The 113,820-nt window shown below is 71.0% G+C and carries 104 protein-coding genes and 1 pseudogene (1 of these 105 only partly in view); 42 read left to right on the top strand and 63 right to left on the bottom strand.

All coding sequences use genetic code 11. The features are described 5' to 3' along the window. On the bottom strand, positions 1 to 543 hold the 5' end (the start) of the coding sequence (locus AB0O15_RS15570) for a lysyl oxidase family protein (RefSeq protein ID WP_364318723.1). It extends 957 nt beyond the left edge of the window; the window shows 543 of its 1,500 coding nt (coding positions 1-543); it begins with the start codon at positions 541 to 543; its stop codon lies off the left edge, out of view. A 100-nt stretch (positions 544 to 643) separates the two neighbouring features. Next, entirely contained in the window at positions 644 to 2,272 is a 1,629-nt protein-coding gene (locus AB0O15_RS15565) for a lysyl oxidase family protein (RefSeq protein WP_364318721.1), read from the bottom strand. Positions 2,273 to 2,457: 185 nt separating this feature from the next. Between AB0O15_RS15565 and ppc the strand changes: the two genes are divergently transcribed. Further along, positions 2,458 to 5,253, top strand: a complete 2,796-nt coding sequence (ppc, locus tag AB0O15_RS15560; protein ID WP_364318719.1) for a phosphoenolpyruvate carboxylase — start codon at positions 2,458 to 2,460, stop codon at positions 5,251 to 5,253. Positions 5,254 to 5,277: 24 nt separating this feature from the next. On the opposite strand, the gene AB0O15_RS15555 is transcribed toward ppc, so the two are convergent. From AB0O15_RS15555 to AB0O15_RS15545, 3 genes are all read right to left on the bottom strand, one after another. Continuing rightward, positions 5,278 to 5,604, bottom strand: coding sequence for a PspC domain-containing protein (locus AB0O15_RS15555; protein WP_364318717.1), 327 nt, complete (start codon positions 5,602 to 5,604; stop codon positions 5,278 to 5,280). Positions 5,605 to 5,669: 65 nt separating this feature from the next. Further along, positions 5,670 to 8,294 carry an EAL domain-containing protein gene (locus AB0O15_RS15550; protein ID WP_364318715.1) on the bottom strand — a complete coding sequence of 875 codons (2,625 nt, stop codon included), beginning with the start codon at positions 8,292 to 8,294 and terminating at the stop codon, positions 5,670 to 5,672. Positions 8,295 to 8,343: 49 nt separating this feature from the next. Next, positions 8,344 to 9,699, bottom strand: coding sequence for an APC family permease (locus AB0O15_RS15545; protein WP_364318713.1), 1,356 nt, complete (start codon positions 9,697 to 9,699; stop codon positions 8,344 to 8,346). An 81-nt stretch (positions 9,700 to 9,780) separates the two neighbouring features. On the opposite strand from AB0O15_RS15545, the gene AB0O15_RS15540 reads away from it, so the two are divergent. Further along, the gene (locus tag AB0O15_RS15540; RefSeq protein WP_364318711.1) at positions 9,781 to 10,191 is read left to right on the top strand and encodes a universal stress protein; all 411 of its coding nucleotides are present in this window, start codon (positions 9,781 to 9,783) and stop codon (positions 10,189 to 10,191) included. Positions 10,192 to 10,350: 159 nt separating this feature from the next. Here the strand turns inward: AB0O15_RS15540 and AB0O15_RS15535 are convergent, their stop codons facing one another. Genes AB0O15_RS15535 through AB0O15_RS15520 form a run of 4 tightly spaced genes read right to left on the bottom strand, consistent with a single transcriptional unit; the run spans position 10,351 to position 13,739 of the window. Further along, positions 10,351 to 11,061, bottom strand: a complete 711-nt coding sequence (locus AB0O15_RS15535) for an ABC transporter permease subunit (RefSeq protein WP_364318709.1) — start codon at positions 11,059 to 11,061, stop codon at positions 10,351 to 10,353. Beyond that, a complete protein-coding gene (locus AB0O15_RS15530) occupies positions 11,061 to 11,972 on the bottom strand; it encodes an ABC transporter ATP-binding protein (protein ID WP_364318707.1) in 912 nt (303 codons plus the stop codon). Before AB0O15_RS15530 ends, AB0O15_RS15535 begins: the two co-directional genes overlap by 1 nt. Next, complete coding sequence (locus AB0O15_RS15525; RefSeq protein WP_364318705.1) at positions 11,969 to 12,832, bottom strand: ABC transporter permease; 864 nt, start codon at positions 12,830 to 12,832, stop codon at positions 11,969 to 11,971. The genes AB0O15_RS15530 and AB0O15_RS15525 overlap by 4 nt, the downstream gene beginning before the upstream one ends. Continuing rightward, on the bottom strand, positions 12,825 to 13,739 hold the full coding sequence (locus tag AB0O15_RS15520; RefSeq protein ID WP_364318703.1) for an ABC transporter ATP-binding protein: 915 nt from the start codon (positions 13,737 to 13,739) through the stop codon (positions 12,825 to 12,827). The genes AB0O15_RS15525 and AB0O15_RS15520 overlap by 8 nt, the downstream gene beginning before the upstream one ends. A 168-nt stretch (positions 13,740 to 13,907) precedes the next feature. Between AB0O15_RS15520 and AB0O15_RS15515 the strand changes: the two genes are divergently transcribed. After that, positions 13,908 to 15,383 carry an AAA family ATPase gene (locus AB0O15_RS15515; RefSeq protein ID WP_364318701.1) on the top strand — a complete coding sequence of 492 codons (1,476 nt, stop codon included), beginning with the start codon at positions 13,908 to 13,910 and terminating at the stop codon, positions 15,381 to 15,383. An 11-nt stretch (positions 15,384 to 15,394) separates the two neighbouring features. On the opposite strand, the gene AB0O15_RS15510 is transcribed toward AB0O15_RS15515, so the two are convergent. After that, positions 15,395 to 16,672, bottom strand: a complete 1,278-nt coding sequence (locus AB0O15_RS15510) for a glycosyl hydrolase (protein WP_364318699.1) — start codon at positions 16,670 to 16,672, stop codon at positions 15,395 to 15,397. A gap of 144 nt (positions 16,673 to 16,816) precedes the next feature. Between AB0O15_RS15510 and cysC the strand changes: the two genes are divergently transcribed. The 8 genes from cysC to AB0O15_RS15470 all read left to right on the top strand — a co-directional run bounded on the left by cysC (position 16,817) and on the right by AB0O15_RS15470 (position 27,054). After that, a complete protein-coding gene (cysC, locus tag AB0O15_RS15505; protein ID WP_364319046.1) occupies positions 16,817 to 18,325 on the top strand; it encodes an adenylyl-sulfate kinase in 1,509 nt (502 codons plus the stop codon). Between the two features lie 282 nt (positions 18,326 to 18,607). After that, complete coding sequence (locus tag AB0O15_RS15500) at positions 18,608 to 20,326, top strand: Wzz/FepE/Etk N-terminal domain-containing protein (protein ID WP_364318697.1); 1,719 nt, start codon at positions 18,608 to 18,610, stop codon at positions 20,324 to 20,326. Next, the gene (locus tag AB0O15_RS15495) at positions 20,323 to 21,672 is read left to right on the top strand and encodes a hypothetical protein (RefSeq protein WP_364318695.1); all 1,350 of its coding nucleotides are present in this window, start codon (positions 20,323 to 20,325) and stop codon (positions 21,670 to 21,672) included. The genes AB0O15_RS15500 and AB0O15_RS15495 overlap by 4 nt, the downstream gene beginning before the upstream one ends. Beyond that, a complete protein-coding gene (locus AB0O15_RS15490; RefSeq protein WP_364318693.1) occupies positions 21,669 to 22,877 on the top strand; it encodes a hypothetical protein in 1,209 nt (402 codons plus the stop codon). Before AB0O15_RS15495 ends, AB0O15_RS15490 begins: the two co-directional genes overlap by 4 nt. Positions 22,878 to 22,880: 3 nt before the next feature. Continuing rightward, positions 22,881 to 23,759, top strand: coding sequence for a sulfotransferase domain-containing protein (locus AB0O15_RS15485; protein WP_364319044.1), 879 nt, complete (start codon positions 22,881 to 22,883; stop codon positions 23,757 to 23,759). After that, entirely contained in the window at positions 23,723 to 25,288 is a 1,566-nt protein-coding gene (locus tag AB0O15_RS15480; RefSeq protein ID WP_364318691.1) for a polysaccharide biosynthesis C-terminal domain-containing protein, read from the top strand. Before AB0O15_RS15485 ends, AB0O15_RS15480 begins: the two co-directional genes overlap by 37 nt. A 9-nt stretch (positions 25,289 to 25,297) precedes the next feature. Beyond that, positions 25,298 to 26,026, top strand: coding sequence for a methyltransferase domain-containing protein (locus AB0O15_RS15475; RefSeq protein WP_364318689.1), 729 nt, complete (start codon positions 25,298 to 25,300; stop codon positions 26,024 to 26,026). After that, positions 26,023 to 27,054, top strand: coding sequence for a glycosyl hydrolase (locus tag AB0O15_RS15470; RefSeq protein ID WP_364318687.1), 1,032 nt, complete (start codon positions 26,023 to 26,025; stop codon positions 27,052 to 27,054). The genes AB0O15_RS15475 and AB0O15_RS15470 overlap by 4 nt, the downstream gene beginning before the upstream one ends. Here AB0O15_RS15470 and AB0O15_RS15465 read toward each other — a convergent pair. Then, on the bottom strand, positions 27,025 to 27,807 hold the full coding sequence (locus AB0O15_RS15465; RefSeq protein WP_364318685.1) for a WecB/TagA/CpsF family glycosyltransferase: 783 nt from the start codon (positions 27,805 to 27,807) through the stop codon (positions 27,025 to 27,027). The two genes, AB0O15_RS15470 and AB0O15_RS15465, sit on opposite strands and share 30 nt — an antisense overlap. Positions 27,808 to 27,869: 62 nt before the next feature. Here AB0O15_RS15465 and AB0O15_RS15460 point away from each other — a divergent pair, with 62 nt between their 5' ends. From AB0O15_RS15460 to galT, 4 genes are all read left to right on the top strand, one after another. Further along, complete coding sequence (locus tag AB0O15_RS15460) at positions 27,870 to 28,799, top strand: sulfotransferase (protein WP_364318683.1); 930 nt, start codon at positions 27,870 to 27,872, stop codon at positions 28,797 to 28,799. Beyond that, positions 28,799 to 29,713, top strand: a complete 915-nt coding sequence (locus AB0O15_RS15455) for a glycosyltransferase family A protein (RefSeq protein WP_364318681.1) — start codon at positions 28,799 to 28,801, stop codon at positions 29,711 to 29,713. Before AB0O15_RS15460 ends, AB0O15_RS15455 begins: the two co-directional genes overlap by 1 nt. 91 nt (positions 29,714 to 29,804) lie before the next feature. Further along, entirely contained in the window at positions 29,805 to 30,581 is a 777-nt protein-coding gene (locus tag AB0O15_RS15450) for a DeoR/GlpR family DNA-binding transcription regulator (RefSeq protein ID WP_364319042.1), read from the top strand. After that, complete coding sequence (gene galT / locus AB0O15_RS15445) at positions 30,578 to 31,666, top strand: galactose-1-phosphate uridylyltransferase (protein ID WP_364318679.1); 1,089 nt, start codon at positions 30,578 to 30,580, stop codon at positions 31,664 to 31,666. The genes AB0O15_RS15450 and galT overlap by 4 nt, the downstream gene beginning before the upstream one ends. 85 nt (positions 31,667 to 31,751) lie before the next feature. Here the strand turns inward: galT and AB0O15_RS15440 are convergent, their stop codons facing one another. Beyond that, positions 31,752 to 32,126, bottom strand: a complete 375-nt coding sequence (locus tag AB0O15_RS15440) for a VOC family protein (protein WP_364318677.1) — start codon at positions 32,124 to 32,126, stop codon at positions 31,752 to 31,754. Between the two features lie 670 nt (positions 32,127 to 32,796). Further along, a complete protein-coding gene (locus AB0O15_RS15435; RefSeq protein WP_364318675.1) occupies positions 32,797 to 33,540 on the bottom strand; it encodes an SDR family oxidoreductase in 744 nt (247 codons plus the stop codon). Between the two features lie 81 nt (positions 33,541 to 33,621). Here AB0O15_RS15435 and AB0O15_RS15430 point away from each other — a divergent pair, with 81 nt between their 5' ends. The 4 genes and pseudogenes from AB0O15_RS15430 to AB0O15_RS15415 all read left to right on the top strand — a co-directional run bounded on the left by AB0O15_RS15430 (position 33,622) and on the right by AB0O15_RS15415 (position 36,051). Further along, positions 33,622 to 34,221 (top strand): TetR/AcrR family transcriptional regulator, encoded by a 600-nt coding sequence (locus AB0O15_RS15430; protein WP_364318673.1) that lies wholly within the window; start codon positions 33,622 to 33,624, stop codon positions 34,219 to 34,221. Between the two features lie 8 nt (positions 34,222 to 34,229). Beyond that, complete coding sequence (locus tag AB0O15_RS15425) at positions 34,230 to 34,943, top strand: carbon-nitrogen hydrolase family protein (RefSeq protein ID WP_364318671.1); 714 nt, start codon at positions 34,230 to 34,232, stop codon at positions 34,941 to 34,943. A 165-nt stretch (positions 34,944 to 35,108) separates the two neighbouring features. After that, positions 35,109 to 35,429 (top strand): annotated as a pseudogene (locus AB0O15_RS15420) (PhoD-like phosphatase N-terminal domain-containing protein); the annotation flags it as partial. Positions 35,430 to 35,448: 19 nt separating this feature from the next. After that, the gene (locus AB0O15_RS15415; protein ID WP_364318669.1) at positions 35,449 to 36,051 is read left to right on the top strand and encodes an alkaline phosphatase D family protein; all 603 of its coding nucleotides are present in this window, start codon (positions 35,449 to 35,451) and stop codon (positions 36,049 to 36,051) included. 138 nt (positions 36,052 to 36,189) lie between these two features. Here AB0O15_RS15415 and AB0O15_RS15410 read toward each other — a convergent pair whose 3' ends face one another. Continuing rightward, positions 36,190 to 37,155: a hypothetical protein gene (locus AB0O15_RS15410; protein ID WP_364318667.1), complete on the bottom strand. Its 966-nt coding sequence runs from the start codon at positions 37,153 to 37,155 to the stop codon at positions 36,190 to 36,192. Positions 37,156 to 37,984: 829 nt separating this feature from the next. Here AB0O15_RS15410 and AB0O15_RS15405 point away from each other — a divergent pair. The 3 genes from AB0O15_RS15405 to AB0O15_RS15395 are packed head-to-tail and all read left to right on the top strand — an operon-like array spanning position 37,985 to position 43,589. Beyond that, positions 37,985 to 38,371 carry a toll/interleukin-1 receptor domain-containing protein gene (locus AB0O15_RS15405; RefSeq protein WP_364318665.1) on the top strand — a complete coding sequence of 129 codons (387 nt, stop codon included), beginning with the start codon at positions 37,985 to 37,987 and terminating at the stop codon, positions 38,369 to 38,371. Beyond that, positions 38,368 to 41,376 (top strand): HEAT repeat domain-containing protein, encoded by a 3,009-nt coding sequence (locus AB0O15_RS15400; RefSeq protein ID WP_364318663.1) that lies wholly within the window; start codon positions 38,368 to 38,370, stop codon positions 41,374 to 41,376. The genes AB0O15_RS15405 and AB0O15_RS15400 overlap by 4 nt, the downstream gene beginning before the upstream one ends. Further along, positions 41,361 to 43,589 (top strand): HEAT repeat domain-containing protein, encoded by a 2,229-nt coding sequence (locus AB0O15_RS15395; protein WP_364318661.1) that lies wholly within the window; start codon positions 41,361 to 41,363, stop codon positions 43,587 to 43,589. The genes AB0O15_RS15400 and AB0O15_RS15395 overlap by 16 nt, the downstream gene beginning before the upstream one ends. Positions 43,590 to 43,650: 61 nt before the next feature. Here AB0O15_RS15395 and AB0O15_RS15390 read toward each other — a convergent pair whose 3' ends face one another. The 5 genes from AB0O15_RS15390 to purN all read right to left on the bottom strand — a co-directional run bounded on the left by AB0O15_RS15390 (position 43,651) and on the right by purN (position 48,729). Then, positions 43,651 to 44,865: an NADP-dependent isocitrate dehydrogenase gene (locus AB0O15_RS15390; protein ID WP_364318659.1), complete on the bottom strand. Its 1,215-nt coding sequence runs from the start codon at positions 44,863 to 44,865 to the stop codon at positions 43,651 to 43,653. Between the two features lie 96 nt (positions 44,866 to 44,961). Next, a complete protein-coding gene (gene mdh, locus AB0O15_RS15385) occupies positions 44,962 to 45,912 on the bottom strand; it encodes a malate dehydrogenase (protein ID WP_364318657.1) in 951 nt (316 codons plus the stop codon). Positions 45,913 to 45,959: 47 nt separating this feature from the next. Beyond that, on the bottom strand, positions 45,960 to 46,562 hold the full coding sequence (locus AB0O15_RS15380; RefSeq protein ID WP_364318655.1) for a pentapeptide repeat-containing protein: 603 nt from the start codon (positions 46,560 to 46,562) through the stop codon (positions 45,960 to 45,962). Next, the gene (gene purH / locus AB0O15_RS15375) at positions 46,559 to 48,115 is read right to left on the bottom strand and encodes a bifunctional phosphoribosylaminoimidazolecarboxamide formyltransferase/IMP cyclohydrolase (RefSeq protein WP_364318653.1); all 1,557 of its coding nucleotides are present in this window, start codon (positions 48,113 to 48,115) and stop codon (positions 46,559 to 46,561) included. Before purH ends, AB0O15_RS15380 begins: the two co-directional genes overlap by 4 nt. Further along, the gene (gene purN, locus AB0O15_RS15370; RefSeq protein WP_364318652.1) at positions 48,112 to 48,729 is read right to left on the bottom strand and encodes a phosphoribosylglycinamide formyltransferase; all 618 of its coding nucleotides are present in this window, start codon (positions 48,727 to 48,729) and stop codon (positions 48,112 to 48,114) included. The genes purH and purN overlap by 4 nt, the downstream gene beginning before the upstream one ends. A 164-nt stretch (positions 48,730 to 48,893) precedes the next feature. Here purN and AB0O15_RS15365 point away from each other — a divergent pair, with 164 nt between their 5' ends. Continuing rightward, positions 48,894 to 49,169, top strand: a complete 276-nt coding sequence (locus tag AB0O15_RS15365; protein ID WP_364318650.1) for a DUF4190 domain-containing protein — start codon at positions 48,894 to 48,896, stop codon at positions 49,167 to 49,169. A 46-nt stretch (positions 49,170 to 49,215) separates the two neighbouring features. On the opposite strand, the gene AB0O15_RS15360 is transcribed toward AB0O15_RS15365, so the two are convergent. From AB0O15_RS15360 to AB0O15_RS15345, 4 genes are all read right to left on the bottom strand, one after another. Beyond that, positions 49,216 to 50,571, bottom strand: a complete 1,356-nt coding sequence (locus tag AB0O15_RS15360; protein ID WP_364318648.1) for a DUF6350 family protein — start codon at positions 50,569 to 50,571, stop codon at positions 49,216 to 49,218. Positions 50,572 to 50,648: 77 nt separating this feature from the next. Next, positions 50,649 to 51,530 (bottom strand): succinate--CoA ligase subunit alpha, encoded by an 882-nt coding sequence (gene sucD / locus AB0O15_RS15355; RefSeq protein ID WP_364318646.1) that lies wholly within the window; start codon positions 51,528 to 51,530, stop codon positions 50,649 to 50,651. Between the two features lie 4 nt (positions 51,531 to 51,534). Next, entirely contained in the window at positions 51,535 to 52,713 is a 1,179-nt protein-coding gene (gene sucC / locus AB0O15_RS15350) for an ADP-forming succinate--CoA ligase subunit beta (protein ID WP_364318644.1), read from the bottom strand. Between the two features lie 351 nt (positions 52,714 to 53,064). Next, complete coding sequence (locus tag AB0O15_RS15345) at positions 53,065 to 53,469, bottom strand: cobalamin B12-binding domain-containing protein (RefSeq protein ID WP_364318642.1); 405 nt, start codon at positions 53,467 to 53,469, stop codon at positions 53,065 to 53,067. A gap of 411 nt (positions 53,470 to 53,880) precedes the next feature. Here AB0O15_RS15345 and AB0O15_RS15340 point away from each other — a divergent pair, with 411 nt between their 5' ends. Both AB0O15_RS15340 and AB0O15_RS15335 read left to right on the top strand, forming a co-directional pair. Further along, positions 53,881 to 54,582, top strand: coding sequence for a M23 family metallopeptidase (locus AB0O15_RS15340; RefSeq protein WP_364318640.1), 702 nt, complete (start codon positions 53,881 to 53,883; stop codon positions 54,580 to 54,582). 241 nt (positions 54,583 to 54,823) lie between these two features. Beyond that, positions 54,824 to 55,867 (top strand): M23 family metallopeptidase, encoded by a 1,044-nt coding sequence (locus AB0O15_RS15335; protein ID WP_364318638.1) that lies wholly within the window; start codon positions 54,824 to 54,826, stop codon positions 55,865 to 55,867. Here the strand turns inward: AB0O15_RS15335 and pcrA are convergent. Beyond that, positions 55,864 to 58,266, bottom strand: a complete 2,403-nt coding sequence (pcrA, locus tag AB0O15_RS15330) for a DNA helicase PcrA (RefSeq protein WP_364318637.1) — start codon at positions 58,264 to 58,266, stop codon at positions 55,864 to 55,866. The two genes, AB0O15_RS15335 and pcrA, sit on opposite strands and share 4 nt — an antisense overlap. A 144-nt stretch (positions 58,267 to 58,410) precedes the next feature. Between pcrA and AB0O15_RS15325 the strand changes: the two genes are divergently transcribed. The 3 genes from AB0O15_RS15325 (at position 58,411) to AB0O15_RS15315 (ending at position 61,963) form a co-directional block, all read left to right on the top strand. After that, positions 58,411 to 60,213 carry a bifunctional metallophosphatase/5'-nucleotidase gene (locus tag AB0O15_RS15325; RefSeq protein WP_364318635.1) on the top strand — a complete coding sequence of 601 codons (1,803 nt, stop codon included), beginning with the start codon at positions 58,411 to 58,413 and terminating at the stop codon, positions 60,211 to 60,213. A gap of 213 nt (positions 60,214 to 60,426) precedes the next feature. Further along, positions 60,427 to 60,717 carry a chorismate mutase gene (locus AB0O15_RS15320; RefSeq protein ID WP_364318633.1) on the top strand — a complete coding sequence of 97 codons (291 nt, stop codon included), beginning with the start codon at positions 60,427 to 60,429 and terminating at the stop codon, positions 60,715 to 60,717. 868 nt (positions 60,718 to 61,585) lie between these two features. Beyond that, positions 61,586 to 61,963, top strand: a complete 378-nt coding sequence (locus AB0O15_RS15315) for a hypothetical protein (RefSeq protein ID WP_364318631.1) — start codon at positions 61,586 to 61,588, stop codon at positions 61,961 to 61,963. A 139-nt stretch (positions 61,964 to 62,102) separates the two neighbouring features. On the opposite strand, the gene AB0O15_RS15310 is transcribed toward AB0O15_RS15315, so the two are convergent. Then, positions 62,103 to 62,852, bottom strand: a complete 750-nt coding sequence (locus tag AB0O15_RS15310) for a hypothetical protein (protein ID WP_364318629.1) — start codon at positions 62,850 to 62,852, stop codon at positions 62,103 to 62,105. Between the two features lie 121 nt (positions 62,853 to 62,973). Here AB0O15_RS15310 and AB0O15_RS15305 point away from each other — a divergent pair, with 121 nt between their 5' ends. Beyond that, positions 62,974 to 63,420 carry an Hsp20/alpha crystallin family protein gene (locus AB0O15_RS15305; RefSeq protein WP_364318627.1) on the top strand — a complete coding sequence of 149 codons (447 nt, stop codon included), beginning with the start codon at positions 62,974 to 62,976 and terminating at the stop codon, positions 63,418 to 63,420. Positions 63,421 to 63,465: 45 nt separating this feature from the next. On the opposite strand, the gene AB0O15_RS15300 is transcribed toward AB0O15_RS15305, so the two are convergent. The 8 genes from AB0O15_RS15300 to AB0O15_RS15265 all read right to left on the bottom strand — a co-directional run bounded on the left by AB0O15_RS15300 (position 63,466) and on the right by AB0O15_RS15265 (position 71,666). Further along, positions 63,466 to 63,879: a hypothetical protein gene (locus AB0O15_RS15300; protein ID WP_364318625.1), complete on the bottom strand. Its 414-nt coding sequence runs from the start codon at positions 63,877 to 63,879 to the stop codon at positions 63,466 to 63,468. A 164-nt stretch (positions 63,880 to 64,043) separates the two neighbouring features. After that, complete coding sequence (locus AB0O15_RS15295) at positions 64,044 to 65,051, bottom strand: dipeptide ABC transporter ATP-binding protein (RefSeq protein WP_364318623.1); 1,008 nt, start codon at positions 65,049 to 65,051, stop codon at positions 64,044 to 64,046. Beyond that, positions 65,044 to 66,078 (bottom strand): ABC transporter ATP-binding protein, encoded by a 1,035-nt coding sequence (locus tag AB0O15_RS15290; protein ID WP_364318621.1) that lies wholly within the window; start codon positions 66,076 to 66,078, stop codon positions 65,044 to 65,046. Before AB0O15_RS15290 ends, AB0O15_RS15295 begins: the two co-directional genes overlap by 8 nt. A 5-nt stretch (positions 66,079 to 66,083) precedes the next feature. After that, positions 66,084 to 66,992, bottom strand: coding sequence for an ABC transporter permease (locus AB0O15_RS15285; protein WP_364318620.1), 909 nt, complete (start codon positions 66,990 to 66,992; stop codon positions 66,084 to 66,086). After that, positions 66,985 to 67,911, bottom strand: coding sequence for an ABC transporter permease (locus AB0O15_RS15280; RefSeq protein ID WP_364318619.1), 927 nt, complete (start codon positions 67,909 to 67,911; stop codon positions 66,985 to 66,987). The genes AB0O15_RS15285 and AB0O15_RS15280 overlap by 8 nt, the downstream gene beginning before the upstream one ends. 72 nt (positions 67,912 to 67,983) lie before the next feature. Beyond that, on the bottom strand, positions 67,984 to 69,567 hold the full coding sequence (locus AB0O15_RS15275; protein WP_364319040.1) for an ABC transporter substrate-binding protein: 1,584 nt from the start codon (positions 69,565 to 69,567) through the stop codon (positions 67,984 to 67,986). Between the two features lie 183 nt (positions 69,568 to 69,750). Further along, a complete protein-coding gene (locus AB0O15_RS15270) occupies positions 69,751 to 70,401 on the bottom strand; it encodes a response regulator transcription factor (RefSeq protein WP_364318618.1) in 651 nt (216 codons plus the stop codon). Beyond that, complete coding sequence (locus tag AB0O15_RS15265) at positions 70,398 to 71,666, bottom strand: PspC domain-containing protein (protein WP_364319039.1); 1,269 nt, start codon at positions 71,664 to 71,666, stop codon at positions 70,398 to 70,400. The genes AB0O15_RS15270 and AB0O15_RS15265 overlap by 4 nt, the downstream gene beginning before the upstream one ends. A gap of 151 nt (positions 71,667 to 71,817) precedes the next feature. Between AB0O15_RS15265 and AB0O15_RS15260 the strand changes: the two genes are divergently transcribed. The 3 genes from AB0O15_RS15260 to AB0O15_RS15250 all read left to right on the top strand — a co-directional run bounded on the left by AB0O15_RS15260 (position 71,818) and on the right by AB0O15_RS15250 (position 74,962). Then, complete coding sequence (locus AB0O15_RS15260; RefSeq protein ID WP_364318616.1) at positions 71,818 to 73,290, top strand: PspC domain-containing protein; 1,473 nt, start codon at positions 71,818 to 71,820, stop codon at positions 73,288 to 73,290. Further along, positions 73,287 to 73,646 carry a hypothetical protein gene (locus AB0O15_RS15255; protein WP_364318614.1) on the top strand — a complete coding sequence of 120 codons (360 nt, stop codon included), beginning with the start codon at positions 73,287 to 73,289 and terminating at the stop codon, positions 73,644 to 73,646. Before AB0O15_RS15260 ends, AB0O15_RS15255 begins: the two co-directional genes overlap by 4 nt. A gap of 80 nt (positions 73,647 to 73,726) precedes the next feature. Then, positions 73,727 to 74,962 carry a phosphatidylserine decarboxylase gene (locus AB0O15_RS15250; protein WP_364318612.1) on the top strand — a complete coding sequence of 412 codons (1,236 nt, stop codon included), beginning with the start codon at positions 73,727 to 73,729 and terminating at the stop codon, positions 74,960 to 74,962. A gap of 57 nt (positions 74,963 to 75,019) precedes the next feature. On the opposite strand, the gene AB0O15_RS15245 is transcribed toward AB0O15_RS15250, so the two are convergent. The 3 genes from AB0O15_RS15245 to AB0O15_RS15235 form a co-directional block, all read right to left on the bottom strand. Beyond that, positions 75,020 to 75,907 (bottom strand): CDP-alcohol phosphatidyltransferase family protein, encoded by an 888-nt coding sequence (locus tag AB0O15_RS15245; protein ID WP_364319037.1) that lies wholly within the window; start codon positions 75,905 to 75,907, stop codon positions 75,020 to 75,022. A gap of 223 nt (positions 75,908 to 76,130) precedes the next feature. After that, on the bottom strand, positions 76,131 to 76,898 hold the full coding sequence (locus AB0O15_RS15240; protein WP_364318610.1) for an NUDIX domain-containing protein: 768 nt from the start codon (positions 76,896 to 76,898) through the stop codon (positions 76,131 to 76,133). Positions 76,899 to 76,903: 5 nt separating this feature from the next. Beyond that, the gene (locus tag AB0O15_RS15235) at positions 76,904 to 77,851 is read right to left on the bottom strand and encodes an NUDIX domain-containing protein (RefSeq protein WP_364318608.1); all 948 of its coding nucleotides are present in this window, start codon (positions 77,849 to 77,851) and stop codon (positions 76,904 to 76,906) included. 207 nt (positions 77,852 to 78,058) lie between these two features. Here AB0O15_RS15235 and AB0O15_RS15230 point away from each other — a divergent pair, with 207 nt between their 5' ends. After that, positions 78,059 to 78,322: a PspC domain-containing protein gene (locus AB0O15_RS15230; RefSeq protein ID WP_364318607.1), complete on the top strand. Its 264-nt coding sequence runs from the start codon at positions 78,059 to 78,061 to the stop codon at positions 78,320 to 78,322. A 4-nt stretch (positions 78,323 to 78,326) separates the two neighbouring features. On the opposite strand, the gene guaA is transcribed toward AB0O15_RS15230, so the two are convergent. Both guaA and AB0O15_RS15220 read right to left on the bottom strand, forming a co-directional pair. Next, a complete protein-coding gene (guaA, locus tag AB0O15_RS15225; RefSeq protein ID WP_364318605.1) occupies positions 78,327 to 79,874 on the bottom strand; it encodes a glutamine-hydrolyzing GMP synthase in 1,548 nt (515 codons plus the stop codon). 20 nt (positions 79,875 to 79,894) lie between these two features. Beyond that, positions 79,895 to 81,301: a S8 family serine peptidase gene (locus AB0O15_RS15220; RefSeq protein WP_364318603.1), complete on the bottom strand. Its 1,407-nt coding sequence runs from the start codon at positions 81,299 to 81,301 to the stop codon at positions 79,895 to 79,897. A gap of 86 nt (positions 81,302 to 81,387) precedes the next feature. Here AB0O15_RS15220 and AB0O15_RS15215 point away from each other — a divergent pair, with 86 nt between their 5' ends. Continuing rightward, the gene (locus AB0O15_RS15215) at positions 81,388 to 82,479 is read left to right on the top strand and encodes an LCP family protein (RefSeq protein ID WP_364318602.1); all 1,092 of its coding nucleotides are present in this window, start codon (positions 81,388 to 81,390) and stop codon (positions 82,477 to 82,479) included. Here AB0O15_RS15215 and AB0O15_RS15210 read toward each other — a convergent pair. The 3 genes from AB0O15_RS15210 to guaB all read right to left on the bottom strand — a co-directional run bounded on the left by AB0O15_RS15210 (position 82,465) and on the right by guaB (position 86,592). Next, complete coding sequence (locus AB0O15_RS15210; RefSeq protein ID WP_364318600.1) at positions 82,465 to 83,880, bottom strand: M1 family metallopeptidase; 1,416 nt, start codon at positions 83,878 to 83,880, stop codon at positions 82,465 to 82,467. The two genes, AB0O15_RS15215 and AB0O15_RS15210, sit on opposite strands and share 15 nt — an antisense overlap. Positions 83,881 to 83,967: 87 nt before the next feature. Further along, a complete protein-coding gene (locus AB0O15_RS15205) occupies positions 83,968 to 85,089 on the bottom strand; it encodes a GuaB3 family IMP dehydrogenase-related protein (RefSeq protein WP_364318598.1) in 1,122 nt (373 codons plus the stop codon). A 15-nt stretch (positions 85,090 to 85,104) separates the two neighbouring features. Next, positions 85,105 to 86,592, bottom strand: a complete 1,488-nt coding sequence (gene guaB / locus AB0O15_RS15200) for an IMP dehydrogenase (RefSeq protein ID WP_364318596.1) — start codon at positions 86,590 to 86,592, stop codon at positions 85,105 to 85,107. A gap of 125 nt (positions 86,593 to 86,717) precedes the next feature. Here guaB and AB0O15_RS15195 point away from each other — a divergent pair, with 125 nt between their 5' ends. Further along, positions 86,718 to 87,116, top strand: a complete 399-nt coding sequence (locus tag AB0O15_RS15195; protein ID WP_364318595.1) for a DUF5319 domain-containing protein — start codon at positions 86,718 to 86,720, stop codon at positions 87,114 to 87,116. Between the two features lie 24 nt (positions 87,117 to 87,140). On the opposite strand, the gene AB0O15_RS15190 is transcribed toward AB0O15_RS15195, so the two are convergent. Then, positions 87,141 to 87,995 (bottom strand): response regulator transcription factor, encoded by an 855-nt coding sequence (locus AB0O15_RS15190; protein WP_364318593.1) that lies wholly within the window; start codon positions 87,993 to 87,995, stop codon positions 87,141 to 87,143. A 229-nt stretch (positions 87,996 to 88,224) separates the two neighbouring features. Here AB0O15_RS15190 and AB0O15_RS15185 point away from each other — a divergent pair, with 229 nt between their 5' ends. Then, positions 88,225 to 88,611 (top strand): WhiB family transcriptional regulator, encoded by a 387-nt coding sequence (locus AB0O15_RS15185; RefSeq protein ID WP_364318592.1) that lies wholly within the window; start codon positions 88,225 to 88,227, stop codon positions 88,609 to 88,611. 177 nt (positions 88,612 to 88,788) lie between these two features. On the opposite strand, the gene AB0O15_RS15180 is transcribed toward AB0O15_RS15185, so the two are convergent. Further along, the gene (locus tag AB0O15_RS15180; RefSeq protein WP_364318590.1) at positions 88,789 to 90,438 is read right to left on the bottom strand and encodes a molybdopterin-dependent oxidoreductase; all 1,650 of its coding nucleotides are present in this window, start codon (positions 90,436 to 90,438) and stop codon (positions 88,789 to 88,791) included. Positions 90,439 to 91,140: 702 nt separating this feature from the next. Then, positions 91,141 to 91,563 (bottom strand): hypothetical protein, encoded by a 423-nt coding sequence (locus AB0O15_RS15175; RefSeq protein WP_364318588.1) that lies wholly within the window; start codon positions 91,561 to 91,563, stop codon positions 91,141 to 91,143. A gap of 162 nt (positions 91,564 to 91,725) precedes the next feature. On the opposite strand from AB0O15_RS15175, the gene AB0O15_RS15170 reads away from it, so the two are divergent. Continuing rightward, complete coding sequence (locus tag AB0O15_RS15170; protein WP_364318586.1) at positions 91,726 to 92,331, top strand: hypothetical protein; 606 nt, start codon at positions 91,726 to 91,728, stop codon at positions 92,329 to 92,331. Here the strand turns inward: AB0O15_RS15170 and AB0O15_RS15165 are convergent. The 6 genes from AB0O15_RS15165 to AB0O15_RS15140 all read right to left on the bottom strand — a co-directional run bounded on the left by AB0O15_RS15165 (position 92,323) and on the right by AB0O15_RS15140 (position 98,984). Further along, positions 92,323 to 93,501 carry an ROK family protein gene (locus tag AB0O15_RS15165; RefSeq protein WP_364318584.1) on the bottom strand — a complete coding sequence of 393 codons (1,179 nt, stop codon included), beginning with the start codon at positions 93,499 to 93,501 and terminating at the stop codon, positions 92,323 to 92,325. The genes AB0O15_RS15170 and AB0O15_RS15165 overlap by 9 nt on opposite strands. 31 nt (positions 93,502 to 93,532) lie before the next feature. Further along, positions 93,533 to 94,798 carry an ABC transporter permease gene (locus AB0O15_RS15160; RefSeq protein ID WP_364318582.1) on the bottom strand — a complete coding sequence of 422 codons (1,266 nt, stop codon included), beginning with the start codon at positions 94,796 to 94,798 and terminating at the stop codon, positions 93,533 to 93,535. After that, the gene (locus tag AB0O15_RS15155) at positions 94,795 to 95,598 is read right to left on the bottom strand and encodes an ATP-binding cassette domain-containing protein (RefSeq protein WP_364318580.1); all 804 of its coding nucleotides are present in this window, start codon (positions 95,596 to 95,598) and stop codon (positions 94,795 to 94,797) included. The genes AB0O15_RS15160 and AB0O15_RS15155 overlap by 4 nt, the downstream gene beginning before the upstream one ends. Positions 95,599 to 95,719: 121 nt before the next feature. Then, entirely contained in the window at positions 95,720 to 96,826 is a 1,107-nt protein-coding gene (locus AB0O15_RS15150; RefSeq protein WP_364318578.1) for a substrate-binding domain-containing protein, read from the bottom strand. A gap of 365 nt (positions 96,827 to 97,191) precedes the next feature. Beyond that, the gene (ybaK, locus tag AB0O15_RS15145; protein ID WP_364318576.1) at positions 97,192 to 97,674 is read right to left on the bottom strand and encodes a Cys-tRNA(Pro) deacylase; all 483 of its coding nucleotides are present in this window, start codon (positions 97,672 to 97,674) and stop codon (positions 97,192 to 97,194) included. 143 nt (positions 97,675 to 97,817) lie between these two features. Continuing rightward, positions 97,818 to 98,984 (bottom strand): methyltransferase domain-containing protein, encoded by a 1,167-nt coding sequence (locus AB0O15_RS15140; RefSeq protein ID WP_364318574.1) that lies wholly within the window; start codon positions 98,982 to 98,984, stop codon positions 97,818 to 97,820. Positions 98,985 to 99,214: 230 nt separating this feature from the next. Between AB0O15_RS15140 and groES the strand changes: the two genes are divergently transcribed. Beyond that, a complete protein-coding gene (groES, locus tag AB0O15_RS15135) occupies positions 99,215 to 99,529 on the top strand; it encodes a co-chaperone GroES (RefSeq protein WP_084558066.1) in 315 nt (104 codons plus the stop codon). 72 nt (positions 99,530 to 99,601) lie between these two features. Then, positions 99,602 to 101,251: a chaperonin GroEL gene (gene groL, locus AB0O15_RS15130; protein WP_364318572.1), complete on the top strand. Its 1,650-nt coding sequence runs from the start codon at positions 99,602 to 99,604 to the stop codon at positions 101,249 to 101,251. Positions 101,252 to 101,308: 57 nt separating this feature from the next. Here groL and AB0O15_RS15125 read toward each other — a convergent pair whose 3' ends face one another. Next, entirely contained in the window at positions 101,309 to 101,530 is a 222-nt protein-coding gene (locus AB0O15_RS15125) for a hypothetical protein (protein ID WP_364318570.1), read from the bottom strand. 24 nt (positions 101,531 to 101,554) lie between these two features. Further along, positions 101,555 to 102,106 (bottom strand): DinB family protein, encoded by a 552-nt coding sequence (locus AB0O15_RS15120; RefSeq protein WP_364318568.1) that lies wholly within the window; start codon positions 102,104 to 102,106, stop codon positions 101,555 to 101,557. Between the two features lie 63 nt (positions 102,107 to 102,169). Between AB0O15_RS15120 and AB0O15_RS15115 the strand changes: the two genes are divergently transcribed. Beyond that, complete coding sequence (locus AB0O15_RS15115; protein WP_364318566.1) at positions 102,170 to 102,436, top strand: DUF1707 domain-containing protein; 267 nt, start codon at positions 102,170 to 102,172, stop codon at positions 102,434 to 102,436. A gap of 4 nt (positions 102,437 to 102,440) precedes the next feature. On the opposite strand, the gene AB0O15_RS15110 is transcribed toward AB0O15_RS15115, so the two are convergent. Genes AB0O15_RS15110 through AB0O15_RS15065 form a run of 10 tightly spaced genes read right to left on the bottom strand, consistent with a single transcriptional unit; the run spans position 102,441 to position 110,003 of the window. Beyond that, positions 102,441 to 102,695, bottom strand: a complete 255-nt coding sequence (locus AB0O15_RS15110; protein WP_364318564.1) for a hypothetical protein — start codon at positions 102,693 to 102,695, stop codon at positions 102,441 to 102,443. Positions 102,696 to 102,711: 16 nt separating this feature from the next. Next, a complete protein-coding gene (gene tsaD / locus AB0O15_RS15105) occupies positions 102,712 to 103,758 on the bottom strand; it encodes a tRNA (adenosine(37)-N6)-threonylcarbamoyltransferase complex transferase subunit TsaD (RefSeq protein ID WP_364318562.1) in 1,047 nt (348 codons plus the stop codon). Further along, positions 103,751 to 104,188: a ribosomal protein S18-alanine N-acetyltransferase gene (gene rimI, locus AB0O15_RS15100; protein ID WP_364318560.1), complete on the bottom strand. Its 438-nt coding sequence runs from the start codon at positions 104,186 to 104,188 to the stop codon at positions 103,751 to 103,753. The genes tsaD and rimI overlap by 8 nt, the downstream gene beginning before the upstream one ends. Continuing rightward, a complete protein-coding gene (gene tsaB / locus AB0O15_RS15095) occupies positions 104,185 to 104,841 on the bottom strand; it encodes a tRNA (adenosine(37)-N6)-threonylcarbamoyltransferase complex dimerization subunit type 1 TsaB (protein WP_364318558.1) in 657 nt (218 codons plus the stop codon). Before tsaB ends, rimI begins: the two co-directional genes overlap by 4 nt. Before the next feature lie 2 nt (positions 104,842 to 104,843). Continuing rightward, the gene (gene ung, locus AB0O15_RS15090) at positions 104,844 to 105,512 is read right to left on the bottom strand and encodes a uracil-DNA glycosylase (RefSeq protein ID WP_364318557.1); all 669 of its coding nucleotides are present in this window, start codon (positions 105,510 to 105,512) and stop codon (positions 104,844 to 104,846) included. After that, positions 105,509 to 105,964 carry a tRNA (adenosine(37)-N6)-threonylcarbamoyltransferase complex ATPase subunit type 1 TsaE gene (tsaE, locus tag AB0O15_RS15085; protein ID WP_364319035.1) on the bottom strand — a complete coding sequence of 152 codons (456 nt, stop codon included), beginning with the start codon at positions 105,962 to 105,964 and terminating at the stop codon, positions 105,509 to 105,511. The genes ung and tsaE overlap by 4 nt, the downstream gene beginning before the upstream one ends. Beyond that, entirely contained in the window at positions 105,964 to 107,037 is a 1,074-nt protein-coding gene (locus tag AB0O15_RS15080) for an alpha/beta hydrolase (protein ID WP_364318555.1), read from the bottom strand. The genes tsaE and AB0O15_RS15080 overlap by 1 nt, the downstream gene beginning before the upstream one ends. Next, positions 107,034 to 108,143: an alanine racemase gene (gene alr, locus AB0O15_RS15075; RefSeq protein WP_364318553.1), complete on the bottom strand. Its 1,110-nt coding sequence runs from the start codon at positions 108,141 to 108,143 to the stop codon at positions 107,034 to 107,036. Before alr ends, AB0O15_RS15080 begins: the two co-directional genes overlap by 4 nt. Before the next feature lie 10 nt (positions 108,144 to 108,153). Then, positions 108,154 to 109,620 (bottom strand): NAD(P)H-hydrate dehydratase, encoded by a 1,467-nt coding sequence (locus AB0O15_RS15070; RefSeq protein ID WP_364318551.1) that lies wholly within the window; start codon positions 109,618 to 109,620, stop codon positions 108,154 to 108,156. Between the two features lie 14 nt (positions 109,621 to 109,634). After that, positions 109,635 to 110,003: a holo-ACP synthase gene (locus AB0O15_RS15065; protein ID WP_364318549.1), complete on the bottom strand. Its 369-nt coding sequence runs from the start codon at positions 110,001 to 110,003 to the stop codon at positions 109,635 to 109,637. A gap of 98 nt (positions 110,004 to 110,101) precedes the next feature. On the opposite strand from AB0O15_RS15065, the gene AB0O15_RS15060 reads away from it, so the two are divergent. Both AB0O15_RS15060 and AB0O15_RS15055 read left to right on the top strand, forming a co-directional pair. Then, a complete protein-coding gene (locus AB0O15_RS15060; RefSeq protein WP_364318547.1) occupies positions 110,102 to 110,383 on the top strand; it encodes a hypothetical protein in 282 nt (93 codons plus the stop codon). Further along, on the top strand, positions 110,380 to 111,816 hold the full coding sequence (locus AB0O15_RS15055; protein ID WP_364318545.1) for an alpha/beta hydrolase: 1,437 nt from the start codon (positions 110,380 to 110,382) through the stop codon (positions 111,814 to 111,816). The genes AB0O15_RS15060 and AB0O15_RS15055 overlap by 4 nt, the downstream gene beginning before the upstream one ends. Before the next feature lie 9 nt (positions 111,817 to 111,825). Here AB0O15_RS15055 and glmS read toward each other — a convergent pair whose 3' ends face one another. Next, the gene (gene glmS, locus AB0O15_RS15050; protein ID WP_364318543.1) at positions 111,826 to 113,709 is read right to left on the bottom strand and encodes a glutamine--fructose-6-phosphate transaminase (isomerizing); all 1,884 of its coding nucleotides are present in this window, start codon (positions 113,707 to 113,709) and stop codon (positions 111,826 to 111,828) included. Between the last annotated feature and the right edge of the window lie 111 nt (positions 113,710 to 113,820).

The following is a 113,820-nucleotide window of genomic DNA, read 5'->3' as shown; positions in this document are numbered from 1 at the left end:
CTCGTAATACGGGAAGCTCTCGACCGGCGAGTTGTACCCGGCCTGGATGCCCCAGATCGAGCCGAGCACGAACGGGTTCTCGAGCCAGGCGCAGGCGAACGGGTAGGGCGTGGTCGCCGGCGCGTCCGGCCGGGTCCGCACCGACGTGTACGAGTTCGGGCACCAGGTCGACGTGTACTGCTTGACCACCGCGCCGGCCGGGTCGGCGATCGTGATGTCGAGGAAGTCCTTGAAGCCGGTCCATGAGGTGAACAACCCGTCCGGCAGCGGCGTGCGGACCCCGCCGACCACCTGCTCCACCTCGATCGGTTCGGCGTAGGTGTCGCGGTGGGCCTGGATCTCGAAGGCCTGTCGTCCGGCGATCAGGTTGATGCCGAAGTCCATCTGCAGGTCGACCTGACCCGGAGCCCATTCGTAGCGCTGGGCGATGACGTCGTGCCCGGAGACGGTGAAGGAGATCGCGGGTGGCTCGGCGGCCGGCGCCTGAGCGGCGCCGGTGACGGCCAAAAGCCCGACGGCCAGGAGTTTCGGAATGGAAGACATGGACACCCCCCGATGAATTCGGAGGGTGACCATATCAATCCAGATCGTTGATCACTGCCCAGTGACAACTACCTGCCACTCAGGCAACAGATCGGGCGTCTCAGCCCTCGATGCCGTGGACCGCGGGCACCTTCAGGGTGCGCTCGCCGCCGACCGTACCCCCGAGAACGATCTTGCGAAGCGACGAGTTGTTGGTCGTCTTCGTCTCGGCCAGCTTGTTCTCCGGGTTGGCCAGCGTCTGGATGTAGTAGGTGCCGTTCGGCAGATCGGTGATCTCGAAGGACTGACCCGGCCGGGACTGCGAGTAGGTGTCGCCGTTGCCGATGTCGAGCACCTCACGCACCGCCACCGCAGTGTTCGCACCACAGGAGGTGGACAGGTCGGTGTTCTCCGGGCGCCACTTGGCGTTCGGGATGGTGTAGTCGACCGCGTCGGTGTTGGCCAGGCAGAACGCCTCCTTGCCGGACCGCACGGCCAGGCTCTGGTCGGAGTTCAGCAGGTTGTACTGCGCGAAGTCGGTGAAGTGCCAGTGGAAGTGGCCCTCCCGCGGGTCCCACTCCATCGTCCCGGCCCCGACCGAGCCGACCTCTTTGCCGTTCTTGTCGAAGAAATACTGGTACGCGTCCATCAGATCGGTTCCGGTACGCCGGAAACCATCCACGACCAGCGGCGACGATCCGGCGTTCCAGACGGTGGCGCCGAAGTTGACGTACGTCTTGCCGTCCTCGTTCGACAGGTCGATGCCCCAGGCCGGCAGCGACCGCAGGTCCGGCTTCGGGCCGGCCTTCGGGGTGGCGGCCAGCGTCTTCGGCGCCTTGGCCGGCGGGCGGAAGTTCGGGTCGAACGCCGACACCTGCACCGACGCGTCGCCCTGACCGTCGTGCTCGCTGTGCTCGCCGCGCAGCGCCGCCTTGCCCGGGGGCAGCTCGTCACCGACGGCCGCGGCCTTGACCGCCGCCTTGGCCCGGATCGCGCCCTCCGGCTCGCCGCCCCGGTCGACCACGGAGTCCACGACGGTCACGTTCAGGTCGACCGTGGCGCTCTCGGCCGGCACGGCCAGCCACGAACGGAACTTCTCGTTCAGCTTGATCGTGATCTGGTACTTGCCCGCGGGCAGGTCGAACTGCTCGGCGTCCGGGTCCTGCCAGTCGAAGCGGGGCGTGGCCTCGATCGCGGCGTTGTAGCCGGCCTGCACACCCCAGACCGACCCGAGGATGAAGGGGTTCCCGCCGGCGCAGGACTGCGGGTACGGCGTCGACGACGGCGCGTCGGGCCGGGTCCGCAGCGAGTTCCAGGTGTTCGGGCACCAGTCGGTGCTGTACTCCCGGACCGTGGCGCCCGCGGTGTCCTTGATCGTGACCGCGGTGAAGTCCTGGAAGCCGTCGAACGTGGTGAACAGCCCGTCCGGCAGCGCCACCGACGCCTTCTTGCCGTCGGCGCCGGTCACCTCCTGGGTGGCCACGATGGGCTGCGAGTAGGAGTTCCGCTTGGCCCGGATCTCGAACGGCTGCTTGCCGGCGATCAGGTTGACGCCGAGGTCGAAGTCCATCCAGGGGGTGCCGTCCTCGACGTACCGCGTGACGGTCACGTCGTGCGTGGCGGCGCGGAACGCCAGGGCGGGCAGGTCCTCCGCCGCGCTCGCGATGCCGTACCCGGCTCCGGCGAGAGCCAACGCGGCGGTCACCGCGCCGGCGGTCAGCACCCGGGTGCGGTTCTTTCGAGTGGACATGGGTCCCCTTCGATTCGTTGGTGGAGCGCACAGGTAATCGGATGGGATGTGAGGTGGCGGTGAGGTCGTATGAGACTTGCCTCAAAGCACCCAGCCCGGGACCCGTGCCGATACCATCGCGGGAGTCGGGACAGCGCTGTCCGCCGTACGCCGTCTTTCGTACGCCGTCTTTAAGGAGCGCTGAGGTGACCGACCAGCAGGGGCACATCGATCCAGAGGGCCCCGACGCGGCTCTCCGCGCCGACATCCGCCGCATCGGCAAACTGCTCGGCCAGACCCTGGCCCGGCAGGAGGGCCCGCCGCTCCTCGACCTCGTCGAAGAGGTCCGCGCGCTGGTCCGGCAGGACCCGCTCGCGGCCGCCGAGCGACTGACCGCGATGGACGTGACCACCGGGACCAAGCTGGCCCGGGCCTTCTCCACCTACTTCCACCTGGCCAACATCACCGAGCAGGTGCACCGCGCCCGCGACCTGCGCCGGCGCCGGGCCCGCGACGGTGGCTGGCTCGACCAGGCGGCCAAGCGGATCGCCGAGCAGGGCGTCCCGGCCGACGAGATCGCCGCCGCCGCCCGCCGGCTCGCCGTCCGCCCGGTCTTCACCGCGCACCCGACCGAGGCGGCCCGCCGCTCGATCCTGTCCAAGCTGCGCGGCCTGGCCGACACGCTGGACGAGGAGGCGGCGGCCGCGGTGCTCTACGGCGCCACCGACACCACCGCCTCGACCAAGCGCTTCGCCGAGCTGATCGACCTGCTCTGGCAGACCGACGAGCTGCGGCTCGACCGGCCCGACCCGACCGACGAGGCGCGCAACGCGGTCTACTACCTCAAGGACCTCTACGCCGACGCGGCGCCGCGGGTCCTCGACGACCTGGCCGAGACCCTGCGCCAGCTGGGCGTGGAGACCGCGCCGTCGGCCCGGCCGCTGACCTTCGGCTCATGGATCGGCGGCGACCGGGACGGCAACCCGTTCGTCACCCCGGCCGTCACCCGCGACGTGCTGATGATCCAGCACGAACACGGCATCCAGGCCACCGAACGGGCCATGGACGCGCTGATCGACGAGCTCTCGGTGTCCCGCCGGCTGCGCGGCGTCTCCCTCGACCTGTCCGCCAGCCTGGCCAAAGACCTCGACAACCTGCCCGAGGTGGCGCCCCGCTTCCGGCGGACCAACGCCGAGGAGCCCTACCGGCTCAAGGTGCGGGCGATCAAGGCGAAGCTGGCCAACACCCGCACCCGGCTGCGCAACGGCACCCAGCACGTGCCCGGCCGCGACTACCTGGGCGCCGACGAGCTGATCGGCGACCTCGAGCTGATGCGCGCCTCCCTGGCCCGCAACTCCGGCCAGCTCACCGCGGTCGGGGTGGTCGCCTCGGCGATCCGCACGGTGTCCGCGTTCGGGCTACAGCTCGCCACGCTCGACGTGCGCGAACACGCCGAGAAGCACCACGAGGTGCTGGCCCAGATGTACGAGCAGGTCGGCGAGGTGGACGACTACCTCACGCTTGACCGCGCCGAGCGGACCAAGCTCCTCGCCTCCGAGCTGACCGGGCGGCGGCCGCTGTCGTCGGCCGACACCCCGCTCACCGAGTCGGCGCGCAAGACGTTCGACGTGTTCTTCACCATCCGCGACGCGCAGGACCGGTTCGGCTCCGAGGTCGTCGAGTCGTACATCATCTCGATGACCCTCGGCGTCGACGACGTGCTGGCCGCCGCGGTCCTGGCCCGCGAGGCCGGCCTGGTCGACATCCACTCCGGGCGGGCCCGGGTCGGCATCGTGCCGCTGCTGGAGACGCCGGCCGAGCTCGACGCGGGCGGCGACCTGCTCGACGAGATGCTCTCCGTGCCGGCCTACCGGGAGATCGTGCGGGGCCGCGGCGACCTGCAGGAGGTGATGCTCGGCTACTCCGACTCGAACAAGGAGGGCGGCATCACCACCAGCCAGTGGTCGATCCACAAGGCGCAGCGGGCGCTGCGTGACGTGGCCGCCCGGCACGGCGTACGGCTGCGGCTCTTCCACGGCCGGGGCGGCACCGTCGGGCGCGGCGGCGGGCCCACCCACGAGGCGATCCTGGCCCAGCCGTACGGCACCCTGGACGGCGCGATCAAGGTGACCGAGCAGGGGGAGGTCATCTCCGACAAGTACACGCTGCCGGCCCTGGCCCGCGAGAACCTCGAGCTCACGGTGGCCGCGGTGCTCCAGGCGACGCTGCTGCACAACACGCCCGCGGTCGACCTGGAACGGCTCGCGCACTGGGACGCGGCCATGGACACCGCCTCGGCGGCGGCGTTCGCGGCGTACCGGAAACTGGTTGAAGACCCCGACCTGCCGGCCTACTTCTGGGCGGCGACCCCGACCGAGCTGCTCGGCGCGCTGAACATCGGCTCCCGGCCCGCGAAGCGGCCGAACACCGACGCCGGCCTGGGCGGCCTGCGCGCCATCCCGTGGGTCTTCGGCTGGACCCAGACCCGGCAGATCGTGCCTGGCTGGTACGGCGTCGGCACCGGGCTCAAGGCGGTACGCGAGGCCGGGCTGACCGACACCGTCACCGAGATGAAGGAGAACTGGCAGTTCTTCCAGACCTTCATCAGCAACGTCGGAATGATGCTGGCCAAGACCGACCTGACCATCGCCCGGCGGTACGTCGAGACGCTGGTCCCCGAGGGCCTGCACCCGATCTTCGAGCGGATCCAGGCGGAGTACGACCTGACCGTCCGCGAGGTGCTGGCCATCACCGGTGGCGACCACCCGCTGGCCAGCCAGCCCGAACTGCACCGCACGCTGAGCGTCCGCGACACCTACCTGGAGCCGCTGCACCACCTTCAGGTGGCGCTGCTGCGGCAGTACCGCGAACTCGGCGAGAACCAGCGCCAGCTCGCCACCGCCCCCGGCGGCCGCCGGGCCGCGTCCGAGTCGACCGCCCTCGAACGGGCCCTGCTGACCACGGTCAACGGCATCGCCGCGGGCATGCGCAACACGGGCTGACCAGCTTCGGTCCCGCTCCCGCCGTTAGGCGGCGGGGGCGGGAACCGGGTCGGGAGCCGGCTCGGTGGCCTTCTCCTCGGTCGGCATCATGGCCCAGAGCAGCGGATACGCGGCGAGGACCTGGGTGCCGGGGATCACCAGCAGGGCCGCGCCGATCGCGACCCGGGAGGTCCAGGGGTCGAGGCCGAAGCGGCGGCCGATGCCGGAGAACACCCCGCCGACGAGCCGACCGTCGTTCGGCCGGGTCAGCCCGTTCCGGGCCATCGTGCCGTGCACGGCGTCGACGCCGCGGGCCACGGTCTCACGGACGGCGTTCATGTCGATCGGGCGCTTGCTCTCGTTCTCGGTCATGACTCCATGGTGGGGCCGCACCCACCCGACCGGCATCAGGGATCGACCCTGGCTCGTCCCGGAGCTCAGCCGCGGTGTGAGCGGTCGCGGTGCTGTTCCAGCAGGGCCTCGAAATGCTCGGCCGGGAGCGGGCGGCCGAGCAGGTCGCCCTGGCCGAGGCGGCACCCGGCGGCCTGGACGGTGTCGAGGTCGTCGGCGGTCTGCAGGCCCTGGGCGACGATCTCCATGCCGAGCCGGCGGCCCAGCGTCACCGTGACGTCCATGATCGCGCCGAGCCGGCGGGACGCGTCGGCCGGCTGGCCGAACACCTCGCGGTCGACGCGCAGCAGGTCGACCGGGAGGATCCGCAGCCGGCTCAGCGACGTCGGGCCGGTGCCGAAGTTGCCGACCGCGGTCCGCATGCCCTGCGCGCGCAGCTTGCCGAGCAGGCCGGCCAGGTCGTGGCCGTTGTCGTCCTGCAGGTCGTGCTCGGCGATCTCGATCACCATGGCCGACTCGGGCACCAGGTGGGTGGCCATCGCCGTCTCCAGCGCGGCCTGGAACACCGGGTCGGCAAGCTCACGCGGACGCACGTTCACCGAGAGCCACAGGTCTTCGTGGTGGTGGCGCCAGCCCGCGAGCTGCCGGGCCGCCCGGTGCAGCATCCAGTGCCGGACGTCGCCGAGATAACCCAGCTCCTCGGCCAGCGGCAGCAACTCGGCGGCGGGCACCCGGCCCAGCGTCGGGTGGCGCCAGCCCAGCACCGCCTCCACGCCGACCGGTCGGCGGCCGGACAGCTCGACGATCGGCTGGTAGCGCACCTCGAGCTCGCTGCGGGCGAGCGCGCCGGGCAGATCTTGCTCCAACGTGGACCGGCGGACCAGCCGCTGCTCCATCTCCTCGTCGTACCACTCGACGGCGCCCGGCGGGGCGGTGCGGACCGCGCGCAGGGCCAGGGCGGCCCGCCGGATCACCTCGTCCATGCCGGCCTCGGGGGCCAGGTCGGTCATGCCGCCCCAGACCGACAGGTGCGCGTCGGTGCCGGCCGCGGAATAGGGCGTGGTCAGCACGGTCACCAGTTGGCTGGCGAGCACGTGGGCGCGTACCGCGCCGCCGTGGGTGAGCACCGCGAACCGGGCCTCGCCGATCCGGGCCGGCACGTCCGCGCCCTCGACCCGGGTCCGCAACCGCTTCGCCACCTCGGCCAGCACCAGCTCGACCACCTCGGTGCCGTGCACGTCGGCGATCGCGGTCAGCCCGCCCAGCTCCAGCACGATCAGCGCGCCCGCCTCGGGCATCGGCTCGCCGGCCTGCACCAGGCCCTGCCGGTTGGCCAGGCCGGTGTGCGGGTCGACGTGGGCCGACTGCCGCAACGCCTGCTCCAGCTCGAGCTGCTCGCTGATGTCCCGGACGTGCACGACCAGCGTGCGGCCGGGCTCGGCCGGGTCGGCGCCACCGGCCGTCCACTCGGTCTCGCGCCAGCGGCCGAAGCCGTCCCGCAGCCGCACCGCGAGCGGCGACCCGGCGGTGTGCTCCGTCGGGTCGCTGATCCGGTCGGACAGATAGTCGTGTACCGCCTCGGCCTGATCCGGGTCGACCAGGGCGGTCACCGGGCGGCCCAGCACGTCCTGATCGGACAGCCCGAAATGCCGGGCGGCGGCCGGCGACTGCCAGCGGACCGCGTGTGCCGTGTCGATCACCATGGCCACGTCGGACGACCCGAACATCAGGCTGCGCAACCGGTTGCCCTGGTCGGCGAGGTGGTCGGCCTGGCGGCGCAGCACGATCGCCGAGACGAACTCGCGGGCGGCCACGGCCAGCAGCGCGACGGTGGCCAGGATGATCGACGTCGGGTCGAGCCGGCCGCCGTTGACCAGGTGGTAGGCGACCAGCACGCCGGAGCCGAGCACGGGCAGCGCGAAGAGCGGGAAGCCGGCGGCGGGCTCGCTGCCCACCGGCGGGAGCGGGCCGGCGTCCGGGCGGACCCGGGTCGCGCCCCACCATTGCATCGCGGCGGCCGCGTCGAGGGCGGCGGCGGCCGCGACCGTGGCGATGGCGGCGTTCGAGTTGTCCGGGTGGTCCATGCCGACGGTGAGGGCGGTCAGCCCGAGCAGCGACAGCGCCACGCCGGGGCCGCACCACTGGAGCGCCGCGCGGTGCCGGATCGCGTGCACACCGGTGACCGCGGCCACGGCGGTCGCGGTGGTGCCGAACAGGATCGCGGTGACCGTGGCGCCGCGCCGTTCCGGGCCGCTCATCAGCATCAGCCAGGTCGGGAACAGCAGGCACGCGGCCACCCCGACGGTGTCCAGGCCGACCCGCAGCCGGGCCAGCGGCTCGCGGCCCTGCGGCGGCCTCAGCAGGGCCGGCAGGGCGAGCGCGGCCGCCAGGAACAGGCAGACCAGCGGGATCTCAGCCGGCAACGGCACACCGTCGACCTCGACGCCCGGCGCGATCACCACCGAGACGCCGCTCGCCACCCCGGCCAGGCCGGCGAGCAGCGCGCCGCCGCCCAGGCCGATCGCGCGGAGGCGGGTGCCGGCCGTGCGGTCGCGGGCGGCCGAGCGCAGCAACGCCACGCCGAAGCCGGCCGACCCGGCGGTCAGCAGGCCGGCCGCGGCGGGCAGCGGAAGCAGGACGAACGCGGTCACCGCGATCGCGGAGCCGATCACGGCGGGAAGGACGAGCCGCATCGGCCGGGCCGCTTTCACGTCTGGCACCGTACTCGTCCACAATCGATCACCGGATGGAACCCCCGGGTCACTGTGCGCGACGTTCGAGGGATTTGTTCGACAACCAGGTGATCAGCCACAGCACCAGGCCGATCACCAGCAGGATGCCGGCCACCCGGTAGTCGGCGGCGTCCCGGCCGGACAGCGGGCTGGCCAGGTACGCGCAGACGACGGCGCCGATCACCGGGATCGCCGTCGGGGCCTTGAAGTGCTTGTGCTCCACCGGGTCGCGGCGCAGCACCAGCACCGCCACGTTCACCACGGTGAAGACGCAGAGCAGCAGCAGCGAGGTGGTGCCGCCCAGCGCGGTCAGGTCGGCGAACCAGATCAGCCCGAAGGCGATCACCGTCGTGAAGACGATCCCGACCCAGGGCGTACGCCGGCCCGGGTGCACCTTGCCGAGGACCCTGGGCAGCACGCGCTCGTTGGCCATGCCGTAGAGCAGCCTGGACGCCATCAGCATGTTGATCAGGGCGGAGTTGGCCACCGCGAACATGGTGATGAACGCGAAGATCCACAGCGGGAAGCCCGGCGCGCCCGCCTCGACCACCTTGAGCAGCGGCGCGTCACCCTCGCCGAGGTCGGCCGGCGAGACCAGGGCCACCGACGAGATGGAGACCAGCACGTAGATCACGCCGGTGATGATCAGGCCGGTCAGCATCACCTTGGGGAAGATGCGGACCGGATCCTTGGTCTCCTCGGCCATGTTGACCGAGTCCTCGAAGCCGACCATCGCGAAGAACGCCAGCGCGGTCGCCGCGGTCACCGAGAAGAAGGCGCTCTCCCCCTCGGCGGCCTGGAAGTCGGTGAGCCGGGACAGGTCGCCGTCGCCGCCGCCCAGCGCCCACGCGCCGATGCAGATGATGATCAGCAGACCGGTCAGCTCGACGCAGGTCAGCAGGACGTTGAGCTTGACGCTCTCGCCGACGCCCCGGAAGTTGACCAGCGCGATCAGCGTCATGAAGCCCAGCGCGACCGCGATCAGTCCCGCGCCCTCGCCCAGCGACAGGTCGAACGCGTCGGCGAAGTTCGCCGCGAACGCCTTGGACGCGGAGGACGCCGAGGTCAGGCCCGAGCACATCACCGCGAAGGTGACCAGGAAGGTGAGGAAGTGGATCCCGAACGCCTTGTGCGTGTAGAGCGCGGCGCCGGCCGCCCGCGGGTACTTCGTCACCAGTTCGAGATAGCTGAACGCGGTGAGCAGCGCGACCACGAACGCGCACAGGAACGGCAGCCACACCGCCCCGCCGACCTCCTTGGCGACCCGGCCGGTGAGCGCGTACACGCCGGTGCCGAGGATGTCACCGACCACGAACAACAGGAGCAGGCCCGGCCCCATGACCCGCTTGAGGGTGGGCTCCTCGGTTGTGACAGCGTCCGCCATATACGGAGGGTGGTACAAACCTCCGGATATGTCGAGCCCAACTATCGACGGATCGCAGTCGAGCCGGTAGAAATCTGTGACATGCGCATCGTGGTGGCCGCGAAACCTGACGCCGATCAACCGTGGGTCGCCGACGCCGCGATCGGCCTGGCCAAACAGACCGGGGCCGAGGTCATGGTCGTCGCGGTCGACGCGGTCGAGCTGGAACGGCTGGCCGCCGTCCCCCGCAACGTCTTCACCCAGGCGGCCGAGCTGGCCGCCGCCACGATGTCCCGGCGCCTCGCCGAGGCCGGCGTCCCGGTGACCCACGCGGTGCTGTCCGGCCGCCCGGTCGACGGCATCCTCGACGCCGCCGACCGCCACAACGCCGACCTGATCGTTGTCGGCGCGACAACCCGGCCGGCGGTGGCCGAGCGCCTCCTCGGCAGCGTCCCCCTCGACCTGGTCAAGCGTTCCTCCCGCCCGGTCGTGGTGGTCACCCACCCGAGCTGACGGGCCGCCTCCCCTTACGCGTGCGGGGTGGTGCGCTCTTTTTGAGCGCACCACGCACGCAGGTGGAGCGGAGCGACCCTCGGCGGGAGCGACGGTCTGGGCCACCCACCCGGCTACGACATCGATCTTCTTCTTTGTCGCCCGGTCGGAAGTAATATCTCAGCTCGTCTCGCCGGCGACCGAGAAGCTGCGCAGGCGGTCGATGGCGAAGATGGTGCAGCCCAGGGTCACGATCACGGTCATGATGATCGCCAGGGGGGCGCCGACCTGGCCGGTCAGCAGGTTGGTCGGGGCGATCCGGTCGGCGATGGCGATGACGTACTGCTCGATCGACAGGACCCGGGTGCCGCTGACGAAGCGGGCCAGCAGGCCCTCCCAGACCAGGATGTAGACCAGGCCGAGGAGCACCGGGCGGCGGGTCAGCAGGCTCAGAAGCAGGAAGAACGCCGAGTACGCGACGGCGCCGACGGCCGCGCCGACGGCCAGGGCCAGGCCCAGCTTCGGTGAGTCGGCCAGCCAGCCGGCGATGAACAGCGGGACGGCCGAGGTGACCGCCGAGACCAGGATGGCCACGCCCAGCTTGGCCAGGATGATGTCGCGGCGCGGCATGGGCTTGGTGAGGATGTGCACGATCGTGCCGTCGTCCACCTCGGAGCCGAGGACGCCGGTGCCGACGATCAGCGTCACCACGGGCAGGACCACGGCCAGGCCCAGTCCGACCAGGACCGTCGGGCCCCAGTTCTGCGGGTTCACGTCGTACGCGACACAGAGAGCGGCCAGACCGACCAGCAGAAGTGGCAACGGCAGCAGGAGCAGGGCCCGGCGCCGGCCGAACAGGCCGCGCGCGGTGATGTAGGCGACCGTGGACATCATGCCTCCAGCAGGTAGGAGAAGACGCTCTCCAGGGACTCGTCGGAGGGCAACAGCTTGCGCAGCCGGATCCCCTCACCCAGGGCGATCCGGGGCAACGCCCGGGTGAAGCTGCCGTAGTCCGACGCGCGGACGGTCAGGCCGCTGTGATCGATCTCGACGCCGCTGACCGACTTCTCGCCGATCAGGGCGACGGCCAGCTTGCGGTCGTCGGACGACTGCAGGGCGAACACGTGCGGGCGGGTGGTCATCAGCCGGCGGATCTCGCGGTAGTCGCCGGACGCGGCCAGGCGGCCGGCCACGATCACCTGCACGGTGCCGGAGACCTGCTCGACCTCCTCCAGGATGTGCGAGCTGAACAGGATGGTGTGGCCGCGTTCGCCCAGCTTGTGCAGCAGGTCCATCATGTGCATCCGCTGCCGCGGGTCCATGCCGTTGAACGGCTCGTCCAGCAGCAGCACCTGCGGGTCGTGGACCAGCGCGGCGGCGACCCGGGTGCGCTGCCGCATGCCCTTGGAGTAGGTGCCGATCCGCCGGTCCTGCGCGTCGGTCATCTCGACCAGGTCGAGGGCGCGGCGGGCGGCGGCGTCCGGGTCGGGCAGCTTGTGCATCTTGGCGCTGGCCCGGACGAACTCGTACGCGGTGAGGAACGTGTGCACCGCTTCGCGCTCGCTGACCAGGCCGAGCTTCTTGTACGCGGCCGGGTGCCGCCAGGTCGGCTCGCCGTCCAGGGTCACCCGGCCCTTCGACGCCGACAGGAAGCCGGCCATCATGTGCAGCACGGTCGTCTTGCCGGCGCCGTTCGGGCCGAGCAGGCCGGTGACACCGGAACCGAGGGTCATGCTGATGTCGTTGACCGCGACCACGTTGCCGTACCAGCGGGAGACGTTCTGCAGCTCGAGGACGCTCACAGCGAGGCCACCTTCCGGTATCGAGCCAGGAGCAGGAGGAGGCAGGCGGCGACCAGGGTGACCACCTCGATGGCGTAGACCGGCCCGAACCGGCCGACCGGCAGCCCGGTGTTACCCGCCTTGAACAGCCAGGTGCCGACGCCGCTGATCAGCATCATCGGGCTGGCCAGGCCGGACAGTTCCTGGGCGGTGCGCGACGGCAGGCTCATCAGCACGCCGAAGATCGGGGTGGTGACCAGGAAGACCGCCACGATGCCGCCGGCCGCGAACGCCCGCTTGCCGGTCATCGACGCCACCAGCAGGCTGATCGAGGCGAAGACAACGGCCCAGATCAGGGTGTACGCCCAGGCCGGCGCGAGATCACCCAACTCGTTCCACACCCCGGACATGCCGGTCTTGGTGGTGAACGCGGCGCCCAGGAACATGATGAACTGCGGCACCCCGAGCAGCAGCCACACCGCCGTGACCAGCGCGACCCACTTGGCGCCGAGGTAGTCGGCGGCCCGCAGCGGCCGGCTGAAGTAGAGCGGCAGCACCCCGGAGCGCATGTCCCGGGACACCAGCTCGGGCGCGACCACGGCCACGAACAGGATGACCAGCCAGCTCATCGCGTCCGCGTACTGGACGTAGTTGAGCGGGACGACCCCGGCGTACGCGCGGACCGCGGCCAGGATGACCCCGACCAGGATCGTGATGCCGAAGACGAGCCAGGGGAAGATCTTCGACTTGGCGCTGCGGCCGAGCCCGAAGGCGGCGCGCAGCCCGTGCCCGTAGATCGCCCGGAGCACCGCGCCACGGCCCAGGCGCGGGCCGTCGTACCGCTGGTACCCGATGTCATGGATGACGCTGGCCTCAGACATCGGCCATCTCCCTCGGGGTGAAGAGCTCGGCGACGCGATGCCGTCGCAGGTCCAGGCGGTGCAGCGGCAGGTCCAGGTCGGCCACGGCGCGGAGGATCCGGTCGTACGCGTCGTCCGCGGTCAGCTCGACCAGCAGGAGCCGCCCGTCCCGGGTGACCTTCATGTCCAGCCTCCCGAGCGCGCCGGCCAGCTCGTCGACGCCCTCGGCGACCTCGACGGCCAGCACGTCGGACACCTCGGTCATCGCCGAGATCCGGTCGGCCCGCAACAGCCGGCCGCCCTCGATCGCGATGAGCGAGTCGCAGATCCGCTCGACCTCGCCGAGCAGGTGCGAGCAGACCACCACGGAGATGCCGAACTCGGTGCCGATCCGGTGGATCAGCGCGAGCATGGCGTCCCGCCCGGCCGGGTCGAGGCCGTTGGTGGGCTCGTCGAGCAGCAGCAGGTCGGGGTCGTGCACGAGCGCCTGGGCCAGCTTGACCCGCTGCTTCATGCCGGTCGAGTAGCCGCCGATCTGCCGGTACCGCTCCTCGTAGAGGCCGACGTGCCGGAGCGCCTCGGAGGCACGCTCCCGCGCGGCGGAGCGGGGCAGCCCGCTGATCCGGCCGAGGTGCGTGACGAACTCGGCGGCGGACACGTCCGGTGGCAGGCAGTCGTGCTCGGGCATGTACCCGACCCGGTTGCGCACCTTGTCCGGCTCGTTCGCCGGGTCGATGTCGAAGACCCGCGCGGTGCCACTGGTCGGCGCCAGCAGCCCGAGCAGAATCTTGATGAAGGTGGACTTGCCGGCGCCGTTCGCCCCGACCAGGCCGATGACGCCGGGCTCGACGTCGACGGTGAGGTCGGAGAGCGCGGTCACCCGCCCCCCATATGTCTTGGTCAACGCTTCCGTTGCGATGAGGCTCACGGCGACAGCCTAGAAACCCTCGTCACACCAGGGGATCAGGTGGAACCCCGAGAACCCTCTCAGGTTTCTCAGGACGCTCTCAGGTTACGTTTCATAGTCACACGACAACCGGGGGGTTTTGGTAATACTAGAACCTCAGGACCCGGAGGGTTTTGGTAAGTTCTTCTTATGAGGGACGATGAGATCCGGGGCCGCCTGGGTGAGGTGAATCCCTGGTGGCGCGCCGCCGTGACCCAAGGCGAACCGTGCGCATGGGCTGCGGATGATCGCGTCCTCCACAACCGCGCCCAGTACGACCTCGGCTACCGCGCTGACGTTCTGGCCGATCTGGCCGAAGATCCGCTCGACGACCGCTTGGTCCTGCTCCGGGGGCCACGCCGGGTCGGCAAGTCGGTCGCGCTCAAGGACACCGCTCTGGCGCTGTGCCGGCGGCCGGATGTCGACCCTCGTCAGGTCATCTATCTGCCGGCCGACGCGATGACGGCGCGAGACCTCACCCGCGCCCTGGTGCTCGGGCGCGAGCTGACCAGATCGGTCGACACCGGAGGGTCCGCGGCTCGCCGGATCTGGCTGCTGGACGAGGTGACCGGAATCGACGACTGGACCAGCACCCTCAAGTACCAGCGGGACAACACGGCCTTCGGGGACGACGCGGTGGTGTGCACCGGCTCCTCCTGGAGCGACACCGGCGAGGTCGAGCGCGACCTGCTGGCCGGCCGGTCCGGGTCGGGCGCGTCCCGGCGGCTGCGACTGCTGCACCCGATGCGTTTCCGCGACGTGCTGAGGGCGACCCGGCCCGACGTCCCCCTGCCCGGAACCATCGACGTGTGGCGGCTGCAGAGTGACGAGGCACGCGACGTGGTGACCCAGCTCGAACTCTTCGCCGACGAACTCGACCTGGCCTGGCAGTCCTATCTCACCAGCGGCGGTTTCCCGCGCGCCGTCGCCGAACACACCCGCACCGGCCTGGTCGGGCCGGCGTTCCTGGCCGACCTGGAGGCCTGGCTGCATCGCGACGTCGACCGCGACGGGCCACTCGACTCGATCCCCCGGCTGCTCGCCGAGCTGCAGGCGCGCTGCGCCTCCCCGCTGAACCGCTCCGCCACGGCGGCGGCGCTGAGCTACGCGAGCCGGCAGAACTTCGACCTCCGGCTGAACAAGCTGGTCCGCAACTTCGCCGGGATCTGGTGCCACCAGGTCGACGAGACCGGCGTGCGGGTGAGCGGATCCCAGTCGAAGCTCTACCTGGCCGACCCGCTGCTCTCCTGGCTCGGCCACCACCTGCGGTCGGGCACCCCATCACCCGACATGACGGCGCTGAGCGAGGCCGCCCTGGCCGTTCATCTGGCCATCGCCGTGGACGCGCGCCAGGCCGGCCGATGGGTCAACGGCGACACCATCGGCTACCTGCGCACCGGCAAGGGCGGCGAGATCGACTTCGCGCCGGTGCCGGTGCCCACCCCCGCGGGAGCCGCGCACACCACCCCCATCGAGGGCAAGTGGGTGACGCGGAAGTGGCGGCCGGAAGCCCTCGCGACCGAGCACAAGTTCGGCGGCGGCGTCCTGGCCACCAAGAACATCACCGACCTCAGCCACCGGGCGTGGGCGGTTCCGGCGCCGGTGGTGGCCTTGATGCTCGCCTGATTCGGCCTCTCTCAGGAAAGGCCGTTGGTGACCTCGACCTGGAAGACCGGGAGGCGGCCCAGGCGGCGGTAGGCGGCGAGGGACTCCCGGGTGGCGTCGACGCGGGAGTCCTGGCCCTTCTGGTTGTGCGGGGTGTCGAAGTGCACCATGGCGCGGATGTTGGTGAAGTGGGGGATCTGGCGGGCCATCTCGCGGTAGAAGTCGGCCTTGTGGCCGGGGTTCTTCGTCGAGCTCCACACCCCCCACTCGGCCACCATCAGCGGCTTGGAGCGGTGCCGGGTGACCGCCCAGTCGTAGAAGCCGGGCCAGGACGGCTTGCTGGTCATTTTGCGGTTCAGCAGCTCGGTCAGGTCGCCGTGGCCGTAGCCGGGGTCGCTGTAGGCGTAGGTGTCGAAGCCGATCCAGTCGACCACGTCGTCGCCGGGGTACATGCGCTCGAACCAGCTCTGCGTGGTGTGCGGGACGTAGGCCATGTGCACCAGCACGGTGACCAGGTTGTCGACGCCGTGCGCGCGCAACCTTTTCACCACGTGGCGGTACATCTTCGAGTAGTCCTCGGCGGTGTAGCCGGAACCGGCCTTCTCGCGGACGTTGTCCTCGGCCTCGTGGTGCACGGTGAAGAAGAACTGCTCGGGGAAGTTCTTCCTGATGTGTACGGCGAGCCGGTCGAGGAACGCGTCGGTCGCCTTGTCTCCCTCGGCGATCTCGGCCCAGGACGCGCCGGCCGGCTTCCAGTTCAGGAACAGCAGGCGCTGCCGGCCCCGCTCGCGGGCGATCCCGATCTCCTCCTTGGTCGGGAAGAGCTGCCGCTCGCCGCGGTGGTAGGCGTGGTAGATGTCCTGGTGGCGCTCGGTCTTGCGCTCGAACGCGGCGAGCGCCACCGCGCCGGGCTGATCGGTGAAGGCGCCGGGCGCCACGCCCCAGAGGATGCCGCAGGTGGGCACCAGTTTCTCGCCGGTGCGGCAGCGGGCCGGCTGGGGGCGGTGCTTCGGCAGCGAACCGGGCCCGGCGGGGGGTGCGGCCGTGACCGGCGGCGACGCCGTCGGCGGGCCCGGAAGACCCTGATCGGGTACGACGGGCACACCGGGCTCGGGCACAGCGGGATCGACCCAGCCGTTGCTCGGGGCCACGTGCACGGTCGGGTTGCCGGCCTGGGAGGAGTTGTCGGCGGGGAACGGCAGGCCGAGCTGATCGACGCCGCCGGTCCACGCCCAGGAGAGGGTGGCGACCACGGAAAGCGTGAACGCGGTGGTCACCGCAGCCAGATGCACAAGCCTGAGACGTCGCACGATCGCCCAGTATTCGACCTATTGTCTGCTTTGTCTAATATGTGACCCGGTAAGGTGACGATCGAGCCCGGCTCGACCCGTTGCGCAGGTGCTGCGAAACTGTCCTCCAGTCGGCTGCAGGGGGATGTCACGGTGAACGGTTCGATGCTGCCCGAGGATGTCGTGCGCGACGCTCCGGCGTACACGCCACGGCCTCACGAGCTGGCGGATCTCGAGCTGTTGCTCTCCGGCGCGTATGCGCCGCTCACCGGCTTTCTGGGCCGGTCCGATCTGACCGCGCTGCGCCGCACCGGCCGGCTCGCCGACGGTACGAAGTGGCCGGTCGCGGTCACCTGCGAGATCCCGGCCGAGATGGCCGCCGGGCTCGACCTGGCCGACCCGCAACGCCGCACGGTGGTGCTCACCGACCCCGAGGGCGCGCCGGTGGCCGCGGTCGAGGTGACCGACGCGTGGCCCACCACCGACGGCCTCTCCGCGATCGGCGGTTCGGTCCGCCGGATGGGTGACGGCGGGCACGGCCCGTTCCAGCGGCTCCGGCGCACCCCCGAGGAGGTCAAGGCGCTGCTGCCACCGGGGCGGGTGCTCGGGGTGATCGCCGACCGGCCGCTGCACCGGCCGCAGCTGGCCCAGATCGCGCACGCCGCGCGTACCCTGGCGGCCCATCTCCTGATCTTCATCCCGGTCACCGGCCCGGGCCCGGACGGGTTGCCGCCCGAGTCACTGGTCCGGGCGATCTTCGCGGCCCGCGACCGGATGCCCCCGGCGACGATCGTCGCGGTGCCGCTGATGCCGCGCGGCGACGAGATGCGCGACGCCCTGCTACGGGCCCGGGTGGCCCAGTCGTACGGCGTGACCCACGTGCTCTCCACCGGCGAGATGCTGTCCGGCGGCGGGCTGCGGGTGCTGGTGCCACGGGAACTGGCCTACGACAACCGCGACGGCCAGTGGCGCTGGCGCGACGACATCCCGCCGCGCAACCGCCGGCTGGCCATGACCATCGCCGAGATCAACGACACCCTCGACCGCGGCTTCCCGCTGCCCGAGTGGCACACCCCGCCCGCGGTGGCCAAGGAGCTGGCCCGGGTCCGCCCGGCCCGGCGCTTCCGCGGCCTGGTGGTGTTCTTCACCGGTTTCTCCGGATCGGGCAAGTCGACGATCGCCCGGGGTCTGGCCGACCGGCTGCGCGAGGACGGTGAGCGGACCATCACGCTGCTTGACGGCGACGTGGTGCGCCGCGAGCTCTCGGCCGGCCTGGGCTTCAGCAAGGCCGACCGAGACCGCAACGTACGCCGGATCGGCTGGGTGGCGGCCGAGGTGGGCCGCCATCACGGGATGGCCATCGCCTGCCCGATCGCGCCGTACGAGTCGGCCCGGGCCGAGTCGCGCCGGCTGGCCCTGGACGCCGGCGCCGGCTTCGTCCTGGTGCACGTCAACACCCCGCTCGAGGTGTGCGAACAACGCGACCGCAAGGGCCTGTACGCCCGCGCCCGGGCCGGCCAGCTCCGCGGCCTGACCGGCGTCGACGACCCGTACGAGGACCCGGCCGACGCCGAGCTGACGATCGACACCACCACGATCACCGTCCCCGAGGCCATCGACACCGTCCTGGCCTACCTCGTCGAGAACGGCTGGGTCGAGCCAAAACTGCCGTAGGCAAAGTGTTGGTTCGTGGCGGCATCCGCAGCGCGGATGCCGCCACGGGCGTTTTGGGCGCGCAGCGCCGAGGGTGACCACTTACGCACGTGGAGCGGAGCGACCCTCGGCGGGAGCGACGGTCGGCACCACCCACCCGGCTACGACATCGATCTGCTTTCGATCTGCTCTTCAAAGACGAGTTCGGCTCAGTGAGTTACGTGAACGCAGGACGGCCGTTTACCCCTCGTGGGCGAAACGCCCGAATGCTCACCCTCACCCCTTGAAAGGGTCGCCGAACAGATGGAAGCTCGCCCGGGATCCGCCGACCTCTCGCACTACGTCGGCATGTTCCGCCGCCACTGGTGGGTCGTGCTCGCCGCGACCGGAGCGGGCCTGGGCCTGGGCGCCGCGCTCACCAGCACGCTCCCCCGGGTGTACGAGTCGAGCACGTCGGTGCTGGTCAGCGCCGTCGAGCAGGACACCAACCAGTCCGGCGGCCGCACCAAGGGCTCGATCAACCTGGACACCGAGGCGCAGCTGGTCGGCTCCGGCGCGGTGGCGGTCAAGGCGGCGGCGCTGCTGCGGAGCACCGGCAACCCGCTCGAGCTGGCCCACGCCGTCTCGGTCGAGGTGCCCGCCAACACCACGGTGCTGGTGATCACCTTCGAGGCGGACACACCACAGAAGGCCCAGGCCGGATCGCACGCGTTCGCCGAGGCGTACCTGCGGAACCGGGAGCAGACCGCCCGCAGCGGCCTGGACTCGCAGATCAAGTCGCTGTCGCTGAAGATCCGGCAGCTCACCACCAACCTGACCTCGATCAACGCGCGGCTGGCCAAGGCCAAGGCGGGCAGTTCCGAGCGCAGCAACCTGGAGAGCCTGCGCAGCAACTCGCAGAACCAGCTCAACTCGATGACCGGGCGGCTGAACGAGCTGACCACCACGACCGTGGCGGCCGGCAGCATCATCAGCGACGCCCGGGTGCCGACCGAGCCGACCAGCCCGAACACGATGCTGAACATCGCCGCCGGCGCGATGCTGGGCCTGCTCGCCGGGCTGATGCTGGCCTTCGCCCGGGAGCGGCTGGACCGTCGCCTGCGGACCGCGGCCGACGTGCGCGACCGGGCCCGGATGCCGGTGCTGGCGGCGCTGGACGAGCGCACCACGCCGCACTTCGACGACGTGCTCCAGCCGTACGGGCCGGGCGGGCGGGTGTTCAACCGGCTGCGCAACGAGGTGCTGGCCAGCCTGGACCCGGACGACAAGATCATCGTGGTCACCGGGGCCAGCCGCGGGTCGGCGAGCACGCTGGTCGCGGCGAACCTGGCCGCGGCCCTGGCCCGGACCGGCAGCGACGTCGTGCTGATCGGCGCGCACCTGCCGGACAGTGTGGTGGACGCGGCTCCGCTGGCCCGGATGCTCGGCGTCAACGCGGTGCCCGGCCTGTCCGACCTGCTGGCCGGCCGGGTGACGTTGAGCCGGGCGATGCAGCGGATGCCGCGCATCCCCTCGCTGCGGGTGATCACCACCGGCGGCGCGGCGACCGCGGCCGGCCTGATGCAGTCGCAGCGGCTACGGGACACCCTGGAGGCGCTGCGCCGGCAGACCGGGTACGTGGTCATCGAGGCGCCGTCCACCAGCAGCAGCGCCGACGCGCAGAGCCTGGCCAGCCTGGCCGACGCGGCGATCCTGGCGGTCGAGCTGCGCAAGTCGCGCCGGCCGATGCTCACCGACGCGGCCGAGCAGCTGCGCCGGGTCGGCACCCCGCTGCTGGGCGCGGTGGTTCTGCCGCGGCTGGTGGGCCTGCGGGCCGATGAGATCCAGCCGCCGGCCGTCGCCCTGACACCGCTGGAGAAGGCCATGGAACGGCAGTCGCCCGAGGTGACCGCGGTCCTCGACGCCGAGCGGACCATGCGCTTCCCGACCACCACGGTGCCCCGGCAGGGCAAGGACGCCCACGAGGACCCGCCGACCGCGGTCATCGAGCTGACGCCGCCGGCCAAGAAAGACGACGAGTGACGGCCCTCGCCGCACCCCCCGCCCATACCGCGCAGAAGAACCTGACCCTCCCGGCCTGGCCGATCACCGCCCTGCTGGCCCTGTATCCACTGTGGTGGGCGCTCGGGCTGGGCGTGCTGATCTTCCCGATCATGGCCGCGCCGATGCTGGTGCTGATGCTCCGGCGGCGCGCGGCCGGGCGACCGCTGGTGCTGCCGCCCGGGTTCGCCTGGTGGGGGCTGTTCCTGGCGGCGGTCGTGGTGAGCTCGGCGGCGCTGGGGGCCGACCCGGCCGGCACGGTCGCCGAGCACGCCTCGGACCGGCTGATCTCGTACGGCTACCGGCTCGGCCTCTACCTGACGATGACCGTGCTGCTGCTCTACGCCGGCAACCTGACCGAGCTGGAACTGCCCCGGCGCCGGCTGGTGAAGCTGCTCGGCTGGCTGTTCGTGGTGACCGTGGCCGGCGGGCTGCTCGGCATGGTGGCGGGGACGTTCGAGTTCACCTCGCCGGTGGAGATGCTGCTGCCGCCCGGCGTACGCGACAAGGGTTTTGTGCAGTCGATGGTCCACCCGTACGCGGCGCAGATCATGGACCTCGTCGGCGGCGAGAAACCCCGCCCGGCCGCGCCGTGGGGCTACACCAACACCTGGGGCAACAACTTCTGCCTGCTGGCCGGCTGGCTGGTGGTGGCCGCATGGGCTTCTCGCCGCCCGCTCAGAAAGACGATCGCCGTCGTTGTGCTCGGCATCTCGATCGCGCCGGCGGTCGTCTCACTGAACCGCGGCCTGTGGATCGGGATCGGCGTGCTCATCCTCTACGTCGCGTTCCGCTATGTGCTGCTGGGCAAGCTGTGGATCATCGGCGCGGTCGTGGTGGCCGGCACCGCGCTGGTGGTGGCCCTGATGGCCAGCCCGCTGGGCGACACCGTGAACGCGCGGATGGACAACGGCAAGTCCAACGGCGTGCGGTCGTTCCTGATGGAACGGGCGATCGACGGCTTCCTCGAGTCGCCGGTGATCGGCTACGGCTCGACCCGCACCACGATCGGCGGCCGCAACTCGATCGCCGTCGGGGAGAGCGCCGGCTGCGAGCGGTGCGGCAACTTCACCGTCGGCGGCACCGGGCAGCTGTGGCAGCTGATGTTCGCGCACGGCGCCGCCGGGACGCTCGGCTACCTGGGTTTCTTCGCGTACGGCCTGTGGCGGTTCCGCCGCGACCGCAGCCCGATCGGCATCGCCGCGAGCGCCGCGATCGTCACCTCGTTCTCCGCCATGCTCTGGTACAACTCGCTGGCCACCCCCCTGGCCTTCATGGTTCTGGCCTTCGCGCTGCTCTGGCGCAACGATCTCGAGGGGGATGCATGAGTCCAGTCAAGACCGCACCGGCCGCGCTGACCGCCGGCGACGCCGCGCTCCGCGCGCAGTACCTGGCCGAGGTCATCGGCCTCCTCTACCCGACCGACGGCCAGGGTGATCAGGTCGCGGAGTACTACGTCGTGCCGGACGCCCGCCGCCCGCGGCTGCTCGTGCCGTCCGGCTCCCGCAAGGTGGCCGCGGCGGCCGTCCGCCGGTACGCCGAACCGCAGTCCCGCGCGGCCAAGCTCAAGCGGGACGCCGTGGTGGCCGCGCTGCGCACCGGCGCCTCCGGGGTGCTGCTCCGCGACCGCATCAAGGTGACCGGCCCGGAGAGCATCGACCGGCACCTGAGTGAGGCGCTCGGCCGCGAGCTGGCGGTGAGCATCCACATCGGACCGGCCCGGGCCAACCGCAAGCCGGTGCTCCAGCTGATCAGCCCGGAGGGCGAGACGTTCGGCTTCGGCAAGCTGGGCACCGGGCCGCTCACCCAGCGCCTGGTCCGGGCCGAGACCAACGCGCTGATCGCGTTGCAGCGCTCCGGCCTGACCAAGCTGACCGTGCCGACCGTGCTGCACGCCGGGCAGTGGCGCGGCCTGCAGGTGCTGGTGCAGTCGGCGCTGCCGGTGTGGCTGCCGCGCAGCCCGCTGACCCCGCGCCGGCTGGCCGCGGCCATGGTCGACATCGCCGGCTGCTGCGGCTACACGGCCGGGCAGCTGGTCGGCAGCCCGTACTGGACCGAACTGCGGGCCCGGCTGGGCTCGGTGCAGGACCGGCCCGAGGGGGTCGCGCTGAGCGCGGCGGCCGAGCTGCTGGTGCGGCAAGCCGGGGCGACGACCTTCCGGTACGGGGCGTGGCACGGCGACTGGGCCCCGTGGAACATGGCCAACCTGACCGACGCGCTGCTGGTCTGGGACTGGGAACGGTTCGCCCAGGGCGTGCCGGTCGGCTTCGACGCGGTGCACCACGAGCTGCAGCGGCGCATCCAGTCCACCGGCGACGCCAAGGGCGCGGTGGAGGCGACCGTACGCCAGGCCGCCGAGCTGCTCGCCCCGTTCAACGTGGCGCCGGAGGCCCGCGAGCTGACCGCGCTGCTCTACCTCGTCGACCTGGCCGCCCGTTATCTGACCGATCGCCAGGCCGAGGCGGGCGCCCGCCTGGGCGTGCTCGGCACCTGGCTGCTTCCGGTGCTGATCCGCCGGGTGGAGGAACTGTAGATGATCGACGTCCGCAAGATGCCCATGCCGGTCAAGCGCGTGGTCCACCTGGGTTCCCGGTCGTACGGCCGGCTCACCTCGCCGAGCCGGATGACCCCGGCCTTCCTGATCTGCGGCGGCCAGCGCTGCGGCACCACGTCGTTGTACCGGGCCCTCGCCGCGCACCCCGCGATCCTCAAAGCGGTGCTGCACAAGGGCGTGCACTACTTCGACACCTCGTACCACCGGGGCATGGCCTGGTACCGCGGGCACTTCCCGATGCAGCGCAGCGCCGAGAAGATCCTTCAGCGGTACGGGGTGCCGGCGCAGACCTTCGAGTCCAGCCCGTACTACATGTACCACCCGCAGGCGGCCGCCCGGATCGCCCACGACCTGCCCGGGACCAAGCTGGTGGTGCTGGTCCGGGACCCGGTGGAGCGTGCGTACTCGCAGCACCATCACGAGGTGGCGCGCGGGTTCGAGCGGGAACGCGACTTCGGCAACGCGCTGGCCCTGGAACCGGCCCGGCTGCACCGCCAGGAGGAGCGGCTGGCCCAGGACCCGGGGTACTACAGCTTCGCCCACCAGCACCACGCCTACCGCGCCCGCGGCGAGTACGCGCGCTACCTCGGCGGGATGGCCCAGCACGTCGGCCGCGACCGCATCCACGTGGTCGAGAGCGAGCGGTTCTTCACCCACCCCGACGAGGTGTACGACGAGGTGCTGACCTTCCTCGGCCTGCCCACCCACCTCGACCGGCCGGAGTTCGAACGGCACAACGCCCGCCCGCGGCAGTCCGACATGGAGCCGGGCATCCGCGCCGAGCTGACCGCCCACTACGCGCCGCAGGACGAGGCCCTGTCGAGGTGGCTGGGCCGGATGCCGGTCTGGCGCGACTCGTGACCAGCCTGCTCGACGGGACCCGGGCCGCGGCCCGCGGCGGGCTGGCCAACATGGCCGGCATGGCGCTGGCCGGCGGCACCGGCGTGGTGGTCACCTGGATCGTCGCCCGGTCGCTCGGGGCCGAGCAGGCCGGCGCGTTCTTCGCCGCCACGGCCGCCTTCGCGCTGGTCGGCGGCCTGGCCAAGCTGGGTACGCAGACCGGCCTGGTGTTCTGGCTCAGCCGGCTGCGGGCCACCGACCGGACGCATCTGCTCGGCTCCTGCCTGCGTACCGGCCTGACCCCGGTGATCCTGCTGGCCGGCCTGCTCGCCGCCGGGCTGTGGCTGGGCGCGCCGGCGGTGGCCCGGCTGACCGCGGACGAGTCGCCGCACGTCTTCGCCGAGCACGTCACCGGCCTGCGCGTGCTGGCCCTGCTGCTGCCGCTCGGGGCGCTGTCCGACGTCCTGCTCACCGCCACCCGCGGCTACCGGGCGATGAAGCCGACCGTGATGCTCGACCGGGTCCTCCGCAGCACGCTGCAGTTGCTGCTGGTGGGCGCGGCCGGGATCGCGAGCCTGCGGATGACGGTCGAGCTGCCGGTGTTCGCGTTCGCCTGGGCCGCGCCGTACCTGCCGGTGGTGATCCTGGCCGCGTACGCGCTCCGCAACACCTACCGGGCCGGCAAGCCGGCCGGGCCGTCCAGCCGCCGGGTCGAACGCCGGGCCCTGCGCCGGGACTTCTGGCGGTTCACCGCGCCGCGCGCGTTGGCCAGCGTCGCCCAGCTGGCCGTGCAGCGGGTGGACGTGCTGCTGGTGGCCGCGCTCGGCGGTCTCGCCCCGGCCGCCGTCTACGCGGTGGCCGGCCGCTTCGTGGTGCTGATCCAGTTCGCCAACCAGGGCATCTCCCAGTCGGTGCAGCCGCGGCTGGCCGAGGCGCTGGCCACCGGCGACACCGACACCGCCAACCACCTCTACCGCACCGCCACCGGCTGGCTGGTCCTGGTCACCTGGCCGATCAACCTGCTGGTCATCCTGTTCGCGCCGGTCTACCTGGGCCTGTTCGGCGAGCAGTACCGGGCCGGCGCGCCGGTGGTCGTGGTGCTGGCGTGCGCGATGCTGGTGGCGACCGGGTGCGGCATGGTCGACATGGTGCTCGCGATGGCCGGGCGTACCTCGTGGAACCTCGCCAACGTGCTGGTCGCCCTGGCCCTGACCATCGGGCTCGACCTGCTGCTGATCCCGCGCCTGGGCGCGATGGGCGCGGCGCTCGGCCTGGCCGGCGCGATGCTGGCCAACAACCTGCTGCCGCTGGCGCAGGTGGCCCGGCACGCCCACCTGCACCCGTTCGGCGTCGGCACGCTGGCCGCTGGCGGGCTCTCGGTCGTCTGCTTCGGCGTGCTGCCCCGGCTGGTCACCGCGGTGCTCGGCACCGGGCCGGCCGGCCTCTCCCTGGCGCTGGCGATCGCCGTGCCCACGTTCTGCTTCGGCGCCTGGCTGCTCCGCGAGCGGCTGGCGCTGGACGCCTTCCGATTCCGCCGGAGTAGTCCCTGAGGAGGAGCCGTGACCACCGACTACACCAAGGTGTTCCAGGACACTGAGGCCGTCGAGAAGTACGAGAGCGTGACCTACGCTCCGGACACGTACGCGTCCCGCATCAACGAGCGGCAGCGTGCGTACCTGCGAGGGCTGGTGTCCCGCGAGTTCGACCGCCCCCCGATCCAGCACGATTTCGCCTGCGGGACCGGGCGGGCCATCCGGACGCTGCACGGGCTGGTCCGCGCCGCGCACGGCTACGACACCTCGGCCGAGATGATGGCCAAGGCGGCCGAGGTCGGCTCCCAGGCCGAGTTCCACCGGATCGCCCCGGACGGGCCGGTGCCCGAGCCGGTGCCGGCCGGGCTGCCGTCGATCGTGACCATGTTCCGGCTGCTGCTCAATGTGGACGAGGCGGTCCGGGAGCGGGCGCTCGCCTTCGCGGCCAAGGCGCTGCCCACCCCGCGGGCCGGGATGCTGGTGGTGGAGAACCACGGCAACGCCCGGTCGCTGCGGCACCTGCGGGCGCGGCGGCACAGCGGGCAGCGCTGGTTCGCCGAGCTCTCCCACCAGCAGGTCGGCGAGTTGCTCGGCCGGCACGGCTTCGAGGTGGTCGAGCGGCGCGGCTTCTCGATGCTCACCCCGTCGCTGTACGAGCTCTCGCTGGCCCGGGCGGCGGACGCGGCGGCGCGGCGGTTCCCCGGCTCCGACCGGTACGCGGTGAACGTGCTCTACGTCGCCCGGCGGGTCGGATGAAAAAGCTCCTGCTGGCCGGGGTGCTGCTGCTCGCCGGGTGCACGGCCCCGGATCGCGAGGCGCCCGAACCGACACCCTCCCCCGACCTCACCCGCCCGCCGTCCGGCGTCGCCGTGAACCCCGGCCCGTTCCAGGCCGGGCCGTTCCGGGCGCCGGCCGACGGCGCGTACCTCGGGGCCTGGATCAAACCGGCCGAACTCACCCACTCGGGCCGGGTCGAGGCCGTGGACGGGCTCGAGGGCGACCTCGGCCGGCGGCTGGACATCCTGAACACCTACCGCCGGTTCGAGCAGATGGTCGGCACCGAGAGCGACCAGGATCTCCTGGCCGGCGGGGCCGACCTGATGATCAGCTGGGCCACCGGCGACAACCGGTCCATCGTGGCCGGTGAGCACGACCGGCTGATCCGGCAGCAGGCCCAGGCGATCCGCAAGGTGGACCGGCCGGTGCTGCTGCGGATGCGCTGGGAGATGGACCGCCCCAACCTGCGGGCCACCATGTGGTCCGGCGCCGACTACATCGCGGCCTGGCGGTACGTCCGGAAGATCTTCGCCGAGGAACGCGTGACCAACGTGTCCTGGGTGTGGTGCCCGACCGCCGAGGGGTTCATCCGGGGCAACGCGCCGGAGTACTACCCCGGCGACGACCAGGTGGACTGGACCTGCGTGGACGTCTACGCCGGTTCGGTGTTCCAGCCGATCGGCCGGCTGATGGGCCCGTTCCTCGAGTGGGCCGCGCAACGCCCCAAGCCGATCATCATCGGCGAGTTCGGGGTGGCCAAGGCGTGGGGCTCGTCGGCCCGGGCCGCGTGGCTGGCCGACGCCGCCCGGACGTTCAAGGCGAACCCGCAGATCAAGGGCGTCGCCTACTTCGAGTCCGACCCCGAGGGCAACGGGCCGAAGCAGCAGTTCCAGCTCACCGGCGACAAGGCCGCGTTCCGGGCCTTCAAGCGGATGACCAAGGACAGCTACTTCAACCCGAAGCCGCTGCGGAAGAGGTCAGCGGCGGGCGGCCGCCGCGGTGAGTAGCCGCAGCGCGTAGGGCGCGTCGCGCTTGAGGTAGCGACCGGCCAGGCGGCGGGGCTCGGTGGTGAGCCGATGCGCCCACTCCAGGCCGGTGCGCTGCATCCAGCGCGGCGCGCGGTCGACGTCGCCCGCGACGAAGTTGACCGCCGCGCCGCAGCCGATGAACCAGGCGTCCGGCAGGTCCTCGCGCAGCCGGGTGATCACCTTCTCCTGCTTGGGGAAGCCGAGACCGACGAAGACCAGGTCCGGCTTGGCCTCGGCGACCGCGTTGCGGAACTCGGCGTAGACCGCGCGGTCCCGTTCGAAGCCGAACTCCGGGCACAGCGTCCCGGCGATCTCCAGTCCCGGGCACCGCTCGGCGAGCCGCCGCGCGGCCCGGGTCGCGCCGTCCGCGGCGGCCGGCGTGGCCGGGTTGCCGCCGATCACGAAGACCGACCGGCCGTCCCGGCCCAGCCCTTCGGACAGCGACCAGATCAGGCTGCTGCCGGCCACCCGTTCGGGCAGCGGCATCCCGCTCAGCCGGCTGGCCCAGATCAGCGGCATGCCGTCGGCGACGATCAGGTCGGCGTCGTCCAGGAAGCCACGCACCCGCTTGTTCGCCTGCGCCTGCCGCAGGATGTCGATGTTCGGGGTGATGATTCGTCCACCTCGGCCGGACGCGATCGCCTCGCGCACCACGGCCACCACCTCGGCCTCGGTGATCCGGTCGAACCCGGTTCCGTCGAGGTGCACTCGATCAAAAGCCTCAACGCTCACGCAACGCCTCCTTCAGTGTCCTTCGCTCGTTATATGAGCGAAACGAGCGAAGGACGGACAAAGTGGCACGAGTGCTCTACCTCGGCGGGTTGGGTCGCAGTGGGACCACGCTCGTCGAACGGCTGCTCGGCGAACTTCCGTCGGTCTGCGCGCTCGGCGAGATCGTCCACCTGTGGCAGCGCGACATCCTCGACAACGAGCGCTGCGGATGCGGCGCCCGGTTCGCCGCCTGCACGTTCTGGAAGCGGGTCGGCGAGAAGGCCTTCAACGGCTGGGGCAATGTGGACGTGCCCCGCGTGCACGCCCTGCGCGACCTGGTCGAGCGCACCCGGCACATCCCGCGGCTGGCCGCCGGGCAGATGCCGAAGGCCGAGGTGCGCGAGTACGCCGGGTACTACGCCAAGGTGTACGCCGCCGCGGCCGAGGTGTCCGGCGCCGCCGTGGTGGTGGACTCGTCCAAGCACAGCGCCCTGGCCCACGTGCTGCGGCACGCCGAGGGGCTCGACCTGCGGGTCGTGCACGTGGTGCGGGACGCGCGCGGGGTGGCGTACTCGTGGACGAAGACCGTCGCCCGGCCCGAGACCGACGGCGAGGAGGAGATGACCCGCTACTCGCCCGGCCGCTCGGCGCTGCTCTGGAACGCCCACAACGCCGCGTTCGGCCTGCTGGCCAAGCGCGGGGTGGCCGTTCGCCGGGTCCGCTACGAGGAGTTCCTCACCGACCCGCGGGCGGCCCTGATCCGGCTGGCCGACTTCGCCGGGCTCACGCTCGTGCCCGATGACCTGGAATTTCTTCGTCCCGGCCACGCCGACCTGGGGGTCGGGCACAGCGCGGCCGGCAACCCGATGCGGTTCACCGTGGGCCGGCTGTCGCTGCGCCGGGACGACGCCTGGCAGTCCGCGCTGCCGCCCGCGCAACGCCGGATGGTCAGCGCGGTGTGCGGGCCGATGCTGCGGGCCTACGGCTACCCCGTTTTCGCTGAGGAGGCGTGATGAACTGGCCGTCCGTCGGGGTCGTGATCCCCACCCGGAACCGTCCCGAGCTGGTCCGCAAGGCCATCGCCGGGGTGTGCGAACAGCGCTACCCGGGCGAGATCAAGGTGGTCGTGGTGTACGACCAGACCGAACCCGACTACCTGCTCGCCCGCACCGAGGACACCCAGGTCCTGGTGCTGACCAACTGGCGCACACCCGGCCTGGCCGGCGCCCGCAACACCGGGCTGCTGTCTCTCGACACCGAGCTGGTGGCGTTCTGTGACGACGACGACCGGTGGGCCCCCGACAAGCTGCGCCGGCAGGTCGCCGCGCTGGTGGCCGAGCCGGAGGCCGAGTTCGCCACCTGCGCGATCGAGGTCGAGTACGAGGACCGGGTGACACCCCGCCTGGCCGGCCGCAGCCGGGTCACGGTCGACGAGCTGGCCCGCTCGCGGATGGCCATGCTGCACTCGTCGTCGTTCCTGATGCGCCGCGAGGCCCTGGCCGAGGACGCCATCGGCATGGTCGCCGAGGACGCGCCGGGCAGCCAGAACGAGGACTGGGACCTGCTGCTGCGGGCGGCCCGCCGGCGGCCGATCGTGCACCTGGACGAGCCGCTGGTCCGGGTGCTGTGGGGCCGGACCAGCCACTACGCCTACGAGTACGCCACCAAGATCTCCTCGCTGCGCTGGATGATGCGACGCCACCCGGAGATCAGCGGCTGCCGCCCCGGCGCCGCCCGCGTGTACGGCCAGCTGGCCTGCTGGTCGGCCGCCTCCGGCAACCGCAGCGCGGCCTGGCAGTTCAGCAAGGAGGCGGTCCGCGCCAACTGGAAGGAACCTCGCACCGCGATCGCGCTGGCCGCGATGACCGGCGCGGTCAAGGTGGAGAATGTGCTGTCGGCTCTGCACAAGCGCGGACGAGGTATCTGAGGTCACTCTTTTCCACACAGCCGACAGCCAGGTAGTGTTCAGGTGTGTGCGAAATAGTTCGGTTCCCGTATCGTAACGCGGTGTGTCGCTGATGCTGGCCCAGCAGCGACAGGCTGCCATCCTCGATCGGGTCCGCGCCGCCGGCGGTGTGCGGGTCAGTGAGCTCGCCTCCGAGTACGGCGTCTCCGACATGACCATCCGCCGCGACCTCGAAGCGCTCGCCGACCGCGGGCTGCTGGCGAAAGTGCACGGTGGAGCCACCACGGTCAGTCCCGGTTCGGCGCACGAGCCGGGCTTCGCCGCGAAATCGGTGCGGCAACAGGCCGAGAAGGCCGCGATGGCGCTACGCGCGGCCGCCCTGGTCTCCCCCGGCGACGCGATCGCGCTGTCGGCCGGCACCACCACCGCCGGCCTGGCCCAGCGCCTGGTGGACGTCCCGTCGCTGACCGTGGTGACCAACTCGATCCCGGTCGCCGACGTCTTCTACCGAGCCGGCCGCCCCGACCAGACGGTCGTGCTGACCGGCGGCACCCGCACCCCGTCCGACGCGCTGGTCGGCCCGGTGGCCGTCGCCGCGATCGGCACGCTCCACCTGGACATGCTCTTCCTCGGCGTGCACGGCATGAGCGAGCGCGCCGGCTACACCACTCCCAACCTGATGGAGGCCGACGTCAACAGGGCCCTGGTCGAGGCGGCCGAACGCCTGGTCGTCCTCGCCGATCACACCAAATGGGGCACGGTCGGCATCTCGTCGATCGTCTCCCTCGACCGCGCCGACATCGTCATCACCGACGAGGGCCTGGACGACCAGGCCCGCGCCATCCTGGTCGAGCAGGTCGGCGAACTCGTGGTGGTGGGCGCGCCGTGACCATCGCCCAGCGCACCGCGATCCGGTTGTCCGACGGCCGCGAACTGATCTACTTCGACGAGACCGACGGGCACGACCGCAACGCCTGGCCGGACAAGCGCGACCTGCCCACCCCGCCGGCCGCGTCCCAGCTGCGCCACGACCCGCTGGTCGACGAATGGGTGGCGGTGGCCGCCCACCGGCAGACCCGCACATTCCTGCCGCCCAGCGACAAGTGCCCGCTGTGCCCGTCGACGCCGGAGTTCTCCACCGAGATCCCCGCCCCCGACTACGACGTGGTGACCTTCGAGAACCAGTTCCCGTCGTTCAGCGCCCGGGTCCACCCCGACGAGATCGCGTCGGTGACCGACCTGGTGCCCGTGCGCCCCGGCACCGGCCGCTGCGAGGTGGTCTGCTTCACCAGCGACCACAACAGCAGCTTCGGCGCCCTCACGCCGGCCCGCGTCCGCACCGTGGTCGACGTCCTGGCCGACCGCACCGCATCGTTGTCCGAGCTGCCCGGCGTCGAGCAGGTCTTCCCGTTCGAGAACCGCGGCATCGAGATCGGCGTCACGCTCAGCCACCCGCACGGCCAGATCTACGCGTACCCCATGGTCACCCCCCGCACCCGCCTGATGCTGAACGCGGCGGCCAAGCACCACCGGGCGACCGGCAACTCCCTCTACGCCGACGTCCTGGCCGCGGAGCGCGCGTCCGGCGACCGGGTGATCGCCTCGAACGAGCACTGGACGGCCTACGTCCCCGCCGCGGCCCGCTGGCCCTTCGAGGTCCACGTGGCGCCCCACCGCCGCCGGCCCGACATCCCCGCGTTGTCCGGCCCCGAGCGCGACGCCTTCGCCCCGCTCTACCTCGACGTGCTGCGCCGCTTCGACGCGCTGTTCGACAAGCCCATGCCGTACATCAGCGCCTGGCACCAGGCCGTCACCGGCGAGGGCCGCGACCTCGGCTACCTGCACCTGCAGCTGTTCAGCATCCGCCGGGCCGCCGACAAGCTCAAATACCTGGCCGGCTCGGAGTCGGCGATGGGCGCCTTCATCAACGACATCGTCCCCGAGAAGGCCGCCCAACTGCTCAAAAACCTTTAGCGGTACGGGTTTCCGACAGCACCCACCCCCTCCGCGACCCGGTCACGCGAAAGGCCGTGAACGCGCCTTTCGCGTGACCGGCGCCTCACCCCACTTCCTGCACCGACCGCGACAGCACACAGAACTCGTTGCCTTCCGGGTCAGCGAGCACCACCCACGAGGCGTCCGCCGGCTGACCCACATCAGCCGGCGTCGCACCCAGCGCCACCAGCCGGTCGACCTCTTCCCGCTGCGTGCTGCCGTCCGCCCGAAGATCAAGATGCAGCCGGTTCTTCCCGGCCTTCCGCTCCGGCACCGGACACACATCAATGCTCGGCCCGCCACCCGTACCCGGCCCGATGCTGACCACGCCGTCGTCGTCCTCCTCGACCACCCGCCAGCCCAGCGCGGCCACCCAGAACTCCACCACCCGACCGACATCCACCGCATCAATCGCCACTACCGCGATCCGACTAGTCATGCGCCCCTGCCTACCCACAACCTCCGCCCAGGCAACTCGGTTTGCCGTCGCGGATTCTCACCTGCACGGCGTCGAGGACCGGGCCGGTGACCGTGGAGATGGTCCACCTCGACACAGTTGCGCCATCGGCCTCGGCCAGGCGCAACCCAGATCATGGCCGAGATGGGCGGTAACTTCGCCGTCCCGGTGGCCTCGACGACGCATGGTCTTCTGCCGCGGGATTACCGACCGACTTATCCACACTCCGGCGGCCCTGTGGACGGAACCCGAAAAACGTTGAGCCAACCGGCTACCTTGACGCCCACCCAGTGGCTGGGTGGGGGAGGTGGCGGCGCCCGCGTCGCCCGAAATTTTGCGACCTTTCGGGCGCACGGGTATTGGGTCGGGGTCAACCGCAGGAGCGGCCGGCCCAGGACGAGCCGGCGCAACGGCGGGACGCGACTTTCTGGTGATCGCTGGGTTCCGAGGAAGTCCACGGGGCCGTCGGGGTTGCGACGAAGAACGGAATCTGGGGCTCGACCTGGCCGGGGTAAGGGGCCCCGGAACCGTCCCACCACAGATTCGCGCTGGGCGGTCAGATCACGGGTCCTGCGGTTCGAGGTCGCGGCTCCGTCCGGAGGATGTGGACCCACGGCGGGTGCTGGGGCAGGCCGCCGTGTTCGTGGAGGTCTCAGCCGGGCAGGAGGCTGCGCTCTCCACCGTGGACGGCTACCACGGTGCCGTTGACGTAGCTGCTGCGGTCGCCGACCAGGAACAGGACGACGTCGGCGATCTCGTCGGGGTCGCCGATCCGGCCCCGGGCGGTCACCTGGTCCATGGCGTCGGGGAAGGCGGCCAGCATGGGTGCGGTCCCGGGGGTGCGCACGGGGCCGGAGGCGACGCCGTTGACGCGGACGCCGGCGCCGCCGAACTCGGTGGCCCAGTAGCGGGTCAGGATTTCCAGGGCCGCCTTTGACGCGCCGTAGGCCGCCCCGACCGGTGCGACCGAGGTGGCCGCGGTGGAGCTGACGTTGACGATGGCGCCGTGGCCGCGTTCGGCCATGCCGGGGGCCAGGGCCCCGACCAGCTGGAACGGCGCCCGGGTGTTGATGGCGAGGTGCCGGTCGAAGCTGTCGGCGCTGGTGCCGGGGGTCGCGGTGAACTCGTACACGCCGGCGTTGTTGACCAGGATGTCCACCTCGCCGGCGTCGGCGGCCAGCCGTTCGACGTCCGCGGCGTCGGTGAGGTCGGCGGCGACGAAGCGGGCCCGGCCGCCCCGCTCGGCGATCGCGGACACCAGCTCGGCGCCGCGGCGCTCGTCGCGGCCGTGCACCACAACATCCGCCCCGTTCTCCGCGAGCCGCATCGCCACAGCCCGGCCGATGCCTGCCGTGGCCCCGGTCACCAAGGCGGTCTTTCCTGCTAGATCAGTCACGTCGATCCCTTTCTGGGTTGGTGAACCCAATTTCTACCGGCAATTTTTGGATTGCGCAACCCAGTCCGTTAGGCTGAGGGCGTGACATTGACCCGCAAAGGTCAGGCGACCAGGGAACGCATCCTCGAGGCGGCGACCGACCTGATCGCCCAGCGCGGCGTGACCGGCACCAGCACCGAAGACGTACGCAAGGCGGCCGGCGTCAGCGGGTCGCAGCTCTACCACTACTTCGTCAGCAAGCAGGCCCTGATCAGGGCGGTCATCACCCGCCAGGCCGAGGCGCCGCTGATACCCGGCCGGCCGATCATGGGCGCCCTGGACAGCTTCGACGCGCTCCGCGCCTGGGCCGACGCCGCGGTCGAGAACCAGGAGCACAACAGCGGCCGCGGCGAATGCACGCTGACCTCGCTGGCCGGCGAGCTGAACCCCGCCGACGACCAGACCCGCGAAGACCTGTGCAACGCCTTCCAGCGCTGGCAGTCCCTGCTGCACGACGGCCTGCGGGCGATGCGCGACCGAGGCGAGCTACGACCCGAGGCCAACCTCGACGAACTGGCGATGGCCCTGCTCACGGCGCTTCAGGGCGGCAGCCTGCTGAGCCAGACCCTGCGAAGCGCCGAGCCGATGGGGGCGTCGATGAAGGCCGCTCTGGCCTACGTCCGCTCCTTCACCGCCGAATAGCCGGCTCGATGCGGATCGGTGCGTGTCAGACGCCGGAGATCCTGGGTGACGTGGACGCCGCGCTCCGGGTCGTCCGGGACTTCGCCGGACGGGCCGACGCCGAGGGCGTCGACCTGCTGCTGTTCCCCGAGTGTTTCCTGCCGGGATACCTCGTCACCGACGATCATGTCCGCGGCCACGCCGTGGAGCCGGCGTTCGTCGAGCGGCTGGGCGTGACCGGGCCGACGCTGGTGCTCGGGATGATCGAGCGCGACGGCGACCGCTTCCACAACACCGCGGTGGTCGTGGCCGGTGGGCGCGTGATCGGGCGGTACCGCAAGAACTTCCTGACCGCCGGCGAACAGGTGTTCACGGCCGGCCGCGAGTATCCGGTCTTCGACTGTGCGGGCACCCGCTTCGGGGTCAACATCTGTTACGACACCCAGTTCCCGGAAGCGGCGGCCGCGGTGGCCGGCCAGGGCGCCCAGGTGCTACTCGTGCCGGCGCAGAACATGATGCGCCGCGAGAACGCGTTCCGGTGGCAGCACCGGCACCACGAGATCCGCGCCGAACGGGCCCGCGAGACCGGCATGTGGTTGGTGTCGGCCGACGTCACCGGCGAACGTGGCGACAGCCACATCGGACTCGGCCCCACCTCCGTGATGACCCCCACCGGCAACGTGATCGCCCTGGTCCCCGCGGGAACGATCGGCATGGTGACCGCGGACATTCCCGCGGCGTGAGGTCGGGGCCGCGTCAGCGGCGGGCGGGACCACTCACGCACGTCGCCGGACCGGCCTCGGCGGGAGCAGCGGTCGGCGCCACCCACCCCGCTACGACCGCATGATTTTGACTCTGGTCCGGGCGCCCGTTGAAAGCGCGTAACGATCGGGGCGTCGCATCGAGGCATGTCTCTAGACGTTCCGATCAGCCGACGCACGTTCGTCTCCGGAGCCTCCGCGATCGCGGCCGGGCCGATCCTGATCCGCCAGGAAGGACCGCCGCTGCCGGACGGGCTGTTCCGCCTCGGCGTGGCGTCCGGCGACCCGCTGCCCGACGCGGTGGTCATCTGGACACGCCTCGCCCCGACGTCCGGCCTGCCGGCGAGCGCGGTGCCGGTGCGCTGGGAGGTGGCGACCGACGAACGGTTCCGCCGAGTGGTGGCGTCCGGCGTCAAGCAGGCCACCGCCGACCTCGCGCACTCGGTGCACGTGGACGTGCGCGGGCTACGCGCCATCCATCAACTTGATGTCGGTTCAGGGCGTCGAGATCTCGCCGGTCGGGCGCACCCGCACCGCCCCGGCCGACAACGCCCGCCCCCAGAACCTGCGCTTCGCGTTCGCCTCCTGCCAGGACTACCAGGCGGGCTTCTACACCGCCTACGCCCACCTGGCCGAGGAAGACCTGGGCTTCGTCGCGTTCCTCGGCGACTACATCTACGAGGGCGCGCCCAACCCGAACGCCCGCCGCGTCCACGAGGGCGCCGGCGAGCCGCTCGACCTGGCGCAGTACCGCAACCGCCACGCCCAGTACAAGACCGACCCCCACCTGCAGGCCGCGCATGCCGCGTTCCCGTGGATCGTGACGTTCGACGACCACGAGATCGACAACAACTGGGCCGACGAGATCCCGCAGGATCCTCAGCTCCAGACGCCTTCGCAGTTCCGCGCGCGGCGGATCGCGGCTTTCCAGGCCTACTACGAGCACATGCCGCTCCGGGCCGAGCAGGCACAGATCCGCACGGCCGCCGAGTTCGTCGTCGAGAACGGCCGCCCCGGCATCGCCTCGGTCACCGCGGAACCCGTGCCCCTCGCCCGCACCCGAACCGCAGGCCCGATTCGCGCTTCTTAAGATATTTGTCGCAGCGGGGTGGTGGGTACTGACCGCTGCTCCCGCCGAGGCCGGTCCGGGCGGCCGCACGCTCCGCTTCCGCGGCCGCCCTCCCTGCGACGTGCGTGAGTGGTCCCGCCCGCCGCTGACGCGGCCCGGTCAGATCGTGACGACGTGCCAGGAGGAGCCGACCGCCATCCACATGCGATCGTCACGGGCGGCCACCGCGCGGGGCGCCGATCCAGGCAGGTGGAGCGGCTCGCTGGTGGTGGCCTCGATCGGGCCGTCCGTGACCCGCCCGAAGCGCATCGTCACCTCCCCGTCGTCGTACGTGGCGAAGGCCAGCCGGTCGCCGGCCACCAGCACGGCGAACGCCCAGTGGATCGGATTCCGGCGAACGCATCGCACCCCCGCGCCGTCGATCTCCACCAGCGGGAAGCCGGTGTAGGGGCACGCCCAGGTCCGGGTCGCGCCGACGTTGAGCGAGTAGCAGTCCAGCCACCCGGACCGCGGGCCGTTGCCGTCGTAGGCGGCGAGCCAGGCCGCGGTGCCGTCCCCGGTCCAGCGGATCAGCCCGGGCCTGTCCAACATCGTCCGGAACGGCCGTGCCGGCTCGGCCCGGCCACGCGAACGCGGCGGGCGCTCCGGCAGCGGCACGCAGACCGAGGCCTCGTCGAAGTAGCCGATCCAGATGTCGCCGGCCGCGTCGGTCATCAGGTATTCGATGCCGTCGCCGGCGTGGAAGGTGCCTCGGGTCGAGCCGTCCGCGCCGATCACGCGGGCGTTGCGGGGAATCTGGGCCTCGAGCTCGGCGACCGACTCCGGCGCGGGCCCCTCGGGCATCCGGCAGCGGGCGTCGGCCAGCACGAAGCCGTCGCCCAGCACGTCGACCTTCGGGAAGTGCAGGTCGAGGTCGGGCACGGCGACCTCGGTGACGTCCTTGCCGTCGAGCACGACGATCGTCGCGGTGTAGGGGTCGGGCGCAGGGCCGCGCACCCAGCACCGCGCATCGGGGGCGACGAGGAAGGCGACGATGCGCCCGGCGGCGTCGACCGTGGACGTGGCGACGCGACGGTCCGCGTACCGGGAGGGCAGCGTGCCCCAGAGGCGGGCGTGCGCCGTCATCGGGTGAGGCAAGAAATCATGGCGCCGATGATGACAGACCCACCCGTCACGCGAAACTCGCTTTCACGGCCTGCCCCCTGATCAGGTCGCGGAGGTGGCGGTGCTGTGCTGTGCGCGTACCCCATCAAGGTCTTATCCCAGGTAGACGGCTTGTTCGCGGGTGTCGGCGGCGTCCTGCGAGGGCAGCGTGGCCGCATCGGCCAGGATCCGCTCCAGCAGCGCCACCGGCAGGTGCGGGCCGGCCGCCGCTCGGCGGGAGCGGAGAGGTAGGGCCGGATGTGTGCGCAGCGCCTCGAACTGCTCGTCCGTCCAGACCCGGCGGGCCGGCAGGTCGTACTTGACCTCGGTGAACTGCGCGTCGACGAGCCGGCGCAGCAGACCGGCCGGTATCGCCGGGTTGCGCGCGAGACCACGCAGACGGGCGCGGGCCGGACGGTTGCGGTGGGACCAGTAAGCGTCGTTGGCTCTCAGGAGGCCCTCCTCGATCGACGAGGATTATCCACCGGGAGATTAGGGGGCGGGGGGCCCGGGACAAGGCCCCCCGCAGGGAAGGGACGGCAGGCGCGCGAGGCGCCTACTGGTCGCGCGGGACAGCCAGGGGAACCGATCGGCGCCCGGGACAAGGCAGCCGGACCGGCGGGCGACCCCTCAGCGTCACGACCGTCATCCGTTTCGCAGTAAGAAACGAGAGCCGTACCCCGCGGTTACGACTTCAAACGTGCGTTCTTGACCGAACTCCTGGCTCCCCCCTCGGTGGACATCGCCTCGTATTTCACCAAGAGTGGCTGTACCTTTACGATCCGGCGTCATCGTTATCGAGGGAGCGCCCATGGCGGACGTCTTTGTCAGCTACCGGCAGCCCGACAGCTCCGAGGCGCGCCGATTGGCCGAGGCTCTCCGCGACGCCGGGCATGAGGTCTGGTTCGACAAGTGGCGGATCGACATCGGCGACTCCATCGTGGAGCGCATGTCGTCCGGGCTGGCCGGGACCACCTATCTGGTCCTGTGTTGTTCCAGCTCCGGCGTCGAGTCGCCGTGGATGAGCCGGGAGTGGATGTCCATGCTGGCACGCCAGCTCAACGGGCATCCGGTCAAGATCCTGCCGGTCCGGCTGACCGATGGGGCGGTCCCCGCCATCCTCGCCGATCTGAAGTATGCCGACCTGGGCCGGAACTGGGACGGCGGGGTGAGCCGCCTGCTGGCGGCCATCCGATGACCGTCCCGCCGCGCCGTCGCCCGATCCTGATCGCTCACGCGCAGGGCGACGAGGAGCAGGCCGAACGGCTGGCCGCGCCGCTGGTGGCGGCCGGATACGAGGTGGTGCACTCCGGCACGGTGCTGGTCGGCGAGAGCCTGGTCGCCGAGGCCGGCCGGGTGCTCACCTCGGGCGGCCCGGTCGTGCTGTGTGGCACGGCCCGAGCGGCCGGCAGTCGATGGGCACACCGGCTGGTCCACGCCACCCGCCGCTATTCCGGCGTACGGGTCTTCGGACTGGAGATGGACGAGGAGGCCTACCTCGAGCCGCTGACGCTGGATGCCGCGATCGCCGCCTACTGGCTCGATCCCGGCCGGGCCGTTCAGCAACTGCTGGCCGCGCTGGCCCGGCACTACCCGGTCGACCCCTCGGCCGAGCCGGCCGACGAGGCGGAGGCCCGGGCCGAGGCGGCCTATCGCAACCTGCTCCTGGACGCCTGCGATCTGATCCACCTGACCAACCTGCCGAGCGACCGGCGGACGGCGACCCGGCAACTGATGCTGCGAACCCTGTTCGTGCCGCTCAAGGTCCGGGTCGAACGGGAGGCGGGCGACCCACCGGACGCCGGCGGGCTGACCGCGATCGAACGTCGACGGGCCACTTCCGGTGGCGGGTCGCCGGACAGCGGAAGTCCTGGCTCCGATCGGTCCAGGCCGACCGGCGCCCAATCGGCGTCCCGGGACGTCCCGGTCGGCCCGGGCGCCCGCCTGCGGGTGTCGCGCCGCCTTGTCGTCCTCGGTGATCCCGGCGCCGGCAAGTCCACGATGCTGCGCTGGTTCGCCACGGCCTTCCTGCTCAAGCTGCGCGGCGACCCGGACTGGTCCGACCTGCCGGCCGTGGAGACGCTGCCCGACGAAGACTGGCTACCGGTCCTCGTACGCTGCCGGGATCTCAGCGCGGACCAGCTCAACGGTCCGCTCGCCGACATGCTCACCCATGTGCTGCGGCGGGCCGAACTCCCCGACCACCACGTCGACGTCCTGCGGTCCAGCCTGCTCCGGCGGCTGGCCGACGGCTCGGCGTTGCTTCTGGTCGACGGCCTCGACGAGATCGCCGACGCCACCGCCCGGGCCCGTTTCTGCGAACAGCTCGAACGGATCCACCTCGCCTACCCGGCCGCGCCGGTCATCGTGACCAGCCGGATCGTCGGCTACCGCGAGATGGGCTACCGCATCGGGCGCGGCTTCGAACACGTCACGCTGGCCGAACTCGGCCGCCGCGACAAGGACGACTTCATCCGCCGCTGGTGCGCGCTCAACGAGCCACCGGACCGGCACAAGGCGATCGCCGCCGAGATCAGCAAGGACATCCACGGAACCGACCGCATCGAACGCCTCACCGGGAGCCCGATGCTGCTGACGACGATGGTCCTGGTCAAACGTACGGTCGGGAAGCTGCCGGAGCACCGGGCCGACCTGTACCGGGAAGCGATCAAGGTGCTGCTGAACTGGCGGCCGGAGGTCGACCGGCCGGTTGACGCCCGCGAGGCGGTGCCACAACTCGGCTACATGGCGTACGACATGTCGGTGCGGGGCGCCCAGCAGATCACCGACGACGACCTGATCACTCTGCTGGCTCGGATACGCGACGAATATCCGACGCAGTACTCCGTCGCCCAACGCACTCCGGCCCAGTTCATCCAGCTGATGGAGAACCGCACCGGCCTGTTGACCGAGGCCGGTCGGGTGCACGACGTGCCGGTCTTCGAGTTCCGCCACCTGACGTTCCAGGAGTACCTGGCCGCGCGCGCCTTGGTGAAACGGTGCTTCCCCGGGAAGGACCCGGACCGCGGGCTGGCCGACGACATCGCCGTCCTCGCGACCCGCCTCGACGACCCGGTCCCTTCCGACTCGTCGGCCGACCGCTCCTGGCAGGAGGCCGTGCGACTCGCCGTGACCCTCTGCCCGGACGACGACGTCGACCCGGTGCTGCGGGCTATCCTCGGCCCGGACGACGGCGACCCCGCATCGTCGACACCCCGGACCGTCTTCGCCGCCCGCTGCCTCCAGGACGAGCCGAACGCGGGACCGGACGCGGCCCGGACGGTGCTGCGGCGCCTGGTCCGGACGTTGCCGTTCGACGGTCCGGAACGCGAGATCCATGACGCCGTGCGTTCGCTCGCCAGTTCCCGCTGGTCCGGCGAGCTGGTCAGCCACCTGCTCACCGAGTTCCGCACCCAGAGCGGCAACGCTTCGACCGACCTGGTCGCCCTGATCGGCGAGGTGATCGGCCGTTCCGCACCCAACGCTCCCGACGAGTTGGCGAGCTGGCAGGAAGCACGCATCCAGGACCTGGCGGCCGACGACCGGGAGACGGTGCTCCGGGCGGCGCTGATCATCGGACACCTGACGTTCGGCGACGACCGGGCCGCCGCGCGGCTGCTCGACCTGCTCCACGGCGTCGACGAACTGGCCGTGACGGCCGCGTGGGCGCTCGGCCGGCTCGCGGACAACGCGGAAACGTGTGCCTGGCGGCTGACCGACAACCAGGCCAGGAGCATCCAGCGGACGATCGACCCGGCCGCGATGCCTGCGTCGCGGCTAGTCCTGCTGACCAGGGTGCTCGGTGCACGGCGATGGACCGAGGCGGTCGATCCCCTCGTGAACGCCGCCCGCGACGCCGATCCGCTCGTGCGGGCGGCCGCCGTGCGCCGGCTGGGCACATCCGGGCTGACCTCGGTGATCCCCCATGTCATCGCGCGGCTCGAGGACGAGGTCGCGTCGGTTCGGGCGGCGGCCGCGAGGGCGCTCGCGAGCGTGCCGGCCGACAGCGCGGTCCCACCGCTGATGCGATGTCTGAGCGATGATGATCCGAAGGTACGGTCGGCCGCAGCGGAGATCGCCGAGCGGTTCCCGCGCTCGTCTCCGCCCTCCGCACGAGCGTCGGCGACGCGGCCGGACACATCGCTGAAGCCATCGGTGACCTGGGGAGCAGCGAAGCGGGCACCGCCGTGCTCGACGCGATGAAAACGGCGGACGAGAAGCAGACGTGGCGGTTCATCTCCGCACTGGGCAGTCTCGGCCACACCGACGCCGCGCCGCACCTTCTCGGCCGGCTGTCCGACGATCCCCATGATCACGAATTCTGGCTGAGCTGGACGCTGGGCGAACTCCTCGGAAACCGTGCTTGCGATCAGATCGCGGCGCTGTCCTCGGCCGCGGTGTTGCCCGTACTCGCCCGCTTCGAGGTGGCACTTCCGGCCGAACGATTCCGGAAAGCGCTCGACGACGATGACGCCGACGAGCGGCTGTATGCGCTGAACGCGCTCTCGCTCCTCCACGACGATCAGGCCGTCCAGACCATCGCGGAAGCGGCGGCGGACGACACACCGGCCAATCGCCGCCGAGTGGCCGAGATTCTCGGCAAGTCGATCGACTCCCGGGTCCGGGACCGCCTGCTGTCGTTGGCCGATGATACTGACATGCCGACACGGCTCGCGGCTGTTGAGGGCCTGGGTCGGTATCCCGATCACACCCTGTTCAGCACCCTGCGCCCGATGCTCAAGGAACCGGATCCACGTCTGCGTGTCGGCGTGGCCAGTGCCTTCTACCACCACTTCGACCCACGCCCGGTGGACCCTCTGCTCGACGCGCTGTCCGATCCGGTCGCCGAGGTGCGCGAGGAAGCCGCTCAGTCGCTCGGCAGCCAGCGCGTGAGTAAACCGATCCGGCGGCTCATGCGGCTGCTCGACGATCCCGCCCCGGGTGTCCGATCACGGGCCGCGGGATCGCTCGGCCGGCTGGGCGCCCGATCCTCGCGGAAGCGTCTCATCGAGATGCTGACGGCGGACGACTCAGAGGAACGGCTGTGGGCGACCTACGGCCTCGGTGAGCTGGGCGCCGAGGACACAGCACCCGATCTCATCGATGCCCTCGCTGATCCGGACCCGAACGTCCGCAGATGGGTGGTCTCCGCCTTGAGCAAACTGGGCGCTCAGTCGGCGTTCGAGCCGTTGGTCGCCCGGCTGAACGACCCCAACATCGAGGTCTGTTCGGCGGCGCTGTCCGCTCTGGCCCAAACGCGCGATCAGCGTGCCGGCAACGCGATCGTCGGCCGCCTGACGGATCCCCACAAGGAAATACGCGAAGCCGCTGCCGTGGCGGTCGGGAATCTAGGCGTGGCGACGATAGGGGCCGACCTCGTCCCCCTGCTTCAGGACCCATACTGGCGAATTCGGAGCGCGGCCTGCTGGTCACTGGGCTACTTGGACACCTTCGGAGCCCTTTCGACCCTGCGATCGACCCTGGACGACTCACATCCTCAGGTTCGACGTGCCGCGGCATGGGCTCTGGGCCTTCTCGGCGACACCGAGTCACTCGAGCCACTCCAGCACTTGGCGACCAGTCCGCACGGCGGGGTCAGAGCCAAGGCCGTCGAGGCTCTGGCCCGCATCGCACCCGACGCGACCCGACCACTGCTGATCAGCGCGCTGCGCAACGATCCTCATCCCACCGTGCGCGAGACCGCCGCGTGGGAACTTCGGCTCCGCCCCGGCTCCGATGCTGTCCCCGCCCTGCTCGAACGGCTCAACGACCACTACCTCGACGTGCGAACCTCGGTGGCCATAGCCCTCGGGGGCTCGGGTGACGCCGAGGTGGCCATTCATCTTCGCGAGGGCCTGAACGATCCTTCCCTCCGGATGCGGGGCTCCGTCGCCAACGCCCTCGGACTGCTTGCCGACGGCCGGGCCGCCTTCCGGCTCCGGCAGCTCGCGGATCATGTTGATCCCTGGCTGGCCTCCCGGGTCGCCTGGGCGCTCGGCCGCATGGGTGACCCTCGGCCCTTGCCGCCGCTACGCGCACGCATTGCGAATACCGCAGGCGACGACCGTAGGTCGATAGTTGCCGCGCTGGCGTATTTCGGGGATGACTACGCCCGACGGCTGACCCGCCGTGGCCTACGGCATGCCGCTGTCAGCACACGGCGCGACTGGCTCAGAGCCGCTGCCTGGGCCACACCCGATCTTGTGGATCGAGCCCTGCTCACCAGGGAGGGCGACGGCGACACCCCATATTTCGATCCGGCCGAACTGATCGAAGGGCGCCGGGTGGCGCTGATGGCTCGACGGCTGCATCGTCCGGTCGAGGAGATCCGGGCTCGCTATGCAGCGCTTTCGCGCAAACTGCCGCTGCGGATGCGAGACGACCCACTCACGCGAAAGGCGCGTTCACGGCCTTGAGCGTGAGTGGGTCGCGGTGTGCCACGCGTCGGTCGGCGTTGTGCGTACCCGACAAGGGGTTTCAGGCCAGCGTGCGGGCCAGGTTCTCGTCGAGGGCGTTCATGAACTCGTCGGTGGTGAGCCACGGCGCGGCGCGCGAGATGAGCAGGGCCAGGTCCTTCGTCATCTGACCGCCCTCGACGGTCTCGACGCAGACCCGCTCGAGGGTCTCGGCGAACTCGGTCACCGCGGGGGTCTCGTCGAGGACGCCGCGGTGCTTGAGGCCGCCGGTCCACGCGAAGATCGAGGCGATCGGGTTGGTGCTGGTCTTCTCGCCCTTCTGCCACTGCCGGTAGTGCCGGGTGACCGTGCCGTGCGCCGCCTCGGCCTCGACCGTACGGCCGTCGGGGGTCATCAGGACCGACGTCATCAGGCCGAGCGAGCCGAAGCCCTGGGCGACCGTGTCGGACTGCACGTCGCCGTCGTAGTTCTTGCACGCCCAGACGTAGCCGCCCTCCCACTTCATCGCGGCGGCCACCATGTCGTCGATCAGGCGGTGCTCGTAGGTCAGGCCGGCCTCGCGGAACTGGTCGGCGAACTCGGTCTCGAAGATCTCCGCGAACAGGTCCTTGAAGCGCCCGTCGTACGCCTTCAGGATCGTGTTCTTGGTCGACAGGTAGACCGGGTAGTTGCGGGCCAGGCCGTAGCGGAACGAGGCGCGCGCGAAGTCGCGGATCGACTCGTCGAAGTTGTACATGCCCATGCCGATGCCGCCGGCCGGGAAGTCGGCGACGAGGAACTCCATCGGCTCGGAGCCGTCCTCGGGCGTGAACGTCATGGTGAACTTGCCGGCCTTGGGCGCCACGAAGTCGGTCGCCTTGTACTGGTCGCCGTGGGCGTGGCGGCCGATGATGATCGGCTTGGTCCAGCCCGGCACCAGCCGCGGCACGTTCGACATGATGATCGGCTCGCGGAACACGACGCCGCCGAGGATGTTGCGGATCGTGCCGTTGGGCGACCGCCACATCTTCTTGAGGCCGAACTCGGCGACCCGCGCCTCGTCGGGCGTGATGGTCGCGCACTTGACGCCGACGCCGTGCTGCTTGATGGCGTTGGCGGCGTCGATGGTGACCTGGTCGTCGGTCTCGTCCCGGTGCTGGATCGACAGGTCGTAGTACTCGAGCGGGACGTCGAGGTAGGGCAGGATCAGCTGCTCCCGGATCTGCTTCCAGATGATCCGGGTCATCTCGTCGCCGTCGAGCTCCACCACCGGGTTGTTGACCTTGATCTTCGCCATCGGCCGGCGCTCCCTTCCCGCGATTCACGTCTAAGCAGTACGAGCGTACTGGATGAGGGGCCGCCGCGCCGACGGCCCCGGTCACACCAGGCGGAATCAGAGGTTGGCGACGTCCGCCTGCTTGGCCCGGACCGCCTCGGCGGCCTCCTTCAAGCCGGCCACCTCGGAGTCGGTGAGGTCGGTCTCGACGACCTTCCTCAGACCGGTCGCGCCGATCTCGGCCAGCACGCCCAGGTAGACGCCGTTGATGCCGTACTCGCCGTCGACCCAGGCGCAGACCGGCATGACCGCGCCGCTGTCCTCGGCCACGGCCTTGGCCATGCGGGCCGCCGCGGCGGACGGCGCGTAGTAGGCCGAACCGGTCTTGAGCAGGGCGACCACCTCGGCGCCGCCGTTGCGGGTCTTGGTGACCAGCTCCTCGATCTTCTCGGCCGGCAGCAGCTCGGACAGCGGCTTGCCGTTGACCGTGCACTTGGACGGCACCGGCACCATCGTGTCGCCGTGCGAGCCCAGGGTGAGCGCCTCGACGCTCCTCACCGGCACCGCGAGGGTCTCGGCGATGAAGTTGGTGAACCGGGCGGTGTCGAGCACGCCGGCCTGGCCGAAGACGCGGTTGCGCGGGAACTGGGTGGCGATCTGGGCCAGCGCGGTCATCTCGTCGACCGGGTTGGAGACGATGATCACGACGGCGTTCGGGGCGTACTTGGCGATGTTCTCCGCGACCTGGCGGACGATCTTGGCGTTGACCTCGAGCAGGTCCATGCGGCTCATGCCCGGCTTGCGGGGCAGGCCGGCGGTCACCACGACCACGTCGGAGCCCTCGATGGCCTCGTAGCCCTCGCCGTTGGGGCCGGTGGTGGCGCCGATCACCTTGGTCTCGAAGCCCTCGACCGCGCGGGACTGGTTGAGGTCGAGCGCGATGCCGGCCGGCTTGCCGTCGATGATGTCGGTGAGCACCACGGTGTCGAAGATGTCGTACTCGGCCAGTCGCTGTGCGGTCGTGGACCCGTAGAAGCCGGCGCCTACGACAGTGACCTTCTTGCCCATGCTTTCACTCCCAGTCATCTTTTTCGCCGAACGTATCAGCCGTGAAATCAGCCTGAGACCACGGCTCCGTAGGCCGAGGCGAACAACACCGCCTGAGCCAGGTCGATCTTCGCGCCGGTGAGGTCGACGCCCTTGAGCGCGACCCCGTCGAGGTTCGCGCCCCGCAGGTCGGCGCCTTTCAGCACAACATCCTTGAGTTGCACGCTGCTCAGATCGGCGCCGCTGAGGTCGGCCCGGGTCAGGTCGGCGCCGGTCAGGTCGGCCTCGCGCAGCCGCAGGCCGGCCAGTTTGACCGCGGTCAGGTTCTGGCCGCGGAGCCCGGTGAACCCCCAGTCGCCGCCGTCGACGGTGAGCGGGCGCAGCGAGCAGTCCAGGAACTGGGTGCCGGTCAGCTTGCAGTCGGTGAACGTGGCGTCGAAGAACGAGCACCGGGTGATCGTCGAGCGCAGGATCGCGGTCCGCACGAAGGTGGCCGCGTTGAACCGGACGTTCCCGAACTGGCAGTGGGTAAACGTGCAGGCGGTCAGCGTCGACTCGGACCAGTCGATGTCGTGGAACGCGCAGTCCTCATAGTGCACCCGGCTCTCGTCGGCGAGAGCCCAGTCCTTCCCGCGGAAGGTCTCGTTGTGCACTACCTGGTCGGAGCTCATCCGTGGAAGAAGTGCCGCGTTCCGGTGAAGTAGACGGTGACGCCGGCCTTCTCGGCCGCCTCGATGACCAGGTTGTCGCGAATGGACCCGCCCGGCTGGACGACCGCCTTCACGCGCGCGGCCAGCAGCACCTCGAGCCCGTCCGGGAACGGGAAGAACGCGTCCGACGCGGCCACCGAATTCGCGGCCCGCTCGGCGCCCGCCCGGGAGACCGCGAGGTGGGCCGCGTCGACCCGGTTGACCTGACCCATCCCGACACCGACGGTGGCGCCGTCGTGCGCGAGCAGGATCGCGTTGCTCTTCACGCTGCGGATCGCCCGCCAGGCGAAGGCCAGGTCGGCGAGCACGTCGGCGGAAGCCGCGGCCCCGGTGGCCAGCGTCCAGTTCGCCGGATCGTCGCCGGTGGCGTCGATCCGGTCGGCCATCTGCACCAGCACGCCGCCGCCGATCTGCTTCATCTCGGCCGGCGCGGGCGCCCACGGCGGCGCGACCAGCACCCGCAGGTTCTTCTTCTCACGCAGCAGTTCCAGCGCGGCCGGCGCGAACGACGGCGCCACGATCACCTCGGTGAAGATGTCGGCGATCTGCTCGGCCAGCGCGACGGTCACCTCACGGTTGACCGCGATCACGCCGCCGAACGCCGACACCGGGTCACAGGCGTGCGCCTTGCGGTGCGCCTCGGCCACGTCCGACCCGATCGCGATGCCGCACGGGTTGGCGTGCTTGATGATCGCCACGCAGGGGTCGGTGAAGTCGTTGGCGCTGCGCCAGGCCGCGTCGGCGTCGACGTAGTTGTTGTAGGACATCTCCTTGCCGTGCAGCTGCTCGGCCTGCGCCAGCCCGAGCGGCGCGGCCGGGTCGACGTAGAGCGCGGCCTGCTGGTGCGGGTTCTCGCCGTAGCGCAGCGCGGTCTCCCGCTTCAGCGCGAGGCCGGCGAACTCCGGCCACTCGTCCGGCGCGAGCACGGTGGCGCACCAGTTGGCCACCGCCACGTCGTACTCGGCGATCTCGGCGAAGGCGCGGGCCGCGAGGTGCTTGCGCTGCGTCAGCGTGAATCCGCCCTCGTCGAGGGCCTGACCGATCAGCGGGTACGCCGAGGGCGAGGTCACCACGGCCACACTCGGGTGGTTCTTGGCCGCCGCGCGCACCATGGCCGGGCCGCCGATGTCGATCTGCTCGACGCACTCGTCCTCGCTCGCGCCGGAGGCGACCGTCCGCGTGAACGGGTACAGGTTGCTGACCAGCAGGTCGAACGGCTCGATGTCGAGCTCGGCCAGCTGCCGCTCGTGGTCGGGCCGCCGCAGGTCGGCGAGCAGGCCGGCGTGCACCCGCGGGTGCAGCGTCTTGACCCGGCCGTCCAGGCACTCGGGGAACCCGGTCAGCTCCTCGACCCGGGTGACCGGCACGCCGGCCGCCTCGATCTTCCCGGCCGTGGAGCCGGTCGAGACGATCTGCACGCCGGCGCCGTGCAGCGACTGCGCGAGCTCGACGAGACCCGTCTTGTCGTAGACGCTCAGCAGTGCCCGCTTGATCGGACGACGGCCGTCAATCATGGAATCCGTACCTTTCGGTCCAAGATGGTCCACCCTTCACGCGTCAGCCGGCCGACCTGCTCGACCAGCTGGGCGCGTTCGGCGACCTTGATGCGTTCGCTCAGCGTCTCTTCCGTGTCGTCGTCGAGCACGGGGACGCTGACCTGGGCGATGATCGGCCCGGTGTCGACGCCGGCGTCGACGAAGAACAGGGTGGCGCCGGTGACCTTCACGCCGTAGGCGAGCGCGTCACGCGGGCCGTGGATGCCCGGGAAGGACGGCAGCAACGCGTTGTGCGTGTTGACGTACCGGTCGCCGAACGCGGCCAGGAACTCCGGCCCGACCAGCTTGAGGAAGCCGGCCGAGATGACCAGGTCGGGCTTGTGCTCGGCGACCAGCACGGTCAGCGCGGCGTCCCAGTCGGCCCGGGTGGCGAACTCCTTGAGCTTCGCCACGAAGGTGGGCACACCGGCCGCGGCGGCGCGGTCGAGCCCGGCGATGCCGTCACGATCGGCGCCGACGGCGACCACCCTCGCTCCGTACGCCGGATCGGCGGAAGCGTCGAGCAGGGCCTGGAGGTTGCTGCCGGAGCCGGAGACGAGGACGACCAGGCGGGCGGGCGCGGGGTCAGTCACCTGAGCACCCTATCTCCCGGCCGGTCGGCCTCCCTTCGGGGCACCCTTCGCGACACTTCCGAACCGGGTCCACCAGCGGACACCACAAACCGCTGATCATCGGTTACGCTGCCCGTCTCTTTCATCATGTTCACAGCGAACAGCAAGCACGGAGGATAAGAAACGTGACGCCACCCCCTTACTACGGACAGCAGCCGCCGGCCGCGAGCGGTAACGACAAGGTGACGCTGTGGGGCGTCCTCGGCATCGTCTTCGCGTTCCTGTGCACGCCGCTGGGCATTGTCTTCGCCATCCTGTGCCTGGTCGAGGCGCGGAAGGTCGGCAAGCCGCCGACACTGGCCTACGTGACCTTCGGCATCGTCGCCCTCGGCATCATCCTGAACATCATCCTGTTCGCGACCGGTGCTCTTTCCGGCATGTTCGGCGGCACCACCACCTGACGACACGCGTCAAGCGAAACGCCTCGGCCGCCGGCCGGGGCGTTTCCTATTTCTTGAGCAGCGTACGAGTGGCCGCAGCGCCGATTCCGGCGGATACCGCGATCACCGCGGCCGCCAGGGCGCCGACCAGCCACGGGTTGGGGCCGATCTGAGCCAGCCGGCCACCGCCCAGCGACCCGTTGGAGAACCAGGCCAGCAGGCCCATCAGCAGGCCACCGGCCGGACCGGCGAGGACCGCCGAACCCAGCACCAGCCCCAGGCCCGGCTCGTCCGGCTCGTCGCGGCGCAGCCGGGTGGTCAGCATCACGCCGGCGCAGGCCCCGGCCAGCACCGGGACGGCGAGCAGCAGCACACCGACGCCGCCCATCGGCCCGGCGGGCAGCCCGGCCAGCAGCGGCAGCGTGGGCAACGGGCCGACGGTGACCTCGGTCAGGCTCACCCCGGCGCCGGCGCCCAGCGAGAAGCCCGGGCCCAGCAGGTAGGCGGTCGCCCAGATCACGGCGTTGGCGCCGTAGGCCAGGCTGACCAGGGTGATGCCGGCCTGCCCGGCCACCCCGGTGCGGTAGGCGGCGATCATGTCGGCCGCCTCGCCGCCGCCGACCGCCACCGACAGCCCGGTGAACGCGGCGCCGGCGGCCAGCAGGAACAGCGTCGCCACCACGCCGGTACGCAACCCGTGCCGCACCGGTCTGGGCAGCGAGCCGGCCAGCACCACCACGGCGTCGGTGCCGCGCAGCGAGCCGATCAGGGCCGCCGCCGTGCCGATCAGGAACAGCTGCCCGGCCGCGCGTACCGGGCTGACCTCGAGGCCCGGCCCGCTGAGCAGCATCGCGGCGAGCGCGCCGAAGACCGCGTACCAGAGGCCGACCGTGCCGGCGACCAGGAACGCCGCCCGGGGCGAGCCGCTGCGGCGGGCGCCGATGGCCCGGGTCACGTGCAGCCCGGCCCGGTTCAGCCGCCAGGCGGCGAGCAGGGTGATCAGCAGCGGCGCCAGCGACACCGGGCCGATCGCGGTGCCCAGCGGCACGCCGTGCCCGAGCAGCCACGCCGCCAGCCCGCCGGCCGCCGCGCCGCCCAGCCCGCCCGCGCCCTCGAAGGTGCGGGACAGGCCGACGATCGCGGCCACCGGCAGGTAGCAGAGCAGGGCCGCCCAGAGCGTGGCGAAGCCGGCCGCGACCGGAAGCGGCGCGCCCCGGCGGCCCCGGGGGCGGCGCTGGGCGGGAACCTTGACGGTCGGGTGGTTGGCGCGGTCGAGCGGCACGGTCGGCCGCGCCCCGGTGTCGACCACCCGGGTCTTGTGGTCGGCCAGATCGACCCGGACGGTCTCGCGGGCGGCGTCGTGCGCCGCCCCGGTGGCCGTGGAAGCCATCGAGTCGTCGGTCTGATCGGGCGTGTCTGGCATTGCCGCCTACTTTAGGCAGAAACGTCGACGCGCCGCCCCTTCTATCGGGACGGCGCGTCGTCGTGCGTACGCGAAAGTCAGCTCATGATCTCGCGCATCAGCCGCGCGGTCTCGCTCGGCGTCTTGCCGACCTTGACCCCCGCGGCCTCCAGCGCGACCTTCTTGGCGTCCGCGGTGCCGGCCGAGCCGGAGATGATCGCGCCGGCGTGGCCCATGGTCTTGCCGGGCGGCGCGGTGAAGCCGGCGATGTAGCCGACCACCGGCTTGGTGACGTTGGCCTTGATGAAGTCGGCCGCCCGCTCCTCGGCGTCGCCGCCGATCTCACCGATCATCACGATCGCGTCGGTCTCCGGGTCGTCCTGGAAGGCCTTGAGCGCGTCGATGTGGGTGGTGCCGATGACCGGGTCGCCGCCGATGCCGACGCAGGTGGAGAAGCCGATGTCCCGCAGCTCGTACATGAGCTGGTAGGTCAGCGTTCCGGACTTGGAGACCAGCCCGATCCGGCCGGCCGGGGTGATGTCGGCCGGGATGATGCCGGCGTTGGAGGAGCCCGGCGACGCGATGCCGGGGCAGTTCGGCCCGATGATCCGGGTCCGCTCGCCCTTGGCGATGTTGTACGCCCAGGCGGCCGCCGAATCCTGCACCGGCACACCCTCGGTGATCACCACGGCCAGCGGGATCTCGGCGTCGATCGCCTCGACGATGGCGGCCTTGGTGAACGCCGGCGGCACGAAGATGACCGACACGTCGGCGCCGGTCTCCTTGATCGCCTCGGAGACGGACGCGAACACCGGCAGCGACGTGCCGTCGAAGTCAACGCTGGTGCCCGCCTTGCGCGGGTTGACGCCGCCCACGACGTTGGTGCCGGCGGCGAGCATCCGGCGGGTGTGCTTGGAACCCTCGGAGCCGGTCATGCCCTGGACGATGACCTTGGAGTCCTTGGTGAGCCAGATAGCCATTACGTCACTTCCCCGCAGCCGCGAGCTCGGCGGCGCGTTCGGCCGCTCCGTCCATCGTGTCCACCCGCTCGACCAGCGGGTTGTTGGCGCCGTCCAGGATCGCGCGCCCGGCCTCGGCGTTGTTGCCGTCGAGCCGGACCACCAGCGGCTTGGTGACCTGCTCGCCGCGCTCGCCGAGCAGGGCCAGGGCCTGGATGATGCCGTTGGCCACCTCGTCGCAGGCGGTGATGCCGCCGAAGACGTTGACGAACACCGACTTCACCGACGGGTCGGAGAGCACCACCTCGAGGCCGTTGGCCATCACCTGGGCGCTGGCCCCGCCGCCGATGTCGAGGAAGTTGGCCGGCTTCACGCCGCCGTGCGCCTCGCCCGCGTACGCCACCACGTCGAGCGTGGACATGACCAGGCCGGCGCCGTTGCCGATGATGCCGACCTCGCCGTCCAGCTTCACGTAGTTCAGGTTCTTGGCCTTGGCCGCCTGCTCCAGCGGGTCGACCGCGGACTGGTCGACCAGCGCCTCGTGGTCGGGGTGCCGGAACCCGGCGTTCTCGTCCAGCGTGACCTTGGCGTCCAGGCACAGCACCCGGCCGTCGCCCACCTTGGCCAGCGGGTTGACCTCGACCAGCAGCGCGTCCTCGGCCACGAAGGCGGCCCACAGCTTCACCGCGATGTCGACGACGTGCTCGGCCACCTCGGCCGGGAACTTGGCCTGGGCCACGATCTCGCGCGCCTTGGCCTCGTCCACACCGAGATTCGCGTCGATCGCGACCTTGGCCACCCGGTCCGGCTGCTCCTCGGCGACCTGCTCGATCTCCATGCCGCCGGCCACGCTGGCGATGCACAGGAAGGTGCGGTTGGCCCGGTCGAGCAGGTAGGAGAAGTAGTACTCCTCCTTGATGTCCGCGGTCTCGGCCAGCATCACCTTGTTGACGGTGTGGCCCTTGATGTCCATCCCGAGGATGTCGGTGGCGCGGGCCTCCGCCTCGTCCGCCCCGTCGGCCAGCTTCACGCCGCCGGCCTTGCCGCGGCCACCGACCTTCACCTGGGCCTTCACGACCACCTTGCCGCCGAGACGCTCGGCGATGGCGCGCGCCTCCTGCGGGGTCTCTGCGACGCCGCCGCCCAGCACGGGCAGGCCGTGCCGTTCGAACAGGTCACGCCCCTGATACTCGAACAGGTCCACGTGTCTCCTTCCGTCCCGGTTCCGGGCCGCCTCACGTGGAGATTAGCCACCCGGCCGAGGGCCGCACCCGCGCGGGTGCGAGCTGTGCGAGATGGCACACCGATGACCCGTACGGGAACTTCGCCGGACTCGCGTAACCCCCGGTCAAGGGCGTCGTTGAGAGTGATGTCGGAGCGCTGAGCGAACCGGCGAGAACGGCCGATGCCCTGTCGGTCGAGGGGTGGCGGCGGGGCATCGTGCATAGAGAGGCCGGACGTGTGAGGGGTGCGTCCGGCCTCTCACCTTTTAGGCTCTGCCTTTAGTCAGGCATGGGTGGTGGTGGGGGCTGAGGACGGCTATTTACGCTGGTCATCACGCCACCGGCGTCGCCACATTGGCGCGAACCCATTCGATGATGGATGCGGTGGTCGCGCCCGGTGTGAATATCTGAGCGACGCCGAGTTTCCGCAATTCCGCGATGTCGTCCTCGGGAATGATGCCGCCGCCGAACACGACAATGTCGGCTGCGTCACGTTCCGCCAATAGCTCCATCACTCTGCGGAACAGCGTCATGTGCGCCCCGGAGAGCACGGAAAGGCCGATGCAGTCGGCGTCCTCCTGGATCGCGGTCTCCACAATCTGCTCCGGGGTCTGATGGAGCCCGGTGTAGACGACTTCCATGCCGGCGTCACGCAGAGCACGCGCCACCACCTTGGCCCCGCGGTCGTGGCCATCCAGCCCCGGTTTGGCCACCACGACCCTGATCCGTGCCTGCATCCTCGACCCCTCCTCGACGAACGGCCCCGGTCGGACTCACCTTAACGAACGGTAACCCCCCAAGGGGGTACGGAGTAAGCATGTCGGCCGAGCACCGACGGTGTCCGTACGTGTTTGATACATCACTCCGCGCACGTGCCAATGTATTTATGGAATTCGTGGGCGGAACGTGACGACACGCTGGCAGCGTGTCGCTAGGAAGGCTACGAATCCGGACATTCACTGCGCAAGGCCGTTCCGGAACTGTCAGGGAATTGGCGGTGCGACTTGTGACACGGACGCTGCTTCGTTACCGTGGCCCACGGCTGTCAACCGGATAACCCCCGGAAGACGCCCGGCCAACCCGGATTCCCGCCCCTAGGGGTAGAACCGAGAGCCGGTCCTTATATGGGTGTCGACGGAGGATCGTACGTGCGTCAGCGCTTGTCATCCGAGCCCGATCGCTATCGCGGTCGCCGACGCGTACCCACACCTCCGCGCAGCCGTTACGCGGTTGTCGGAACGGCCGCTTTCGTCGGCGCCAGCGTCGTCGCCCTGGGCGCCTCGAACCTGCCCGACACCAAGGACGTCAGCCCCGCCGTTCTGCACAACCTCGACTCGGCGAAGATCTCCCAGGACATCGAGGCCCGCAACAACGACAAGGCCGACCGCTCCGACCGCGACGACGAGGTCACGACGCTCGCCGACGCCGAGGCCAACGCCTGGGTCCTGCCGCTCGAAGACTTCCAGTTCACCGCGCCGTTCGGCATGCGGCTGGGCAAGCTTCACTCCGGCATCGACCTGGCCGCCGGCGAGGGCATCCCCTACAAGGCAGTGCACGGCGGCACCATCACCAAGGCGGGCTGGGACGGCGGGTACGGCTTCGCCGTCACGGTGAAGCACGACGACGGCACCGAGGCGGTCTACGCCCACTCCCGTCGCCTGCTGGTCAAGACCGGCGACAAGGTGAAGGCCGGGCAGGTGCTCGGCCAGGTCGGCAACACCGGTTACTCGTACGGCACCCACCTGCACCTCGAGATCCACGAGGGCGGCCAGCCCGTCGACCCGATCCCGTTCCTCCGCGAGCGGGGCGTCGACGTGAAGCTCGAGATCCAGTCGATCTACTCCTCCTGATCGCACCGCTCCACCCCCTTCCGCCACACCCTGACTGACGCCGCGTACTGACGTACGTTCACGGTCTTGCCCGTTCAGACCCACCCAAACGTCCCTCCCGCCACATTGACCCCTTCGGGGGTCAGGTCGGTTGCAGCTGAGTTGGATGTCGGGCGTCACCCTCGATTCGGCTTCATGGTCCCGCGGCCCTGCCGACTGCTCAGGTGTCGGACTGTCGTGGATCTCTGGAGGGTCGCCCGTCGTGCAGCTTCATGCCGTTACCGCCACCGCCGTGGACAACCACTCCGATGACGCCGGCATGCGGGCCTACCTGGACCTGCTGGCCTCGGCCGCGCCCCTGACCCCGGCTTCCCCCGCGTCGGCCTCCAACGCCGAGCTGGCCTACCTCGACCTGCTCGCCTCGGCCGCGCCCCTGACCCCGGCCGACCTGCTTCCCCGGGTCGCGACCACCGTGCGCCCGGCGCGCTCCTTCTCCCTCACCGCCCCGGCCCTGCTCGGCGAACGCGGCCGGCACGCGATCGTGGCCGCCGCCCTGGCTATCGGTGTGGGCGTGGCCGGCCTGGGCGTCGGTGTCGCCGCCGTAGCCTCACCCAGCCGCGCCGACGGCACCGTGATGGCCGAGCCGGTGCGGCGCAAGGCCGCCACCGAGCAACCCGCCGCCGACCCGGCCACCGACCTGCCCGGCACCGCCGCGCACAACGCGATCGAGGAGGACCTCGCCGTCCGCGACGCGGTCACCCCCACCGAGGACCTGCTCTCCGACGCCCCGCAGCGGTCGTCCGCCCCCGCCCTGCGCAAGCCGAAGCCGCTGCCCAAGCCGAAGCCGGTCGTGGTCACCGTCACCGCCGCCGCGTGGGTGAACCCGCTGCCCGAGGCCTCCGTGACCTCCTGCTTCGGCCAGCGCTGGGGCCGCCTGCACGCGGGCGTGGACCTGGCCGCCCCGCACGGCACCCGCATCCGCGCGGCCGGCGCCGGCGTCGTCGTCGCCGCCGGCGAGGAGGGCGGCTACGGCAACGCGGTGCTGATCGACCACGGCAACGGGTTCCTCACCCACTACGGGCACATGTCCGCGATCACGGTCACGGTCGGCCAGCAGGTGAAGGCCGCCGAGGAGATCGGCCTCGAGGGCTCCACCGGCCACTCGACCGGACCGCACCTGCACTTCGAGGTGCACCAGGGCCACTACAAGAACCCGATCGAGCCCACCGCCTGGATGCGCGCCCACGGCGTGGACATCCCCGGGTGCAGCGAGACCACCGCCTCCGCCGACACCCACGACCACTAGAGCTTTTCGATGGGGGCGTGGCGCAGGATCAGCCACATCACCTGGTCGCCGAAGTCGACCTGCGCCCGCGCCCCCGGCCCGTGCCCCTCGACGACGAGCACCCGGCCCAGCCCGTACCGCTGATGGTTGACCCGGTCGCCGGCCTCGACCTTGGGCGCCTGCGGCAGATCGCTCGCCGTGGCCAGCTTGCTGCCGTCGATGCCGAGCCGTTCGGCGAGGCGCTGCGCTTTCGGCGTACCCCCGGAGAAGCCCCCGCCGCGCGACCGGTCTCCCCCACCGCGGCCACCCACCCCGCCGCCCGTGCCCGACCAGGACGTATACGACGACCCGGTGCGTTCCCACCGGACCAGCTCGGTCGGCAGCTCGTCGGTGAACCGGGACGGCGGGTTGTACTGCGGCTGCCCCCACGCCGACCGGGTGACCGCCCGGGACAGGTAGAGCCGCTGCCGCGCGCGGGTGATCCCCACGTACGCCAGCCGGCGCTCTTCCTCGAGCTCGGTGTTGTCGCTCATCGCCCGCATGTGCGGGAAGACGCCGTCTTCCAGCCCGGTCAGGAACACCACCGGGAACTCCAGCCCCTTGGCCGTGTGCAGCGTCATCAGCGTGACCACGCCCTGGTGGTCGGGGTCGTCGTCGGGCAGCTGGTCGGCGTCGGCGACCAGCGCCACCTGCTCGAGGAAGCCCTCCAGCGTCGCCCGCTGCGGCTCGTCCTCGTCGGCCTGCGCCTCGACGCGTTCGGTGTATTCCCGCGCCACGCTGACCAGTTCCTGCAGGTTCTCCACCCGGCCCTGGTCCTGCGGGTCGATGCTCTCCTCGAGCTCGGCGAGCATCCCGGAGCGCTGGAGCACCGCCTCGAGCACCTCTTCGGGCGGCGCGGTGCGGGCCATCTCGCGCAGGTCGGCGAGCACCTGCACGAAGTCGAGGATGCTGTTCACCGAGCGGTTGGCGATGCCCGGCGCCTCGCGGGCCCGGCGCAGCGCCTGCCCGAACGAGATGCGTTCCCGTGACGACAGCGCCTCGACGCACGCCTCGGCCCGCTCACCGATGCCGCGCTTGGGCGTGTTGAGCACCCGGCGGATGCTGACCGTGTCGTCGTCGTTGGCGATCGCCCGCAGGTAGCCCAGCGCGTCGCGGACCTCTTTGCGCTCGTAGAAGCGCACGCCACCGACCACTTTGTACGGCAGGCCGACCCGGATGAACACCTCTTCGAAGACCCGGGACTGATTGTTGGTGCGGTAGAAGACGGCCACGTCGCCGGGGCGCACGTCGTCCTTGTCGTGCAGCCGGTCGATCTCGCGGGCCACCCAGTCGGCCTCGGCGTGTTCGGTGTCGGCGACGTACCCGACGATCTGCTCGCCCGCCCCCTGGTCGCTCCACAGCCGCTTGGGTTTGCGGGAGGTGTTGCGGTCGATCACCGCGTTGGCCGCCGACAGGATGGTCTGCGTCGAGCGGTAGTTCTGTTCCAGCAGGATGGTGCGCGCGTCGGGGTAGTCGCGCTCGAACTCGAGGATGTTGCGGATGGTGGCGCCGCGGAAGGCGTAGATCGACTGGTCCGCGTCGCCGACCACGCACAGCTCGCCCGGCGGCAGCTCCGGCGTGCCCGGGCCGACCAGCTCCTTGACCAGCGTGTATTGCGCGTGGTTGGTGTCCTGGTATTCGTCCACCAGCACGTGCCGGAAGCGGCGGCGGTAGGCCTCGGCCACATGCGGGTGGGACTGGAGCAGGTGGACCGTGGTCATGATGATGTCGTCGAAGTCGAGCGCGTGCGCCTCTTTGAGGCGGCGCTGATAGAGCACATACGCCTCGGCGACCGCCCGCTCGTTCGGCCCCTTGGCCCGGTCGGCGAACTCCTCGGGCTCGACCAGCTCGTTCTTCAGGTTCGACACCTGCGCGGCCAGGCCACGGGCCGGGTATTTCTTCGGGTCGAGGTCGAGCTCGCGGGCGACCAGCGTCATCAGCCGGCGCGAGTCGTCGGCGTCGTAGATGGAGAAGGTGCTCTTCAACCCGGCGTGATCGTGTTCGGCCCGCAGGATGCGCACGCAGGCCGAGTGGAACGTGGACACCCACATCAGCCGGGCCCGCGGCCCGACCAGCGCGGCCACCCGCTCCTTCATCTCACCGGCGGCCTTGTTGGTGAACGTGATCGCGATGATCTCGCCGGGATGGGCGTCGCGCTCGCCCAGCAGATAGGCGATGCGGTGGGTGAGCACCCGCGTCTTGCCCGACCCGGCGCCGGCCACGATGAGCAGCGGCGACCCGGCATGGGTGACCGCGTCGCGTTGGGGGCCGTTGAGGCCGTCGAGCAGCGCGGCGGAGTCGAATCGGCGGGCGGGCTTCCGCTCCTGCTTCACGGGCGGGGCACCGAAGGGCAGCTGGGGGTTTTCCGGGATCGTTCGCATGACGGCGTGAAGTCTATGCCCGGCCTACGACAACTTCCCGGGCCTGTGGACAACCGTTTTGTCATCCACAAGAGGTAGCGGTGACCTGCGTCGATCAACCAGAGTGAGTGGCGTTCCCAAACGATGATTCGGGGAGAACCACATATGAGACACCGCGTTCTGAGCCGGCTGGTGGTGCCGGCCCTGGCACTGGCCGTCATCGCCGTCATCCCGCAAACGAGCAGCCCGGCCGCCGCGACCGGCCTCACGCCGGTGAGTGTGAACTACGGGCTGCCGCACGGCAGCACGGTCAAGGGGCAGTTCCTCAGCTACAACGACTTCCACGGCGCCATCGACCCGCCCGCGGGCAGCGGCGCCGCGGTCAACGGCACCCCCGCGGGCGGCGTCGAATACCTCGCCACCTGGCTCAAGAAGCTGCGCGCCGAGGGCCGCGCCGACGGCCGGTCCACGCTGACCGTCGGCGCCGGCGACCTGATCGGCGCCACCCCGCTGGTCAGCGCCGCCTTCCACGACGAGCCGACGATCGAGCTGATGAACGAGGTCGGCCTCCAGGTCAGCTCGGTGGGCAACCACGAGTTCGACGAGGGCGTCGACGAGCTCCTCCGCATGCAGCGCGGCGGCTGCCACCCGGTCGACGGGTGCCAGGACGGCGACGGGTTCCGCGGGGCCAAGTTCACCTACCTGGCCGCGAACACCATCAGCAAGCGCACCAAGCTGCCGATCCTGCCGCCGATCGACATCAAGTTCGTGAACGGCGTACCCGTCGGATTTGTCGGGATGACCCTCGAGGGCACCCCCGGCATCGTGAACCCGGCCGGAATCCAGAGCGTCACCTTCGCCGACGAGGTCGAGACGGCCAACAAGTGGGGCAACGTGCTCAAGCTGCTCGGCGTGAAGGCGCAGGTGCTGCTGGTGCACGAGGGCGGCGGCCAGGGCAACACCGCCGACCCGAGCGGCTGCGCCAATTTCAGCGGCCCGATCGTGCCGATCGTGGCCGGCCTCAACCCCGAGTTCGGCCTGGTCGTGTCCGGTCACACCCACCGGTTCTACAGCTGCTCGCTGCCCACCCGGGGCGGGACCGCGGTGGTCACCAGCGCAGGCTCCAACGGCCAGCTGATCACCGACATCGACTACACGCTGGACAAGCGCACGCGTAAGTTCGCCGCGATCGCGGCCCGCAACGTGATCGTCGAGAACGGCGTGCGCAACCCCGACGGCACCTGGCAGACCGACGCCGCGGGCGCGTTCGTGAAGAACCCGGCCACGGTCGACGCGAACGCCAAGCGGGTGGCCGACAAGTACCGGGTCGCGGTCGCCCCGATCGCCAACCGGGTCGTCGGCCAGATCACCGGCGACATCGTCCGCGACGCGCGGCCCAGCGGCGAGAGCCCGCTCGGCGACGTCATCGCGGACGCCCAGCTGGCGTACACGAGGACCAGCGCGAGCGCCCAGATCGCCCTGATGAACCCCGGCGGCGTCCGCGCCTCCCTGGCCTACGCGCCGAGCGGCGCCGAGGCCCGCGGCGCGGTCACCTACGGCGAGGCGTTCACCGTCCAGCCGTTCAACAACCTGGTGGTCACCCAGACATTCACCGGGGCGCAGCTCAAGAACGTGCTGGAGCAGCAGTTCGTCGGCTTCGGCGGCCAGACCACCCAGCGCATCCTGCAGCCGTCGGCCGGTCTCACGTACACCTACAGCACCAGCGCGGCGCCCGGCAGCAAGGTCAGCAACCTGGCCCTGAACGGCGCCCCGATCGACCCGGCCGCCACCTACCGCGTCACCACCAACGACTTCCTGGCCAACGGTGGCGACGGCTTCACCAACCTCAGCCAGGGCACGAACCGGGTCACCGCGCCCGGCTTCGACGTCGACGCCCTGACCGCCTACCTCGGCGCCGGAGCCCCCGTGGCCCCCGGCCCCGCCAACCGGATCACCCTGATCAGCTGAGTTCCCACGGTTCGGGCGATTTCCTTGCGAGACCGCCCGGGCCAGGGGCATACTCGGCGTCGTGATTCAGCGGGCGCGATTTACCTACGGCACCGGAGCTCCGGCCGCCGTGGAATGCGCCTGAACGACAGACTTCCACCAAGCCCCGGGCTCGACGGCCCGGGGCTTGAGTCTGTCCCGGCGCCCACAGCCTCCGCACCCGAGGAGCCCCAGTTGAACGCCGAACTGATCGCCCAGCCGACCGGCACCGACGAGCCCATGGCCGCCGACGAGATCCGCGCCGCCCGCGAGCGCATCGACGAGATCGACCAGGCCATCATCGACCTGTGGCTGGAACGCGCCCGCCTCTCCCAGCAGGTCGGCAAGACCCGCATGGCCAGCGGCGGCACCCGCCTGGTCCTGAGCCGCGAGCGCGAAATCGTCGAACGCTTCCGCAACGCCCTGGGCGCCGACGGCACCCAGGTGGCCCTCATGATCCTCCGCGCCGGCCGCGGCCCCCTCTAGGCGCCCTCCCCACCCGGCTCAATGCCTGCACATCGCGGCCGGGCGGGTGGCACACCGCGGCCCCCGTCTTCCTCCCCACCCAGAACAAGATCAAGAGCTTGAGGTCGTAGCTGGGTGGGTGTTTCAGACCGCAGCTCCCGCCGAGGCCGGTCGCCCGGCTCCTGGCCGCTGGCGCGTCCAAACCAGAGCCGCGCGACCTTCATTCTGCGTAAGTGGTCACCCTCCGGGCGCTCCGCGCCCAACCCCCACCGCTCGCTTGCCCTGAGCGCGTAGGGCCGACACGCATCTTCGCGCCCTTTGCTCTGAGCACATATGGGCATGACTCGGATACCGGCAAGATCGCAGTGATGCGTTTGTGTGCTCAGAGCACGGGGCTGTGGAGCAGTGGCCGGGCTCGTGACGGCTGAGGTTGGCTGCGGTCGGCCAGGGCCGCGGTCGGCCGAGCGGGCCCACCTGCGAGGCCGTCGATCGCCTCGGCCAGGGCGGTGAGGCGTCGGGCCTCGTCCCGGTCGGCGCTCCGGCGCTCGGCCGGTATGGCTGCGGCTGCGGCTGCGGCTGCGAGTGAGGTTGGCCGGCGGATGCGGCTGGCCGGACGGATGCTGTCGGCCGGGCGGGAACAGCCGGCCGACGGCGGTCAGCCAGGGCGGGTGCGGTCGGCCGGACAGCAGCGGCGGGCCGAGGCGGGTGTGGTTGGCCGGAACGGGTGCGGCCGACGGACGGCGCGGTCACCCGGGGCGGATGCGGTCGACCGGGACAGCAGCGGCGGGCCGGCGCGGTGGGCCGAGGCGGGTGCGGTTGACCGGGGCGGCGGTAGGGCGAGTCGGGTGTGGTTGGTGAGGGGCGGGTGGTTCTGGCGTAGGTTTTCGGCGTGGAGAAGCTGTCGGAGGGGACGCTTGCGGCTATCGGGCGGATGACGGTGGCCGCGGTTGAGTTGGAGCATGTGCTCGCCTGGATCGGGGCTGACCAGGCCGGGGGCGATGTGGAGGCGGTGTTCGGCCGGGCCGGGGAGCCGTTGCGGGCGGCTCGGGGGTCGGTGCTGTTCGCTGCGGCGGATCGGCGCGAGGAGTATGCGCGGCTGGTTGAGGCGGCCGCCGCTCAGCTTGCGATCAGTCAGGGTGCGCTGCGAGCCATGTGGCGGGGTGGGCGTGCCGACGCTGAGCAGTTCGACGAGATCGCGGCCATGCTGTTGCGCTGCGGGAACGAACTCGAATCGATGGTGACCGCAGACCTCGGCGCCCGCCGCTGAGGTCCGGCCACCCGGCTTCGGCGACCCGGCTTCGGCGGCCGACGTCGGCGACGCGGCGTCAGCGGCTGAGGACGGCGACGCGGCGTCAGCGGCCGAGGTCCGCGAGGCGGATTCAGCAGCTGAGGTCGGCCAGGCGGATTCAGCGGCTGTCACGGTGGCGTTGGGTTTCCTCGCGAACTCGGTCGGTGTCGGCGGACATTTCGTCGATTCGGGTGGCCAGGTCGGGGTGGGCGTCGAGGTGGCGCACGGCCTCTGTGAGCAGGTGCGGCAGGTCGGTGGCATCGGTGGCGCCGAGAGCTTCATGCAGGCGGTCCACATGGGGGGCGGCCGCGGCGCCCAGGTCGGTCAGGGCGGTGACCTGCGCGGCCAGGCGGCGTAGGTCGACCGTGTGCTCGTTGGCCCAGCGGTCGACTGCGCGCTGGCCGGCGCGGCGGTCGCGTTCGGCGCGCACCCGATCGTCCTGCCGGGTCTCCGATGCGGCCGGCAGTGAACGCAGGAAGCGCCGCTCCGCCGCCTGCCGGCTGCCCACCCCGAGAGCCGGGGCCAGCTCCTGCCAGGACACCCCGGCGGCGCGCGCGGCCGCGACCAACTCCGGCTCCAGCGCGGCCAGCTCATTCTGCGCCCGCCGCAGCACCACCAGCGCGTCCAACACCTCGGCCGGCCCAACCCCAGCCACCTCACCTGAGCTCATCCCCGCCGGCCCGATGTCGGCCAGAACGACCTGGCTTGGGCTTACCCCGGTCGGACCCGACTCGGCCGGGCCTAAGTTGGCCTGGCGCACGTCGGCTGGGCTTGAGTTGGCCGGGTCAGGTGAGGCGGCGCGGGCTGTGGCGGCTCGGGTTGCGACCTCCTCGATCAGGGCTACTGCTGCCACCAGCTTGGTCACCATCACGGCCTCCAGGAACTTGTCATCGTTTTGATGACTACTTGCTTGTCATCGTTGCGACGACGAGGTACAAAGAATCTATCGCGCATTAACTGTTCAAGTCGAGACCCGGGAGGTGGCAACCATGTTGATGCGCAGCGAGCCCTTTACCGAGATCCACCGGATCGCCCAGCAGATGTTCGGGTCGCCTGAGGCCGGCACGTGGTCGCGGCCGTCGGCCGTGCCGATCGACGCCTATCGGCACGGGGATGAGCTGGTGATCGCGTTCGATCTGCCTGGCGTTGACCGCGACGCGATCGACATCGACGTGGAGCGTGAGGTGCTGACCGTTCGCGCCGAGCGGCGGCCCGTTGATCTCGGCGGTGACGCCGTGGCCCAACTGTCCGAGCGGCCGCTCGGGGTGTTCGCCCGCCGACTCTTCCTCGGCGAGGCGCTGGACACCGAGCACATCAGCGCGACCTACGACAACGGCGTGCTGGTGCTGCGGGTCCCGATCGCGGAGAAGGCCAAGCCCCGCAAGATCACGGTGGCTGCTCGCGAGCACGACGACGCGAAGGTGTTGACCACATAGAACAGACCGACCGAAGGCCCGCATCCCGGTGATGCGGGCCTTCGGCTAGCGGATGCGGCGCATGATCGCCTCGTAGGCGGCGTGCGCCATGTCGGGGCGATCGGGGTCGGCGTTCCAGCGGCCGATGATGGTGTTGCCGTCGGCGCTTACCGTGCCTCGGTAGGTCATGCCCAGGCCGGCGTGGGTGAGTTGGTTGCCGTCGATGGTCCAGGTGTAGTCGAGCGGCGGGTTGTGGCCGTCGTAGACGTGGGACCGGAAGCCGTCACGGACGCCCCAGATCAGCTCGATGCTGTCGATCAGGTGTTCGCCCACCTGGAGGCCGCCGGCGAGTTGCAGCATGCGACCGCTCAGCAGCGTGGTGATCGTGTGTTCGCCCACGATGTCGTCGAACTCGGACCCGTCGGTCCGGCCGGTCAACCTCCACCGTCCGATCAGGACGTCCAACGCATCGATGCGCATGTTGCCCATCTTCCGAGGCTAACCGCCCGGTGGAAAAAGAGCGCAACCACTTACGCAGGTCGCCCGGAGGGCGGCCGCGGAAGCGAAGCGTGCGGCCGCCCGGACGGGCCCTCGGCGGGAGCAGCGGTCTGCACCACCCACCCCGCCACGACATCGGTCTTCTCCTACGAAGCGTGGATCACGTCGCGCGGGCGGGCGAAGTGGCAGGCGCTCGGATGCGACGACGACTCGCGCACCTCGAGGAGCGGCTCCTGCTCGGCGCAGATGTCCTCGGCCTTCCAGCAACGGGTGCGGAAGCGGCAGCCGGACGGCGGGTTGGCCGGCGACGGGACGTCACCCTCGAGCACGATCTGGTCGCGACGGCCGCGCAGGCGTGGGTCGGGCACCGGCACGGCGGAGAGCAGGGCCTGGGTGTACGGGTGCGTCGGCTCCTCGTAGATCTGCTGGTCGTTGCCGATCTCGACCACCTTGCCGAGATACATCACCGCGACGCGGTCGGCGATGTGGCGCACCACCGACAGGTCGTGCGCGATGAAGATGTACGACAGCCCGAACTCGTCCTGCAGCGCCTCCAGCAGGTTGATCACCTGCGCCTGGATGGACACGTCGAGCGCGCTGACCGGCTCGTCGCAGACGATGATCTCGGGCTTGAGCGCCATCGCGCGGGCGATGCCGATGCGCTGCCGCTGGCCGCCGGAGAACTGGTGCGGGTAGCGGTTGATGTGTTCGGGGTTCAGTCCGACCGTGTCCAGCAGGTCGCGGACCGCCTTCTCGCGGCCCTTGCGCGGCGTCACCTCGGGGTGGATCTCGAACGGCTCGCCGATGATGTCGCCGACCGTCATCCGCGGGTTGAGGCTGGTGTACGGGTCCTGCATCACCATCTGGATGTGCCGCCGCGCCCGCCGCAGCGCCCCGCCGCGCATGCGCACCATGTCCTCGCCGCGCACGTTGACCGAGCCGGCGGTCGGCTTCTCCAGCCCGACCAGCAGCTTGGCCAGGGTGGACTTGCCGCAGCCGGACTCGCCGACCACGCCCAGCGTCTCGCCCTTGCGCAGTTGCAGGTTCACGCCGTCGACCGCGCGGACCGCGCCGACCTTGGTCTTGAGGACGATGCCCTGCGTGATCGGGAAGTGCTTGACCAGGCCCTGCGTCTCGAGAACGACCTCACTCACTGCCGATCACCTCCCTCCAGAAGTGGCACCGGGCGGTGCGGCCGAGCGCTACGTCGTAGGCCGGCGGCGGCGGGTCCTGCCGGCATTCGTCCCGCGCGTACGCGCACCGCGGGTTGAAGGCGCAGCCCGGCGGGATCTTGGTCAGCATCGGTGGCAGACCCCGGATCACGCTGAGCTGCTGACCCTTCATGTCGAGCCGCGGGATCGAGGCGAGCAGGGCCTTGGCGTACGGGTGGGCCGGGCGCTCGTAGATGTCGTAGACCGGCGCCTCTTCGACCACCTTGCCGGCGTACATCACCGAGATGCGGTCGGCCACGTCGGCCACCACGCCCATGTCGTGCGTGATCAGGATCAGGCCCATCTCACGCTCGCGCTGCAGGTCGGCGAGCAGCCCCATGATCTGGGCCTGCACGGTCACGTCGAGCGCCGTGGTCGGCTCGTCGGCGATCAGGATCTCGGGGTCGAGAGCGATCGCCATGGCGATCATGACGCGCTGCCGCATGCCGCCGGAGAACTGATGTGGATAATCGGCGATCCGGTCCTTGGCGGCCGGGATGCGGACCTGGTCGAGCAGCTCGATGGACCGCTTCCGGGCGTCGGCCCGGCTCATCCCGCGGTGCTTGCGGAACAGCTCGCCGAGCTGGAAGCCGACCGTGAACACCGGGTTCAGCGCGGACAACGCGTCCTGGAAGATCATCGCGATCCGGTTGGCGCGGACCTTGCGGCGCGCCTCCTCGTTGAGCTTGAGCAGGTCGACGCCGCGGTACTTCACCTCGCCCTTCGTGATGTAGCCGGGCGGGGTGTCCAGGATGCCCATGATCGCCTGGGCGGTCACCGACTTGCCGCAGCCGGACTCGCCCAGGATGGCCAGGGTCTCGCCGGGCTCGAGCCGGAAGTTGGCCCCGTTCACGGCGTGGGCGATGCCGTCCCGGGTGCGGAACTCCACGTGCAGGTCGTTGACCTCGAGCAGTTGCGCCCGCGGGTCCACCTCGGGCAGCACATCCAGGTCGGCTCTGATATCGGTCATGTCGCTCACCGCAGCTTCGGGTCGAAGGCGTCGCGCACGGCATCGCCCAGCATGATGAAGGCCAGCACCGTCATGGCCAGGAACACCGACGGCCAGATCAGCGGCTCGGCGGCCGAACGTACGTTGGGACCGGCCTCGTTGATCATGATGCCCCAGCTGATCGCGTCGCCCTTGAGCCCGACGCCGAGGAAGGTCAGCGTGGCCTCGGTGGCGATGTTGGTGCCCAGCAGGATGGTCAGCACCACGATGAACGCGGCCGTCGAGTTCGGCAGGATGTGCCGCATCATCAGCCGCGCCGGCCCGGAGCCGAGCATCCGCGCGGCGGCCACGTAGTCCTGGTTCTTCGACGCGATCACCGACGAGCGCATCACGCGCGCCGCGGTGGTCCAGCCGAGGAAGCCGAGCGTGACGATGACCGCCCAGAAGCCGTTGTTGGTCGGGTCGGCCGACAGCCGCCGGGCCAGCACGATCGCCGCGAGCAGGAACGGCAGGCCGAGCACGACGTCGATGCCCCGGGAGAGCACCGCGTCGACCCAGCCGCCGAAGTAGCCGGCGCTCAGGCCCATGATCAGGCCGATCGTGCCCGCGACCAGGGTGGACAGCAGCCCGACCAGGATCGAGTTGCGGGCGCCGTAGACGGCCTTGGCGTAGACGTCGCAGCCCTGGAAGTCGTATCCGAAGAACGCGCTGCCGCTGGGCCCGTCGTGCTGCCGGCTGAGCGCGCAGTCGCGCGGGTCGCCGGCGCCGAACAGCGAGGGCACGATCGCCATCACCACGAAGATCACGACGAGCACCGCCGCGACCCAGAAGATCTTGTTGCGGCGCAGGTCGCGCCATGCGTCGCCGGCGAGGCTGCGGGACTTGTCCGCGGTGCTGACCGATTCGGCCGCGGTCACGGACTGGATGTCACTCATAGCGGATCCTCGGGTCCAGGGCGGCGTACAGCAGGTCGACCAGCAGGTTGACCATCAGGAACACGATCACGAGCACGCTCACGAAGCCGACCACGAGCGGACCGTCCTCGGTGCGGATGCCTCGGAAGAGGTTGAAGCCGACGCCGGGGATGTTGAACACGCCCTCGGTCACGATCGCGCCGGACATCAGGTTGCCCAGGTCGACACCGATCAGCGTGACCACCGGGATCAGCGAGTTGCGGAGCACGTGCACCCCGACCACGCGGCGACGGGTGAGGCCCTTGGCCCGGGCCGTACGCACGTAGTCGGACCGGAGATTCTCGGCCACCGCCGACCGGGTCACCCGCAGCTCGGTGGCGACCACCAGGCTGCCCAGCACCAGGGCGGGGAGCAGCAACTCGTAGAAGCCGGCGTCCCGGGTGGCGGTGGGCGGGAACCAGCCGAGCTGGATGCCGAAGATCAGCCGGGCCAGCGGCGCCAGCACCACGATCGGCATGGACAGCACGATCAGGGTGAGCACCAGCGTGACGTTGTCGAAGGCCCCGCCGCGCCGGATGCCGGAGATGACGCCGGCGGTGATCGCGACGACCGCCACGATGACGATCGCGATGAGGGCCAGCCGGATGGTGACCGGCCAGGCGTCGGCCATCATCTCGGAGATCTTGCGGTTGGTCAGGGAGATGCCGAAGTCGCCGGTCAGCAGGCTCTTCATGTAGTGCCAGTACTGGCCGATGAACGGCTCGTCGAGGTGGTAGCGCTCGGTCAGCGCCTGCCGTTGGGCTTCAGTGATGGGTCGTTCGCCGGCCAGCGCCTGGATCGGGTCGGTCTGGTTGGCGAACATGAGCGCGTACACGATGAAGGTCGCGCCGAAGAAGGTCAGCACCATCTGGAGCAGGCGCCGGATGAGATATCGGAACATGTTGTCTTCCGCGGTGAAGATGGCGATGGCGCCACGCCTGTTGACGTGGCGCCATCGCTCAGCCGGCGTGCGTCAGGATGCGACGCGCTCGATCTTGAAGATGTTGACCTTCTTGAACAGGTCGACCTCGACGTTGGTGACCCGCTCGGAGAAACCGAACGTGTTCTGGCCGAACCGCAGCGGCAGAACCGGCATGTCCTTGGCGAGGATGTCCTCGGCCTCCTGCCACTTCTTGATCGCTGCCTCCGGCGTCGCCGCCTCGGAACCCTCCTTGACCAGGCTGTCGAACGCCGGGTTGCTGTACCCGTAGTAGTTCGATCCACCGGTCGTGCTGTACAGCGGGCCGAGGTAGTTCTCCATCAGCGGGTAGTCCATGATCCAACCCATCCGGATCAGGCCCACGGGCTGCTTCGCGTCAACCTTGGTGAGCAGGTCGGCGAACTTGGGCTCACCCGTGCCGGTGCAGTTCACACCGAGCGACGCCTTGATCTGGTTGCACATCGCGTCGACCCAGGCCTTGTGGCCGCCGTCCGCGTTGTACGTGATCTTGATCTCGGCCGGGCCGCCGTTGGCCGTGTAGAGCTCCTTGGCCTTGGTCGGGTTGTACACACACGACTCGCCGCAGGTGTTGTCGCGGTAGCCGGCGACGACCGGGGACACGAAGGACGTGGCCGGCGTCTGCGAGCCGAGGAAGATCTGGTCGGTCATCTCCTTGCGGTTGATCGCCATGGAGAGGGCCTTGCGCACCTCGGGCTTCGCGAACTCCTTCTGGTACGTCGGGAAACCGACGAACGCGAAGTCGGAGCTCGGGCTCTTCTTGAGCCGGTCGCCCAGGTCGCCCGCGGCGGAGCCGAGGCTCTCGATCGGGATCAGCGTCTGCACGTCGAGGTTGCCCGCGACCAGGTCGGCGTACTGCGCCTGCTGGTCCTGGTAGATCTTCCACGTGATGCCGTCGACCTTGACCGGGTCACCCTTGAAGCCGGCGACCTTCTCGACCGTGATCTGCTGGTCGTGCTCCCACTTGCCGACGACCTTGAACGGGCCGTTGCCGATCGGCGCCTGCTCGAACTGCTCGTTGAGCACGCCCGGCGAGGAGAACGCCGCGTTGGGCAGCGGGTAGAACACCGTGTATGCGAGCACCGACTTCCAGCCCGCGAACGGCGCGGACAGGGTGATGGTGAAGGTGGTGTCGTCGACCTTCTTCAGACCGGACATCGTCTTGGCCTTGGGCTCGGGGGCCTTCTGCGGGCCCTCCTCGCCGTCCGGGTCCTTGGACTGCAGGTCGGGGTAGCCCGCGATGCGCTCGAAGAAGTAGGCGCCGTCGTTCCCGTTCGGGCCGTAGGCGCCGTTGTTCCAGGCGTTGATGTAGCTGTCCGACGTGACCGGCTCGGCGTTGCTGAACGTGAAGCCCGCCTTCAGCTTGACCGTCCACACCTTGTTGTCGTCCGAGGTGATGGATTCGGCCGCCTTCTCGATCGGCTGCTTCTGCTCGTTCATGTCGACCAGCGGATAGAAGAGCGAGTCCAGCACCTGCGAGCCGCTCGCCTCGGTGGTGTTGGCCGGGATCAGGTGCTTCGGCTCGGAGATGCCCAGGACAACGGTGTTTTCCGAGCCCTCCGCCTCATCCGATCCGCTGCCGCAACCGGCAGCCAGCATGACGATGGCGGCCGCGCCGGCCGCCACCTTCCATGGGCGTTTCCCAAGCATGGGAGTGCCTCCTTCGGGGGCGCTCACGAGGGGTGGTAAGTGAGTTGGGGCCACTTTTCCATAGGAAAACGCTTGCACAGACCGCTGTTATCAAGCCGATACTCGGCGCGAACCCCTCAGTGGACAGACCCGTCACACCAGGCGACGGTCCGCGGCCCAGCGGGAGAGCTCATAACGGTTACTCATCTGGAGCTTGCGCAACACGTTGGATACGTGGGTCTCGACCGTCTTGATCGAGATGTAGAGCTCCTTGGCGATCTCCTTGTACGCATAACCCCTGGCCAGCAGGCGCAGAACCTCGCGTTCACGGTTGGTGAGCTGGTCGAGCTCGGGGTCGGCGACCGGCACGTCGGGCCGGGCCGCGAACGCGTCCAGCACGAACCCGGCCAGCCGCGGGCTGAACACTGCGTCACCATCGGCGACCCGTTTGATGGCGGCGGCGAGCTCGTCCGGCGAGATGGTCTTTGTCACGTAGCCCCGCGCGCCGGCCCGGATCAGGCCGATCACGTCCTCGGCGGCGTCCGACACGGAGAGGGCCAGGAACTTCACCTGCGGATGGGTACGCCGCATCGAATCGAGAACCGCGCGCCCCCCGCCGTCCGGCATGTGCACGTCCAGCAGCACCACGTCGGGCGTGGTGGCGGCGATCCGGGCGATCGCCTCGCTCACCGAGCTGGCCTCGCCCACCACGTCGACGTGTACGCCCAGCTCGGCGCGCACCCCGGCGCGGAACATGGCGTGGTCGTCGACCAGGAAGACGGTGAGGCGGCGTTCGTCGGTCATCGGTTCGTTTCCTTTCCTGCGGTCACGCTCTCGCGTGACGGCGGGAGGGTCAACCGGACCTCGGTGCCCTCGCCGATCGCGCTGCGGATCTGCGCCTTGCCGCCGTGGCGCGACATGCGCCCGATGATGGAGCCGCGGACCCCGTGCCGGGACTCCTCGACCTGGTCGATGTCGAAGCCTTGGCCGCGGTCGCGGACGAAGACGCTGAGCTCGTCGGACTCCACCTCGGCGTACAGCGAGACAGTCTGCACCCCGGCGTGCCGGGCCGCGTTCACCAGGGCCTCCCGGGCGGCGGCGACCAGGGCGGCCACCCGCTCGTCACAGTCGGTGTCGCCGACCACCACGGTCTCCACCGTGATCGCGTAGGTGTCCTCGACCTCGGCCGCGGCCTCCTCCAGCGCGGCCGAGAACCGCTCGGTCGGCGACGCGGCCGGCTTGTAGAGCCAGTTGCGCAGGCTGCGCTCCTGCCCCCGGGCCAGCCGCTGGACCTCCTTGATGTCGGCCGAGTTGCGCTGGATCAGGGCCAGCGTGTGCAGCACCTGGTCGTGGATCATCGCGGCCAGCTCGGCGCGTTCCTGCTCGCGGATCCGGCCCTCGCGCTCGGACCTCAGCTGGCTGAACGTGCGCCAGATCAGCGGGGCCACCACCACGGCGACGCCGGCCAGCCCGACCAGCGCGAAGATCACCCCGTTGACCACCGAGCTGAGGCTGCCGCGCGGTGCGTACACCGCGGCGATGCCGATGATGCCGGTGGCGACCAGCACGCCGCCGCCGATGAACCGGAAGATGAAGGAGCGCCGGTCACTCTCCGCGATCACCGCGGCCAGCCAGGGGGCCTGCGGGGTGTCCGGCGGGTAGAGGCCGCGCCGGGTGGGGTCGGACTGGTGCCAGATGACGCCGGCGCCGAGCGCGATGATCGCGATCAGCCAGCCGGCCGTGCCCGCCACCCCGTTGTCGCCGAACAGCAGGCCCTGGAGCAGCACCACGCCGACGCCGATGGCCGCGAACGGGATGAGCGCGGCCAGGTTGCGCCGCGGGGTCGGGGTGCCGTCCGGCGCCTGCTGCGGGACAACCGCCCAGAAACCGGCATAAAGCAGCAGACCAAGGCCATTGAAGCCGAGGAGTACGACCAGAGCGATCCGCACCGCGATCACCGGAATGCCCAGGTGACGCGCCAGCCCGGCGGCGACCCCCGCGATGATGCGGTGGTCGCGCTGCCGGTAGAGGCGGCGCGTCTCTGGTGGTGCTGCCGTCGTGGTGGTGATGTCGTCCTCCCGAGTCCTCTCCGATCGTCACACGGACGCGCCGGTCAGGCCACGGGTAACTCCCCCGAGGTCTGAGGCCGGGACATCTCAGGGTCTCGTCAGGGTAGGCGCCGGAGGCGAGCCGGGCGGTCCGGGCCGCAGTATCGATGGCATGACCGATGATGCTGCCTCAGCCCGCGATGCCGACCAGTCCCGCGGTGCGGCATCCTCCACCGATTCGCTGCCGCCGCCGTTCCCGCCGCCGTACGAGCCGCCGCCGGCCGACCAGTCGCCGGCCGGCGGGCGGACCACCTTCGACCGGGAGCGGCTGATCCGCCCGCTCCGGCCGCGCTACGTGGCCGGGGTCTGCGGCGCGCTGGCCCGGGCCACCAACACCGACCCGGTGCTGTGGCGGGTGCTGCTCACCGTGCTCGGCCTCTTCGGTGGCGCCGGGGTGCTGATCTACCTGGTCGGCTGGCTGGCCATCCCGGCCGAGAACGACACCGCCTCGCCGGTCGAGTCGCTGCTCGGCCGCGGCCGGTCGAGCATGAAGCCGCTGTCGATCGTCCTGCTCGGCGGCGCGGCCGTGCTGACCTTCGCGTTCGTGGTGAACGACGGGTTCCGCGCGGCGCTGCTCGCGATCGCCGTACTGGTCGGTGCGGCCGTGCTGATCCGCCGGGGTGGTCCCGCGCGGCAGCCGGCCCCGCCGCCCCCTTTCACCTCGTCGCCGTCCACCCCGCCTTTCACCCCGTCGCCGTCCACCCCGCCCTTCACGCCGCCTTTCCCCTCGACGGAAGCACCGCCCGCGGAAGCCCCGTCGGCGGCCGCCGCGGAGGCGCCGGCCGCGCCTGAGCCGGCCACGCAGCCGCTGGACGTGCCGGCCGCCGCGGTCCCGCCGCCCGCGCCGGAAGCGCCGCGCCCGCCGCAGTTCGGTCCGCCGGTCTCGGGCTACCGGCCGCCGTTCGCACCGCACGGTCCGTACGCCGGCCCGTCGGCCCAGGCCGCGCCGCCGCCTCCGCCCCAGCCCAGGCCGCCGAAGCCGCCCAAGGAGAAGTCGAAGCTCGGCAGCATGACGTTCTTCGCGCTGATCCTGGTGATGGGCTTCCTGACCGTGCTGACCCTGGCCGGGATCTCGGTGCCGGTGTCCGCGTTCTTCGCCGCCGCGCTGGCCACGATCGCGCTCGGCCTGATCGTCGGCGCCTGGCTCGGCCGGGCCCGTGGGCTGATCGCGCTGGCCCTGATCGCCACGCTCGGCCTGGGCGTCTCGACCGGCCTGGAGCGCTTCGGCGGTCAGGTCGGCAGCAACGTCTACCGCCCGGCCACCCTGGCCTCGGTCGCCGACCGGTACGACTTCACCATCGGCAACGCCGTGCTCGACCTGCGCCGGGTCGACTTCACCGGCGCCGAGCAGAACACCACGATCGAGATGAAGGTGGGCCAGATCCAGGTGCTCGTGCCGAAGAACGTGGACGTGACCGCGGATGTCGGCATGAACGAGGGCCGGGTGGCCGTGTTCGGCACCGAGTACGACGCCACCCAGGCCGGCGCCCAGCCCTTCACCGACCAGGGCGCCGACGGCCCCGGCGGCGGCTCGCTCAAGCTCAACATCCTGATGACCACCGGGAACGTGGAGGTGACCCGATGAAGCCGCACCGCACCGACAACGTCTCGCTCAGCTTCGGCACCATCTTCCTGCTGATCGCGGCCTGGTGGGCGGCCTCGCAGGTGGTCGACCTGGCCCCGGTGCGGCTGGGCTGGCTGATCGCCGGCGCGCTGATCCTGTTCGGCATGATCGGGCTGCTCGGGGCGATCCGCTCCGGCCGCCGCCCGGAGCCGGTCCCGGCCACGGTCGGCCCGCCGGTCCAGGAGCAGCACGGCGACCTGCCGCCGGAGATGCACGCCGAGATCGTCCGCGAGCTTCTGGACGACCCGGCCGAGCGCTTCGACCGCCAGCATCCCGAGCCGGATCGGCAGCCGCGCCCGGAGCCACACAAGGACTGATCAGGTCGGGGCAATATGCTCGGCGGTGGCCGCCCGGAAAGGGCGGTCACCGCCTGACCACGTGAGAGGCCCGAACCGTCATGACGCCGTTCCCCGCCGTGTCCACGGCGCCGGTGGCCGGGATCGGCCAGCGCGCCGCCCGGGCACTGACCGCCGAACTCGCCCGCCGCAACGTCGCCGGATCGGCGCTGGTGATCGGCGCCGACCACGCCTCGGCCGTGGTGGCCACCGCCGTCGAGGCGCTGCTGCCCGGCGACACCCTGACCCTGGTCGCCGGCGAACGCAGCACCGCCGACCTGCTCCGCGACCACATCGCCGGGCTCGGCAGCTGGGTCGCCGACCGGGTCCGCATCCTGGACAACCTGGCCGAGGCCGACCCGGCCGACGTGGTGATCATCGGTGAGCCGATGACCGGCACCGCCGAGGAGGCCCGCGCCGCGCTCGACGGCCTGGCCAAGTACCTGACCGACGGCGCGGTGGTCACGGTCGCGACCCCGGCCGTGCCCGGCCAGACCGGTGGGGCGGCGGCCGAGCTCTTCCGGCAGAGCGCGCTCTTCGGGGTCGGCTCCGACCTGGTGGTCCGCAACAACCCGCCGGTACGCGTGCACAAGCTCCGCTTCAGCCCGGCGAGCACGGCCACCGCCGCCACCCTGGCCCCGGCGTTCCGCCCGTCCAGCGTCCCGCTGAGCCGGACCATGCACATCGACTCCAACGGCGTGGTGGCCGCCGGCATCGCGCTGGGCCTGGCCGCGGCCGCCCGCGCGGTCCGCCCGAAGTCCCGGCTCTGGCTGATCCCGGCGCTGGCCGCGGCCCCGGTGGCGCTGTTCTTCCGCGATCCGGAACGCGAGGTGCCGGCCGACCCGCGGGCCGTCGTCGCGGCCAGTGACGGCCGGGTGCTCTCCGTCGAGCACGTCACCTTCAACGACGCCGAGTACCTGCGCATCGCGGTCTTCCTGTCGGTGCTGGACGTGCACGTCAACCGGGTGCCGGTGGCCGGGCGGGTGGTCGACCACTTCGTCGAGGAGGGCGGGTACGCGAACGCGATGACCGCCGCCGCCGAACACAACGTGGCCGCCTACACCGTGCTCGACACCGACCACGGCACCGTGATCGTGGCCCAGCGGACCGGTCTGATCGCCCGCCGCATCGTGCAGCGGACCCCGATCGGCACGCTGGTCGCCAAGGGCGAGCGGATGGGCCTGATCCGGTTCGGCTCCCGCACCGACGTCTACCTGCCCGCCGGCGCCGCCACCCCGCTGGTCACCGTGAACGAAAAGGTGGTCGGCGGCAGCTCGGTCATCGCCCGCTGGAAGTAGGCACACGAGAAGGGCCCGCCGTTGCCGGCGGGCCCTTTCTTTCTGCGTCAGCGCGGGTCAGAGCGCGGTGCGGCGCTGCTTCAACCTCAACCAGAGGAAGGGGCCGCTGATCAGGTAGGCGCAGACCAGGCCGACGAAGGTCAGTCGCGGGTCGATCAGCGCGCCGACCACCGGCACCACCCACAGCCACGGCGGCATCTTGATGATCCGGGCCAGCTTCGCGTACGGGAACGAGGACACCATCGAGAAGGCCAGCACGGCGACCCCGCCGAGCAGCGCCATCCCGGGCACCGGCAGGTCGATCAGCACCGCGAGGGCCAGCACGGCGGCGGCCATCGTGGTCGGCACGCCGGAGAAGAACTTGCCGTCCTTGGGCGAGACGTTGAAGCGGGCCAGCCGGATCGCCGCGCAGCCGGCCACCAGCACGCAGGCCACCGCGGCCACCGAGCGGGGCACGCTGTGCTGCAGCGAGGCGTAGACCACGACCGGCGCGGCCAGGCCGAACGAGCACATGTCGGCGAGCGAGTCCATCTGGGCGCCGAACGGGCTGCTCACGCCCAGCTTGCGGGCCAGCGCGCCGTCCAGGCCGTCGAAGGCCACGCAGGCCACCAGGCAGGCCGCCGCCAGCCGCACGTCGCCGCGCATGGCCAGCATGATGGCGGCCAGGCCGAGGGCGAGGCTGGCCAGGGTGCAGGCGTTGACCAGCGCGAAGGAGACCCGCCGGCGGGTGGTGTGTGCGCCCGGCAGCAGCGAGACGTGTTCGGCCTCGACCGGCGCCGGCGCCACCTCGACCGGCGGGAGGGCCAGCCGCGCGGGCGCGGCCGGCTCGAAGCCGGTGTAGATGACCTCGGCCTGGGTGGCGGTGGCGGCCCGGCCGGTCTCCCGGCCACGACGGCCGACTCGAACCAGCAGGGCCTGTCGTGCGGCGACCCCGCCGCGACGCAGCCGTCCGGCCCATCGGCGACCGGCGGGACGCGGACTGTCGCTCGTGCGTCGCCGGCGCCAGGGGGTTCGCGCCACGTGTTTCCTCCAGGAGTTCGGGGGGCCTGACTGACAGTACGGAAATTGGGGGTGCTGAATTTGGCGGGTTACACCATTGCACAGCCCGATCGTCTCGGCGAGGCCGTCCGGCTCTCGCGTGGTGCCCAGCCCTCTCCCTGTGACGAGTTTAACTGATCACGCCAACGAAGGGTTTCCCCACGACCTGGCGGGCAACCTCGGTCAGCGGAAGATCGGCCAGTTCCGAGGGCCGGAACCAGCGTGCCGACGCGGTCGATCCGCCCTCGTCGGTCACCACCGGTTCGGTCGGCCGGTCGACCGCCACGTCGAACAGCGCCCGGATGACCTGCCAGTCCATCGGCACGCCCTCCGGACCGAGCTCGGCCGGGGTGTAGCGGTGCGAGACGCCGAGCAGACCGGTGATGTGTCCCCGCTGGGACGTCTCCTCGGCCAGTTCCCGGGTCAGCCCCTGCTGCGGTGTCTCGCCGAAGTCGGTGCCACCGCCGGGCAGGTGCCAGAGGCCGGCGCCGGGGTAGCCGGCCGAGATCAGGGTGAGCAGGAAACGGCCGTCCGGGTCGGTCGCCCGGGCGTACGCGCCGAATCGCTGCACTCGTCTTTCCCGCACGTCCGCCGGGGTCTCCGTCGGGAAGGGCGGGATGCCGTCGAACCCGCCGGTGAAGGCGTCGACGGGGGTGATGTCATAGGTGATGCGATCGGTGTGCACCAGGCCGTCGGCCGAGATGTCGGCCGTCACCGCGTGCACGCCGTCGACGCGTACGGTCAAACCGGTCTGCTCACGCACGGCCCGGAGCACGGCGTCGTCGGGGTGTTCCCCGTGCGTCACCAGCCCGCCGGGCAGCACCCCGGCCGCGGTGGTCAGCGCCCGGCCGGCCGCGTCACGGGCCAGACCATAGACACCCACCTGCCTCGTCTTCACCAGTCCTAGAGTAGGCGCGCCGAGTGAAGTGCCTCGGCCGTCACCTCGGTGAGCGCCTCCTCGGCCAGGTCACGAACCTCCTTGAGGGCCATCCAGCAGGCCTCCGAGGTGGAGCCGCCGACGTCGCCGACCCGGACCTCGGTGGGCCGCTCGACGACCACCCGGTAGAAGGCGCGGACGCCGTGCCAGTCGATCGGGTAGCCCTCCGGCCCCAGCGACGCAGCGTCACGGTGGCTGGCCACGCCGAGTAGTTCGATGATCCGGCCGCGCTGACCGGTCTCCTCGACGAGCTCGCGGATCAGCGCGGTGCCCGGCTGTTCGCCGTAGTCGGTGCCGCCGCCCGGCAGATGCCAGCGGCCCTCGCCCGGATAGCCCGGCGCGATGCGGGTGAGCAGGATGTTCTCGAACGGGTCGGTGGCGATCGCGTAGGCCGCGAAGCGCTGGGCCCGGTGCAGACCGTCCGGCCCGGGGTAGGCGTAGAACGACGGGAAGTCGGGCGCCTCCTCCGGCCGCAGGTCGGCCGAGCCGGCGTCCAGGCCGAGCGCGGCCGCGGTGAACGGGCGCAGTTTGAGCTTGGCCGCGTCGGCCAGCGACGTCCAGCGGGCCAGGTCGGTGGGGTGGCCGACCCGGTCGACCAGCGTCCCGCCGCGCACCGAGACGCGGTAGAGCAGCCGGTCGGTGTGGATGGTGACGCCTCGGTGCGGCACCGACCGCATGTCGGCCAGCACGTCGCTCAGCCCGGAGACGGCGACGGACAGTCCGGTTTCCGCTGCGGTCTCGCGGACGACGGTGTGGTTCGGGTCCTCGCCATGATCGACAGCGCCGCCGGGCAGCGACCACACTCCGGGGGTTCCGGAGCGGCTCGAGGCCCGGACCAGCAGCACGCGGCCGTCGGCATCGGTGCAGACGGCGTACGCGGCGATGCGGCGTAAGGGTTCCAGTGCGGGGGTCACAGGGCCGAATTGTGCCCGGATTGTGTTACCTGCTGAGATCGACTGTCGGATTCCTGACAGGGCGATAGCGCTACGTAATCGCAGCTCAGGCCGCTGTGACGTACGTTACGCACCCAGCCCGTCACCTGCTGTAAGGGGCAGATATCAGGGTCCGGATGGGGGGGCTCACCGAGGTTGTCGGGCTCCGTCAGGGCGCACCGTAGAGACATGACGACACCGACCGTGACCCCGTACAAGCAACTCCGCCGACCCCTGGACGACCGGATCGTGGCCGGCGTCTGCTCGGGCATCGGCCGCTACTTCAAGGTCGACCCGGTGCTGATCCGGGTCGCCTTCGCCGTCGCCACGGTTCTCTCGTGGGGCGTGGCGCTGGTGGCGTACCCCATCATGTGGTTCCTGATGCCCGAGGAGGACCGGCCGTCCTACGCGGAGCCGGCGGTGCCGCCGACCCCGCCGATGCCGGGTCTCTAGACCCCTACTCCCACTCGATGGTGCCCGGCGGCTTCGACGTGACATCGAGCACGACGCGGTTGACCTCGGGCACCTCGTTGGTGATGCGGGTCGAGATCTTGGCGATCAGGTCGTAGGGCAGCCGGGACCAGTCGGCGGTCATCGCGTCTTCGCTGGAGACCGGCCGCAGCACCACCGGGTGGCCGTAGGTGCGGCCGTCGCCCTGCACGCCCACGCTGCGCACGTCGGCCAGCAGCACCACCGGGAACTGCCACACGTCGCGGTCGAGGCCGGCCGCGGTCAGCTCCTCGCGAGCGATCAGGTCGGCCGCCCGCAGCAGGTCGAGGCGGTCCTTGGAGACCGCGCCGATGATCCGGATGGCCAGGCCGGGCCCGGGGAACGGGTGCCGCTGGACGATCTCCTCGGGCAGGCCCAGCTCGGCGCCGAGCGCCCGGACCTCGTCCTTGAACAGCGTGCGCAGCGGCTCGACCAGCGCGAACTTCAGGTCGTCGGGCAGGCCGCCGACGTTGTGGTGGCTCTTGATGTTGGCCGTGCCGGTGCCGCCGCCGGACTCCACCACGTCGGGGTAGAGCGTGCCCTGCACCAGGAACTCGACGTGCCGCTCGGCGTCCACCTCGCGGGCCGCCTGCTCGAAAACCCGGATGAACTCACGGCCGATGATCTTCCGCTTCTGCTCCGGGTCTTCCACGCCGGCCAGCGCGCCGAGGAACCGGTCGGCCGCGTCGACCACCTTGAGCCGGATGCCGGTGGCCGCGACGTAGTCCTTCTCGACCTGCTCGGCCTCGCCCGCGCGCAGCAGCCCGTGGTCGACGAAGACGCAGGTGAGCTGGTCGCCGACGGCCTTGTGGACGAGCGCCGCGGCCACCGCCGAGTCGACGCCGCCGGACAGCCCGCAGATCACCTGCTTGTCGCCGACCTTGGCCTGGATGGCGGCGACCTGGTCCTCGATGATGTTGGTGGGCGTCCAGTCCGGCGCGAGGCCGGCGATGTCGTACAGGAACCGCTCCAGCATCCGCTGGCCGTCCTGGGTGTGCGCCACCTCGGGGTGGAACTGCACGCCGGCCCGCTTGGCGGAGAGGTTCTCGAACGCCGCGACCGGCGCGCCCCCGGACGACGCGGTCACCATGAAGCCGGACGGGGCGATGGTCACGCTGTCGCCGTGGCTCATCCACACCGGCAGGCTGTCGGGCAGGTCACGCAGCAGGGTGCCGGCCTGGGCGGTGAGCAGCGTCCGGCCGTACTCCCGGGCCCCGGTGTGGGCCACGGTGCCGCCGAGCGCCTGGGCCATCGCCTGGAAGCCGTAGCAGATGCCGAACACCGGGACGTCGCTGTCGAAGACGCCGGCGTCCAGGTCAGGGGCGCCGGTCTCGTACACACTGGACGGTCCGCCGGACAGGATGATGGCGGCCGGGTTCTTGGCCAGCATCTCGGCGGCCGGCATCGAGTGGGGCACGATCTCCGAGTAGACCCGCGCCTCGCGCACCCGACGGGCGATGAGCTGGGCGTATTGCGCGCCGAAGTCGACAACGAGCACGGGTCGGGGGGTCGTCATGACCAGCGAGTTTACCGGCGTCAGCGGTACCAGGTCCGGGTCGGGGTGAAGCGGGCGTTGCCGAGCCGGTCGTACGCCTTGGCCTGCACCCGCACGACCTTGCCGAACTTCCAGGCCGGGACCGCGAACGTGTACGCCGCACCGGCCACCCGCTGGTAGACCTTGCCGTTGACGTAGAGCTCGAGGCGCGTGACACCGGACGGGTCGGTGGCCCGCACGCCGTAGGGCGTGGTGCTGGCAACGCGGGCGCCGCTGGCGGCCCCACGGGTGATCGTCACCGCCGGACCGGTCACGTCGATCGCCTGCCCCCGGACCGTGCTCAGGGCGGCGGCCGCGTCGATCCGGCCTGAGCCGGCGGCGAGCCAGTTGCCGGCCAGCTTGACCGCGGTCTTCTCCAGCGCCAGGCGAACCGTCGCCGGTGTGGCGGCGGGCTTGGCCGCGACCAGCAGGGCCGCGACGCCGGACGCGAACGGGGTCGCCGACGAGGTGCCGCAGAAGTTGGTCAGCACACCGGCGGTGTTCAGGACCGGGTTGCAGCCGGGGGCGGCCAGGTCGGCCCAGGAGGCGCCGTAGTTGGACCACGGGTAGCGGGCGTCGCCCGGGGTGGACGCGCCGACCGCGAGCACGCTCGGCATCGCCGCCGGGTAGTGCAGGGCGGCACTGCCCTCGTTGCCGGCCGCGGCGATGACCAGGGCGTTCTTGCTCACCGCGTAAGCCACCGCAGAACGCAGCACCTGGCTGTCCGAGGAGCCGCCCAGCGACAGGTTGATGATGTCGGCGCCGTGGTCGGCGGCGTACCGGATGCCGGCCGCGATGTTCGAGTACGAGCCGCTGCCGCCGGCCCCGAGCACCTTGACCGGGAGGATCTTGCAGGTCCAGCAGATCCCGGCCACGCCGGCGCCGTTGTTCGGGGTGGCCGCGATCACCTGGGCGGTCATCGTGCCGTGGCCGTCGTCGTCGGCCGGGTCGGTGTCGGAGTTCACGAAGTCATAGCCGGGGAGCAGGTTGGCGGCCAGGTCGGGCAGCCGCTTCACGCCGGTGTCGACGACCGCGACGGTGATCGCGGCCGAACCGCGCGAGGCGGTCCAGGCGGTGTTCACCCGGGTCTTGGCGATGCCCCACTGCTGCGCGTAGTAGGGGTCGTTCGGGGTGACCACGGCGGCGGCGTGGGCGATGTGGTCGGGCTCCACGTACGCGACAGCCGGGTCGGCCCGGAGCTCGTCGGCCACCGCGGCGACCCGGCTGCGCGGGACGTCGACCGTGAGCGCGCCGGGCAGCGTACCCGTCTCGATCGCCCGGGCCGGGAGATCCACCTCGCCGCGCACCCCGACGACCAGGCCCACCGCCTCCTCGGCGGCGAAGGCCGACGTCGCCGGCACCGCCGCGGTCAGCATCAGCCCGGCCAGAACGCTCGTGATAACCCGCATGGATACCAAGGGTCAGCCGGAAGGGCGACGCGCGGCGGTCTCGTTGGGGAGCGAAGTCGTTGCGCCTGGTGAACTACTCTGCTGCCATGCAGCGGAAGCGGATCATCGTGGTCGCGGCCGTCACGGTGGCCCTGGTGCTGGTCGGCGCCGGGATCGCTGTCGCGCTGGCCGTCCGCGGTGATGACGCCCCACCGGCCGCCTCGCCCCTGCCGTCCACGGCGCCGTCGGTCCCGCCGGCCTCGGCCAGCCCGGCGCCGCCGCCCGGAGCCGACATCTCCGGCCCGCTCGACCTGCTGCTGATCGGCGTCGACACCCGCAAGAGCATCCCGGACTGGGAACCGCACGCCGACACGATCATGCTGCTGCACCTCGAGCCCGACCTGAAGAGCGCCTACCTCTACTCGCTCCCCCGCGACCTGCGCGTGAAGATGCCGCCGTACCGGCCGGCCGGTTTCCCCGGCGGCCAATACAAGATCACCGAGGCGATGAGCCGCGGCGCGCGGGTGCCCGGCTCCGGCCGGCCCAAGCCCGAGCAGGGGTACGCCTTCCTGCGCCAGGTGATCTCGAACTACACCGGCATCAAGTCGTTCGACGGCGGCGCCGTGCTGACGTTCACCGGGCTGAGCCGGCTGACCGACGCGCTCGGCGGCGTGACCATGCGCGTCGACACCAAGGTGCAATCCCAGCACCGCAAGCCGGACGGGTCGATGCGCGAGCTGCGGGGCGGCGCCTACGTCGGCCCGCAGGCCACCTACCTGCCCGGCACCCGCACCTTCAAGGGCTGGCAGGCGCTCGACTACGCCCGGCAGCGGTACGGGCTGAAGAACGGCGACTACGACCGGCAGCGGCACCAGCGGCAACTGGTCACCGCCCTGCTCGCCAAGGCGGCCGGCGGCGGCCTCGCCACCGACCCGGCGAAACTGGAGACGGTGATCCGGGGGCTCGGCGAGACCCTGCAGTACACCGGGGCGCGGAGCCCGATCGAGTTCGCGTACGCCCTGCGCGACCTCGAACCCAGCCGGATCACCATGGTCTCGTTGCCCGGCGACTCGGTCGGCAGCGGCGGCGGCTACCTCGGCGAGCAGCTCCAGCCGGTCGGGCGTGACTTCCTCAAGGCCGTCGCGGCCGACCGCCCCGGGCCGTTCCTCGCGCAGCACCCCACGCTACGACACAGGTGACGGCTTGGTCTTTCCGTAGAGCCAGCTGTCGAAGAACGGGCCGAGCTTCTTGCCGCCGGCCGCCTTCTCCGCCGCCGCGATAAAGTCGGCCGTGGTCGCGTTGCCGTTCGCGTACTGCGCCGGCCACGACTTCAGCAGCCCGAAGAACGCCGGGTCGCCGATCGTCTTCCGGAGCGCGTGCACGGTCATGCCGCCGCGGATGTAGACCGCCTCGCCGAACAGGCCCGCCGTCCCGGGCCGGCCGGGCGTCTGCTTCCAGTCGAACGAGGCGTACTGCCGGTCGAAGATCTGCTGCGCGGTGGTCCGGCCGCCGTGCTCGGCCCAGAGCCATTCGGCGTACGTGGCGAAGCCCTCGTTGAGCCAGATGTCCTCCCAGCGCTCGAGCGCGACGCTGTCGCCGAACCACTGGTGGGCCAGCTCGTGCGCGACCACGCCGTCGTTCTCGCCGCCCTGGAAGAACGTCGAGCCGTAGACCGGGCGGGACTGGGTCTCCAACGCGTAACCGACCCGCTCGTCGTCGATCACCACGGCGCCGTACGCGTCGAACGGGTACGGGCCGAACTGGGTGGCCAGGAAGTCGGTGATCTCGCCGGTGCGGGCCATCGTCTTCGCGGCCGGCCCGTCCGCAGGCAACGACTCGGGGATCGCGATCACCATCGGCTTGCCCAGGTGGGTGGTGCTTTCGACGCGGTACCGGCCGATCGCCACGAATGACAGGTAGGAGGCCAGCGGCGCCGTCTCGGTCCAGGTCCAGGTGGTCCAGCCGGCGGTGGTGGTCGAGCCGCCGGGCACGCCGTTGCTGATCGCCTCGACGCCGTCGGGCACGGTCATCGCCAGCTTGAACGTCGCCTTGTCGGACGGGTGGTCGTTGACCGGGAACCACGTGCTCGCCGACTCGGGCTGGCCCAGGGCGAAACCGCCGTCCTCGGTACGCAGCCAGCCGCCCTTGCCCAGGGTCTCGTTGCCGATCGGCCCCGGCGTGCCGGCGTAGTCGATGACCGCCGTGAACCGGGTCTTGTCGACGATGCCGGTGGCCGGGGTGATGGTCAGCTCGTTGCGGGCGGCGGCGAAGCGGGCCGTCGCCCGGTCGACGGTCACCGCGCTCACGGTCAGGCCGGCCAGGTCCAGGTTGAACGACGACAGATTCTGGGTCGCGGTGGCGGTGACAGTCGCCGTGCCGCCGAGCTCGCCGGTTCCGGGGTTGAAGCGGAGCTTCAGGTCGTAGCCGGCCACGTCGTACCCGCCGTTGCCGTAGGTCGGGAAATAGCCGTCCCCGATCCCGTCGGCTCCGGCGGTGAAGTTCCGCTGCATCGGCGGTGTGCTCACCGGAGTCGCCGGCTCGCTCGTCGAACAGCCGGCGATCACCACCACGGCGGCCGCCGCGATCCACCCTCGTCGCATCGACCGACAGTACGTCGGCCGGTCGTAAAGCGACCGAAAGGTCGCCCTACTGGTGGTCGCTTCTTACTGGTTACTGGTGGTCGCCTCTTACTGGTGGTCGAGGACCAGGGAGACCTTCTGGAACTCCTTGACGTCGTGGTAGCCGCACTTGGCCATCGCGCGCTTCAGGCCGCCGAACAGGTTGAGCTGGCCGTCGGGCCGGTTGGCCGGGCCGTACAGCAGTTCCTCCAGCGTGCCGTCGGGCTCGCCGGCGATGCAGAAGCCGCCGCGCGGCAGCAGCGGGTGGCTGGCCGCCGAGTGCCACCACGCGCCACCGGCCGGCGCGCCCTCGGCCAGCGACAGCGGCTCGCCCAGCATCACCGCGTCGGCGCCGCAGCCGATCGCCTTGGCGATGTCGCCGCTGGTCTGGATGCCGCCGTCGGCGATCAGGTGGACGTAGCGGCCGCCGGTCTCGTCCAGGTAGTCGCGACGGGCCGCGGCCGCGTCGGCGATCGCGGTGGCCATCGGCACCCGGATGCCCAGCACGGTGTCGGTCGTCGACCACTCGTCGGCGCCGACGCCGATGATCACGCCGGCCGCCCCGGTCCGCATCAGGTGGAGGGCGGTCTTGTAGTCGGTGCAGCCGCCGACGATCACCGGCAGGTCGAGGTCGGCGATGAACTCCTTGAGGTTCAGCGGCTCGTCCGTGGTGCTCACGTGCTCGGCGCTGACCAGCGTCCCCTGGATGACCAGCAGGTCGACGCCGGCGTCGAGGACCACCGGGGCCAGGGCCAGGGTGTGCTGCGGCGACACCCGGACCGCCACGGTCACGCCGCCCTCACGGATCGCGCGGACCCGGTCGGCGATCAGGTGTGGCTTGATCGGCTCGGCGTACACCTCTTGCAGCCGTTGGGTGGCGTCCGCCTCCTCGTCGAGCTTGGCCAGCTCGGCCAGGACGTTGGTCGGGTCCTCGTACCGGGTCCAGAGGCCCTCGGCGTTGAGCACACCGAGGCCGCCGAGCCGGCCCAGCGCGATCGCCGAGTCGGGGCTCATCGTCGCGTCGGACGGATGAGCCACGCACGGGATCTTGAACGGGTAGGCGTCCAGCTTCCACTCGGTCGACACGTCATCGACGTCGCGGGTGCGCCGGCTCGGCACGATCGCGATGTCGTCGAGGTGATAGCCCCGCTGTGCGGTCTTGCCCAGGCCGATCTCGACGACGTCACGCATGTCTCATACCTCTTCTTACCGGCTGAAGTAGTTGGGTGCCTCGACGGTCATCTGGATGTCGTGCGGGTGGCTCTCCTTGAGACCGGCCGCGGTAATCCTGATGAGCTGCCCACGCTCCTGCAAGTCGGGAACCGTCTCGGCGCCGACGTAGCCCATCGAGGCACGCAACCCGCCGATGAGCTGGTGTGCGACCCGCGACAGCGGACCACGATAGGGCACCTGGCCCTCGACGCCCTCGGGGACCAGCTTGTCCTCGTTGACATCCTGCTGGAAATAGCGGTCCTTGGAGTACGACTTCGCCTGACCACGCGACTGCATCGCGCCCAGCGAGCCCATCCCGCGGTACTGCTTGTACTGCTTGCCGTTGACGAAGATCAGGTCGCCGGGGCTCTCTTCGCACCCGGCCAGCAGGCTGCCCAGCATGACCGTGTCGGCGCCGGCCACGATCGCCTTGGCCAGGTCGCCGGAATATTGCACGCCGCCGTCGGCGATCACCGGTACCCCCGCCGGCCGGCAGGCCCGCGTCGCCTCCATCACCGCGGTGATCTGGGGCACGCCCACGCCCGCGACCACCCGGGTGGTGCAGATCGCGCCCGGCCCGACACCCACCTTCACGGCGTCGGCGCCGGCCTCGACCAGGGCCTTGGCCCCGGCATAGGTGGCGATGTTGCCGCCCACGATCTCGGTGGCGGTGTCCTTCTTCAGCCGGGCGATCATCTCGAGCACCATCCGCTGGTGGCCGTGCGCCGTGTCGACGATCACCACGTCGACGCCGGCGTCGATCAGGCCACGGGCCCGCTTGTACGAGTCGTCGCCCACCCCCACCGCGGCGGCCACCCGGAGCCGGCCCTGGTCGTCCTTGGCGGCGTTCGGGTATTGCTCCGACTTGGTGAAGTCCTTGACGGTGATCAGCCCGCGCAGCCGCCCGTTGTCGTCGACCAGCGGCAGCTTCTCGATCTTGTGCCGCTGGAGCAGGGTGAGCGCCTCGTCCTTGCTGACCCCGACCGGCGCGGTGATCAGCGGGCTGCGGGTCATCACCTCGCGCACCTTCGTGCTGAGGTCGGTGACGAAACGCATGTCACGGTTGGTGACGATGCCGACCAGGGTGCCGGTGGCGTCGACCACCGGCAGGCCGGAGATGCGGAAGCGCCCGCACAGCTGGTCGACCTGTTGCAGAGTATCGTCCGGGCCGCAGGTGACCGGGTTGGTGATCATGCCGGACTCGGACCGCTTGACCAGGTCGACCTGGGTCGCCTGGTCTTCCGCCGAGAGGTTGCGGTGGAGCACGCCGATGCCGCCCTCGCGGGCCATCGCGATCGCCATCCGCGCCTCGGTCACCGTGTCCATGGCGCTGGACAGCAACGGGATGTTCAGCGAGACATTGCGGGTGAGCCGGGTGATCGTGTTGACCCGGCTGGGCACGACATCAGACTCGCCAGGCTGGAGCAGGACATCGTCGAAGGTGAGTCCGAGAGGCACGGTGCGGGCGGAGTCGGCGTCCACAGATCATCCTTGTCGGGAGGAGGAGACGGTGATTGTTCATCCTACCCATCGCCTCGCGCGCGACTGCGGGGCGGACAAGCGGTCCGGGCCAGCACAGACGGCGCGGATGTGGGTACGGTGACAGGGTGCAGGATGAACCCATCGACCCGTTCAACGGGGATCCGGCCGACCCGGCCGCGGGGCTCGACGACCCGGGCGAGGACGCCGAGAACGATCCGCTGACCGAGGTCGAGCGTCAGGACGTCCTCGAGGACCTCAGCGATCTCGAGGTCTACCAGGCTCTTCTCAGCCCGACCGGGATCCGCGGTCTGGTCATCGAGTGTGAAGACTGCCACGAGCCGCACTACTTCGACTGGGACCTGCTCCGCGGCAACCTGCGCCACCTGCTCACCAGCGGCCGCCCCCGGGTGCACGAGCCCGCCTACGATCCGGATCCAGACCACTACGTGACGTGGGAATACGCCCGCGGTTACGCCGACGGCGTACACGACACGCTCGCCGAAGGGACCGACGACTCCAGCTGAGTCGACGGCCCCCTCAGACGAAGATCAGGCGACCAGGCCGGCTCGGAAACCGGCCGCCACCGCGTGGGCGCGGTCGCGGGCGCCCAGCTTGCGGAACAGCCGCCGGGCGTGCGTCTTGACGGTGTCCTCGGAGACGAAGAGCTCACGCCCGATCTCCGCGTTGCTCTTGCCGTCGGCCATGCCCCGCAAGACCTGCAACTCACGCTCGGTGAGGGTGAGCCGGCGTCCGGTGGGTTGCGCCTCGGCCACGCCGACGCCCACCTCGTTGCCCGGCCAGGCCACCATCGGCCGGCCGGTGGCCGGGTCGATCGGCGCGTCGCCACGCTGCGCCGGGACCATCGGACTGCTGTTCGGGCCGAGCATGGCCGGAACGCTGGCGGCGTTGGCCGTGGTCATCGGAACGCCGTCGCGGTAGGCCGGCCGCCCGGCGGTGGAGTTGGTGTTACGGACGCCGCCGGCGACCGTGGCCGGCTGGGCGTTGCCGCCGTTGATCGGCATGCCCTGCGGGCGGACCGGCAACAGCAGGAGCAGCAGGGCCTTGGCGACGACACTGACCAGGTCGTGCTCGACGCCGCGGATGACGCCACGGGCGCCGGCCGCGACCGCCGCGGCGGCGACCCGGGGGTCTTCGGCGCCGAAGAGCACCAGTTGGGCCTGCGGAGCGCGGGCCAGAACGCGTCGGGTGAAACCGACGCTGTCGGGACGGGTCACGGCGGTGTCGGCGAGGACCACCTCGGCCGGCCTTTCAGCCAGACGGATCATGGCTTCGGTCTCGCTGACCGCAGTCCGGACGACCCCGGTCATGCCGAGCCGGGCCGCGGTGGACGCCACGGTCTGAGCCGCCAGCGGGGTACGGACGCACACGAGGACGGTACGCACAGTGATCCTCCTTCTCTCTCAGAGGAGATCACGCGAGGGCCGCAGCATTACGCGCTTTAGATGGAAAAAACGGGAAAGATAGGGACGAGTTACGGCCGCAATGGGATACGCCCGCAGATGACATCGACGAAGTCGGGTTGAGCGCGGAAATACCGGGGTACAACCGCGTCAGGCCTGAGCTAGGCCCTCGTGACAACACTCCGCGGTGCCGCGCGGGAGGAGGGTGTTGATGTCGAACGTTCGCAGACTGCCCGGGCCCATCGCCGACCTTTGGGACTGGCAGCGACTCGGAATTTGCCGTGGCCGGGACAGTGCGCAGTTCTTCCACCCCGACGGCGAACGCGGGTCGTCCCGCAACCGCCGCGAGGCGAAGGCCAAGTCGATGTGTGGCGCCTGCCCGGTCCGGGCTGAGTGCGCCGCACACGCCCTGGCGATCCGTGAGCCGTACGGGGTCTGGGGAGGTTTCAGCGAAGCGGAGCGGCTGCGGCTGCTCGCCGTCGGCTGGGAGGACCTGGCCGACCGGCGTCACGGGCGCGTCGACCTTGCCCGGCTCGAGGCGCGCCTCGGCCGTCCCCACAAGTCGGTGCCGGCGCAACGGCAGGCACCAGCCGCTTGACGCCGTCGCGCGGCGCCGCGCGGACTCACCACACAGCTCAGGACGCGGTCCCCTGCGGGGGGCCGCGTCGTTGTCGTGTTCAGCGGTTCTCCGACCGCATCGGTGGACATGCAAGCCACCGTATGAGCGAACTACTTCGCTGAGTCGGACGAAAAGTGCGTCCTCACGTACTCAGGTCTACTCAATCGTGACATCGATGCCGTGCCAACCCGTGGCGCCGTCCGGGGCCGGTGGCGCCGGGGTGCTCGTCTGCGTGTAGCCGGTCGTGTCGGTCGCGCGTACCCGCACATGGTGTTTGCCCTTGGCGGCGTTCCACCCGTAGCTCCACTGGCGCCAGGTGTCGCTGCTGACCGTGTCGGCGAGCGTCGCGACCTGCCACGGCTCGCCGTCGACCTGAACCTCGACCTTGGCGATCCCCTTGTGCTGCGCCCAGGCCACACCGGCGATGGTCACCGGCCCGGCCTGCTTCGAGGCGCCGGCCCGGGGCGTGTCGATGCGCGACTGCGTCTTGATCGGCCCCTGCGCCGACCAGCCCCGCGGCACCCAGTAGGCGTCGAAGTCGGCGAACCGGGCCAGCTCGATCTCGGTGATCCACTTGCAGGCGCTGACGTAGCCATACAGTCCCGGAACCACCATTCGCACCGGAAACCCGTGCTGGACCGGCAACGGCTTGCCGTTCATCCCGATCGCCAGCATCGCGTCCCGCCCGTCCCGCAGCACCGCCGTCGGACTGCCACACGTCCACCCGTCCACCGACCGCTGCACCACCTGGTCGGCCTCGGGCAGCGGGTCGGCCGCGTCCAGCAGCTCCTTGATCGGCACACCCAGCCACAGCGCGTTGCCGATCAACGAGTCACCGACCTCATTGGACACACAGGCCAGCGTCACGTACCGCTCGATCATCGGCCGCTTGAGCAGATCGTCCCAGCCGATCGTGATCGGGTTCCGGACCATGCCGTGGATCTTCAACTGCCACGTCGACGGGTCCACCTGCGGCGGGTAGAGCGACGTGTCGATCCGGTAGAAGTCATCGTTGCTCGTCACGTACGCGACCGCGCCCGGCACCTGCACCCCCGCGGGCACAACCGGCGCATTCTGCCGAGCCGCCGGCAGCACCACCTCTTGCCGCGCCTGACTCACGGCCCGCCGCCCGGTCAGCAGCCGCCCGACCACCCCGCCCAGCGCCGAAACCCCCACCACGATGCCGAGACCCTTGAGAAACCGCCGCCGGCCCTCTCCCGGGTACGCGTCATCGTGGTCGGCAACCGCAACACCGGAGCCCGCCCCGCCACCCGGCACCGACTCCCCCGACACCACCCCCGAGTTCCGCCCCGCCCCCGACGACCGTGCTCCCGTGCCAACCCCCCACGCCGCCCGCTCCCGCAGCGCCGCCACCGGCTCCCCCGCCGCCAGAGCCAGCAGCCCCCTGAGCACCACCACCGCGACCACCGCCGCCACCAGCGAAGGCAACGCGGCCACCACCCCCGCGTCATGCCGGGTGACCGCCGAGATGACCCCGACGATCCCGAAGACCGCCACCAGCCCCACCCCGGCCCACCACCGCCGAGCCGCCACCACCCCAGCGCCGAACGCGTAGGCCGCGAGCAGAACCGCCGTCCCGGTCAACAGAGCCGTCTTGTCATGCACCCCGAACACCGCGATGCCAAAATCCTTGACGCCCGCCGGCACGTGATCGACAACCACGCCCCCAACCGCAAGCAACGGCGCCGACGTGGGCCCGGTAGCCACAGCCACCAGCTCAGCCACACCCAGCGCGGCCGCAGCGGCGCCGACACCGGCCAACCCGGCCCGCAGAGAGGTCTTCACACCCCTATCGTGCACCTGCGGGCGCACGCAGATCCTTACCGTCGTGTGACGTTCCCGTCCGGCCTCGGTTGCCGCTCGGAATTGGGCGCCGGGTGGCCGCTCGCGGCTCCCCATGGGCTGAAGTGCGGGGGCACGGTCGAGGCGCCAGAAAACGCCAGGAGACGGATGCCCAGCCTGACTGCCGCGTCACGTTCAGGGTGGCGCAACGCACAGCGCTGCGAGGTGGGGTTGCCGTGCTGGGCGGCAGCACACGGCGTGCATGGGCGGGGTCGCCCGCGCTCTGTCGTGGTGGGCTGGGCCACCGCCGGGTGGGCTCGGGTTCGGGCTCGATTTCGGAGACGCGCGGGCGCCGCCACCTCCCCCACCCTGTCACTGGGTGGGCGCAAACGTAGCGGTCGAAAATGACGGTTCGGAGAACTGTCCACAGGGAGATCGGGCGTTGAGGACGCCGGAGAGCCGGCTCACGGTGATCGGCAAGACCTCGATCGGCATGGCCACGGCCACCGCGCCCAGGGAGCGCGCTCGAGTGGATGGCCACATCTGACGGGTTGGGCCGCGCTGGAGAACTTCCGGGTGGAGGTCTGATGCATCGCTCGCGCTGGTCATGGGTGGAGCTTCAGTCGCACCAGGCAACCAACCTGCCCGCTCGCCCTTGAGCGGGCACGCTGCGACCAGCAGTTGAGCGTGCTGACGAGGGCGGGATCAGCTGTTGATGGTGACCGGCTCGGCGGGGGCGTGGATTTCGGAGCCTCCGTTGCGGCATTGGGGGCACCACGGCTGGAGGCGCTGGTGGGTGACGTAGACGAAGAGCAGGTAGGCCAGCGTCGCCTGGACGGCGGCCCAGCCGTAGCGGCCGATCGGGTGGGTGGACAGCAGGGCCGAGGCGAGCACCACGGCCAGGTACAGGCCGGCCAGCAGCTTGCTCTCGAAGAGGTGGGCCACCCGGAAGCGCAGGCTGTAGCGGCTTGCTACCGAGGCGGCGTCCAGCGGGAGGGCGCGGACGCAGCGTTCGCAGAGTTGGCGGTTGTGGGACAGGACCGCGTAGGCCAGGAACACGGTGAACGCCACCAGGGCGAACAGGGCGGCAAGCGGCACCAGGGCGCTGAGGGCGGGGATGATCGTCATTACGATCAGTGCACCCACGACGGTGACTAACAGTCCAGGTGCGAAATGTCCGATCACCCTGCTCACGGCGTTAGCTCCCCTTCTCATGATCACTGAACGTAGCCATCGCTGAGGGAATAGCCCACCGTCCGTTCGGTGGAGGAGGGCTCGTAAAGTGTCGGGGTGATCGTGGTGGTGGAGGGGCCCTCGGCGGCGGGCAAGACGACCTGGTGCCGGCGTCAGGTGGGCCGCTTTGTCGCGGAGGACGCGGGCGGGGCGCCGGCCGAGCCGGGTGATGGGCAGGCGCTGGCCCGGCACTGGGCGCGGGTCAGCATCAAGCGCTGGGCGGACGCCGTCGAGCTCGAGCGCGCCGACGGCATCGCGTTCTGTGACACCGATCCGGTGAAGTTGCACTACGCCTGGGGTATGGCCGCGCTGGGGCTGGCGCCGCGCGCCACGTTCGACCGTGAGCTGGCGCTGGTGCGGACGGCGTTCGTGTCGGGGCGGCTCGGGCTGGCCGACGCGGTGCTGGTCAGCATGCCGGACGCGGAGGCGTTGCAGGCGCGGCGGGATGCCGACGAGACCCGGCGGCGGCGGAACTTCGCCACGCATGTGCAGCTGCGGGAGCCGTTACGGCAGTGGTACGAGACGCTGGACTCGCTGGAACCCGGACGGGTGATCTGGGGGCTGCCCGACGAAGGGGTACCCAAGCTGCCTGAGCCGCGCGCGTACCGCACCGGCGGCGGGCTGCTGGACGCGCTGGTCGACGCGCTGCCGCCGCTACGCTGACATCGGGTCCTCGAGGATCCGTTCGAAGGCCAGCTCGCCGGCGCCGATCAGGGCCGCGTCGGTGCCGAGTTCGGGGGTACGCAGGCGGATGTGCTCGCGGGTCGCGGCCAGGGCGACCGAGTTCAGCCGGCTGCGGATGTGCGCCGCCGCGACCAGGTAGATGTCGCGCAGCGTGCCGCCGAAGATGACCGCCTCGGGGTTGAAGATGTTGGCCAGGTTGCCGACGCCGAAGCCGATCCAGTCGCCGACCTGGCGTACCGCCCGCTGAGCCTCGCGGTCGCCGCGCATGGCCGCCTCGACCACGTCGAGCACCGCGTCGCGGCCCGACTCGCCGGCCCGCCCGGCCGCCTGGAGCAGCGCCGACTCGCCGATCTCGGTCTCCCAGCAGCCCCGCGAGCCGCAGCTGCACGGCCGGCCGTGCGGGTTGACCACCATGTGGCCGACCTCGCCGCCGTAGCCGCCGTGCCCGGTGACCCGGCGGCCGCCGGCGATGATGCCGCCGCCGACGCCCACGTCGCCGTACAGGTAGATGACGTTGTCGCAGCCGACCGCGGCGCCGCGGCTGTGCTCGACCAGGGCCGAGACGTCGGCGACGTTGCCGACGGTGAACGAGCCGTGGTCGCCCACCGCGGAGCTGAGCGCCTCACCGACCGGTTCGTCCACCCAGCCGACGGTGGGCGCGAGCCGGACCACGCCGTCGTCGCGGCGGACCATGCCGGCCACCGCGCAGCCGCCGCCCACGTAGCGGGAGCCGTCCGGCACCGAGGCGCGCATCTCGTCGATGAAGTGGGCCAGCGGTTCGACCGCGTCCATCGCCTGCATGCCGCGCGGGCGGGCGGCGTCCCGCCGGTCCAGGATGCGCCCGCCCAGGCCGATGCGGGCGGCGCGCAGGCGGTCCACCTCGATGCTCACCGCGTACGCGAAGACTTTCGAGCTCTCGGGCTGAACCACCAGGGAAGGGCGACCGGCCCGCCCGGTCTCGCCCGGAGTGCGCTCGTTGACGAGCCCCGCGGTGGTGAGTTCCGCGGTGAGCGCCCCGATCGTGCTGCGGTTGAGGCCGAGCCGGGTGGTCAGTTCGGCACGGGAGGTCGCGCCGTGCACGTGGACATAGCGCAGCAGCGTTCCCAAGTTGTGCCGGCGCACCTCCTCCTGGGTGGGGCCGGCCCGCATCAGCGGGCCGTCCCCGTCACCAGGAGCTGATTCATCGGTTGCCGGTCGCGGCCGCTCTGCGCCTGGAGAGGGCGTCGACGCCGGCGGCCAGCAGCAGCACCGCACCGGTGAAGATGAACTTGGTGCCGGGGCTGAAGTTCATCAGACCCATGCCGTTGTCGATGACCGCGATCACGGTGCCACCGAGCACGGCGTCGATGACCCGGCCCTTGCCACCGAAGAGGCTGGTGCCACCGATGACCGCCGCGGCGACCGCGTAGAGCAGCACGTTGGAGCCACCCGAGCGGGGGTCCACCGAGCTGGCCCGGCTGGCCGCGACGATGCCGCCGATGGCCGCCATGAACGAGCCGATGACGAACACCGAGATGCGGATCCGGTCGACCGGGATACCGGCCCGGCGGGCCGCCTCGGCGTTGCCGCCGACCGCGTACACGTGCCGGCCGTAGGTGGTGCGGCCCAGGATGAACGTCCAGATGACCGCGAAGACCGCCAGGATCGGCACGACGATCGGCACGCCCTTGAGCGAGTTGATCGCCGGGTTGATCGCGCGCTCCTGCGACAGGATGGCGGTCGGGATCAGGACGACCAGCGCCAGACCGACAATCCGGGCCAGCACGATGCCCAGCGGGTCGGTGGCCAGGCCCCGGGAGGCGCGGCCGCGCAGCTTGACGAACTGGGTGGCGGCGTACGCGGCGATGCCGACCACGGCGAGCACCCAGCTCACGACGACCGGCATGTTCTTGTTGGCCAGCGAGAGCACGAACGAGTCCTGGATGGAGATGTTCGTGCCGCCGCTGAGCAACACCAGCAGGACACCTTGGAAGCTCAGGAACGCGGCCAGCGTGACGACGAACGACGGGATGCCGATCTTCGACACCAGGAAGCCCAGCAGGAAACCGATCAGCAGGCCGACGATCAGCGCGGCCGGGACCGCGGTGAACCAGGACCAGCCGTGCTTGGTCAGCAGCACGGCGGCGACCGCTCCGGCCACACCGCTGGTGTAACCGGCGGACAGGTCGATCTCGCCGAGCAGCAGCACGAAGACCAGGCCCATGGCGATGAAGATGACCGCCGCGCCCTGCGAGAAGAGGTTGCTGAAGTTCAGCGCGCTGATGAAGGTGTCCGGGCGGGCGATGCCGAAGACCAGGCAGAGCACGATGAGACCGGCGACGGCCGCGAGGCTGCCGATGTCACCGCCGCGCACCCGGCCGATGTAGTCGCTGACGTGGCTGGCGATCGTGGGCTTGGCCACCTGGACCTTTCCGGCGCCCGCGGGGCCGGTCGTGGTTGTGCTCACTGGTCGTCTCCCGGAGTGATGTCGACGTACTCGCTCGGCTTCTCCGGCGGCAGGCCGAGGTTGCCGCTGCGCCCGCCGGTGATCAGCTCGACCACCTGCGAGTGGGTGACGTCGGTCGCCTTCACCTGCGCGGCGGTGCGGCCGAGGTAGAGCGCCGCGATCCGGTCGGAGACCGCGAACACGTCGTTCATGTTGTGCGAGATGAGCACCACGCCGAGGCCGTTGTCGGCCAGCCGGCGGACCAGCTCCAGCACCTGGGCGGTCTGTGCCACACCGAGGGCGGCGGTCGGCTCGTCGAGGATGACCACCCGGCTGTTCCAGAGCACCGCCTTGGCGATCGCCACCGTCTGCCGCTGACCACCGGACAGGCTGGCGACCAGCTGACGCAGCGATTTCACGGTGCGGACGGACAGGCCGGCCAGGGTGTCGCCGGCCATCTGCTCCATGGTGGCCTCGTCCAGGGTGAGGCCCCTGGTCTTCTCGCGGCCGAGGAACATGTTCTGGACGATGTCCAGGTTGTCGCAGAGCGCGAGGTCCTGGTAGACGACCTCGATGCCCAGCGCGGAGGCGTCCCGGGGGCTGTGGATGGCCACCTGGTTGCCCTCGAACGTCACCGTGCCCGCGTCCATCGAGTAGATACCACTGACGCATTTGACGAGGGTGGACTTGCCTGCGCCGTTGTCACCGACGAGAGCGGTGACCTCGCCGGGGTAGACGCTGAGTCCGACGTCGTGCAGGACCTGGACGGGACCGAAACTCTTGTCGATCCCGCGCAGCTCCAGGAGAGGTGTCGCGGCCACGGATTGGTTCTCCTTTGCTGGTGACCGGTTCTGGGGGTGCGACGCCCGGCGCCGCCCACGCCCAGTCGCGGGCGTGAGCGGCGCCGTTCGTCAGCCGTCGGGGGTGACCCCCACAGTCAAATCAGCTGATGCCGTTTTCCGTGCACAGCTTGGCGAAGTTGCCGGTGCAGAGGGCTTCCTTGGTCACGAAGCCGTCCGCGATGACGTCCTTCACCGTCTCCTTGGTGATGGACTTCGGGGTCAGCAGCACCGACTTGACGTCCTGGTTCGACTCCGGGTCCTTGATGGTCCCGGTGGCGGTGGTCGGCGTCTCGCCCTTGGCCAGCGAGATGGCCAGCCCGGCAGCCGCCTCGGCCTCCTGCTTGATCGCCTTGTAGACGGTCATGCACTGGTCGCCGGCGAGGATGTTCTGCAGACCCTGCACGGTGGCGTCCTGGCCGGTGACCGGGACCTGGCCGTTCAGCTTGTTCTTCTTCAGCACCTGGATGACCGCGTTGCCGAGGCCGTCGTTGGCGGCGAGCACACCCTTGATCTGCTTGTTCTGGGTGAGCATCTGCTCGAAGATCGTGCCGGCCTGGGCGTTGTCCCAGTCCGGAACGGACTGGTCCGGGCCCTTGGTGAAGGTGCCGTCGTCGTACTTCGGCTTGAGCACCGAGTCGTAGCCCTGCTTGAACAGCGTGGCGTTGTTGTCGGTGGGCGAGCCGTTGAGCTCGGCCACGACCGGCTTGGCCGCCTTGTTCGCGGTCAGGCAGTCGACCAGACCCTGGCCCTGCAGCTCGCCGACCTTGACGTTGTCGAACGACACGTAGTAGTTCGCGCCGCCGTTCAGGGTGAGGCGGTCATAGTCGATCGTGGCGATACCGGCGGCCTTGGCCTTGTCCAGCACGGCCTTGCCGGTGCCGGAGTCCAGGTTGACGATGACCAGAACCTTGACGCCGCTGGAGATCATGCCGTCCGCGATCGTCTGGAACGCGCTCTTGTCACCCTGGGCGTTCTGGATGTTGGCCTCAACACCGGCGGCCGCGAAGGCCGCCTTGAGGAACTTCAGGTCATCCGTGGCCCAGCGCTGCGAGCTGGCCGTGTCGGGCAGGATGATGCCGACCTTGCCCGGCGCCGAGCCGCCGCCGTTGCTTCCGGTGCCACCGGAGTCGCTGTCGGAGCCGCAAGCGGCCATGCTGCCGGTGGCCAACAGGCCGAGGGCGGCAAGGGCGAACATTCCCTTACGCATTACTTATGTCCTTTCGGGTAAATCCGGGCCTTCGTCGGATTCTCCAGTTTGCGCGGAGGGAGGGTTCGCTCCCCAGGACGCAGTGGATCAGGAGCATTTGTTGTGCCCGGCAACGTATTCCTGTTGCGGGCGGTTACACAAGCAGAGTTGCCGGGCGTTCTGGTCACAGGGCATAACAATCCGGCAACATGCCCGAAGCGACCGACGACTGTGCCGGTAGCCGCTTCGGCACCGGTTCCGGGCCGCTAGCTGGACTTGCCCCACAACGTGACGCTAAGTCACGCAGTGGTCCCAACCTGCCCGATCCCGGGATAAAGATCAGCCCCGGGACATAACGGTGTCGTAACGGCTCGGACAGATGGGGTCTATGTCCGAATGTGCGCAAGGGTTGCGGCGGTCAGACGGACCAGATCGTCCGGCGACAATGCGACCTGCAGGCCACGGCGGCCCGCGGAGACGTACATCAGATCCAAGGCCATCACCGAGTCGTCGATCACCGTGGGCAGGCGGCGGCGCTGACCCAGCGGGCTGATCCCGCCCCGCACATAGCCGCTGCTGCGCTCGGCGTCGGCCCGGTCGGCGAGCGCGGCCCGTTTGCCGCCGGCCGCGTGGGCCAGGGCCTTCAGGTCGAGATCGCCGGTCACGGGTACGACCGCGGTCGTCAGGGAGCCGTCCACCGCGGCGATCAGCGTCTTGAAGACCCGCTCCGGAGGGACGCCGATCGCCTCGGCCACCCGGGCGCCGTAGTCGGGGGTGTCGGCGTCGACCTCGTAGGTGTGCAGGGTGTGCGCGACCTTCTGCGCAGTGAGCAGCACCGTTGCCGGAGTGCCGGCCGCTTTCTTAGCCACGGCGCGGAGGCTAGCGCGGGGTAGCTGTGCGAAAAAATCAACACCCATGTCGTAGCTCGGTGGGTGGCGCCGGCCGCTGCTCCCGCCGAGGTCGCCTCGCCTCCGGCGACGGGCTCGGCGTGCGTGCGTGGTCGCCCTCTTTCTCAGGAGTGGGTGGTGATCAGGGCGGTCGGTGCGCCGACCACCCGGGTCAGGACGATGCCGGCGGCGGACGTGCCGGCGAGTTTGAGGTCGCGGCGGAGCCGGTCGGGTTCCAGGGCCGAGCCCCGCTTGCGGATCTCCAGGCGGCCGACGCCCCGCTCGCGGAGCGCCGCCCGGAGGCGCTTGAGCGAGAACGGCAGCACGTCCAGCACCTCGAGGCGCCGGGCGTACGGGGTGTCGACGGCGTCGTCGGCGTACACGTAGGCGATCTCGGGGTCGGCGAGCCGGCCACCGACCGCCGACGCGAACTCCGCGACCAGATGCGAGCGGACCACGGCCGGGTCCGGGTCGTAGAGCCAGCGGCCGACCGGCCCGACCGGTCCGTCCCGCTCCCCGGTGCCGGTCAGCTCCTGACCGCCCGGCAGCAACGTCGCGCGGCGCGGGACCGCGGCCAGCGGGCCGCACCAGAAGGCGGCCTCGACCAGGTCGCCGCCGACGCTGACCCACTCGCCCTCGGCGCCGGCCGGGAGCAGGGCGTGGTCGATGCCGGGCGCGAGCTTCAGGACCGTCCGGGGCACGCGGGCGGCCAGCCCGGCCACGAAGTCCCAGGGCGGCGAGAACGACGCGGGGTCGAACACCCGGCCCCGCCCGGCCTTGCGGCGCGCCGGGTCGGCGAACACCGCGTCGAACCGCTCGACCTCGACCGTGGTGGCGTCGGCGCAGGTCACCTCGATGCGGTCGGCGAGACCGAGCGCGTCCGCGTTGGCGGCGGCGATCGCGGCGGTGAGCGGATCGGCGTCGACGGCGTGCACCCGGAGGCCGGCCCGGGCGAAGGCCAGCGCGTCGGCGCCCAGCCCGCAGCCGAGGTCGGCGACGGTTCGCACCCCGGCGGCGGCCAGGCGGGCGGCCCGGCGCTCGGCCACCACCGCCCGGGTCGCCTGTTCCAGACCCGGACGGGTGAAGAACATCCGGTCGGCCGCGGCGCCGAACTTTGCCCGCGCCGAGCGTCGCAGGGTGGCCTGGGTGAGGGCCGCGGCGGCCAGCCCGGGTTCCACCCCACGAGCGCGCAGCGCGGTGCCGGCGGTCAGCGCGTCACCGCCGGCCAGGTCCGCGGCGGCCGCCAGGACCTCGTGGTCATTACGCAGCTCAGCCAACAGTTCGAGGTCCACGGGACGACATTCTCCCCTGGGCGAACTCGTTGGCACTCTGGTTGACGGAGTGCTAGTTCCGGCATAACCTCCGACTTAGCACTCTCACCATGAGGGTGCCAGCGTGAGCCCAGCGATGGGCCGCGTTTGCGCCAGGCGGACCGGCACCCGCGACGACGGCCCCGCCCGGTGGCATGAGGCATCAGTCCGGCCTCGCTGACGAGGTCGGCAACACCTGTACCCAGGAGGGTATGCCCGTGACTACCGCGACCAAGGTTGCGATCAAGCCGCTTGAGGACCGCATCGTGGTCCAGGCCAATGAGGCGGAGACCACCACGGCGTCGGGCCTCGTGATCCCCGACACCGCGAAGGAGAAGCCGCAGGAGGGCACCGTCCTCGCGGTCGGCCCCGGACGCATCGACGACAAGGGCAACCGCGTCCCGATCGACGTCAAGGTCGGCGAGACGGTCCTCTACTCGAAGTACGGCGGCACCGAGGTCAAGTACGCCGGCGAGGAGTACCTGGTGCTCTCCGCCCGCGACGTCCTCGCGGTCATCGAGAAGTGACCTACTGATGTGCTGACCGCCTCGGTCCCCGGCGACGGGGACCGGGGCGGCTGTGCGTGAAGGGACCAATAGATGGCGAAGATTCTCAGCTTCTCAGACGACGCCCGGCACCTGCTGGAGCACGGCGTCAACACGCTCGCCGACACGGTCAAGGTCACCCTCGGCCCGCGCGGCCGCAACGTCGTCCTCGACAAGAAGTTCGGCGCGCCCACGATCACCAACGACGGTGTCACCATCGCCAAGGAGATCGAGCTCTCCGACCCGTACCAGAACCTCGGCGCCCAGCTGGTCAAGGAGGTGGCGACGAAGACCAACGACGTCGCCGGCGACGGGACCACCACGGCGACCGTCCTCGCCCAGGCACTCGTTCGCGAGGGCCTGCGCAACGTGACGGCGGGCGCCAACCCGATCGGCCTCAAGCGGGGCATGGACCTGGCCGCCGAGGCCATCTCCAAGGCGCTGCTCGACAAGGCCGTCGACGTGGACGACCACAAGGCGATCGCCAACGTGGCCACCATCTCGGCCCAGGACGCCACCATCGGCGAATTGATCGCCGAGTCGATGGACCGGGTCGGCCGCGACGGCGTCATCACGGTGGAAGAGGGTTCGGCGCTCAGCACCGAGCTCGAGGTCACCGAGGGTCTGCAGTTCGACAAGGGCTTCATCTCGCCGAACTTCGTGACCGACGCCGAGTCGCAGGAGTCCGTCCTCGAGGACGCGTACATCCTGATCACCACGCAGAAGATCTCCTCGGTCGAGGAGATGCTCCCGCTGCTGGAGAAGGTGCTCCAGTCGGGCAAGCCGCTGCTGATCATCGCGGAGGACGTCGAGGGCCAGGCCCTGTCCACCCTGGTGGTCAACGCGATCCGCAAGACCTTCAAGGTCGCCGCGGTGAAGGCTCCCGGCTTCGGCGACCGGCGCAAGGCGATGCTGCAGGACATGGCGATCGCCACCGGCGGCGAGCTGATCGCGCCCGAGCTGGGCTACAAGCTCGACCAGGTCACCCTGGAGATGCTCGGCAGCGCCCGCCGGGTGGTCGTCGACAAGGAGAACACCACCATCGTCGATGGTGGCGGCGTCTCCTCCGAGGTGACCGACCGGGTCGCTCAGATCCGCAAGGAGATCGAGGCGTCCGATTCCGACTGGGACCGCGAGAAGCTCGCCGAGCGGCTGGCCAAGCTGTCCGGCGGCATCGCGGTGATCAAGGTCGGCGCGGCCACCGAGGTCGAGATGAAGGAGCGCAAGCACCGCATCGAGGACGCCATCGCGGCGACCAAGGCGGCGGTGGAAGAGGGCACCGTCCCCGGTGGCGGCGCCGCGCTCTCGCAGATCACCTCGGTGCTCGACGGCAACCTCGGCCTCACCGGCGAGGAGGCCATCGGCGTCCAGATCGTCCGCAAGGCGCTGGACGAGCCACTGCGCTGGATCGCGCAGAACGCCGGCCACGACGGCTACGTCGTGGTGGGCAAGGTTCGTGAGCTGGGCTGGGGCCACGGCCTCAACGCGGCCACCGACGAGTACGTCGACCTGGCCGCGTCCGGCATCATCGACCCGGTCAAGGTGACCCGCAACGCGGTCTCCAACGCCGTGTCGATCGCCGGCCTGCTGCTCACCACGGAAAGCCTCGTGGTGGAGAAGCCGGCCGAGCCCGACCCGGCCGCCGGCAGTAGCCACGGGCACAGCCACGGTGGCCACGGCCACCAGCACGGCCCGGGCTTCTGACCGTCGCACGACCCACATCAACGAAAGGCGCGCCGTCTCCCCACGGCGCGCCTTTCGTCATTGGTTCGAACGCCCGGCCACGACCAGCAGCATCCCGGCGATCCAGGGGATGACGGCGAGCACCGCGCCTTCGACCCCGCCGAAGATGAAGAGCGCCACCGCGGCGACACAACAGGCGATCCCGGCGATGAACAGCCGGCGCCGGGGCGGCCGGGTGGTGAACCGCTCCTCGCGAAGGGGCGCGACGATGTCGTCGAAGTCGTTGTCGCCCTCCGGCATCGCGGCCACCTCCCGGAAACCACGCTACTGGCCGACGCGCCCGTCGACGCGCTCGCGGATCAGGTCGGCGTGACCGCAGTGCCGGGCGTACTCCTCGATCAGGTGGACGAGGACCTGCCGCAACGGATCCCCGGCGGCGCCGATCACGCCGAGGTCGGCCTGGCCGGCGACGTAGGCGTCGGCGAACGCGACCTCCTCCCGCCAGCGTTCCCACGCCTCGGCCACCATCGCCGGGTCAGCCACCGCGTCGTCGAAGTCGCCGTTCGGATTGTCCTCGCTGCGGTAGAGCCGCGGCCCGTCCTGCCCGGCCATCCGTAGCCGGAACCAGGTCTGCTCCACGCCCGCCAGGTGCCGGAGCAGGCCCAGCAGCGACAGGTTCGACGGGGGGACGGAACGGGCGGCCAGCTGGGCCGCGTCCAGCCCGGCGCACTTCATCTCGAGGGTCAGCCGATAGTCCCGGAGGTAGCCCAGCAGCGTGGCCCGTTCGCCGTCGAAGTTCTCGTCCGACCGTGGATCGTCGTCGGGGTGGACCCACATGTCCCACCACCCGAACTTACGTTCAGTCACTTCCGACATACGCCTAGCGAACGCCCATTCGGCGGTACCGGGCAACCCAGTTTCTTCGCTAGCATCCGGCCCGTGGACATCCGTGCGTCGGACGACGATCGCCAGCGAGTGGTGGCCGCCCTGGAGCGGCACACCGGCGCCGGTCGGCTGACGCTCGACGAGTTCGCGGCCCGGGTCGAGGCGGCGGTCGGCGCCCGCACGAAGTCTGAGCTCGCCGCCGTGACCAGCGACCTGCCGGCCACCGAGGACGATCACCCGCGGCGCGAGCTGCTCGTGGTCTTCCTCATCGCGATCGTCACGCTGGTGATCCTCGCCCTGTTCATCGCCCTGCGGAACTGACGATTCAGCGGTCCACCGGGCTGAAGTCCCAGACGTGCGGCGAGCGCGCCACCAGCGACGCGGGCGGCGCCGGCATCGCGACCGGGGAATGGCGCCATCGAGAGATGACCACGATGCGCTTGTCGGTGGACGAGTAGACGTCCGTCGACACATGTTGGGGCAGCACCTCGAGTTCAGGCACGGCCTTCTCACACACCCAGGTCAGCAACTCGTCGAAGCCGCTGCCGAGGGCGCGCACCTCCCACATCCGCGCAATCATGAGCCACTGCCTACCTTCACGCGGTGATCGCCGTCAATGGCATGGCGGAGTCGGCGGGCAGATCCAGCCGGCTCGGCGCCACGCCGGCCGCCACGAGGTGCGAGCCGAGCGCCGCGACCATCGCGCCGTTGTCGGTGCACAACTGCGGTCGGGGTACGCGTACCCGGATGCCGTGTTTCGATGCACGATCCGTGGCCAGCACCCGCAGCCGGGAGTTGGCCGCCACCCCGCCGCCGATCACCAGCGTCTCCACGCCGTTGGCCCGGCAGGCCTCGATCGCCTTGGCCGTGAGCACGTCGCAGACCGCCTCCTGGAAGCTGGCCGCCACGTCGGCCACCGGGATCGTCGTCCCCTCCCGCTGCCGGGCCTCGACCCAGCGCGCGACCGCGGTCTTGAGGCCCGAGAACGAGAAGTCGTAGCGGTGCGCGGCCAGGTCCTTGGCCGCGGTCAGCCCGCGCGGGAACGGGATCGCGGCGGCGTCGCCGGAACGGGCCCGGCGGTCGATCACCGGCCCGCCCGGGAAGCCCAGCCCGAGCAGCCGCGCCACCTTGTCGAAGGCCTCGCCCGCGGCGTCATCGATGGTCGCGCCGAGCGGTGTCACGCCGGCCGTCACGTCGTCGACCAGCAGCAGCGACGAGTGGCCGCCGGAGACCAGCAGGGCGATCGCCGGCTCGGGCAGCGGGCCGTGCTCCAGGGTGTCCACCGCCACGTGCGCGGCGAGGTGGTTGACCCCGTAGATCGGCTTGTCCGTCGCGAGGGCGTACCCCTTGGCCGCGGCGACGCCGACGAGCAGCGCGCCGGCCAGACCCGGCCCGGCCGTCACGGCGATCGCGTCGATATCGGCCAGGGTGACCTTCGCCTCGTCCAGCGCCCGCCGCATGGTCGGCACGATGGCCTCCAGGTGGGCGCGGCTGGCCACCTCGGGCACCACGCCGCCGAAGCGGGCATGCTGGTCGACGCTGGAGGCGAGCGCGTCGGCGAGCAGGGTGTGGCCGCGGACGATGCCGACGCCGGTCTCGTCGCACGAGGTCTCGATGCCGAGAACGAGAGGGCCGTCAGCCATTGCGCATCATCACCAGGGCGTCCGTGTTGCTGGGTTGGTAGTAGCCGCGGCGGATGCCGACCGGCTCGAAGTCGTATCGGGCGTACAGGCGCTGGGCCGGCTCGTTGTCGACGGCCACCTCGAGCAGCGTCTTGCGGCTGCCCTGCCGGGCGGCCTCGGCGAGCAGCGCCTCCAGCAGCTCGCGCCCGATGCCCCGCGTCTGGGCGTCCCGGCGGACCGCGATGTTCTGCACCCAGGACTCCTCGGCGTCCACGACGGACAGTCCGGCGTACCCGAGGATCTGGTTCTCCTCGGTGAAGATCAGGTAGTAGCGGCGCAGGGCGAGCTCGTTCCAGAACATCGCCGGCGACCACTTCTCGGCCCCGAAGAGGTCTTCCTCGATCCGCAGCACCTCGTCGATGTGCCACCACCGCAGCCGGGACAGCGTCATGGCAGCACGGACTTGCGCCCGGCCGGCTCGACCGCGTCCGGCCGGCGCAGGTAGAGCGGGGTGAGCAGCTCGCCGGCGGCCTTACCCAGGACCCGGTCGGCGGCCAGCGCGATCAGGGCGGCGCCGGGCGGGTAGAGCACGTGCTCGTCGATCGGCAGCCCGATGATGTCGCTGTACTTCACGGCGCCCTCCCCCACGGCCCGGTCGGCCCGGCCGGTGAAGGAGGCCGGCTTCGCCACCGCCGGTTCGGTGACGCGGTGTCCGTCCAGATAGGTCGCGAAGTAGATCTCCTTGCGGCGGGCGTCGGTCGCCACCAGCACCCGGCCCGGCCCCGCAGCGCGACCAAGACCGTCAAGACTGCAGACACCGTACGTCGGGATGCCCAGCGCCTGGCCCATGCTCGCCGCGGTGGCCAGCCCAACGCGGAGCCCGGTGAACGGGCCCGGCCCGAGGCCGGCGACGATCGCGCCGAGGTCGCCGGGACGCACCCCGGCCTCGGCCAGCGTCGCGTGGATCTGGGGCGCGAGCAGCTCGCCGTGCGCACGCGGGTCGACGGTCCGCCGTTCGGCCAGGCCGTGCAGGCCGGCGCCGGTGACCTCGGCGACGGCGGCGGTCGAGGCCGGCGTCGCGGTGTCCAGGGCCAGTACGAACACGGCTAGCCCCAGACGATCGTCGGACGGCCCGCGTCGGCCAGCGCCTTGTTCGCCGCGCTGAACGGGCGCGTGCCGAGGAAACCGGCCCGGTTGAGCGGGCTGGGATGCCCGGCCTCCAGCACGATGTGGGCCGGGTTGGTGATCAGCGCGGCCTTCTTGCGGGCGTAGCCGCCCCAGAGCAGGAAGACGATCCGGTCGTCCCGCGCGTTCAACGCCTCGATCGTCGCGTCGGTGAACGCCTCCCAGCCCTTGCCCGCGTGCGAGCCGGCCTTGGTCGCCCGGACGGTCAGCACCGCGTTGAGCAGCAGCACACCCTGCCGCGCCCAGCCGGTCAGGTCCCCTGTGGACGGCACCGTCACTCCGAGGTCCGAAGCCAGCTCCTTGAACACGTTGCGCAACGACGGCGGGATGCGCACACCGTCACGAACGCTGAAGCTGAGCCCGTGCGCCTGGCCCGGACCGTGATAGGGGTCCTGCCCGAGGATCATGACCGAAACCGACGAGGGCGGGCACAGCCGGTAGGCCGCGAACAGGTCCTCGATCGGCGGATAGATCGTGTGGTCGCGGTATTCGGCCGCGATGAACTCGCCCAGGGCGGCGGTCCGTTCCGCGTCCAGGTGCTCGGCCAGCGCCTCCGGCCAGGGGGCGGGCAGCAGCTCCAGAAGGTTCATTCGTCGATGTCCTTGATCCTTGTTTCCCAGTCGGCGCCGTGCGGGATCAGGTCCACCACCCGCGTGTCGTCGTCGCGGCGGTCGATGCGGACCTGGAGGTATTCGTCGTTGAGCTGCTCGGCCAGGCCCTCGCCCCACTCGACCACGGTGACCGCGTCGCCGGCCGAGGCGTCCAGGTCGAGGTCGTCGATCTCGGCCCGCGGGTCGGGGCGATCACCCAGCCGGTACGCGTCCGCGTGCACCATCGGCACCGGCCCGCGATGCACCCGGGCGATCACGAACGTCGGCGAGGTGATCGCGCCCTGGACGCCCAGCCCGGCCCCGATCCCCTGCGCCATCGCGGTCTTGCCGGCGCCCAGCGGCCCGGTCAGCAGCACCAGGTCGCCGGGTCGCAGCACCGAGGCCAGCCGGCGGCCGAAGGAACGGGTGTCTTCCACTGTGGAGAGCAGGATCACGAGATCTTCTCCAGGAACGGCAGGATCGCCGCGTTCACGTCGTCGGCCTTCTCGAGCATCACCACGTGGCCGCTGTTGTCGATCTTCCTGAGCACCGCCTCGGGCAGGTGCCGGAGGATCTCCTCGGAGTGGGTGACCGGGGTCAGATAGTCCTTGGTGCCGACGATGACCAGCACCGGGACGCCGCGCAACGCGGAGAGGGCCGGGAACCGGTTGTGCGTGTAGAGCGTGTGCAGGTATTTCGTCAGCGTCTCGACCGACGTCTTGGCGTTCATCTGCTCGACGAAGGTGACCAGCGAGGCGCTCGGCTTGTCCTCGCCGAAGCCGTACCGCCGGGTGAGCAGCCAGGCCAGGTCGGAGGTGGCAATGCGGGCCTTGTTGATGGCCGGGCCGCCGAGCCGCGCGGCGGTGTTCCAGATCGGGAACCAGGGCGCGCTGGCCCGCGCGACCAGGGTGGGCAGGCCGATCTTGGTCTTGTCGATCAGGCCGGCCGAGGTCGAGATCAGCACCACGCCGGTGACCCGCTCGCCGAACCACTCGGGGTACTGCTCGGCGAACGCCATGATCGTCATGCCGCCCATCGAGTGCCCGACCAGGATGATGTGGCCGGTCGGCACGGTCTTGTCGAGGATCGCGGCCAGCGACTTGCCCAGCGCGGCGATGTCGTAGTCGCCCGACTTCAGCTTGCCGGACCGGCCGTGGCCCGGCTGGTCGTAGAAGACCATCCGGTGGTCGCCCTGCTCGGTCAGCACCTTGCGCTGGAAGTAGAACGTGCCCATGTCCAGGGCGAAGCCGTGCACGAAGACGATCGTCGGCCGGTCGTTCGGCCCGTCGGCCGGCTCGACCACCTCGACGTGCAGGTCGGTGCCGTCGGCCGCGGTGACCGTCAGCTCCTCGTCGAACGGCTGGTCGCCGAACTCCTCCTCGCGGTGCGGGTCGCCGGGCGCGTTCACCGATCGGCGGACCAGCGCCCGCTCGACCGCGAACGCGGTGGCCAGGCCGGCCGCGGCGACACCGACCACGGCGCCGACGATGCCGACGTGCTTCTTGGTGATGGCCGGCCGGCTCATGGATGACCCCCGTCGTAGACCTTCGGCACCCGGCTCCCGCCGAACCGCGTCACGATCTCGTAGTTGATCGTCCCGCACACGGCGGCCCAGTCGTCGGCGGTGGGCGTGCCCGGACCGAACAGCGTGGCCACGTCGCCCGGCGCCACCGGGTCGTCGCCGCAGTCGATCACGATCTGGTCCATGCACACCCGGCCGGCGATGGTGTGCACCCGCCCGTTGACCTCCACCGGCCCGGCATTCGACGCGTGCCGGGGCACCCCGTCGCCGTAGCCGAGCGGGACCAGGGCCAGGGTGGTCTCCCGCTCGGTGTGGTAGGTCAGGCCGTACGAGACGCCCTGTCCGGCCGGCACGCGCTTGACCATGGCGATCCGGGCCTGGGCGGTCATCGCCGGGCGCAGGCCGAACGCCTCGCCCTCGATCGGCGACAGCCCGTAGATCGCGATGCCCGGCCGGACCAGGTCGTAGTGCGCGTCGGGCCGGGTCAGCAGGGCCGCCGAGTTGGCGATGTGCCGGTAGCGCGGCGTCACACCGGTCTGTTCGGCCACCGCGAGCCCGTCGGCGAACGCGGCCAGCTGCCGGCCGATCGACTCGTGGCCCGGCGAGTCGGCACAGGCGAAGTGGCTCCACACGCCGACCACCTCGATGTCGCCCGCCGCCTCGGCCTTGGCCGCCGCCTCGACCAGCGCGGGCCACTCGTCGGCCGGCGCGCCGCCGCGGCCGAGCCCGGTGTCGAGCTTCAGATGGACGCGAGCCGCCCGCTCGGCCCCGCGGGCGGCGGTGACCTGCTCGGCCAGTTGCTCCAGGCTCGCCGCGCTCAGGTCGACACCGGCCGCCACCCCGTCATGCAGCGGCAGCCCGGGGGCGTTGAGCCAGGCCAGCACGGGCGCGGTGATGCCGGCGCGGCGCAGGGTCAGGGCCTCGTCCAGGGTGGCCACGCCGAGCCAGGTCGCGCCGCCGGCCAGCGCCGCCCGGGCCGCCGGAACCATGCCGTGGCCGTAGCCGTCGGCCTTGACCGCGGCCATCACCTCGGCGGTGGTGCGGGCGCGCAACAACGCCACGTTGTCCCGGATCGCGTCCAGATCGACCCGGACCTCGGCCTGCCACATGGCTCCCAGCCTACTGAGCGGGAACGGGACCGACGGTGTCCCGGATCGCGCCGGGCAGCGCCGCGGCCACGTCCGGCGCGGTGACCGGTCCGTCCGCCGCGGCCCGGCGGCCGGCCAGCCCGTGCAGGTAGGCCGCCGCGACCGCGGCCCGCTCGGGCGCCAGCCCGGCCGCCAGCAACGAGCCCAGCAGCCCGGCGAGCACGTCGCCGCTGCCCGCGGTGGCCAGGGCGGACGTACCGGTCGGGTTGGCCCAGACCTGGCCGGCCGGGGTGGCCACGATGGTGCGATCACCCTTGAGGAGGACGACGGCGTTGATCCAGGCGGCCAGCCGCAGGGCGGCGGCCATCCGGTCGGCGCCGGGCGCCTCGCCGGCCAGCCGCTTGAACTCGCCGTCGTGCGGGGTGAGCACCAGCGGGGCGTCCCGGCGCAGGTCGTCGGCGTGCTTGCCGTCCACCAGCAGGGTCAGCGCGTCGGCGTCGAGCAGGACCGGCAGCGAGGTGGCCAGCACGCTGCGCAACTCCGTGCGGGCGGCCTCGTCGGTGCCCAGGCCCGAGCCGCAGACCCAGGCCTGCACCCTTCCGGCCTCGCCGACCCGCGGCGCCGCCACCACCGAGGGATGCGCGCGGACGACCTCGGCGTGGGCGCTGCCGGCGTAGCGGACCATGCCGGTCGGCCCGGCCAGGGCGCCGGTCGTGGACAGCAGGGCCGCGCCGGGATACGTGGCCGAGCCGGTGGCCACCCCGACGACGCCACGGCTGTACTTGTCGGACTCCGCGCCGAGCGTGGGCCACCATTCGGCGATGTCTTCCGCGTCGGGCACGCGTACCGCCGGATCGCTCCTCAGCATCGGGCCGAGCCCGATGTCGACCAGGTCGACCTGGCCCGCCCGGGGCGCCGCCGGACCCACCACATGGGCGGGTTTGAGGTAGCCGAAGGTCACCGTCACGTCCGCGGTCACCGCCTCGCCGGGCACGTCACCGGTGTCGACCGTCACACCGCTCGGCACGTCCACCGCGACCACCGGCGGCCGGCCACCGTCCCGCGCCCGCAGCCCACCCAGCGCCTTGACCAGGCTCGCCGCCTCGGGCCGCAGCCCGCCGCTGGCCCCGATGCCCACGATGCCGTCGAGCACCAGGTCGGCCTGGACCGGCAGGTCACGCACGGTGAAGCCGCCGGATGCCCGGAGGGCGGCCAGGCCATCCAGGTGGACGCGGTCGGGGTTCAGCAGGAGGGCGCGTACCTGGGCCCCGCGTTCGGCCAGCCGGGCGCCCGCGTAGAGGGTGTCGCCGCCGTTGTCGCCGCTGCCGACCAGCAGCAGCACCCGGGCGCCGTAGACGCCGCCGGACCCGGTCAGCAGGAGCCCGCAGCGCCGGGCCAGGCCGGCCGCGGCCCGCTGCATCAGCGTGCCCGCCGGCAGCGTGGCCATCAGCGCCTTCTCGGCCGCGCGCACGTCGGCGACGCGCCAGGCAAGCCGCATGTCGATGTCCTCCCCTAACTCTCCGCAACCACCATCGCCGACGCGATGCCGCCGTCGTGGGACAGCGACAGGTGCCACCGGGCGACGCCCCGCTCGACGGCCGCGGCCGCCACCGTGCCGGACACCGTGAGCCAGGGCCGCCCGTCGGGATCCGCCACGATCTCACAGTCGTGCCAGCGCAGACCGGCCGGTGCGCCGAGCGCCTTGGCCACCGCCTCCTTGGCCGCGAACCGGGCCGCCAGCGACTCGGGCGAGCGCGGATTGCCGGACGAGGTGAAGCGTTCACCCTCGGTGAAGAGCCGGTCGGCCAGCAGCGGCGTCCGCTCCAGGGCGCCGGCGAAGCGTTCCACCAGGACGACGTCGATGCCGACTGCCACGATCACGCGATAACCCTAATGAATGTTCGACGGCCGGGCCTGTGGACATCGGGTTGTCCACAGGCCCGTCCGCCGCGGCCGGGAATCCTTCTACCTTTCCCGGCATGAGTCCCGATCTCGAGGTCGACACCCAGGCCTTGCAAGCTTGTGTACGCCCACTGCTGGCGCTGAGCGCGACCGTGCGCGCCGCTCATCCCCCGGCGACCCTGTCGACGCCCCGCTGGGCGACGTCCGACGCGGCCGGCGCCCTGGCCACGGCGACCGGGGTGCGTGGTGGTCTGCTGGCCACCGACCTGGCCGGCGCGGCCGACCGGCTGGCCGCGGTCGTCCGCGACTACGACGAGGCCGACGAGCAGATCGCCGGCCGGTTGCGGGCCGTGCGATGACCGAGGTCTCGATCACGTACGCCCGGCTGCGCGCGACCGACCCCGACCGCTGGCTCGCGGTGGCCGTCGCGTGGCGACAACACGCCGCGACCGCCGGTCGGTGGGCCGCGCAGATCGCCGCGCGGATCGGCCGGATCACCGCCGCCTGGACCGGGGCGGCGGCCGAGGCCGCGACCGCCCACCTGGAGAAGCTGCGCCGCGTGGCCGTCCAGATCCAGCTGCACTGCTGGTCGGCCGATCAGGCGCTGAGCGAATGGGCGGGCGCGCTGAGGCGGGCCCGGGCGCTGCTGAGCCGGGGCGTCGAGATCGCCACCCGGGCCGGTCTCCGGGTCGACGACGACGGCCGGGTCACGCCGCCCGTGGCGCCCTGGTTCGGACAGGCCATGGCCCCGATCCAGGACGCGCTGCGGCTCGCCGGCGCGGCCGACGCCGAGGCCACGGCCCGCCTGGCCGAGCTGGCCGACTCGTTGATGAGCGACCTGGGCGCCGCGCCGCCGCCGTTCCCGCCGCCGCCGGCCGCCCCGGCCCGGGTCGCCGTGTGGTGGGCGGGCCTCACGCCGGCCCAGCGCTTCTGGCTCATCGCCACCGAGCCCGAGCTGGTCGGCGGGCGCGACGGCCTGCCCGCCGCCACCCGCGACCTGGCCAACCGGTTGCTCGTCGACGGCCGGATCGATCTCGACGACCCGGCCGGCCCGCGGAGCTATCTGCTGCGGGCCGACCACGACCACATCGTGCTCGCCTCCGGTGACCCCGACGCGGCGTCCAACGTGCTCACCCACGTGCCGGGGATGGCGGCCGACCAGCCACGCGAGCGGGACCGGGCCGCGCTGGTGGCGGCCCGGGCCACCGCCCTCGACCCGGCCACGGCGACCAGCGCGGTTCTCTGGCTCGGCTACGACACCCCCGACACCGTGCCGGAGGCGGCCGGCCGCGACCGGGCGGTGGCCGGGGCGACGGCGCTGCGGCAGTTCCAGGCGGGGCTGCGGGCCGCCCACAGCGACCAGACCGGCCGGTTCACCGTGCTCGGCCACAGCTACGGGTCGCTGGTGGTGGGGTCGGCCGCGGCCACCCCGGGCCTGGAGGCCGACGCGGTGGTCCTCGTCGGGTCGCCCGGCGCCGGCGTCGACCGGGCCGCCGACCTGGCGGTGCCGTCGGTCTACGCGATGTCGTCGGTCAGCGACGTGGTGCAGTACGCCGCCCCGGCCCCGGACGCGCTGGGCCGCGACCTGACGGCCACCGGCCTGGCGCCGGTGCTAGGCCCGGCCGCCTTCGGGTTACCCGAGGACGAGCTGTGGCACGGCCGCAACCCGGTCGACGACGACTTCGGCGCTCGGGTGGTGCCCAGTCAGCCCGACGCCGGGCACTCCGGATATTGGGATCCGGGGCGCCCGGCGCTGGACGGGCTGGCGTCGATCACGCTGGGCCGGGTCTGACGCCCGGTGCTACTCGACGGTGACCGACTTGGCCAGGTTGCGCGGCTGGTCCACGTCGTGGCCCCGGGCGGCGGCGATCTCGCAGGCCAGGATCTGCAGCGGCACCGTGGTCATCAGCGGGGCGAGCAGGGTGGGCGTGCGTGGCACGACGATCAGGTGGTCGGCGTACGCGCTGACCGTGTCGTCGCCCTCCTCGGCGATCACGATGGTGCGGGCGCCGCGGGCCCGCACCTCCTGGATGTTCGAGACGACCTTGTCGCGGATCACGCCGCGACCGGCCGGCGACGGCACCACGCAGACCACCGGGGTGCCCTCGTCGATCAGGGCGATCGGGCCGTGCTTGAGCTCGCCGGCCGCGAAGCCCTCGGCGTGCATGTAGGCCAGCTCCTTGAGCTTCAGGGCGCCCTCCAGGGCCACCGGGAAGCCGACGTGCCGGCCGATGAAGAGCAGCGTCGAGGCGGTCCGCAGCTCGCGGCCCAGGGCGCGGACGTCCTCCATGCCGGCCAGCAGCTCACGCAGCTGGTCGGGGGTCTGCTGGAGGCGGTCGACCACGGCGGCGACCTCGTCGGCGTACATCACGCCGCGGATCTGGGCCAGGTGGAGGCCGATCAGGTAGCAGGCCACGAGCTGGGTGACGAACGCCTTGGTCGAGGCCACCGCGATCTCGGGGCCGCCGTGCGTGTAGAGCACGGCGTCCGACTCACGCGGGATGGTCGAGCCGTTGGTGTTGCAGATCGCCAGCACCCGGGCCTTCTGCTCCTTGGCGTGGCGCAGGGCCATCAGGGTGTCCATGGTCTCGCCGGACTGGCTGATCACGATCATCAGGGTCGAGCGGTCCAGGATCGGGTCGCGGTAGCGGAACTCGCTGGCCAGCTCCACCTCGCACGGGATGCGCACCCAGTGCTCGATCGCGTACTTGGCGACCATGCCGGCGTGGTACGACGTGCCGCAGGCCACGATGAAGACCTTGTCGACGTCGCGCAGGTCCTGGTCGGTGAGCCGGACCTCGTCGAGCACGATCTCGCCGCGGTCGGAGAGCCGGCCCAGCAGGGTGTCGGCGATGGCCTGCGGCTGCTCGGCGATCTCCTTGAGCATGAAGTAGTCGTAGCCGCCCTTCTCGGCGGCGGCGGCGTCCCAGTCGACGTGGAACTCCTTGCCGGTGGCCGGCGTGCCCAGGAAGTCGGTGATCTCGATGCCGGCCGGGGTGATCAGGACGACCTGGTCCTGACCCAGCTCGATCGCCTCGCGGGTGTGCTCGATGAACGCCGAGACGTCACTGGCCAGGAAGTTCTCGCCGTCGCCGCGGCCGACCACGAGCGGCGAGTTGCGCCGGGCGGCGACCACCGCGTCGGGCACCTCGACGTCGACCGCGAGCAGCGTGAAGGCGCCCTCCAGCCGGCGCACGGTGCGGCGCATGCCCTCGGCCAGCAGGGCCGGGCCGTCGGCCACGCCGCTCTCGCGCACCGTGCGCATCTCGGCGGCGAGCAGGTGGGCGGCGCATTCGGTGTCGGTGTCGCTGAGGAACTCGACGCCGGTCGCCTCGAGCTCGGCCCGCAGCCGGGAGAAGTTCTCGATGATGCCGTTGTGGATCACCGCCACCCGGCCGTCGGCCGAGAGGTGCGGGTGCGCGTTGCGGTCGGTCGGTCCACCGTGCGTGGCCCATCGGGTGTGCCCGATGGCCGTCGGACCCGATGCGATACCGTCGCTGGTGCGCTCGGCCAGCGCCTTCTCGAGGTTGGCCAGCTTGCCGGCCCGCTTCTCGGTCCGCACGGCACCGGCGTCGATGACGGCCACACCCGCGGAGTCATATCCGCGGTATTCCAGCCGCCGCAATCCGTCGAGCACGATACTGAGCGCCGGGCGATTACCGACGTAACCCACGATCCCACACATGTGGGGCAGCGTATCCGACTTTCGCTCACGCGTCATGCGCAAGACGAGTACTTTCGCGCATCGTAGGTGATTGAAATAGCCGTTCGGTCAGCTCGGAGGTGGCTTTGCGGC

Source organism: Actinoplanes sp. NPDC089786 (assembly GCF_040684855.1).
Classification (GTDB): domain Bacteria; phylum Actinomycetota; class Actinomycetes; order Mycobacteriales; family Micromonosporaceae; genus Actinoplanes.
Note: the sequence above shows the minus strand (reverse complement) of the source record. Positions and strands in the feature narration are given on the sequence as shown.

Coding starts and splice junctions, on each gene's coding strand:
- AB0O15_RS15565 (WP_364318721.1), bottom strand. CDS start 2,272: ATGTCCACTCGAAAGAACCGCACCCGGGTGCTGACCGCCGGCGCGGTG.
- AB0O15_RS15555 (WP_364318717.1), bottom strand. CDS start 5,604: ATGACCGAGAACGAGAGCAAGCGCCCGATCGACATGAACGCCGTCCGT.
- AB0O15_RS15545 (WP_364318713.1), bottom strand. CDS start 9,699: ATGGCGGACGCTGTCACAACCGAGGAGCCCACCCTCAAGCGGGTCATG.
- AB0O15_RS15540 (WP_364318711.1), top strand. CDS start 9,781: ATGCGCATCGTGGTGGCCGCGAAACCTGACGCCGATCAACCGTGGGTC.
- AB0O15_RS15535 (WP_364318709.1), bottom strand. CDS start 11,061: ATGTCCACGGTCGCCTACATCACCGCGCGCGGCCTGTTCGGCCGGCGC.
- AB0O15_RS15525 (WP_364318705.1), bottom strand. CDS start 12,832: ATGTCTGAGGCCAGCGTCATCCATGACATCGGGTACCAGCGGTACGAC.
- AB0O15_RS15515 (WP_364318701.1), top strand. CDS start 13,908: ATGAGGGACGATGAGATCCGGGGCCGCCTGGGTGAGGTGAATCCCTGG.
- cysC (WP_364319046.1), top strand. CDS start 16,817: ATGCTGCCCGAGGATGTCGTGCGCGACGCTCCGGCGTACACGCCACGG.
- AB0O15_RS15500 (WP_364318697.1), top strand. CDS start 18,608: ATGGAAGCTCGCCCGGGATCCGCCGACCTCTCGCACTACGTCGGCATG.
- AB0O15_RS15490 (WP_364318693.1), top strand. CDS start 21,669: ATGAGTCCAGTCAAGACCGCACCGGCCGCGCTGACCGCCGGCGACGCC.
- AB0O15_RS15470 (WP_364318687.1), top strand. CDS start 26,023: ATGAAAAAGCTCCTGCTGGCCGGGGTGCTGCTGCTCGCCGGGTGCACG.
- AB0O15_RS15455 (WP_364318681.1), top strand. CDS start 28,799: ATGAACTGGCCGTCCGTCGGGGTCGTGATCCCCACCCGGAACCGTCCC.
- AB0O15_RS15450 (WP_364319042.1), top strand. CDS start 29,805: ATGCTGGCCCAGCAGCGACAGGCTGCCATCCTCGATCGGGTCCGCGCC.
- AB0O15_RS15440 (WP_364318677.1), bottom strand. CDS start 32,126: ATGACTAGTCGGATCGCGGTAGTGGCGATTGATGCGGTGGATGTCGGT.
- AB0O15_RS15425 (WP_364318671.1), top strand. CDS start 34,230: ATGCGGATCGGTGCGTGTCAGACGCCGGAGATCCTGGGTGACGTGGAC.
- AB0O15_RS15415 (WP_364318669.1), top strand. CDS start 35,449: ATGTCGGTTCAGGGCGTCGAGATCTCGCCGGTCGGGCGCACCCGCACC.
- AB0O15_RS15410 (WP_364318667.1), bottom strand. CDS start 37,155: ATGACGGCGCACGCCCGCCTCTGGGGCACGCTGCCCTCCCGGTACGCG.
- AB0O15_RS15405 (WP_364318665.1), top strand. CDS start 37,985: ATGGCGGACGTCTTTGTCAGCTACCGGCAGCCCGACAGCTCCGAGGCG.
- AB0O15_RS15400 (WP_364318663.1), top strand. CDS start 38,368: ATGACCGTCCCGCCGCGCCGTCGCCCGATCCTGATCGCTCACGCGCAG.
- AB0O15_RS15390 (WP_364318659.1), bottom strand. CDS start 44,865: ATGGCGAAGATCAAGGTCAACAACCCGGTGGTGGAGCTCGACGGCGAC.
- mdh (WP_364318657.1), bottom strand. CDS start 45,912: ATGGGCAAGAAGGTCACTGTCGTAGGCGCCGGCTTCTACGGGTCCACG.
- AB0O15_RS15380 (WP_364318655.1), bottom strand. CDS start 46,562: ATGAGCTCCGACCAGGTAGTGCACAACGAGACCTTCCGCGGGAAGGAC.
- purH (WP_364318653.1), bottom strand. CDS start 48,115: ATGATTGACGGCCGTCGTCCGATCAAGCGGGCACTGCTGAGCGTCTAC.
- AB0O15_RS15360 (WP_364318648.1), bottom strand. CDS start 50,571: ATGCCAGACACGCCCGATCAGACCGACGACTCGATGGCTTCCACGGCC.
- sucD (WP_364318646.1), bottom strand. CDS start 51,530: ATGGCTATCTGGCTCACCAAGGACTCCAAGGTCATCGTCCAGGGCATG.
- AB0O15_RS15345 (WP_364318642.1), bottom strand. CDS start 53,469: ATGCAGGCACGGATCAGGGTCGTGGTGGCCAAACCGGGGCTGGATGGC.
- pcrA (WP_364318637.1), bottom strand. CDS start 58,266: ATGCGAACGATCCCGGAAAACCCCCAGCTGCCCTTCGGTGCCCCGCCC.
- AB0O15_RS15325 (WP_364318635.1), top strand. CDS start 58,411: ATGAGACACCGCGTTCTGAGCCGGCTGGTGGTGCCGGCCCTGGCACTG.
- AB0O15_RS15310 (WP_364318629.1), bottom strand. CDS start 62,852: ATGGTGACCAAGCTGGTGGCAGCAGTAGCCCTGATCGAGGAGGTCGCA.
- AB0O15_RS15305 (WP_364318627.1), top strand. CDS start 62,974: ATGTTGATGCGCAGCGAGCCCTTTACCGAGATCCACCGGATCGCCCAG.
- AB0O15_RS15300 (WP_364318625.1), bottom strand. CDS start 63,879: ATGCGCATCGATGCGTTGGACGTCCTGATCGGACGGTGGAGGTTGACC.
- AB0O15_RS15290 (WP_364318621.1), bottom strand. CDS start 66,078: ATGACCGATATCAGAGCCGACCTGGATGTGCTGCCCGAGGTGGACCCG.
- AB0O15_RS15285 (WP_364318620.1), bottom strand. CDS start 66,992: ATGAGTGACATCCAGTCCGTGACCGCGGCCGAATCGGTCAGCACCGCG.
- AB0O15_RS15280 (WP_364318619.1), bottom strand. CDS start 67,911: ATGTTCCGATATCTCATCCGGCGCCTGCTCCAGATGGTGCTGACCTTC.
- AB0O15_RS15275 (WP_364319040.1), bottom strand. CDS start 69,567: ATGCTGGCTGCCGGTTGCGGCAGCGGATCGGATGAGGCGGAGGGCTCG.
- AB0O15_RS15270 (WP_364318618.1), bottom strand. CDS start 70,401: ATGACCGACGAACGCCGCCTCACCGTCTTCCTGGTCGACGACCACGCC.
- AB0O15_RS15260 (WP_364318616.1), top strand. CDS start 71,818: ATGACCGATGATGCTGCCTCAGCCCGCGATGCCGACCAGTCCCGCGGT.
- AB0O15_RS15255 (WP_364318614.1), top strand. CDS start 73,287: ATGAAGCCGCACCGCACCGACAACGTCTCGCTCAGCTTCGGCACCATC.
- AB0O15_RS15250 (WP_364318612.1), top strand. CDS start 73,727: ATGACGCCGTTCCCCGCCGTGTCCACGGCGCCGGTGGCCGGGATCGGC.
- AB0O15_RS15230 (WP_364318607.1), top strand. CDS start 78,059: ATGACGACACCGACCGTGACCCCGTACAAGCAACTCCGCCGACCCCTG.
- guaA (WP_364318605.1), bottom strand. CDS start 79,874: ATGACGACCCCCCGACCCGTGCTCGTTGTCGACTTCGGCGCGCAATAC.
- AB0O15_RS15220 (WP_364318603.1), bottom strand. CDS start 81,301: ATGCGGGTTATCACGAGCGTTCTGGCCGGGCTGATGCTGACCGCGGCG.
- AB0O15_RS15215 (WP_364318602.1), top strand. CDS start 81,388: ATGCAGCGGAAGCGGATCATCGTGGTCGCGGCCGTCACGGTGGCCCTG.
- AB0O15_RS15210 (WP_364318600.1), bottom strand. CDS start 83,880: ATGCGACGAGGGTGGATCGCGGCGGCCGCCGTGGTGGTGATCGCCGGC.
- AB0O15_RS15205 (WP_364318598.1), bottom strand. CDS start 85,089: ATGCGTGACGTCGTCGAGATCGGCCTGGGCAAGACCGCACAGCGGGGC.
- AB0O15_RS15185 (WP_364318592.1), top strand. CDS start 88,225: ATGTCGAACGTTCGCAGACTGCCCGGGCCCATCGCCGACCTTTGGGAC.
- AB0O15_RS15175 (WP_364318588.1), bottom strand. CDS start 91,563: ATGACGATCATCCCCGCCCTCAGCGCCCTGGTGCCGCTTGCCGCCCTG.
- AB0O15_RS15165 (WP_364318584.1), bottom strand. CDS start 93,501: ATGCGGGCCGGCCCCACCCAGGAGGAGGTGCGCCGGCACAACTTGGGA.
- AB0O15_RS15150 (WP_364318578.1), bottom strand. CDS start 96,826: ATGCGTAAGGGAATGTTCGCCCTTGCCGCCCTCGGCCTGTTGGCCACC.
- groES (WP_084558066.1), top strand. CDS start 99,215: ATGCCCGTGACTACCGCGACCAAGGTTGCGATCAAGCCGCTTGAGGAC.
- groL (WP_364318572.1), top strand. CDS start 99,602: ATGGCGAAGATTCTCAGCTTCTCAGACGACGCCCGGCACCTGCTGGAG.
- AB0O15_RS15125 (WP_364318570.1), bottom strand. CDS start 101,530: ATGCCGGAGGGCGACAACGACTTCGACGACATCGTCGCGCCCCTTCGC.
- AB0O15_RS15120 (WP_364318568.1), bottom strand. CDS start 102,106: ATGTCGGAAGTGACTGAACGTAAGTTCGGGTGGTGGGACATGTGGGTC.
- AB0O15_RS15110 (WP_364318564.1), bottom strand. CDS start 102,695: ATGATTGCGCGGATGTGGGAGGTGCGCGCCCTCGGCAGCGGCTTCGAC.
- tsaD (WP_364318562.1), bottom strand. CDS start 103,758: ATGGCTGACGGCCCTCTCGTTCTCGGCATCGAGACCTCGTGCGACGAG.
- rimI (WP_364318560.1), bottom strand. CDS start 104,188: ATGACGCTGTCCCGGCTGCGGTGGTGGCACATCGACGAGGTGCTGCGG.
- ung (WP_364318557.1), bottom strand. CDS start 105,512: ATGAACCTTCTGGAGCTGCTGCCCGCCCCCTGGCCGGAGGCGCTGGCC.
- AB0O15_RS15080 (WP_364318555.1), bottom strand. CDS start 107,037: ATGAGCCGGCCGGCCATCACCAAGAAGCACGTCGGCATCGTCGGCGCC.
- alr (WP_364318553.1), bottom strand. CDS start 108,143: ATGTGGCAGGCCGAGGTCCGGGTCGATCTGGACGCGATCCGGGACAAC.
- AB0O15_RS15070 (WP_364318551.1), bottom strand. CDS start 109,620: ATGCGGCTTGCCTGGCGCGTCGCCGACGTGCGCGCGGCCGAGAAGGCG.
- AB0O15_RS15060 (WP_364318547.1), top strand. CDS start 110,102: ATGAGTCCCGATCTCGAGGTCGACACCCAGGCCTTGCAAGCTTGTGTA.
- AB0O15_RS15055 (WP_364318545.1), top strand. CDS start 110,380: ATGACCGAGGTCTCGATCACGTACGCCCGGCTGCGCGCGACCGACCCC.
- glmS (WP_364318543.1), bottom strand. CDS start 113,709: ATGTGTGGGATCGTGGGTTACGTCGGTAATCGCCCGGCGCTCAGTATC.